General features: G+C 32.7%; 92 protein-coding genes and 10 pseudogenes (1 of these 102 cut by a window edge). 72 read left to right on the top strand and 30 right to left on the bottom strand.

The window, feature by feature from the left end:
- From MHH59_RS28015 to MHH59_RS28135, 25 genes are all read left to right on the top strand, one after another.
- Window positions 1-1,152 carry the end of a phage tail tape measure protein gene (locus MHH59_RS28015; RefSeq protein ID WP_340853252.1) on the top strand. Its footprint begins 4,200 nt before the window's first position, so the window shows 1,152 of its 5,352 coding nt (coding positions 4,201-5,352); the start codon falls outside the window, past its left edge; the stop codon is at window positions 1,150-1,152.
- A 58-nt stretch (window positions 1,153-1,210) separates the two neighbouring features.
- Complete coding sequence (locus MHH59_RS28020; protein ID WP_340853254.1) at window positions 1,211-1,828, top strand: S-layer homology domain-containing protein; 618 nt, start codon at window positions 1,211-1,213, stop codon at window positions 1,826-1,828.
- 2 nt (window positions 1,829-1,830) lie between these two features.
- Complete coding sequence (locus MHH59_RS28025; protein WP_340853257.1) at window positions 1,831-2,904, top strand: hypothetical protein; 1,074 nt, start codon at window positions 1,831-1,833, stop codon at window positions 2,902-2,904.
- 13 nt (window positions 2,905-2,917) lie between these two features.
- Window positions 2,918-6,124 (top strand): M23 family metallopeptidase, encoded by a 3,207-nt coding sequence (locus MHH59_RS28030; RefSeq protein ID WP_340853260.1) that lies wholly within the window; start codon window positions 2,918-2,920, stop codon window positions 6,122-6,124.
- A gap of 77 nt (window positions 6,125-6,201) precedes the next feature.
- Window positions 6,202-6,918 (top strand): hypothetical protein, encoded by a 717-nt coding sequence (locus tag MHH59_RS28035; RefSeq protein WP_340853262.1) that lies wholly within the window; start codon window positions 6,202-6,204, stop codon window positions 6,916-6,918.
- Between the two features lie 14 nt (window positions 6,919-6,932).
- Window positions 6,933-7,373: a hypothetical protein gene (locus MHH59_RS28040; protein WP_000007798.1), complete on the top strand. Its 441-nt coding sequence runs from the start codon at window positions 6,933-6,935 to the stop codon at window positions 7,371-7,373.
- Window positions 7,374-7,388: 15 nt separating this feature from the next.
- Window positions 7,389-9,968 carry a hypothetical protein gene (locus MHH59_RS28045; protein WP_340853264.1) on the top strand — a complete coding sequence of 860 codons (2,580 nt, stop codon included), beginning with the start codon at window positions 7,389-7,391 and terminating at the stop codon, window positions 9,966-9,968.
- 13 nt (window positions 9,969-9,981) lie between these two features.
- On the top strand, window positions 9,982-10,281 hold the full coding sequence (locus tag MHH59_RS28050; RefSeq protein ID WP_340853267.1) for a hypothetical protein: 300 nt from the start codon (window positions 9,982-9,984) through the stop codon (window positions 10,279-10,281).
- A gap of 13 nt (window positions 10,282-10,294) precedes the next feature.
- The gene (locus tag MHH59_RS28055; RefSeq protein ID WP_340853270.1) at window positions 10,295-12,073 is read left to right on the top strand and encodes a hypothetical protein; all 1,779 of its coding nucleotides are present in this window, start codon (window positions 10,295-10,297) and stop codon (window positions 12,071-12,073) included.
- Window positions 12,074-12,222: 149 nt separating this feature from the next.
- Entirely contained in the window at window positions 12,223-13,899 is a 1,677-nt protein-coding gene (locus MHH59_RS28060) for a hypothetical protein (RefSeq protein ID WP_340853275.1), read from the top strand.
- Between the two features lie 122 nt (window positions 13,900-14,021).
- Complete coding sequence (locus MHH59_RS28065; protein ID WP_340853277.1) at window positions 14,022-16,157, top strand: hypothetical protein; 2,136 nt, start codon at window positions 14,022-14,024, stop codon at window positions 16,155-16,157.
- 23 nt (window positions 16,158-16,180) lie between these two features.
- Window positions 16,181-18,070 (top strand): hypothetical protein, encoded by a 1,890-nt coding sequence (locus tag MHH59_RS28070; RefSeq protein WP_340853280.1) that lies wholly within the window; start codon window positions 16,181-16,183, stop codon window positions 18,068-18,070.
- A gap of 76 nt (window positions 18,071-18,146) precedes the next feature.
- Window positions 18,147-22,820, top strand: a complete 4,674-nt coding sequence (locus MHH59_RS28075; protein ID WP_340853281.1) for a hypothetical protein — start codon at window positions 18,147-18,149, stop codon at window positions 22,818-22,820.
- A gap of 13 nt (window positions 22,821-22,833) precedes the next feature.
- On the top strand, window positions 22,834-23,955 hold the full coding sequence (locus tag MHH59_RS28080; protein ID WP_340853283.1) for a hypothetical protein: 1,122 nt from the start codon (window positions 22,834-22,836) through the stop codon (window positions 23,953-23,955).
- A gap of 11 nt (window positions 23,956-23,966) precedes the next feature.
- The gene (locus MHH59_RS28085) at window positions 23,967-24,698 is read left to right on the top strand and encodes a hypothetical protein (RefSeq protein ID WP_340853285.1); all 732 of its coding nucleotides are present in this window, start codon (window positions 23,967-23,969) and stop codon (window positions 24,696-24,698) included.
- Window positions 24,699-24,776: 78 nt separating this feature from the next.
- Window positions 24,777-25,220, top strand: a complete 444-nt coding sequence (locus tag MHH59_RS28090) for a hypothetical protein (RefSeq protein ID WP_006916875.1) — start codon at window positions 24,777-24,779, stop codon at window positions 25,218-25,220.
- A gap of 75 nt (window positions 25,221-25,295) precedes the next feature.
- Window positions 25,296-25,787, top strand: a complete 492-nt coding sequence (locus MHH59_RS28095) for a hypothetical protein (RefSeq protein ID WP_001111326.1) — start codon at window positions 25,296-25,298, stop codon at window positions 25,785-25,787.
- 40 nt (window positions 25,788-25,827) lie between these two features.
- Entirely contained in the window at window positions 25,828-26,439 is a 612-nt protein-coding gene (locus MHH59_RS28100; protein ID WP_340853286.1) for a hypothetical protein, read from the top strand.
- Window positions 26,424-29,309, top strand: a complete 2,886-nt coding sequence (locus MHH59_RS28105) for a halomucin (RefSeq protein ID WP_340853288.1) — start codon at window positions 26,424-26,426, stop codon at window positions 29,307-29,309. Before MHH59_RS28100 ends, MHH59_RS28105 begins: the two co-directional genes overlap by 16 nt.
- A 42-nt stretch (window positions 29,310-29,351) precedes the next feature.
- Window positions 29,352-33,707: a DNRLRE domain-containing protein gene (locus tag MHH59_RS28110; RefSeq protein ID WP_340853291.1), complete on the top strand. Its 4,356-nt coding sequence runs from the start codon at window positions 29,352-29,354 to the stop codon at window positions 33,705-33,707.
- Window positions 33,708-34,275: 568 nt separating this feature from the next.
- Window positions 34,276-34,644 carry a hypothetical protein gene (locus MHH59_RS28115; RefSeq protein ID WP_340853294.1) on the top strand — a complete coding sequence of 123 codons (369 nt, stop codon included), beginning with the start codon at window positions 34,276-34,278 and terminating at the stop codon, window positions 34,642-34,644.
- Window positions 34,644-35,021, top strand: coding sequence for a hypothetical protein (locus MHH59_RS28120; protein ID WP_000655295.1), 378 nt, complete (start codon window positions 34,644-34,646; stop codon window positions 35,019-35,021). The genes MHH59_RS28115 and MHH59_RS28120 overlap by 1 nt, the downstream gene beginning before the upstream one ends.
- Before the next feature lie 199 nt (window positions 35,022-35,220).
- Entirely contained in the window at window positions 35,221-36,228 is a 1,008-nt protein-coding gene (locus MHH59_RS28125; protein WP_340853298.1) for an N-acetylmuramoyl-L-alanine amidase, read from the top strand.
- A 16-nt stretch (window positions 36,229-36,244) separates the two neighbouring features.
- Complete coding sequence (locus MHH59_RS28130; RefSeq protein ID WP_340853299.1) at window positions 36,245-36,544, top strand: hypothetical protein; 300 nt, start codon at window positions 36,245-36,247, stop codon at window positions 36,542-36,544.
- A 19-nt stretch (window positions 36,545-36,563) separates the two neighbouring features.
- Complete coding sequence (locus tag MHH59_RS28135; RefSeq protein ID WP_340853301.1) at window positions 36,564-37,388, top strand: GH25 family lysozyme; 825 nt, start codon at window positions 36,564-36,566, stop codon at window positions 37,386-37,388.
- Window positions 37,389-37,512: 124 nt separating this feature from the next.
- On the opposite strand, the gene MHH59_RS28140 is transcribed toward MHH59_RS28135, so the two are convergent.
- Window positions 37,513-38,478, bottom strand: a complete 966-nt coding sequence (locus MHH59_RS28140; protein ID WP_340853304.1) for a sigma-70 family RNA polymerase sigma factor — start codon at window positions 38,476-38,478, stop codon at window positions 37,513-37,515.
- 501 nt (window positions 38,479-38,979) lie between these two features.
- On the opposite strand from MHH59_RS28140, the gene MHH59_RS28145 reads away from it, so the two are divergent.
- The 10 genes from MHH59_RS28145 to MHH59_RS28190 all read left to right on the top strand — a co-directional run bounded on the left by MHH59_RS28145 (window position 38,980) and on the right by MHH59_RS28190 (window position 45,742).
- On the top strand, window positions 38,980-39,651 hold the full coding sequence (locus MHH59_RS28145) for a hypothetical protein (protein ID WP_340853306.1): 672 nt from the start codon (window positions 38,980-38,982) through the stop codon (window positions 39,649-39,651).
- Between the two features lie 142 nt (window positions 39,652-39,793).
- Entirely contained in the window at window positions 39,794-40,165 is a 372-nt protein-coding gene (locus MHH59_RS28150; protein ID WP_340853309.1) for a hypothetical protein, read from the top strand.
- A 521-nt stretch (window positions 40,166-40,686) separates the two neighbouring features.
- Complete coding sequence (locus MHH59_RS28155; RefSeq protein WP_340853311.1) at window positions 40,687-41,712, top strand: hypothetical protein; 1,026 nt, start codon at window positions 40,687-40,689, stop codon at window positions 41,710-41,712.
- Window positions 41,713-41,875: 163 nt separating this feature from the next.
- The gene (locus MHH59_RS28160) at window positions 41,876-42,592 is read left to right on the top strand and encodes a hypothetical protein (RefSeq protein WP_340853313.1); all 717 of its coding nucleotides are present in this window, start codon (window positions 41,876-41,878) and stop codon (window positions 42,590-42,592) included.
- Window positions 42,593-42,643: 51 nt separating this feature from the next.
- A complete protein-coding gene (locus MHH59_RS28165; RefSeq protein ID WP_340853316.1) occupies window positions 42,644-42,940 on the top strand; it encodes a hypothetical protein in 297 nt (98 codons plus the stop codon).
- A 34-nt stretch (window positions 42,941-42,974) separates the two neighbouring features.
- On the top strand, window positions 42,975-43,199 hold the full coding sequence (locus MHH59_RS28170; RefSeq protein ID WP_000369000.1) for a DUF1653 domain-containing protein: 225 nt from the start codon (window positions 42,975-42,977) through the stop codon (window positions 43,197-43,199).
- 13 nt (window positions 43,200-43,212) lie between these two features.
- A complete protein-coding gene (locus MHH59_RS28175) occupies window positions 43,213-43,386 on the top strand; it encodes a hypothetical protein (RefSeq protein WP_340853320.1) in 174 nt (57 codons plus the stop codon).
- A 106-nt stretch (window positions 43,387-43,492) separates the two neighbouring features.
- A complete protein-coding gene (locus MHH59_RS28180) occupies window positions 43,493-43,849 on the top strand; it encodes a thioredoxin family protein (RefSeq protein WP_086419602.1) in 357 nt (118 codons plus the stop codon).
- A 101-nt stretch (window positions 43,850-43,950) separates the two neighbouring features.
- The gene (locus tag MHH59_RS28185) at window positions 43,951-44,976 is read left to right on the top strand and encodes a hypothetical protein (RefSeq protein ID WP_340853323.1); all 1,026 of its coding nucleotides are present in this window, start codon (window positions 43,951-43,953) and stop codon (window positions 44,974-44,976) included.
- A gap of 13 nt (window positions 44,977-44,989) precedes the next feature.
- On the top strand, window positions 44,990-45,742 hold the full coding sequence (locus tag MHH59_RS28190) for a hypothetical protein (RefSeq protein ID WP_340853325.1): 753 nt from the start codon (window positions 44,990-44,992) through the stop codon (window positions 45,740-45,742).
- Window positions 45,743-45,871: 129 nt separating this feature from the next.
- Here MHH59_RS28190 and MHH59_RS28195 read toward each other — a convergent pair whose 3' ends face one another.
- From MHH59_RS28195 to MHH59_RS28235, 9 genes are all read right to left on the bottom strand, one after another.
- Window positions 45,872-46,579, bottom strand: coding sequence for a DNA polymerase (locus tag MHH59_RS28195; RefSeq protein WP_340853328.1), 708 nt, complete (start codon window positions 46,577-46,579; stop codon window positions 45,872-45,874).
- A gap of 168 nt (window positions 46,580-46,747) precedes the next feature.
- Entirely contained in the window at window positions 46,748-47,152 is a 405-nt protein-coding gene (locus tag MHH59_RS28200) for a DNA polymerase I (protein WP_340853331.1), read from the bottom strand.
- A 623-nt stretch (window positions 47,153-47,775) separates the two neighbouring features.
- Window positions 47,776-49,170, bottom strand: coding sequence for a DNA polymerase (locus MHH59_RS28205; RefSeq protein WP_340853333.1), 1,395 nt, complete (start codon window positions 49,168-49,170; stop codon window positions 47,776-47,778).
- A gap of 86 nt (window positions 49,171-49,256) precedes the next feature.
- A complete protein-coding gene (locus MHH59_RS28210) occupies window positions 49,257-49,916 on the bottom strand; it encodes a hypothetical protein (protein WP_340853334.1) in 660 nt (219 codons plus the stop codon).
- Window positions 49,917-50,383: 467 nt separating this feature from the next.
- On the bottom strand, window positions 50,384-50,941 hold the full coding sequence (locus MHH59_RS28215) for a sigma-70 family RNA polymerase sigma factor (protein ID WP_340853337.1): 558 nt from the start codon (window positions 50,939-50,941) through the stop codon (window positions 50,384-50,386).
- 27 nt (window positions 50,942-50,968) lie between these two features.
- Window positions 50,969-52,045 (bottom strand): toprim domain-containing protein, encoded by a 1,077-nt coding sequence (locus MHH59_RS28220; protein WP_340853338.1) that lies wholly within the window; start codon window positions 52,043-52,045, stop codon window positions 50,969-50,971.
- A gap of 24 nt (window positions 52,046-52,069) precedes the next feature.
- Window positions 52,070-53,362: a DnaB-like helicase C-terminal domain-containing protein gene (locus tag MHH59_RS28225; protein WP_340853339.1), complete on the bottom strand. Its 1,293-nt coding sequence runs from the start codon at window positions 53,360-53,362 to the stop codon at window positions 52,070-52,072.
- A gap of 479 nt (window positions 53,363-53,841) precedes the next feature.
- Window positions 53,842-54,612: an ATP-binding protein gene (locus tag MHH59_RS28230; RefSeq protein WP_340853341.1), complete on the bottom strand. Its 771-nt coding sequence runs from the start codon at window positions 54,610-54,612 to the stop codon at window positions 53,842-53,844.
- Between the two features lie 59 nt (window positions 54,613-54,671).
- Window positions 54,672-55,262 (bottom strand): helix-turn-helix domain-containing protein, encoded by a 591-nt coding sequence (locus MHH59_RS28235; protein WP_340853343.1) that lies wholly within the window; start codon window positions 55,260-55,262, stop codon window positions 54,672-54,674.
- Window positions 55,263-55,561: 299 nt separating this feature from the next.
- Between MHH59_RS28235 and MHH59_RS28240 the strand changes: the two genes are divergently transcribed.
- Together MHH59_RS28240 and MHH59_RS28245 are read left to right on the top strand one after the other, a co-directional pair.
- Complete coding sequence (locus MHH59_RS28240) at window positions 55,562-55,777, top strand: hypothetical protein (RefSeq protein ID WP_340853346.1); 216 nt, start codon at window positions 55,562-55,564, stop codon at window positions 55,775-55,777.
- A gap of 4 nt (window positions 55,778-55,781) precedes the next feature.
- A complete protein-coding gene (locus MHH59_RS28245) occupies window positions 55,782-56,798 on the top strand; it encodes a hypothetical protein (protein ID WP_340853347.1) in 1,017 nt (338 codons plus the stop codon).
- Window positions 56,799-57,133: 335 nt separating this feature from the next.
- Here the strand turns inward: MHH59_RS28245 and MHH59_RS28250 are convergent, their stop codons facing one another.
- Together MHH59_RS28250 and MHH59_RS30925 are read right to left on the bottom strand one after the other, a co-directional pair.
- Complete coding sequence (locus MHH59_RS28250) at window positions 57,134-57,475, bottom strand: hypothetical protein (RefSeq protein WP_340853349.1); 342 nt, start codon at window positions 57,473-57,475, stop codon at window positions 57,134-57,136.
- Between the two features lie 3 nt (window positions 57,476-57,478).
- Window positions 57,479-58,157, bottom strand: a pseudogene (locus tag MHH59_RS30925) (EndoU domain-containing protein); the annotation flags it as partial.
- Window positions 58,158-58,554: 397 nt separating this feature from the next.
- Here MHH59_RS30925 and tnpA point away from each other — a divergent pair.
- The 6 genes from tnpA to MHH59_RS28285 all read left to right on the top strand — a co-directional run bounded on the left by tnpA (window position 58,555) and on the right by MHH59_RS28285 (window position 63,163).
- Window positions 58,555-58,956, top strand: a complete 402-nt coding sequence (gene tnpA / locus MHH59_RS28260) for an IS200/IS605 family transposase (protein ID WP_085313281.1) — start codon at window positions 58,555-58,557, stop codon at window positions 58,954-58,956.
- A 5-nt stretch (window positions 58,957-58,961) separates the two neighbouring features.
- Complete coding sequence (locus MHH59_RS28265; RefSeq protein ID WP_316282465.1) at window positions 58,962-60,041, top strand: RNA-guided endonuclease InsQ/TnpB family protein; 1,080 nt, start codon at window positions 58,962-58,964, stop codon at window positions 60,039-60,041.
- Between the two features lie 199 nt (window positions 60,042-60,240).
- A complete protein-coding gene (locus MHH59_RS28270; RefSeq protein ID WP_002166684.1) occupies window positions 60,241-60,519 on the top strand; it encodes a TIGR04197 family type VII secretion effector in 279 nt (92 codons plus the stop codon).
- Window positions 60,520-60,561: 42 nt separating this feature from the next.
- Entirely contained in the window at window positions 60,562-60,924 is a 363-nt protein-coding gene (locus tag MHH59_RS28275; protein WP_340853357.1) for a DUF3958 family protein, read from the top strand.
- A complete protein-coding gene (locus MHH59_RS28280) occupies window positions 60,921-62,549 on the top strand; it encodes an AHH domain-containing protein (protein ID WP_340853362.1) in 1,629 nt (542 codons plus the stop codon). The genes MHH59_RS28275 and MHH59_RS28280 overlap by 4 nt, the downstream gene beginning before the upstream one ends.
- A gap of 41 nt (window positions 62,550-62,590) precedes the next feature.
- A complete protein-coding gene (locus tag MHH59_RS28285; RefSeq protein WP_201055103.1) occupies window positions 62,591-63,163 on the top strand; it encodes an imm11 family protein in 573 nt (190 codons plus the stop codon).
- A 179-nt stretch (window positions 63,164-63,342) separates the two neighbouring features.
- On the opposite strand, the pseudogene MHH59_RS28290 reads toward MHH59_RS28285, so the two are convergent.
- Together MHH59_RS28290 and MHH59_RS28295 are read right to left on the bottom strand one after the other, a co-directional pair.
- A pseudogene (locus tag MHH59_RS28290) lies at window positions 63,343-63,600 on the bottom strand (IS4 family transposase); the annotation flags it as partial.
- A gap of 57 nt (window positions 63,601-63,657) precedes the next feature.
- Window positions 63,658-64,227, bottom strand: a complete 570-nt coding sequence (locus tag MHH59_RS28295) for a TetR/AcrR family transcriptional regulator (RefSeq protein ID WP_002065376.1) — start codon at window positions 64,225-64,227, stop codon at window positions 63,658-63,660.
- Window positions 64,228-64,628: 401 nt separating this feature from the next.
- Between MHH59_RS28295 and asnB the strand changes: the two genes are divergently transcribed.
- From asnB to MHH59_RS28310, 3 genes are all read left to right on the top strand, one after another.
- Window positions 64,629-66,455 (top strand): asparagine synthase (glutamine-hydrolyzing), encoded by a 1,827-nt coding sequence (gene asnB / locus MHH59_RS28300; protein WP_201055104.1) that lies wholly within the window; start codon window positions 64,629-64,631, stop codon window positions 66,453-66,455.
- Window positions 66,456-66,671: 216 nt separating this feature from the next.
- Complete coding sequence (gene satA / locus MHH59_RS28305) at window positions 66,672-67,226, top strand: streptothricin N-acetyltransferase SatA (protein ID WP_033729693.1); 555 nt, start codon at window positions 66,672-66,674, stop codon at window positions 67,224-67,226.
- Window positions 67,227-67,450: 224 nt separating this feature from the next.
- Window positions 67,451-67,630, top strand: a complete 180-nt coding sequence (locus tag MHH59_RS28310; protein ID WP_002090483.1) for a DUF4083 family protein — start codon at window positions 67,451-67,453, stop codon at window positions 67,628-67,630.
- A gap of 246 nt (window positions 67,631-67,876) precedes the next feature.
- Here MHH59_RS28310 and MHH59_RS28315 read toward each other — a convergent pair.
- A pseudogene (locus MHH59_RS28315) lies at window positions 67,877-68,116 on the bottom strand (IS4 family transposase); the annotation flags it as partial.
- A 403-nt stretch (window positions 68,117-68,519) separates the two neighbouring features.
- On the opposite strand from MHH59_RS28315, the gene MHH59_RS28325 reads away from it, so the two are divergent.
- From MHH59_RS28325 to MHH59_RS28335, 3 genes and pseudogenes are all read left to right on the top strand, one after another.
- Window positions 68,520-68,990: a DUF6773 family protein gene (locus MHH59_RS28325; RefSeq protein ID WP_201055106.1), complete on the top strand. Its 471-nt coding sequence runs from the start codon at window positions 68,520-68,522 to the stop codon at window positions 68,988-68,990.
- 661 nt (window positions 68,991-69,651) lie between these two features.
- Window positions 69,652-70,371 (top strand): annotated as a pseudogene (locus MHH59_RS28330) (DUF874 domain-containing protein).
- Between the two features lie 227 nt (window positions 70,372-70,598).
- Window positions 70,599-70,913, top strand: a complete 315-nt coding sequence (locus MHH59_RS28335; RefSeq protein ID WP_340853368.1) for a fucose 4-O-acetylase — start codon at window positions 70,599-70,601, stop codon at window positions 70,911-70,913.
- A gap of 88 nt (window positions 70,914-71,001) precedes the next feature.
- Here MHH59_RS28335 and MHH59_RS28340 read toward each other — a convergent pair whose 3' ends face one another.
- On the bottom strand, window positions 71,002-71,112 hold the full coding sequence (locus MHH59_RS28340; protein ID WP_000540371.1) for a YjcZ family sporulation protein: 111 nt from the start codon (window positions 71,110-71,112) through the stop codon (window positions 71,002-71,004).
- 225 nt (window positions 71,113-71,337) lie between these two features.
- Here MHH59_RS28340 and MHH59_RS28345 point away from each other — a divergent pair, with 225 nt between their 5' ends.
- Together MHH59_RS28345 and MHH59_RS28350 are read left to right on the top strand one after the other, a co-directional pair.
- The gene (locus MHH59_RS28345) at window positions 71,338-71,472 is read left to right on the top strand and encodes a hypothetical protein (RefSeq protein ID WP_002016780.1); all 135 of its coding nucleotides are present in this window, start codon (window positions 71,338-71,340) and stop codon (window positions 71,470-71,472) included.
- A 1,144-nt stretch (window positions 71,473-72,616) separates the two neighbouring features.
- Window positions 72,617-74,143, top strand: a complete 1,527-nt coding sequence (locus tag MHH59_RS28350; protein ID WP_340853371.1) for an FAD-dependent oxidoreductase — start codon at window positions 72,617-72,619, stop codon at window positions 74,141-74,143.
- A gap of 297 nt (window positions 74,144-74,440) precedes the next feature.
- Here MHH59_RS28350 and MHH59_RS28355 read toward each other — a convergent pair whose 3' ends face one another.
- The 3 genes from MHH59_RS28355 to MHH59_RS28365 all read right to left on the bottom strand — a co-directional run bounded on the left by MHH59_RS28355 (window position 74,441) and on the right by MHH59_RS28365 (window position 77,180).
- Entirely contained in the window at window positions 74,441-74,713 is a 273-nt protein-coding gene (locus tag MHH59_RS28355) for an HU family DNA-binding protein (RefSeq protein ID WP_001043941.1), read from the bottom strand.
- A 101-nt stretch (window positions 74,714-74,814) separates the two neighbouring features.
- Window positions 74,815-75,180 carry a hypothetical protein gene (locus MHH59_RS28360; protein WP_002204139.1) on the bottom strand — a complete coding sequence of 122 codons (366 nt, stop codon included), beginning with the start codon at window positions 75,178-75,180 and terminating at the stop codon, window positions 74,815-74,817.
- A gap of 581 nt (window positions 75,181-75,761) precedes the next feature.
- Entirely contained in the window at window positions 75,762-77,180 is a 1,419-nt protein-coding gene (locus MHH59_RS28365; protein WP_340853373.1) for a right-handed parallel beta-helix repeat-containing protein, read from the bottom strand.
- A 510-nt stretch (window positions 77,181-77,690) separates the two neighbouring features.
- On the opposite strand from MHH59_RS28365, the gene MHH59_RS28370 reads away from it, so the two are divergent.
- A complete protein-coding gene (locus tag MHH59_RS28370; protein ID WP_340853374.1) occupies window positions 77,691-78,764 on the top strand; it encodes a Rap family tetratricopeptide repeat protein in 1,074 nt (357 codons plus the stop codon).
- Window positions 78,761-78,886, top strand: coding sequence for a hypothetical protein (locus MHH59_RS28375; protein WP_000709205.1), 126 nt, complete (start codon window positions 78,761-78,763; stop codon window positions 78,884-78,886). Before MHH59_RS28370 ends, MHH59_RS28375 begins: the two co-directional genes overlap by 4 nt.
- 173 nt (window positions 78,887-79,059) lie before the next feature.
- On the opposite strand, the pseudogene MHH59_RS28380 reads toward MHH59_RS28375, so the two are convergent.
- A pseudogene (locus MHH59_RS28380) lies at window positions 79,060-79,242 on the bottom strand (DNA repair protein); the annotation flags it as partial.
- 524 nt (window positions 79,243-79,766) lie between these two features.
- Between MHH59_RS28380 and MHH59_RS28385 the strand changes: the two are divergent.
- The 4 genes from MHH59_RS28385 to MHH59_RS28400 all read left to right on the top strand — a co-directional run bounded on the left by MHH59_RS28385 (window position 79,767) and on the right by MHH59_RS28400 (window position 84,081).
- Complete coding sequence (locus tag MHH59_RS28385; protein ID WP_340853376.1) at window positions 79,767-80,657, top strand: DUF6997 domain-containing protein; 891 nt, start codon at window positions 79,767-79,769, stop codon at window positions 80,655-80,657.
- A 413-nt stretch (window positions 80,658-81,070) separates the two neighbouring features.
- Window positions 81,071-82,018, top strand: coding sequence for a hypothetical protein (locus tag MHH59_RS28390; protein ID WP_340853378.1), 948 nt, complete (start codon window positions 81,071-81,073; stop codon window positions 82,016-82,018).
- Window positions 82,019-82,170: 152 nt separating this feature from the next.
- Complete coding sequence (locus MHH59_RS28395) at window positions 82,171-82,512, top strand: hypothetical protein (protein WP_000776979.1); 342 nt, start codon at window positions 82,171-82,173, stop codon at window positions 82,510-82,512.
- A gap of 354 nt (window positions 82,513-82,866) precedes the next feature.
- Entirely contained in the window at window positions 82,867-84,081 is a 1,215-nt protein-coding gene (locus MHH59_RS28400; RefSeq protein WP_340853381.1) for a hypothetical protein, read from the top strand.
- Here MHH59_RS28400 and MHH59_RS28405 read toward each other — a convergent pair.
- Entirely contained in the window at window positions 83,998-84,696 is a 699-nt protein-coding gene (locus MHH59_RS28405) for a sce7726 family protein (RefSeq protein ID WP_340853384.1), read from the bottom strand. The genes MHH59_RS28400 and MHH59_RS28405 overlap by 84 nt on opposite strands.
- A gap of 220 nt (window positions 84,697-84,916) precedes the next feature.
- On the opposite strand from MHH59_RS28405, the gene MHH59_RS28410 reads away from it, so the two are divergent.
- On the top strand, window positions 84,917-85,114 hold the full coding sequence (locus MHH59_RS28410) for a hypothetical protein (RefSeq protein ID WP_016126719.1): 198 nt from the start codon (window positions 84,917-84,919) through the stop codon (window positions 85,112-85,114).
- Between the two features lie 88 nt (window positions 85,115-85,202).
- On the opposite strand, the gene MHH59_RS28415 is transcribed toward MHH59_RS28410, so the two are convergent.
- Window positions 85,203-85,676: a hypothetical protein gene (locus tag MHH59_RS28415; RefSeq protein ID WP_002199161.1), complete on the bottom strand. Its 474-nt coding sequence runs from the start codon at window positions 85,674-85,676 to the stop codon at window positions 85,203-85,205.
- 374 nt (window positions 85,677-86,050) lie between these two features.
- Between MHH59_RS28415 and MHH59_RS28420 the strand changes: the two genes are divergently transcribed.
- Entirely contained in the window at window positions 86,051-86,311 is a 261-nt protein-coding gene (locus MHH59_RS28420; RefSeq protein WP_016126720.1) for a response regulator aspartate phosphatase, read from the top strand.
- A 161-nt stretch (window positions 86,312-86,472) separates the two neighbouring features.
- On the opposite strand, the gene MHH59_RS28425 is transcribed toward MHH59_RS28420, so the two are convergent.
- A complete protein-coding gene (locus MHH59_RS28425; RefSeq protein ID WP_016126721.1) occupies window positions 86,473-87,003 on the bottom strand; it encodes an SMI1/KNR4 family protein in 531 nt (176 codons plus the stop codon).
- Window positions 87,004-87,017: 14 nt separating this feature from the next.
- Entirely contained in the window at window positions 87,018-88,613 is a 1,596-nt protein-coding gene (locus MHH59_RS28430) for a T7SS effector LXG polymorphic toxin (protein WP_340853390.1), read from the bottom strand.
- A gap of 52 nt (window positions 88,614-88,665) precedes the next feature.
- Here MHH59_RS28430 and MHH59_RS28435 point away from each other — a divergent pair.
- Window positions 88,666-88,858: pseudogene (locus MHH59_RS28435) on the top strand (hypothetical protein).
- Window positions 88,859-88,968: 110 nt separating this feature from the next.
- On the opposite strand, the gene MHH59_RS28440 reads toward MHH59_RS28435, so the two are convergent.
- Together MHH59_RS28440 and MHH59_RS28445 are read right to left on the bottom strand one after the other, a co-directional pair.
- The gene (locus MHH59_RS28440) at window positions 88,969-89,400 is read right to left on the bottom strand and encodes an N-acetyltransferase (RefSeq protein WP_016126725.1); all 432 of its coding nucleotides are present in this window, start codon (window positions 89,398-89,400) and stop codon (window positions 88,969-88,971) included.
- Window positions 89,401-89,911: 511 nt separating this feature from the next.
- Window positions 89,912-90,271: a helix-turn-helix domain-containing protein gene (locus MHH59_RS28445; RefSeq protein WP_097952583.1), complete on the bottom strand. Its 360-nt coding sequence runs from the start codon at window positions 90,269-90,271 to the stop codon at window positions 89,912-89,914.
- Between the two features lie 152 nt (window positions 90,272-90,423).
- On the opposite strand from MHH59_RS28445, the gene MHH59_RS28450 reads away from it, so the two are divergent.
- Together MHH59_RS28450 and MHH59_RS28455 are read left to right on the top strand one after the other, a co-directional pair.
- Window positions 90,424-90,621 carry a helix-turn-helix transcriptional regulator gene (locus MHH59_RS28450; RefSeq protein ID WP_098472376.1) on the top strand — a complete coding sequence of 66 codons (198 nt, stop codon included), beginning with the start codon at window positions 90,424-90,426 and terminating at the stop codon, window positions 90,619-90,621.
- 97 nt (window positions 90,622-90,718) lie between these two features.
- Complete coding sequence (locus MHH59_RS28455) at window positions 90,719-91,129, top strand: hypothetical protein (protein ID WP_002204121.1); 411 nt, start codon at window positions 90,719-90,721, stop codon at window positions 91,127-91,129.
- Window positions 91,130-91,950: 821 nt separating this feature from the next.
- Here the strand turns inward: MHH59_RS28455 and MHH59_RS28460 are convergent.
- The 3 genes and pseudogenes from MHH59_RS28460 to MHH59_RS28470 all read right to left on the bottom strand — a co-directional run.
- Complete coding sequence (locus tag MHH59_RS28460) at window positions 91,951-92,595, bottom strand: hypothetical protein (RefSeq protein WP_340853396.1); 645 nt, start codon at window positions 92,593-92,595, stop codon at window positions 91,951-91,953.
- A 104-nt stretch (window positions 92,596-92,699) separates the two neighbouring features.
- Window positions 92,700-94,352: a pyridoxal phosphate-dependent decarboxylase family protein gene (locus MHH59_RS28465; RefSeq protein ID WP_340853398.1), complete on the bottom strand. Its 1,653-nt coding sequence runs from the start codon at window positions 94,350-94,352 to the stop codon at window positions 92,700-92,702.
- 486 nt (window positions 94,353-94,838) lie between these two features.
- Window positions 94,839-95,213, bottom strand: a pseudogene (locus MHH59_RS28470) (aldo/keto reductase); the annotation flags it as partial.
- A 422-nt stretch (window positions 95,214-95,635) separates the two neighbouring features.
- Between MHH59_RS28470 and MHH59_RS28475 the strand changes: the two are divergent.
- Window positions 95,636-96,868, top strand: a complete 1,233-nt coding sequence (locus MHH59_RS28475) for a glycoside hydrolase family 5 protein (RefSeq protein ID WP_340853400.1) — start codon at window positions 95,636-95,638, stop codon at window positions 96,866-96,868.
- A 119-nt stretch (window positions 96,869-96,987) separates the two neighbouring features.
- Here the strand turns inward: MHH59_RS28475 and MHH59_RS28480 are convergent.
- Window positions 96,988-97,316: pseudogene (locus MHH59_RS28480) on the bottom strand (stress protein); the annotation flags it as partial.
- A gap of 871 nt (window positions 97,317-98,187) precedes the next feature.
- Here MHH59_RS28480 and MHH59_RS28485 point away from each other — a divergent pair.
- From MHH59_RS28485 to MHH59_RS28525, 9 genes and pseudogenes are all read left to right on the top strand, one after another.
- Window positions 98,188-100,170 carry a methyl-accepting chemotaxis protein gene (locus MHH59_RS28485; RefSeq protein ID WP_340853401.1) on the top strand — a complete coding sequence of 661 codons (1,983 nt, stop codon included), beginning with the start codon at window positions 98,188-98,190 and terminating at the stop codon, window positions 100,168-100,170.
- Window positions 100,171-100,739: 569 nt separating this feature from the next.
- On the top strand, window positions 100,740-101,201 hold the full coding sequence (locus MHH59_RS28490; protein ID WP_002016811.1) for a helix-turn-helix transcriptional regulator: 462 nt from the start codon (window positions 100,740-100,742) through the stop codon (window positions 101,199-101,201).
- Window positions 101,202-101,456: 255 nt separating this feature from the next.
- Window positions 101,457-101,834: an ammonia permease gene (locus tag MHH59_RS28495; RefSeq protein ID WP_340853405.1), complete on the top strand. Its 378-nt coding sequence runs from the start codon at window positions 101,457-101,459 to the stop codon at window positions 101,832-101,834.
- 787 nt (window positions 101,835-102,621) lie between these two features.
- A pseudogene (locus tag MHH59_RS28500) lies at window positions 102,622-103,021 on the top strand (hypothetical protein); the annotation flags it as partial.
- A gap of 241 nt (window positions 103,022-103,262) precedes the next feature.
- Window positions 103,263-104,298: pseudogene (tnpB, locus tag MHH59_RS28505) on the top strand (IS200/IS605 family element RNA-guided endonuclease TnpB).
- A 412-nt stretch (window positions 104,299-104,710) separates the two neighbouring features.
- The gene (locus MHH59_RS28510) at window positions 104,711-112,309 is read left to right on the top strand and encodes a non-ribosomal peptide synthetase (protein WP_340853407.1); all 7,599 of its coding nucleotides are present in this window, start codon (window positions 104,711-104,713) and stop codon (window positions 112,307-112,309) included.
- 554 nt (window positions 112,310-112,863) lie between these two features.
- Window positions 112,864-113,769 carry an ABC transporter ATP-binding protein gene (locus tag MHH59_RS28515; protein ID WP_340853409.1) on the top strand — a complete coding sequence of 302 codons (906 nt, stop codon included), beginning with the start codon at window positions 112,864-112,866 and terminating at the stop codon, window positions 113,767-113,769.
- 2 nt (window positions 113,770-113,771) lie between these two features.
- Window positions 113,772-114,497: an ABC transporter permease gene (locus MHH59_RS28520; RefSeq protein ID WP_002016820.1), complete on the top strand. Its 726-nt coding sequence runs from the start codon at window positions 113,772-113,774 to the stop codon at window positions 114,495-114,497.
- Window positions 114,498-114,512: 15 nt separating this feature from the next.
- Window positions 114,513-115,226 carry an ABC transporter permease gene (locus tag MHH59_RS28525; RefSeq protein WP_033729679.1) on the top strand — a complete coding sequence of 238 codons (714 nt, stop codon included), beginning with the start codon at window positions 114,513-114,515 and terminating at the stop codon, window positions 115,224-115,226.
- Window positions 115,227-115,343 lie beyond the last annotated feature (117 nt).

Here is a 115,343-nt window from a genome sequence, read left to right on the forward strand (position 1 = left end):
AAAGAGTATATGAAACTTAGGTTACAAGTAATTCAACAAGAGCGAGAAGCTTACAAAAAAGAGATGGACGAGCTCCATAACTTTACTCAAGGGCGAGAAGCAGAGTTGGAAGAATTGGAAAAAAACGAGAAAAGATATACTGTGGACCCAGAAACTAGAGAAAAGGTAGAGACGGCTGATTATAAAAAAATTAAAGAATCTGTTGAACGGAGTAAGGACAAAGAAAAGAAATTAAAAGCTGAATTTGACCTAGAAGATAAGAAAAAACAAATTGAAGCACAACGTATTAAAACGGAATTTTATATTAACGACACTCAGAAAGGATTCTCTAGAGCACAGGCTAAGAAACAGTATAAGGATACATTAAATGCTATTAGCATGAACACAGAGAGTCCTACTTATATTGATTCACAGATTGTTTCAAGCCAATCAATGATTGGAGAAATGAAAAGTAAACTGGCAAATCTGCAATCCCAACAGTTAGCAGATCCAGATGGTCAGTTACAAGATACTATTCAAGGATTGAGTCAACAAATTGCAAGTGCTGAATTAGAAGTTAAAAATTTAAGGATACAAAGGCTTACAGCTTGGAGACATGATTTCGGTAATAATATGGATGACTTGGAAATTAAGTACATGCAGGAACGTGTGAACTTTGGACCAAGTATAGGAGATGATAACTTCTTAGCACGTGACCTAAGAGTAAGAGAATTACAAGATCGTAAATCACTTATAGATAAGACCTTAGCGGTAAGAATTGCAGAGCGAAATAGTGGTAAGTTTGAAGAAGGTTCATCTGAATATGAACAAATCATGAAAGATATTAGAGAATTGACAAAGCAATCTTTACAGGCACAGGTTGGCATCCACCAGGAGTTAAGAGCACAAATGGGTGGAACATTTAACCTTCCTGAAGGCGTACAGGTTATGTCTCAGTATGATTATCTAACAAGTAAAGGTACACATTCTAACTTTAGTGTTCAATCAGGAGATATGTATGTCAATATTACTTTACCTAATGTAACCGGGCAAACTTCTAGTCAACAGTTAGCGAATCTTGGAATGAATTTAGGAAAAGGATTAGCGCAAGGTAGAACAACACCACTACGAAATCAGTTAAATTCAGCCCCTTGGGGATATCCAACATTCTAATTACAAAACCCCATCTAATTATTAGGTGGGGTTTCTTATAATACTAAGGGGTGATTAAATGGCACAACAAAAACCAAGTAAATCAAATGATGATGTATTTAAACGTAAATTATTTTATGATAACGGGATTCGCTTTGTACAAGTAAGGGGGCGTATGACTGGCGATTATAAGCCACCAACGCCAGCATTAAAATCCCATATAAACGAAAATATTCAATCTTCTGCAGGATTGGTAGGGAAAGGGACTTCGCATTATTCTACTACCATTCAATTTTTATTTGCGAGCAAAGAGGAGTTTGCAGACTGGCTGCAGTTTATTGGTGCAGAACACAAATACTATGATGAAAAAGGCACGATTTATTTAGGGATTGTTAATGGTGATTTAGATATTAAAACAGCAGAATTTGAGACGAAATATATCATTACTGTAAATCTTATGTTAATTCGAAAACAAGATTTCGAATATCGTCATCAATATCCTTTTATAGATATTGAAAATCATTGGGCGCAAACGTATATAGATGAGATGCAAAAAAGGGGCCTTATCACTACTTATGCTAGTGATGGAACACCTGTACAATATTTTCAACCTGAAGTTTGGATTACAAGGGCTCAAACAGCATCCTTTATGACAAGGACTTTTAAATACATCGAAAAGATATTGAGGGGGTATTAAAAATGCCAAAACGATGGTTAGATGTGAGTCCAAAGGATTGGTTTTATCGTGCAGTATTAGAAACAGATAATATGTTTATTGATGCAAAAAAAGAAGAAACCTTATTTAGTGGAAAAACCTATAACAAGTTTATTGGTGGCAAGTCACGTCAGGTTCATAACTTTACTTCAACAGAGGGACAAACCAAGTTTGAAGTAAGCGGATATAAACCTGATTCTAGAGAAATGGTGTTTCTTTATATTGATGGGGTACCTACACTCCCCTCTAAACTAGAGGATAATTTTATACATATTGGTTACCCGTTAACCAATGGAAGAGAAGTTAGTATTCTTTTATCTGGGATAGTGGAAATGCATGAAGGAGATCATACTCCTGAAAACTGCCAGATATATCCTTTGATGAGCGAATGTTCTTTAGCATATCCAGCAAAAAAATTAGAGAAAGCAAATAATTATGTATTTGATATTACTTATTCATTAAATGAAGTAGCAGTTTGTATGAACAAGAAGTTAAAGAGAATACATGTAGATGTAAATGAAGATGAATCCATACAAGATGCACTTACAAGAACCTTAGGATTTAAACAAGACTGTTTCACTATTATTAATGGGTATCTTTATGTATCTTATAATTTAAATCAGTTTCCTATCTATGTAAATTACAATTATCAAAAGGGTGCCCAAATCAAAAATAGACAGGGAGAAAAGGTTGTCCCTATGTCAAGTTGCGCACTCTATAATGATAGATTCTTTCCGAATATAACTATATATAGAGGAGAGTTTTTTACTTTGTTACAACGATTAAGAATGAATATTTATAATCGATATACAGATAGAGGATATGTGAATAATACAATTAAACAAACGGAGAGATACATTAAAGATAAAGATAAAATTGTAGGGAAATGGTATGCGGAATCAGTCTTAAATATATTAGATGAAAAATTTAATGATGGTTGTTATGTATTTCCACTTTACGCAGATGATTCATTTCAACCCGAGGTATGTGTAACTAGAGCTGAAGCAATTGTATATTTACATAGATTTACAGAATGGGCACTAGAAAGATTTAGATAGGAGTGAAAAAGGTATGCCGAATGTATTTGATCATAGAACTCCTGCGCCTCAGTTGTTAAATGACGTAATGAGAAAAGTTAATGCTTTAGGTCATGAACCTAGGGTTATTATTGAATTTGACAAAATGGCCTATGTACCAGGAATGAAAAATAAGTTTGAAGTTTGGGACAGAATTCGAGAAGCATCTATTGTGCATCAGGCAGCAGAGGCGACTTTAACAACACCAGTAGCAGGTGCTGAGCCAAGTTCTGTTACAAAAGGTGGAGAGTCAGGAGATAGATTTGAGTATATTAAATGTGCCTTAAATAAATGGGTAAAACATTATAAGTGTCCCAATGTTGCTTATTTCTTTCTACTAGCTGTAGCAAAACATGAAACAGGATTTGGAACATTGGGACAAGGGAAACCTGAAAAAGGAAGTTATATAGTAGGATATGGTTGCCCGGGTTCATGCGATCCTCAATATAAAGGGATAGATACCCAAGCGAAGTATGCTGCAAAACGTTTTTCCGAAGCAATGAGGAGCAGATACGGAAAAATTTCCAATGGATATATGGATGCTAGTGATGTTGATTATTTCCATGAAGGTGGAGATAAAGGGTATAAAAAATGGAAATGGTCAGCAGATGGACCTAACTGGAAAAAACTTGTGAAAAGCTATTTTGATAGAATTATTGGTGAATCTAGTCAAAAAAAATGGCATTGTAAAGAATCTGGTTCTATTATTAATAAAAATCTGTTTCCAAAGCATTCTACAAATCTAAATGTTTCGAAGAAGGAAGACTGTGGTTGTGAGAAAGCTGAGACTTATACAATTGAGGAACAAAGGAAAGAAGTTCATAATGCAAGCTCTAATGCTTTATCCGGTGCTACTTTTCCTGTTGAAGGAATTTCATTTGGAAATGGCGCGAAAGTATCTTCACACCATATGAAACATAAGGGCGGAGGTGCACGTTCAGGGCATAAGGGTACTGATATTGTACATACATCCCAAGGTAAGATTAATGGTATGTGGGTAGTAGCGGCTTGGGCTGGATATGTACATAAGGCTTATAAAAGTACATCTTATGGTAATTGTGTAATGATTCAACATGGTAATGGATATATGACAGTTTATGCCCACATGCAAAATAATTCTTTACAGGTTCGAAAAGGTGATTTAGTTAATCCAGGAACACGTTTAGGAAAAGCCGGAAATACAGGTCAATCTTATGGTGCTCATTTACACTTTGAAATTTGGAAAGGTGAATGGATTTATGGTGGAAATAATCATATTGATCCATATCCTGTTTTAACAGGTGCTCAAAAATTGGGAGTAGCACCAAGCGGTGGAGATAATAATGGCGGTGGTAACACGGGCGGAAATGGTGAAAGTGGTGGAGATGATAATAGTACAGGAAATGGAAGTGGTGTTAGTCAACCACCACCCCAAATGACCATTACCCAAAATATTAAGTTTAATAAGTGTTTTGATAGGGATGCAAATCTGGATGGAAATTGGCACGGACAAGAGAACATAACCCATTTTACAGCTTGGTCAACAGGTGAAAAGTATTTAGGTTTTAATGAGAATATTGCTAAAGGAGCAGTTGAAGATTTTGGATATAAACATAACTTCTCTTCAGACGGATTTTATGAATATGCTTTCTATGCAGATCTTAAAGAAGGAGATTCCGTAACGGTTACATATGACGGAATGATTGTAAAACGATATACAAAAGAGCACAATACAACACAACCTACATATGAACCTCCAGTTTATGCAAAATGGGTTGCAAGTGATATACAAGGGGTCAATTCACATATATTAGATTTCTCCTTAAATAATGTAAGTGGTGAGGCTGTATTTGGACTAAAATGCTTTAAAGTAGTGGAAATTGAAACTCAATACGGCGCACAATATGTTGATGAAAGAATTAAGGCTCGTAAACGTGATGTATGGGTTGATACAGGGGCATTTGTATACGATAAAACCTTTACAGTAGACCAAGATGTATTACAGTGGGAGATAAATAGCCATTTTGACGCCAGAGTCGCGACTGCAAGAATTACTTTAGACAATAAACATGGTATTTATTCTCCTACATATGAGAGAGCCAATATCTTCCCTGAGAATTTAAGAGAAGCAGAGATGTCATATTATGAGAATGGTGCAATCAGACATGTGTTAAGTGAAGCTACCCCAGTACGTATTTATGCAGGCTATGGTGAAAACCTAGTAAGGGTTTTTACAGGGCGTATAAGAGGAGAGATTGAGCAAAATTCTGATGAAAAAACAATTACTATTAATTGTGTAGATATGTACGATATGTTAGAAGAACATGTTTTTGATAGGGTCCTAACTTTTCCTCGAAGAGATGAGATACATGTTGATGAAAAACAACCAGTAACCATGTGGGTTAAGTCATCTATTATTCATAATATCGTAAATGAGGCAGGAATGATTGGATGGAGGATCCATGAAGATGATTTGAGATATGCTGATGCGATTATTGAAGAAACGTATTATATTGATATCGATAGAGGTGGGAAAAAGGCAATCGTTTGGGATACTAAAAGTCAACAATATGTTGAAAAAGATATAGCAACTGTACAAGATGCACAAGGTTATAAAAATCCTTATGTACAGGCGATAGATTTTTTAGAAGGTACAAGAGCATCTGATGCGGTCCATGAAGTGATTGGAGATATTATGTATCGATCATACTGTGATCGTTATGGAACATTTAGATTAGAAAATATCCGTAATATTAATGCAAGTGAGGCAAAATGGTCATTTATAGATGGTGAGAATTTATATTCTCTTTCTACCTCTATCGACCATTCTCGTATACGTAATCATCTTATTATTGTTGGTAATGGTGGGCAAATTGAGCATTTTGTAGATAAAGATCTTCTTATATCTACAAAGGGGAATATGAGAACGGCTAAGATTGTTGCTGATTGGATTGATGAGCGATTTGGTTCAAATGCAAGAGGAACCAAAGAGGATATTTCGAACAAATTATTTTTTGATATGAAAAGACAAGCCCGTACTTTTAATGCCGTTGTTAAAGGAAATCCAATGATAGAGTTATTAGATGGTTGTTATGTTTATGATAGTAATACTTCTAATGCAGGGTATTATGTCATAAAAGGAAACCGACTTGTTGGAAATAAGGAAGGTATGTTAAATTTCCTAGAATTTACTTGGCATGACAAAGAGAATTATTATAGCTAAAAAACAAGGAGATTCCTACAGAACGTTAGGAATCTCCTTGTTTTTTCTTATAATGCTATGGAAAGCGAGGTGGGAAAATGGCGCAAAAGAGTCATATGAACGTAAATGATGTATATCCAATACTTGATATGATCAATAGAAAAGTTAATCAAGGAAAGGGAACAAGACACCATTTTACTAGTCCGCTATTCAATAATGACAACGACAATGGTGTAACAACATTGAATTCTTCTCAATGGCAAGTAGAGTCATTTGAAGTAATAAGGGAAACAGAAAATTTAATAGCTAATCATGTAATTAATGAGATTAGAATTATTTATCGAAATGGTGCAATAGATAAAATCTCTTTAGTCCGTGGGCTCAAACCAACTGTATCTGATGAAATTCAAGATTATGAGTACATCAACAATATTATGATTACAGAAGTTTCTATAAGAACAGAGTGGTTTGGTAAATCCCAAGAAGTTGTTGCAAAGATTATAAGGGAAAATGATTACGGTAATTTTAAAAAGGTTAAACTCACGTATTTTGACTCGGAATGGGGCTGGAGTGAGGACGAAATCGAAGAAGATTCTAAGCCGTCTAAATATGAAAATCCATCTGATTTTTATAACGGTAAATATAGTAATTATGAAGAAGTGATAGTAGAGGATTATGTAGACTATGCAGAAATAGGATATGCATCTAATGAAGAAATTGAAATCTCTCCAGATGGTTGGTCTGATGGATATAATCCATCGTCTCCTGTAGATGTTAATGTGGAACTCGGACCAAAGATAACAGATGAAATTTAGAGAGGAGGTCCTACATGAGTTTTGGAGCAAATGTAGTAGTTGGAGGGGAAATAGATAGAGTAGGTAGATTGGGTGGTGGACGTTTAGATTATCCATTTATGCCTACAAAAACAGTTCCTTATATAAAGGGGAAAATTTTAGAGGTACTAGGTACTTTAGGGCACTTTGATATTCAATTTATCCCTGATTTTGATATTGAGCTGGTTTCCGTAGCTGTAGGAGCATCTAGATATCATTCCTTTGATAATTGGAGTTTGTTTATTGGAGATGATCATAAAAATAACTACGTATTTGATGAAATTTATACGAAGGATTTACCAGAAGGTGCTTATTTAATGGCTGTGAAAACAGTAAAAGCAGGTACCCCAATTACATTCCGCTTTGATAATAAAGGTGGGCAATCGAAATATGTTTGGATAAACTTTCAATGTTTAAGGGATAATCCCAACAAATAAGAGAGGTGGATATAAATGCCTTGGGTAGAGGAAACATTAAGACACGATAATTTTTTAGATGATATGTTTGATAAAGTATTTAGAAGATTTAAAGATAAATCAGGTAATTACTGGTGGCAGAATTTTAACAATCAAGTTCCAAAAGTAGATCTATATAAAATTACTTTTGAAAAAGGGTTATTTGTAAAAGGAGAAGAGGGATATCTACCCCCTTTTGAATCTCGAGAAGGTATGTTATGCATCACTCGGCATATGATTATGCGTAGGTGGGATAATGAGTATTTAGCCTTCGCACAGTCAACAGGGGCTATAAAAATTAACACTAAAGATATTCCTAGAGAAAAAGAAGGTTTCTTAGAATGGATTTCTAATTTTTATAGAAAGTCTGTAGACTATACAACTGTTTATTCATACACACTAGACACATATGCTGGATATACGCATTATGTATCACCTAGTGGTGAACTTGCTCCAGTTACTATCATGAGTGAAAATCATGGTTTGGATATATTTAGGGATAGCATGGATATAGAGTACTACGGTGATGATGAATACTATGAAAGTATGAAACAATCACCGATTATTACCATGCAATTAAAAGGAGACACAGGTGATCTAGTTGCCTCCATAGGGAAGTTAAATTATCGAACTAATACGAATTGGTGGGGGGACTCTTTAATTCAGTTAAAAGGTGTATTTGATGAGACAAGTGCATTTTTTACATTAAAAGTAGATTCAGCTCCTAGCTGGGAAAATAATATGGTGACTTTAATTCCCTTTTTCTTTGGAAATCTAGTATCTAAAAATACATCTTCGAAAAATGAAACACCAATTGCTATGCTTGGGGGTAGGCAAGTAGGAGAATTTTTTGATTTCGATAGTATAGAGACTAAAACTGAAATTTTGCAACCTATCACAAGAAATTATGTAAACCATCCATCAAACGGAGTAGATTCCGTGATGATCAAAAAAACAAAATATGGAGCACGTTATCAAGAACATTTTTTACGTTGGAACGTGCCACCTAATCTAATGCCACCTACTCGTGAAGAATTAAGACTGGTCAAAAATGTACAAGGAACCGAGAAAGAGGAAGAATATGCTCGTAAGTACCCAAGGGCATGGAATTATTTAAGATATGGTTACTATCAATACGATTTTCATGCATCTAGGTATAGTAATAAGATTCATACATCTCGTGCAACAGTCATGCATCCTGAAGATGGGGTATTAGGGTATATTCCTAATATCGTACTTCTGCCCGTTATTAATGTTTCTGAAGGTGAGAAATTAGTGTTTCCTTATTGGTGTGAAGAATGTAATGAATCTCAATATCAACCTGAGGTACCTAAAGAATCTACTAAATTAGAGTGGGGAATTACTAAGAGTACAAGCAAACTGAATAATATTCATGTGAATTTAGGAGATTCAACTATTAATTCTAATTCTGATAAAGTTAATAAATTTTCTTATTATTGCGATGGGTCAGTAAAGGCACAAGCAGTAAATGATACTTATTGGAATCCCTCTGTTATTACGCAAGATTATATGGCTAACAGCACAGAAGGTATTGGAAAGGAATTAAGCACATCGTTCTGGGAAGGGCGAAATGATTGGTTAGATTATTTACAGGAGCCTCAAAGTCAGTATCATTTGGATAACTCTAAAATAAACATTGAAGATTTTCATAAATTTTTATGGGAAACTTTAAGAGATATTAAAGATGAAGGTTATAGTTTACAAGATACATGGCTAGATTTTAACGAGTGGGGAAAGACAAATTTACCTTGTTTAAATGAATTGCAAAAAGCTTCAGTATTTATGTCAGCTAAACTCAATAAACCAGTCTTATTTTTCCCAGGTTCAGAGGGGTTTTTAAAGGGAAATATATTAGATAAAATGCTTCCGTTAATTAAGAAAATACCAAGTGTTATATATGATTGGATTGATTTTAATAATGTGTTTATTGAAAACGAAGATGATACAGGTCTTGTTGGAGCTTGGGTAATGGATAGTTTTGCTACAGCCATGCATAGTAATGGGAAAAAGGAAAATATTTTATCTTCTTTTCGTTCTCTAGTTAACTTTGAACCTCAGGTGCTGCTTTATAATATTTCAGCTGCCAAGGCACATCGCCCATATGACTATATAAAACCTAACATGGGTTTTGGCAGTCATGTTGTTGATGGAGAATATAAAGCATATTACTTACCGGATATGACTGATGATAATTATATACCTTATGTTGCCGCAGAAGTAGCTGTACATGAGATGGGTCATGCATTATCTAATTATGGATATGACATATTAGGTAAAAAACTACATGAAATGCAAGAATGGTTAGATATTAGTGGGTGGATCGAGAATATTGATGGTTCATTTAATGAACTAACGAAAAGCTCGCCGGGTACAGCACTAGATAATGGAAAACTTGCTCCGGTATCAGATTATGGATGTTTTAGCCCGGCCGAAGATTTTGCTGAGGCCTTTATGATGTATATCATTAATAGACAATTTTTAGCTAGAAATTTTAAAGATAAACACGATTTTATAGTTAATAAATTAAAAGAAATAAGTATTGATCCAAAACTGTAGGAGGTAAAATATAATGATTCTTAAGATAAAAAGAGGAGAAGATTTTGCCTTTATTGATAATGAAGGTGATATTCAACATAAAGTCAGAGTGAGCGGTAATAATGAATCTCTTGTAAAATCTTTGGATAATATTTTGAATGTTCAAACTGGAATAAGATTTAGAGGAGAGATTAAGGGGATTCCACATAAATTAATTACAAAGAGCGGAAAAAACCCTTCAACAATCAATAAATCTAATAAATTATATCTTATGGAATATTTTAAAAGAGACTTAGAATTACAAGGCTTTACCGTGGAAATTATAAAAGCGTAGAGGTGATTTTGATATGGCATTAACTCCCGTTCCTAATTTATCAGTACCGCAAAATAAAGGGTTTAAAGGAACTGATTCACTACCAATTATACATTCAATTAGATGGAGGCATTTACCATCGAGGTACATTTTTAAAGACGTAGATGACGTAATTACATATCATTCTCATGGGCCACTTACTATAGATATTAACAAGCATGGTGTATCTTATCTTGATGTTTATTTCCTAAAAGATACTGATATCGTTGAAGTAACAGCATATATCAGATTTTTAAGAGAAAAAGATCAACTTTTAATAGAGGAACCCTATAAAATTGGAGAGGCTGGGGCAGTAATTGCTTTAGAGGATGATGAAGTAAACCATGAATTAAGGAGAGTTAAAGGAATTGCTTTTACGCAAAAAGACTTAGGTGATGGTACACCTATGTACGACTTTATGAATATGTCTAAAGAAGGCATTTATGAAGTCTGGATAAAAGTAATTACAGGGTTAGGAAAAGAAATGCATTTAAGGGTTCCTTTTCAATGGGACAATTTGGTGCCTAGCATTCCTCCAGAAAAAGATGATCATGATTCTGATAATGCGGGCAAGGATAACGAAAAATCAGAATATAATGATGAATATTACGTGACGATTGTAGAGGGGGACTCAGCTTTTACTAAAAGGCCTTCTACCCATTTTAGAATGGCAGGTATAGGTATGTTAAAAGATGCGGGTTGTTTTAAAAGAATAGAGACTCCTGTATTAGAACCAATTTCAAGGCCTTCAAAAATACAGATTATTAATGATATCCCAATTAGTAGCTGTGGTTTAAATTTAATTACATCACGATTTAATAAGGTAGTAGGAGAGGTTGTTACATTCTCGCTTGTACACACAAATAAATCTGGTATTCTACGCATTGATACGAACTATGATAAGAATGGTTTAAAGAGTCTTGGGAATGGAACGTTTAAAGTTATTAATAAGGGCGTATATAAAGTTACATTTATTGTAACGTATAACGATGGACAAGAATGTATAACTGAGGGGACTGTTATTGGCGAATTTATTTGTGAATTAAACATTACTGGTCCTTCTTTAAAATCACATGTAGGAGATTCAATTGTTCTTCATTTAGATCATGGACAAAATAGTTCAGCTTCTAATATTGGTGTACTTGTTCAAACCCCTCCTAAAGTCATGCAGACAGGAAATTACACTTTTACTAGTAGTTCACCAGGAGTATATTCAATTAAATTTATCGTTGATTATGGTTTTGGAGTTTGCGAAAAAATAGTAAATATTGAATTTATCTCAAAAAATATTCCCCCTGAAAAACCAGAAGGCGAAGGTGGAAAGCCAGAAGGCGGAGGCGGAAAACCAGAAGGCGAAGGTGGAAAGCCAGAAGGCGGAGGTGGAAAACCAGAAGGTGAAGATGGAAAACCAGAAGGCGAAGGTGAGAAACCAGGTGAAAATGTACTAAAATGCGGACAAACGGCACAGGGTGGCATGGGATATGGGGAATATATTCATGCTGTAAGTGAAGAGGGCATCTGCTATGTGGAATATGATTTCTTCTCTGCACCAGATAGGATGCGAGTATTTGTTAATAATGAATTGATTTATGATACTTCACGTAAAATGGATAAAGAAGGAAGTCCATTTGGTTTTTATTATAAACCTGATGATGGGGAATTAAGAGTAGTAATGAATGATGGTCAAGATAAAGGAAGCAGATGGAGTTATACCCTTTATTGTGGAAGTAGTGTACCTTCGGATGTAAAACTAAAAGCTAAAATTATTAATTAGACATGAGTGTTGTTAACAGAATAAAAAGACTACTTATAATAAATTTAAGTAATTAGTTGCAACTTATTATCTACTCATAACGATAACTAAGTTGCAGAATAAGGGCGGGTAAAATCTCGTCCTTAATTAATAGAAAGAGAGGTGTAGAAATGCCGTATATTGATAGCACACCTGCACTTTCCCCTTATAAGGTTCGTGAAGGTAACTTACAACACGGTTTTATGGATTTACTGATTAAACACGGCTGGACCAAAGTAGTAGAGTTTAAAAAAGCTGTAACAGGGTCTTATTATGTTACAGATCATCCTTTAGAAGGAAGGCATGATGAAAAATTTACAGTTGCCAATCATATTATTCTACGTAATGCACGAGGTGATTTGTTTGGTTTTGCTGTAGTTGCAGATTGGAAGGAGTTTACTGCTCATGATAAAGGGATTCCATATTACAATGCTTTTAAATCAACAGCTACTGAAAAAGAGGCCCTTATTAACTATATGGCCAAAGAATTTGAAAAAAGAAAAGTAAATACATCTCTTTATTTTTATATGTTGGAAAAATTACCAGACGTAAAAGAAGGAGATAAATTATTTACCCCATGGGGAACAGGATCTAGTGCAGATGAAAAACGACTTCAAATGGCTTTAGATATTGAAGTTACACAAATTGATTTTAAATCTACAAGTGCTGGTTCAGAATTTGTAAAACAAGCGAATCCTGTTGTGATGCAGTCGCCTATTGTTGAGTCATCTTTACGTTCACCATTACTTGAGAATATTGATTACCCTTATATGCATACAAATTGGTGGGTTGATTCGGAAATCAATATTAAAGGACATATTGACAGTAATAGTCTTTTCTTAATTATCCAAACGGATAATACACCAATGTGGGAAAATAATGTAGTACCTATTGTACCGATTTACTATGGCGATATTGAAGCAATAGATGAAGGTGATCCTGCTATCGCATTATTCGCAGGAACTGTTCCAAAAGGTACTGATACAAATGGCGTTGCTGCTTATAACTTTGATGATATTAAGATTAAAGGTGGGCGTCAAATTATGCCTGTCCTGAAAAAATATCCTTCTAATCCATCTAATGGTGTTGACTCTGTAATGGTTAGTCGTACTAAATTAGGTTCTCGTTATCAAAGTTATTACTTATCTTGGAATGCACCTGCACAAGATATGCCTCCTAAACGTAGCTCTGAAGTAGGTAATAAACAATACCCTCGTGCATGGGAACGAATTAATAATTATCAATTCAATCCTTCTCGTTATTCGGATAAAGTACAAACTTCATTTATTTATCTGATTCATCCAGAAGAAGGAGTAAGAGGGTATTTAAAGAAATCTGTAGGATTTAATTCAATTAATATGGGATCTAGTGAATTAAGAATTCGTCAAGAGAGTTGTCCAGAAAAAGTTTTTGATGTATATCAGTGTGTTCCAGTTAGTGCAATTTCACCACTAACGAAGCGACCATCCACACAATTTCGACCAATGGGATTAGGGTTGTACAAAGAAGCACTAAATACTTCTAAGAAACCAGCTGCGAATAAGACTCTAGCTAATGTTTCTAACCTAAAAGCTACAAATCCTCAAGAAGGAACTGTACTGCTTACTTGGACAAATCCGAATGATATGGAGCTCTCAACGGTTACCATCTTTGTAAATGGTATGAAATATGCAACAGGTGTCACTGAAGTAGAATCATATACTATTAAAAGTGTGACAAAAGGAAATGGTGTAAAAATTAAACTAGTTTCTGTAGACATGAAAGGTAATGAATCTGCAGGTATTGAAGTATCAGTGAACGTAATTTAGTAATGCAACTTACATGTTATTAAAGAAAGGTACCTACCTATAATATACATGACATAGAAGAATTGCTATTTATAAAACTAATTAACCTATTATTAAAATAAAATGATGAAGTGGGTGATGAGATGCCATATATTGATTCAACTCCTCAGGATTATCCCTCTAAGTTTGAAGAAGATAACTTGCAGGACGTATTTGCACAAATGTTAATTGATAACGGTTGGACGTTAGTGAGGAATTTTTATAAAGCTGCGGTAGATACAAGGGCGTACAATCGCCGAACGGATCAAGTCAATTATGCAATTGCAAGACATACCATTTTTAGAAATGCAGATGGGAAATTGCTAGGTTTTGCGACAATTAGCCAATTCCCACTTAAGTACAAGTATGAGAAGAAACAGCCTATTCGTAGACCTCACGATGATACCGATCCTAATGATCCTAACTTTAAAATGAAGCCTACTTGGGATGAATGGATTAAACAAAAGTATGTAGATAATACAACAAGAACAAACTTGTATTTCTATATGTTAGAGAAGTTACCAAACTCTAATCTTGTTAAAGAAGATGGTATTGTTTCAATCGTTACTATGCCAGGTATGGGTGGTACATCCTTTGAGCAAGACAGAGATAGAGATAGAGATGACTGGTCTAAGTGGTGGTATGAATATTTTGAAGGAAACTACCATGTAGAAGATAGAGACTACGATCCAGAAGACTTAATTTATGAGGAAAAATTATTATCAGCTTCTCCTTTCCATGTAATACGTTCAGCACTAGATATTGAAGTGTTAGAAACACGTTGGGATACTGATATGCAAGAAGCGGTAATTGAAAAAGCTGATCCTCGTGTAATGCAGTCACCAATTGTTAAGACTACATTGCGCGCTGAATTTTTAGAGCATATAAATGATCCTTTATGGCATACGAACTGGTGGACAGATTCAGAAGTTCGTGTCAAAGGTCATATTGATAGCACAACATTTTTCCTAGTTCTTCAAGCTGATACAGCCCCTGTTTGGGAGAAGAATTTGGTTCCGACTATACCGCTATATTTCGGTAAAGTAAATTCTTTAGATGGAGATAAAGATGAAGGCTATGCATTATTTTCAGGAACTATTCCACCTGTAAAGCGTGTGGATTCAACTAGAAAAGAAACAACATTTTCTTGGCGGAAAATTATGCCTGGAGATACAATCCTTTATGTAAATGATGCAACGAAATTACCTGAGGCACCAGCGTTGTTAACGATTAATGGTACAGAAGTAGTTAAACTTATAGAGAAAAAAGGTAACTATTTAACTGTTGAACGTGCGCAACTAGGAACATTCATGCGTGCACCTTATTGGGACACAGGTGCGACAATTGCTCGTCTATCGACTAATAACGCTAGCAAACGAGTGAAGAATGAAGATGTAGTATCTTTATTTGATTTTGATGATCCTGGCGCAACTGTTGGCGAAACGATTTATCCTTTACTTAAATTATATCCACATCATTCTTCAAATGGTGTAGATTCTGTAATGGTTTCCCGTTCTAGATTTGGTGCACGTTATCAGGCTCACTATCTCTCATGGAATGCACCTTCGAACCAGCTACCACCAAATAGAGTAGATGAAATTGGTAAGAAATATCCGAGAGCATATAATCCTGTTGAAAAAACTAACAATTATAAATATCAATTTAATACTTCCCGATACTCAGATAAAGTACACTCCTCTCGAATTTATGTAGTTCATCCTGAAGAGGGTGTGAGGGGATATTTAGATAAAGCAATCGGTTTTAACTCACAAGGAATGAGTGCAACGAATTTACGTGTTGCAAAACAAAACTGTCCGGAAAAAGTTTATGAAATGTATAAACCACATGGTATAGGTGCGGTATCTCCTCTAACGAAGCTACCTGTTACACCTTTCCGTCCTGTAGGTTTAGGGATTTATTCTGAGGACATTAAACCAAATGAAGTTCCTCACGACAATAAGAATGATAAAACTCCTCCAGGAGAAGTGAAGATTACTAAAGTATTAAGTCCAATATCACAGACTATTGATGTAGAATTTGACCTTCCTACAGATAAAGATTTAAAGCATGTCAATATCTACTTAGATGGTAAGATCTATGCTACTGGAATTACTGGAACAACTTATTACAGATTAATGGGATTAAACACAGGATTTAAACCTGAGATCAAAATTACTACGGTGGATTCAGCCGGTAACGAATCTGTAGGTATTACTGCAACACCTATAGAGGTTTCTTAATAAATATAGAAGGGGTGACCAATATGTCATTAATTAATACAGATGGATTTTTCGATGTAGATTTGTCCGTGCAACTTCTACCTTTAGATTTAGAGAAGTTGTTTAATGCGGGAGGATGGAGTACTTTAGGGAAATACCGTGCGGTATCGCCTTTAACAGATGCAAATGGAAAGAAGGATCCATACCGAAAAACTTTTGCTGAAACTTTTCTATTTGAATCGAAAGGTAGCGATAAACAACATCGCTACTTTGGATTCACCACAGGTTATGGTGGAAATGTGAGAAAGCTTGGAGAGGAACCTGTAATTTCAAAAGATACATTTTTAGGTGAAATGAAGGATGTAACTCCTAGTGGGGCCAAAAAAACAAAGACAGTATTTGAATTTATGGTTAAGCCAGTTATTCCTTCTAGTGTAATTTTATATCGTGAAGATGGTTCAATGATTGACCAAGCTACAACAAAGTATTTAATAGATGGAGAGAAAGGGACTGTAACATTCAATGATAGTCAAGTAGGTAAGGTTCTTTCTACATACTCGCTTACAGATAATGCTCCTGATCTAGTAAAACGCTTATGGTTCTTTACCTTTGAAGGATTTATTCCTACTCGATTTATTTTACGTTCTGAACGTCCTGACTTGGCCGAGTTAGAAGACAAAAAAGGTGGAGTATTTAGCTTTAAAATGAAGAAAGGGAATCAACGTATCCGCGAGAATTCATACAAGTTCTATGATAAATTAACTGGAACGGTACCCCTTGATTCTGCTGATTATACTGTGGACCATGAGGCAGGTACAGTAACGTTTTCAGGAGGAACTGAGCCGTTAGCATTATTCGCTGACTATGAATTAGAATATGTAAAAGATGCAAACGGTAGTTATGGAGATATTGAAGTAAATAAGTTTAATCCACAAGTTCCAACAGAACTTATGGGGGCCGCTTATGATGCAGTTCGCTTTGTGTATCCTTCATTACCAACAGCTGTATCATTTATTCCGCAAAATGATATCGGTTTAGGATGGGGACGAGATTCTCAAGTTTATTATTGGGGAAATATTACAAAGGACCGTATCGTTTCTTACTTCCGTTTAGATCCTGCGCCGGATCCTGAAAGTACGTTCTTTGCACCATTATATATTGGACGTCTATCGACAATTGGTAAGACTCCTCGAATGAATAATGTAATTATTGGTGGAGCGCGTTCTGATGATGAAATTCAATATAAGGCGGGTATGAAATTAGGCCGTAGTGTAGTTGACTATGGTGTAAATACATCTAATGGTAATAGTTCTGTACTTGTACAACGAACTGTTGGCGGGGCAATGTATCAAAAACATTACTTAGCATTTATTACTCATGATGCTGACGTAGATCCAAGCCATGAGTCTCGTTTTAATCCGTCTGTATATTCTAATAAATATCACATTTCGCCAATGTATATTGTTCATCCTTCTGATGGTTATGTGGGTAGACTAGATGAAGTTTATGCAATTCATCCAAAAAATATTTCACAACTAGATGAACTAGAAGTAAAAGAACGATCTGAAAACGAGCAAGTAGGTACAGGAGATGGGGCAATCAAAGAGTTTCATTTATTCCATAGACCTACAATCGATGATGAATTTGAAGTTCGCTTAGTAAGTTCAGCTGGATGTAATACGCTAACTAAAGCGAATTATGTTGAATATAAAGCAGATACACCTCCAGCTGCTGGGAAATTTACAGTAGATGGTTCTACCAAACGATTAATTTTAGGTGATGCTCCAAAAGATCGCGTAGAAGTGATTGTTTCTTATAATTACGCCCAAACATATCGTTACACTTTAGCAGATACACCTAGAACACCTTTCCGTTTAGCGAACATGACTCCATATGCTCCTATTGGACTTGGTTTCTTAAAAGAAAATTTATAATAACCGCAACTAAGTCATGACTTGTACCGAATACTACGGTGCAAGTCTTACTTTGTCGAAAGGTGGGTGGTGGAAAATGAGTAACAGTAAGCATTATTTACTCAGTTTCACTACCCTTTTTTATAATAAAAAGGGATATGTATTCAGGTTCAATCGTCATCAAAATGTACCTAATCTAGATGTTGTCCCATTGGCTTTTGATCCTTGGAATAGGTATAGTGCGTTAGCTTTAGATGATATGAAAATGGGTACAAAAGTGAAACGAGCGGCTGGTGCGATGCACTCTATATTAGCTGATTACAAAACTATATTTGAAGGCTCCAATTTAAATTTAGAAAAAGGTAGTCTTATTTATATAGCGGAGGTAGGGGCAGCATTAACTAGAGGGGATAAAAATGCGCGACAAGGGAATTTAATAGAAATAACAGAGAATAAGGATTTTTACGCTTATTTTGGAGAAGTTATTAGTCAAATTAATACAAATCTAGTTAAGAAACTAAACAAATATGACTTGAAATCTAGTAAAAAGTCGATGATTCATACAGAAATTCCATTTAAATTTAAAAGTAGTAATAAGAGGGTTTATAGTGAAAGGAATACTTATGATTTCGGCTTTTTGAAAGAGTTAATTGGAGAAAATATTAGTTTAGAACTGCTCGAGTTATTACCGAGTTTTGGTCATAATCAAGTAAAAGAATTAGCAGATATATTATTTAAAAGTGGGAAAATTAATACTGAAGAAAGATTACTAACCTTACAATATGGCGAGAAAGTTGTAGAAATAGCAAAAGCTAATTTTTTAAAAGTGGTTTGGGATGCTCTCTATAGCCAATTGGATAAGGGTAACAAATTAAGTGAATTTGGAAAAGAGCCCAATAAGATTGAGAACTTTAAAGTTATTTTTACAAGTTATCCTGATGAAGGAATATTAAAAGGAAAAGATACACCAATTCAAGGTGTTCTGAATTTAGGAGATATAGGTGAATCCTATAAAGGAATTTTAGGTTTTCTAGAAAAGCACGAAATGAGTAATGGAAATAAGCTTTTATCAAGTAAGGTTACAAATACTGAAACAGGATCTTTAATTGCATTAGAAGGAAATATTTCTCAGGATAGTAGGGGGAATTATCATTTATATGGATTAGTCCCATTTGATGTATATGAGGCGTATATTGAACCTAAAATTTACGAGGGTGTGTCTCATATAGATTCATTAAGTGAAGCTAGTGAAGTCTATAAATTAATGAATCAGAAAGCTTCATTAGATGAAACACGAAACGTACATGATGTAATTATTCAAGATTTAGGTGCAGGTAAGAATATTTCAGACGTAAGAGTAGATTCAATGACAGTGCCAAGGGCTAATGTGAATTATACTTTGAATGATTCTAGTCAGTACATTGGTAGTACCTCTTTTAAGTCTGTAAAACAGCTAATTCATAGAATAGAAGATAGTAGATCTTATCAGTATACGAAGAATAGTGAGAAATTTATCATTGCAGATAAGTATAAAAATGTCCAAAATAGTTTATCAGGATTTGAATTAGGTCAGGTTTACAATTCTGGTTCTGATTCACCGAATATGGAAAAAACACAAAGCAAATCATTTAAGTATGGATTTGAAGATTCAATATTAAATAGTAACTTTAGTAGTCATTATCAAGCGAATGTTACTAATTCATTGGATAGCACAGAATTTATTCGTGAAGCAGAAAGGTTAAATCTACTTAGTGGAGATAAAAATTACCAAGTTGGTGAAAAGGTTGTTATAAATTCCGGTGAAACATTCCAGATTCAAAATGGCCATTTGAATAATTTTGAGAATGGCTCTAATCGTTATGCTTTTAAAGGGGAATTAAAAGTTATAGAACAGGCCTTTAGCAATGAGAATATGATAGATGTTGAACTTAACGAGTTAAATACAATGCAAACTCACTCTTTATTAAAGGACGCTAAAATAGATGGTTTTTCTTCAAGTGTGTTGGAACAATGTGAAGAAGTAGTGGTTACACATGCAGTAAAAAAGAGTGAAAAGAAAAAAACAAATGAAGCAAAAATTGAACAAAATGTTTCTGTTAAAAATAGTGTAGCCGATTATGAGGTAACTATAGAAAATGACATTAAGTATCATCTAGATAAAGAATTTGACACATTAATTTCAACAACTACCTTAAGTGATCATAGAGAAATCGTAGTTGATATTTCAAATGACTATGGAGATTTTGGGGAGATAGAGAAGAATTTAGAACTTTATGTAGAAGAACAAAGTGTAGTAAATAAACCCGAAAAGAACATGGAAATTCAGCAAGACATACTAATCAATTCAAAACTTGAAAAGATATTTGAATCTTATATTCAAGATAGTAATATAGTAAATCAATTGAAACAAGAACAAGAAATAAATTTAGTGAATTTTTTAGACGCTAAAAGTGAAAAGGTATTGAATACGGATGTATCAACCAACATGATAGCGGATGAAATACAGAGAGACGAAAAAGCTCATGTTGATAATCTAATTGGATTGGAATTAGAAAATACAGTTGAAACCTATATTCAAAATAACGATTCAGCAGCGCTTGCAGAACGAGAAGAAGAGCTGAATGAAATATATTTAATTGATGCTGTTCTAGATAATACAAGAGACTTCTATTTATTAGATAGTAATAGAGCGAATCAAACTGATCATAAAGAAAAGGTATATATTGAGAAGTTAGTTAGTTCGAAACATGAAAAGATATTAGAAACGTATGTGCAAAGCGGTAATATGGCAGAACAAAATGAAAATAGAAAAGAAACGCTAGAGACGTATGTACAAAATAGTAATAAAGCAAAACGAATGAACGAAGAAGAACTACATGTCGAGAAGCTATTAAGCACTAATCTTGAAAAAACGTTAGAAATGTATGCGCAAAGTGGTGAGATAGCAGAACAAATTGAATACGAAGAAGAAACAGCCGTAGAGAAACTGTTAGGAATGAATCTGGAAGACACGCTAGAAATTCATATGCAAAGTATGGATAGATTGGATCAATTACAACGTGAAGAAGAACTACATGTCGATAAACCACTAAGTATGAATTTGGAGAAAACACTAGAAACGTATGCGCAAAGTGGTGAGATAGCAGAACAAATCGAACGCGAAGAAGAAACAACAGTAGAGAAATTCTTAGGAATGAATCTGGAAGACACGTTAGAAACATATGTGCAAAGTATGGATAGATTGGATCAATTACAACGTGAAGAAGAACTGCATGTCGATAAACCGCTAAGCATAAATCTTGAAAAAACACTAGAAACGCATGTGCAAAAGGGTGAGATAGCAGAACAAATTGAACGCGAAGAAGAATTACACTTCGATAAATTACTAGATATGAATCTGGAAGATACGCTAGAAGTGTATATGCAAAGTGACGATAGAGCATTTCAAAATCTTCGTGAAGAGAAAAATCACCTCATTAATCTAAGTACAGCAAATTCTGATGGGATAAGTGATAGCGTTGTCTATAAGGAAAATACAATGTCAAATATGGCTGAAATAGACAATGGAATTCTATTGGATTATGTATCAGAAGGTATAGTAGGAGAGACTTATGAAACGTTAATAGAAGATGCAGAATCATTAATTATTCATAAAGAATATGAAACAATGATACAAGATGTAGAAAATGCATTAAGTGGAAGTGAAGTCCACGTTGCAGTAGAAAGAAAACATTTAGCTCATCTGTTTAACATATTTGATATTGAAATGAACAATCAAGTACTAACCAATGTAGGGAAAGAAAAGGATGCTACCATTGAAGATACAGTTTCAGGTAATCAAACAAATGAAATTGGAGTTGTAGTTACTGGTGGGGCTCTTATGAGTTTGGGAGATACTTATGAGTCAATTATTGATCCTACTATTAAAGGTGAAATGGGTGCAACTATAGACACTGTAGTTATAGATGTTAATTTTGCAGATCACCATGCATCAAATGAAGTAGATATTGCAACAATTGAATTCGTAAATAGTGGTAATGATACAGAAACAACATTAGAAGAAATAGAGTTTGCAGGTTCAGAAAGTAATTTCGAAACTACTATAAATCACTATGATTTTGCGAGTAATAGTCAAGAGACAGATTCAATTATAAACAATAATGAAATGGCAATATCGGGAGTTCATATAGATACAGAGGTAGAAGAAAGTGCCTTAGCAGAATGTAATGTATTCTTAGATGTTATCGAAGAACAATTTGATAAAACAACATTACGTAAAAATAGAAAAATGACAATAGAAGATGAAATGCAAACAGAACAGGTAAACAAGAAGAAAATAAGGATTTTCCAAGAAGAAGAGGGAAGTTCAAGTAATGAGACTATAATGATACTGGATGAAGAAGAACAGATAAACATTAATTCTGCTTCAAATATCACAATAGATAGTGAAAATACAACGAGAAAATTAATATCAAATACAATGTCTATAGAAGATGAAGAATTGTTAAATAATTATAAAGAGAATTATGGATTTATTGATGAAATTGATGAGGGAATGCATTCGAATTCAAATATAATTTCTATAGAAAATGAAGTTGATTTAAATATTGAAAGACAGCATGAAATGAATGTAATTGATGAAGATGATACAGGTATAGGATTACCTGAACCAGATAAGCCATGGGATGAAAAAGAAAAGGATAAAGTATGGCTCATTATGGGTAAACCATTCCCTGCATGGAATGGTTGGAATATCAAGAAGACGCGATAGGAGGAAGTTACTATTGAGCATTCATAGGGTTCAGACTGGACTTATTTTTGACGATAATTTTGAAACACTTGATTCACGCTGGATTGTATCCCCCTCTGACTCTTATACGTATAGTGATTCTGATAAACAATTAGTACTTAAACATAACTCTACTGATAGAAGTACAAACGCTCTATTTTCTCTTCCCCAAAATGAAGATGAATTGTTACTACAAGTGCATTCGAACTATACACCAAAATATTTGGGAGATGAAGGTGGTCTCGTTATTTGGAAGAATGCTCTTGAAAAAGTTGAGTTTTTAGAAAGTGAAGATAGCATTCATGAGAATACCTATAATATTTGGAGAACAGTAAAAAAACAAAATCTATGGACCTTTTTTGCAGAGCGAGGAAATGCTTGGGAGCTATTTGATTCAACAATTTGTATCGATCCAGCTATGGCTGGAGTTGTATTAAAAGGGACGCCAAGAGATGGGTATACACCCCTTATTGTAGAAAGGGTTATCTTGTGTAAAGGTACCAATATTAGTGTTGGTAATTTAAATAGTTTTTATAAAGTTGAGTTAATTGATTATGAAAGAAATGTTGTAACTACTCAGATAGTTCCAGATGGATATTCAGGTATAGACATTGAATTACCTACCATTCCTTTTAAGGGGAAAATTAGAGTTTACGATAAGAATGAGACAGGTGAGTATATTTTAATAGATGAACAAAAAGAATACGCTGAAATGTATGGCGGAGATCTGTTTTTAAGAGGTACAAATTTAAAAGTCAAATGGAAAGGCCAAGAATTAAGTGAAACAAAAGCTACACATTTAGGTGCACTGAAAAGTGACATAATTGAACAAAAATTGACTGTATTAAACGATACTTCGGGAAATGTAGCGGAAAATATTGAAATTCAGATTGCTGTTTATAAAAAAGAGTTTGGCTGGGAATGGTGTAATCTTGCTACAGACAACAATGGGAGCCCTAATCAATATGAAGATACAACAATACGTATAGGAACGTTACATGAAGGAGAATCAAAGGATTTTTGGGTGAGAATTGCTAGGGTCGATACAACTGATCCTGAAAAAATAAAACAACAGATGAGACCTTCACACTTCTTCTTGAAAATAAGAAACGAATAAGGGGTGGCTAAATGGGAACAAGAATGAAGCTCCATAGATATAGTCCTATCACAAAAGATTGGGATGAAATATTACATGTTGTTGATCAGGATTTCGTGAAAACATATGGTACATCAAATCCTATTTTACCAGTTGGTCATACTTATGAACCCAATAAAGGGTTATTAAAAGTGTATTATAATGGCCGGCGTTTACTAAGCGGAGTTAATTATATTGAGCTGGATGATTATCACATCCATTTAGGTGTAGGTTCAAAAAATGAAGAACGTTTTATGCAGCTACAAATTGGTGATGAGGTGTACATAGAGATCTATAAAAACCAATATTGTAGTAGGGGACAAGCTACTATTAGTGGAACGCAATTTTATGACTTACAAAAGGAAGTATATGATGCTCGGCAATTCAGAGAGAGTGATAAGCCTCATATTTCATTAGATGCACGTTTAGATGAAATACAACGCCAGTTAGAATTGGTGTACGGTGGAAATTCTAGTGTAGATATAGATTATGAATATAACGAAAGAGGTCAAATTATTCGTGAAATTATCACGGGAGATCATACTATTATTCGAGAGTTTACGTATTATGAGAACGAGGCACCTCTGGTAAAGGGTGAATTGAAAACAGAGACTGTATATTATACAGATGGTCTTGGAAGTCTATCTCAACAGGTTACAAGGGAATTTTCATATGATCCTGCTACTAGAAGACTATTAAAGACAACAGTACGAGGGGATAGCTAAGTCTATCCCTTTGTTAATTTCCAATGGAAAGTTCTTATAATGACAGTGCATACCTCGATTTATAAGGAGGATAAATTTATGGATTTTATTGCTTACAATAGAGCGCATCTCAATAACAGGCGTATACGGAAGCTTGACGATAAAGTGATGGTATTTGTTGTGCCATCTATTGTACAAGTAGGTATTGTTCGCACAGAATTACGTTTCCCTTATGAGGGAGAGTTAATTGATGCGTATGTAACGTGCGGCACAATGGGAGAATCAAAAACGTGTATTGACATTGAAAGATGCAGTCAAAGTTCATATGATACAACACCTATTTGGCATAGCATTCTTGCTGATGAACTTGTTATTGATGGAAAGAGCAAATCTAATCGTACGTCCTCTACACCATATTCTTTTAAACCGTCACAACTAGCTGTTAATCGTGATGATCACTTTAGAATCAATATCAAAGAGGTAGGTAAGGGCGTAAAAGATATTACTGTAGAGTTGGTAGTTGAATTAGCTCTCGAAGAATAATAAATAATTCATCACAACTTTATAAAGAGATGTAGCGATAATTAAAGTGTAAATAAAAATTAGGAGGTCATTTATATGCCAGCACCACAAGTGAATTGGAGAAAACAAGACAACTCAGGAGCTGTACCGTCTTGGAATATTGGAACCATTGATGCAGGAACACCTTCCTCTGATTTTGGAGTATTAATTTGGAATAACTTTGCGGGAACAACAGATTTATCTACTATGACAAACTGTACTATTACGACAAAAGATAGTGCAGGTGGTAATACAGGTGAGTTGGTAACAAATAAATGGGTCGAGGTGACTGTTGCATCGGCAGCCGAAACAGGTCGTACACCTATTGGTGGTAATTCTACTCATCCAATCCAGGCAGGAGGAAATTCAACAAATACTGATGGTACGTTTTCTCCAAATGCAAATGAAATTTTAGGTGTTAAAAACGATGGTAATAAAACGAATGCAAAAGGGAACTATGCAGAAGTTATTCTTCGTGCCAATGTTCCAGGTAACGCAACAGCAGGAAACGTAGCATTCTTAACACGTGTTGCATATCAGTACGTATAAAAAATAGTTACTTCAATGCAATGAGGTAGGGGGAAGCAAATTGATTTTACAAAATGATAAATATACACATTCTCCTGTGGCACAGGATTTTATCTGGGTGGCTGAGTATCCTGACGGTACTCATCTCCCAGAATTTGATTTTAATACAAAAGAAGAGAATAGCTTTTATAAGATTGATAGAAATAAGCTTTTCCGATTCGGATTAATTGGTCATGGTAATAAAATTTATTTTGAACGTGATGGTATTTTCAGTATAGCAGGTCATCGAATTCAGTTCTTTTATGAGTTTGATGGAAAAACTATACCTTTAAATGGTGATTTTAAGTATGACATTAACGATATTATCACATTTAAAGATGCAGAAGCATCAGGACTTGTGGCTGGTTTTCAGGGAAACGGAATGCTATCGAACCGCATCACTCATTACAGCTTGGGTTATAAAACGAATATTAATGTAGAGGGTATTAACTTTCATTTTAAACCCATTGTAAAACTTCCACTTAACCAACCTGCCATGATTAATTTGCGAATGGTAGCTGATCAGAAACTAGATGGCAAAGTGATTATATTAAATAATGGACGAGTAGCTTTTGAAACTAAAGCGCCTCTTGAACCTAATATAGGTGGTGAATTGAATTGGATCATTCAGTAAAGTTAACAAGAGATCAACTTCTAAATATCCTTTATGGTACGTCTTATAACATGGATGGGAGTGTAGTAAAAGATACTGAAACGATTCGAAACTACACAATAGAAGTTATAGATAAGAAAGTTCACTTAAAAACATTTAATATACCTATTGAAATTTTAGTAGAAAACGAATGGTGTAATATTGAAAATGTAGTAAGTGATGAAGATTTAAGTCTAATATATTCAACATTTCAAGAAGTTCATCTGGACAGTGAAATAATTTTAGATACAGATGATCCTACAGGTATTTCTGTACGAAGTCGTGAACGTGTTCGCGATTTATCTAATTTAATTTCTGAAGCAGGTATTGATTTGCCACGGGAATTTACTTGGGTAGACGGGGCATCTGAAACAAGTGGTGTGATTATTTTACCTCAGGATGATTATGATAAAGTATTTATTGCTACTGATCCGGATAAAGATGGAAGTCCTTTAATTGTCTTTATTCAACAAAAGACAGAAAAAGATCAAGAAAGACCATACTTCGTAAAGGAAAAAGGTAAGACATATATATATGTTGACCATTTCTCTGGTGGAGGGGGGACGCAGTATAGTCCCTATTTAGTTGAGGATGAAAAGGATTTATATAATGTCCGAGGCAATTTAGGTGCTTACTATACTCAAACAAAGGATATTATTATGACCAGTTATCAAACTGGTTCTGGTTTTGCTCCAATCTCTAACTTTACGGGTTACTATGATGGTGCGGGATATGATATTAAAGATCTGTATATTAATCGTAATCAATCTAATGTTGGTTTATTTGGTGAACAAAAAGGAGGAACTATTAAGCGTGTCCGGTTGGTTAATGTGAATATTGTATCAAATGGTTCCAATGTTGGTGCATTGGTGGGGAAATCTGATGGAGATATTGAAGATTGTGCTGTAATTTCAGGAACAGTTAAAAATGACGGAAGTTCCGCTGGTTATACAGGAGGATTAGTAGGGTATCAAAATGCAGGGAAAACCTTAAGAAGTTACAGTCATGCGGATGTTATGTCTTCAGGTAATAACTGTGGTGGTTTTGTAGGAACTGTTAATGGTGGATCAGTCTCTCAGTGTTTCTCAACAGGTTCTGTGACTGATTTAACAGTTGCTAAAAACGCCTCAAATCATGGAGGTTTTGTAGGTTTAGGAAGTGTATCCAATTGCTACTACAACCTTACAAAGCAAGGCGGAGTAGCTAAGGGAGCAGGTATTTCACTTTCTGAAGCAGATATGAAAAAAGCTTCTTCATATTCTTTTGATTATCAGAATTTTTGGGATATTGGAGATTATAAAGTTAATAAAGGATATCCAGAGAATAGAAAATTTATTAAGTATAGAAAAGGTAAAGGTACTTCAACTGATCCGTTCTTAATCTATAATCAATTTGATTTAGAACAGGTTCGTCATTTCGCGGATAAACATTTTCGCATGGAAAACGATATTATATTGAACTATCCAAAATCGGGTCCTGGTTGGCTACCAATTGGAGATGGCATGACTAATCACGAAACTGGTTGGTGGGCTAATAGCTTTGCAGGGACGTTGGACGGTAATAATAAAGCCATAGGTGGGCTTTATATGCGTAGACGTTCAACTTCTAAATGTGGATTGTTCGAAACATTATCAGCTGATGCTGTTGTTAAAGATCTTAAAATTATTGATGTTGATATGGAAGTAGGAAACAATTGTGGTATTATCGCAGGTTCCATGTATAAAGCACAATTACTTAACGTGAGTGTAATGATGTTCAATTCTTTTTCATACAAAATTTTTGCTAGTTTAGGTAATGGGAATGGTTCAGGTGGTTTAGTAGGTTTGGCAAGTAATGGAGCGGTTATTGATAATTGTTTATTTGATGCCCCTATACAGCAACAAAGTGGTTATTTTGGTGGTATAGTTGGCTGCGTAGATATGAAAGCTACTATTTCTAACTGTACCGTTTCAGGTGTTTTTGATCAAGTTAGTGGATTTATGGGAGGAATCATTGGGAATATAGCCTATACCTATTTCTACTCTTCCAGCAATCAAGATATTAAGATAACAGACTCTGTGGTTCACGCGGATATGCGTAATGCATATGCTGGGGGAGTAATAGCTGCTATTCATTATAGGAAAGATACCTACTATAATAGTGATTCAAGTAGACGAGGTGTTTGGAACGTATCTATTTCTAAGGTACTTATTACGGGCTATGCCAGAGCATCTAATTTATATAAAGCCGAAGCAGATAATACTTATGGTGGAGAGTCTATAAATCTGTCATTTTATTTTAATGATAACTGGAAAGTTGATAATAGCTTCTATAATAGGGATAGAGTGTCGGCCAGCACTTATTATAATTTTCAAGCAAAATATACACCAGAAATCCGACATCCTTCCACTTACGGTGCCTACGACTTCGTGAATATTTGGGCATTTGATGAAAAGAATCGAGATGGAGATCCAGTATTAATTAAACACATCCCACCAAAACTTCCGATTTTAGGTTTTAGAAATGAAATAGGCCTGTACTATACTGATGAAGCAGGTAATATTTTACGATATTTAGAATATGGAACTTTGGTAGCGGGTAGTACCTCTGAGGCTTATCCAGTATGGTTGCAGAATAATGCTGATTTTCCTGTTAAAGATATGAAGGTTTGGGTCGATCCACCTACAGTTAAACCGGGAATTACAGTCCAATTAAGTTTATCAAACAATCCTTTTGTACCTGTAGATGAAATACCTTTCCCTGGAACTATACCTATTGGAGATGCTAGACAGTTTTATATTAGGTTCTTGTCCGAAGTTACAGTTACAGAGGGTGGTACATTTGATATGAAGGCAAAAGCAAGTCCTGCTTAATGAGCTTTTCATCTCAATACAATGGGATTGGATGTGATTAGAATGGCATATCCGTTAAAGGGACTGACCTTACATTTACACTCTGCGTTAGCTAACCAAGGTTACTCACAGGGTGTAAATACAATCCCTGTTAATTCTTGGTTTGATTTATCAAGAAAAGGGCATAACGGAAGTTTGATAAATTTTAACTTCTCGCAAGATAAGACTTGGACAGGTATGAATATACCTACGGACCCTTATTCACTTTACTTTAACGGCCTTAACAATCATGTGGTAATCCCTAATCATTTGGAATTACTGCCAACAGACTCAGGTTTTACTTTTGAAACTTGGGTCAAACCAGTTAAGTCAGGTTATATCGCATCTTATGGTGCGGGGAGTGAACGAGGGTTTTCACTTTATTTTGACTTAGATACTCGTGAAATTCGGGTTCAAATAACGACAGAAACCAAGAAAATGTCTTTTGTTTTTGCTGAAGTTAACGTAAAGGCTTGGCAACACATAACTTTACTGTATGATGGAGAACGCTTATGGGGTATGATCAATGCAGCTCCGCAGGGCTTTAGCTTACCTGTATTGGGGGAATATATTAATACAACAGCCCCATTAGTATTAGGTAAATCATCAACAGCAAATAATAGTTATTTTGAAGGGAATATAGCAACGTTTAGAATATATCAAAGGGCACTTAGTTGGGATGAGGTAACGAATAGTTACAATGCAGGTTTTCTTATTACCGACAATAAAAGTGAACTATCTTCTAAGGGATTAGTATTATGGCGTGATGAGATAGCAGCTACCTTAAATGTAAGCATGATGTCTCGAGCAAGAGCGAAATATGAGAAAGCCAAAGTAGATAGTAAAAATCTAAAGGGCTTCATAGATATTATGAAACCTGAAGATATGATAAGTTCTATTATTATTAATCCAAGTATTAGAATAGCCGCTAACTATGAGATTGATAAATTTAGAGAATACGATTTAGATGCTACAATTAGTGTCACACATTTCCAAAAAGATTTAAGAAGTACATTGAATATCAATCCTATCAGTTATATGCGTTCTGAATATAATATGGAGGGTTATGGATCTAACGATTTAAGATTAGAAATTAGAGTATGTACACATAATAATCTATTTTCAAATATATCTATTAACCCTTATGCCAAATTAGTAGGTCATTATGAAATTGATGAGCAATATATTTCAAGTTTACTTTCTGAAGTAAATGTATTGACGTATCCTGCACATTTAAAATCAAACATTATAGTGAATATGAAAGAAATTCATTTGACTGCTAAGTATGAAACGGACAAAGCTTCATATCATGATTTTAAAGGTGCCATTTCTGTAACATATTTTAAAGATTTACCTTCCAATATTGGAGTTAATATAAATGTAGATAGATTAGTAAGGGCTACATACTTTACTGAGCCTTCGTATTATAGTGATCTCTATTCTGAGATTTTTGTAATGGGTACGAATAACTTGGAATCAAGTATACACATCTCTACTAATTCATATGTAAGAGCAACTTATGGAATAGATGGTATTTTCATTAGAGATTTCCCTGCAAATCTTAATGTAAGAGCTGTACAGGAACTTTCCTCTACTATTAACGTAACGACCCGTTCATCCATGAGGGCACAGTATGGTATGTCGGGAATTATCATAGATGATTTGGCTTCAAAAATTACTATTACTAGTCTTTCAGAGCTCGATGGTACCTTAACGGTAGCTGTAAAAGGAATAATGTCTGCCGGCTATGAAATTTCTCCAATCTTTATAGCGGATTTACCTATGGATTTAGGGATTAAAGAGTGGAATGAATTATATGGAGACATGTTCATTAATTTGAAAAACAGTATGATGGCTACCTATGAGATAGCACCTATTTATTTTGAGTGGTTATCATCTGAGTTATCGATTAGAGTAACTGAAAATTTACAATGTAAAATGTTTGTCTCTAAGCCATTCGTATTAAGGGCCAGTTATGGCATGATGGAAAGGCCAAAGTTTAATATGAAACTGTATCCGAATAAGGATGCATTTGTTCGTGAATTTTTCCCGAAATTAAACTATGGTTCAGAAACACAGATGTATATAGGTAGGACTGGATCACCGTTTCCTGAGAAATATCGTTCACTTGTGGGATTTGATATTTCAACCATACCTACAGTAAATACTGAAATAGGTAAAGCTATTTTACGACTGTACTATGATGGGAGAGGACAGGGTTCTCAGTCTGTCCAGGTCACTGAAAGTAATAGTCAATGGAATGAAACAGGTGTAACATGGGCTAACCAACCTCAAGCTGCAATAGATGGATTTTCTGTAACTAGAGTAATAGGTGGAGCAGCTGGATATGTAGAGTTTGATGTAACGCAGTTAGTTAAGCAGTGGCATATGTATGAAAAACCTAACCTTGGTTTCTTAGTGAGAGCAGTAGAAGAGTCCGAAAATTTATCTAGAGGATTTTATACAAAAGAAGCAATCGAGCGAAGACCAGAGTTAGAAGTTACATACTATGATATGCAGATATATTCTGATGATCATGCGTATGTTTCAGCAGAAATCACAATTATTCAGAATAAGGTAAAAGATTTAATTGGTAACATTCTTGTTAGAGATAATAAAGGATTTGATAATCTAGCATCTAGTTTACATGTTCATCAACCTAGGGAGTTAGAATCCCGAATTTGGATTAACCATCCACAAATTATAGGTAGTATTGTATCTAGACAAAAAGATTTTAGTGAAATTCCTGCAAAAATAGCTATTAAAACAATAGGTGCATCTGACCTTGATGGTTATATTCGTGCCAATGAAATAGAAAAACGTTCGAGTATTTATGTTCTTTATAGAAATGATTTGAGCACTAATATTACCGCTCGTGTATGGGGGAACCCTATAGTTAATGGTGGGCAAATAGCCTCTACTATGAGTATTACTGAAAATAATAAAGTCTCTAGTGTTTATGTTCTTTATAGGGATGATCTCATTTCTAATTTTGATATAAGAGTATGGTCTAATGATACTGACTTGCAAAATAATCTGCTCATGGAATTTGAAATCACACGTAGTTTTGAGTTGCCTGGTAGTTTAGATGTTAAAGAGCGAGTGGAATTAGATAGTACAATTGGAATTAGGGTTGAAGAATGTACGGATCAACATTCTGAAATGTACGTTAAGTATAGAGTGGATTTAGAAGGTTATGGTAACATAGGAAATCCTAATTTAAAAACGTACATTAATGTTTGGGAGAAATCTTTATTAAATGGCCATGTAATTGCAAGACAAAATAATGAGAACAATCTTCCTGCGACTATTTATATTCCGCTAGGTGGGTGGGAGGAAATTCCTTCTTCGATTAATCTACGCATGATGTATGATGTTCCAGGTATTGTAACAGTAAACTCAGGTAATTTACAATCGTTTATTACGATTCCTATTAATGCGCAAAAAAATCTGGTTTCCATGTTAAATGCGCGAGTAAGAAGAAGCTCAGATTTAGACAGTATATTTGAAATAAATTCAGGTAACTTCTATTCAGAACTAACTGTAAGAGCTATAGGTCATATAGATTTTAGAGGTTATGTAAGAGTTAAACAAAATACTGAAGATAGGCTTCCGATTAAGGGGTATGTAAGGCCTTGGGTTAACTTGTTCTCTAGCATTACTGCTAGTAAGCCACGGTATAGAGATTTAGCCTCTTCTATTAGAATAAGACAAACTGGTGCAGTGATACTAGAAAACTCTATTATAGTAAGGGTATGGGGTGACTCCTGGCTTGATGGCGGACAACTAGATGGAACAATAGCTATTCGAATATGGGATAACCAGAATCAAGAATCAAGTATTAGTATTAGACGAAGTGCTGAAATCGGATTAAATGGATTTATTCAAGCTAAACAAGTTAGCGATTTACCTTCCAAGATTGCTGCAAGACAAATTGCCTTAGCAGATTTAGCTTGTGAAATAGCTTGCTATGATCATTTTAATTTGTTCGGGAACGCAACCGTCAGAGTATGGGGTGATTCTCAAACAGATGGTGGTTTACTCAATGGCGAGATTACCGTAAGACAGTCTTCGAATAGTAATCTTGTTGGTTTAGTTGAAGTATTTGAACATTACAGTGTCAATTCCACGCTTATTGTAAGACAGAGTGATAAGGCAGATATAAGCAGTACAATTGCAGTAAGACGATCAGCTTCATATGATAAACTTGGAACAGTAGCTGTTAGACAGTCCGATAAAAGTGACTTACAAGCTTACAATTTCTTTGTAAGACAAAGTGATGAATCACAGATATCGGTAACAGCTTTAATTAAACGTGTTAGCAATTTAGAGAGTAGTGTTGAGGTTGTAACGGCATATCCTTACGCTTATATAATGTAAAAGAGAAAAGTAGCCTACCATTTCACTGGGTAGGCTATTTTTTATGATTAAATTCTTATAATTTCTATTGAATAAGATAATAAATTTATAAATATATGAATCCTATAAATTCTTATGATTTTGTTGTAAAATCCAATTTTCATTGTCTAAAGAACTTTCAATGGTTTAATTAAAGTACCTTTTCTTAACGTATTGTATTGTAGATATTGTTTCTCTAAGAAAGGTGTAACCTTTTTATTTTGAGTAATGTTAGAGGGAATATATAAATTTTCTACTTAAATTCTTTAACAGCGTAAATATATCCAATGTAGAAAGTTAGTTTTATGTATACTGACATGAAATTGTTTTAACTTGTTTACGTAAGAAGCTAGATAAGACTCAATGATAGAAAGTGATAACTGCCTTAAGTTATAAGGATAAATGAAATAGGAATACGTTTTATCTCTGACAATACATGGAGATAAAAATTTTGAGTGTACTTCATGTGTAACATCTCTTTACCTTGTAATAATTCACATTAAGTTATGTCTAAGGTGGGAGAATTTCTAAAAGTAGGAGGCTATTATATATGCCTAAACAGGGAAAATACAATCTTGTTGAAATTGGTTTGATCAGTATAGCACTGTGGTGGGCAGTTCTATTGTTATCTCCCATTGCTACATTTAAAAATTCTGTTTACAGTACTATGGAGCAAGTTATGCCGGAACAGTTATGGGGCATGCAATGCTTATTTATATCTTTCTTCTTATTATATGGGGTGGCTACAGATAATAAGATTATTAGAAGTATTGGATTGTTAATTTCTATTGGATTTTGGACATTTGTTTCCGTTTCCTTATGGTTAAGTGATAGTGCTACAACAGGTACAAGTTATTTTGTTTGGGCACTTTTGGCCGCAGGTCTCTATCTTAAGCTGATGAAAGTAGGTGACGGTTAATGAAAGATAGTTTAATTTCTGCAATTGCTTCTGTATTAGGCATGTTTATTACAGGAGGTTTTGGCTACTTAACTTCTAAGAACAAACCAACTTCTAACACCAGTATCGATACAAGTACAAACCGTCATTCTTTATCTGATGACGAAAGACAGTTTCGAATTGAACTCAAAGATATGATGTTAACATATCAAAATCAGGTGAAAGAACTAACTCTAGAGGTTGCTAGATTAACAAAAGCGAATCTTCAATTAGAAGTACAAGTAAGACAATTAACGGCTCGTAATGAGAGTCTGGAAACGCAAGTACATGAATTGACCACTGCGAATAGAGAATTAAAAGAAGAGGTACAAAGGAGACGCAATAGTATTGCGGAATAAGGTGAATCCTGGGAGTTTCATTCAGAATAATTAGTTATATTAAAAACAAGGACTACCTCTATCTGTTTTTATTTTAAATATATTTATTATTCTAAGTAAATGTTAAACCATTAAATATTCTCCTTATAATAATGCAAATCAAGTGTTGCAATACGAGATTGATGTTCTTCGTTTTATTCAGGCATGAGGAGGTCTTGATGTGGGATTTAAGAAAAAATTTGAAATTGAAACGGATTATCTGGATGAAGGATCAACCAAGCGTCCTGGTAATCGCATTTATGTTCAATTTATTGTTGCACATGATATAGAGCATCCAAACTTAACAGCAAGAGAAAGTGTAGATTATTATCAACGTACACAGAATCAATCAAATACTGCGGTACATTTTCTCGTAGATGATAAACAAATTATTGAATGTATACCTGCTGTGACATATGAACCAGAATATGCCTTTCATGTAATTTATGATGTTAATACTAGTAATGCATTATATGATACATGTGCTAATAATTCTGCCATCGGAGTGGAATTATGTTACGGTGAAAAAATTGATAAGATAGATTCGTATAAGCGCTATGTTTGGCTGCATGCTTATATTTGTTATAAGTTCGGACTAAATCCTCGCCGAGATATTATAGGGCATGATGTACTAGATTCTAAGCTGAGAAGTGATCCCACTAAAGGACTAGAATATGTAGGTAAAAGCTTTAATCAATTCATTATGGATGTAGTAGACGAGTATGAAAGTTGTACAAAGGGCACCAATTTGATATCTAAACAGGTGTCAGTCAAAAATGGAAAGTTATATACAATACGTTCAACCGATACGCTTCAGTCTTTAACCACTCAATTTGGTATAAAAGCAGATTGTTTAAAAAAACTAAATCCAGAACTGGACATCCATGCATTGTATGAAGGACAAAGTATTTTAATCGAGACAGGTTCACCACAATTAGGCAAGAATTACATCAACTTAGAACTAGAAGAGTATATGAGAAGCCCTCCTGTTCGACCATATCCAGGGAAGCCTATAAAACGAGGCGATAGGGGACGGAATATAGAGGCGATTCAAAGAACATTAAAAGTGAGTGTTGATGGCATATTTGGTAAGGAAACAGAAGAAAAGGTTAAAGAGTTTCAGTGTAATTCTGGTTTCTTATCTATCGATGGTGTAGTTGGTATGCAAACTTGGTATGCACTATTTTAAATGGGAGGAATAGAAAATGAATGACCTTTTACAGTCAATGCTAGAAAATGGAGCATTGTTAGTGATTTTAGCAATTCTAACAGAATCTCTTACAGAGATTCTAAAAAACATGCTACCTAATAGAACCATTCAAGATCGTTTCACGTATCTGTTATCTATTTTGGTAGGTATTTCTTTAGCATTTGCTTTTAATTTAAACTTCTTTGATTTGAATGGATATGGAAAATATATATCCATTATATCTGCAGGATTATTGGCAAGTAGAGGAGCAAATTATGCGAATGGATTTTTGAAAAAATTTGATATTTTACGTTGAAAAAGGATGGGGTTAAAGTATGGGATATATTGTTGATATTTCAAAATGGAATGATAATATTAATTGGGCTGTGGCGGCGAAAAATGTAGATCTTGCTATTTGTCGTGTGCAATATGGTTCATTGAAACGTGATAAATTGTATAATCAGCATGTGCAAAAATTAGAAGCATATGGGGTCCCGCATGCAGCATATGCTTACGGGTGTTATGTGAGTGTTAATGATGCAATTGTGGAAGCGAAAGATTTTATGGCACGAGTTAGTCCAAATGCTAGATTCTTAGTGTTAGATGTAGAAGACGATACACTCGCAAGTTGTGGACCAAGTAAATTAGCTGCAGCATCTCAAGCATTTATTGATACATGTAAAGCGGCAGGGTGGAAGGTTGGTTTATATGTAAGCCACCATATGTATGAAAAATATGGGTTAAGTAATTTAAAAGCTGATTTTTTATGGGTTCCACGCTACGGCAATAAGCCAAAATATAGTTGTGATTTATGGCAATACGCAGACAATACAACAGGTGGGTATGTATCTGGAATTGGGAATTGTGATGTTAACCGTTTGAATGGTGGCAAATCTCTTAAATGGTTCTTGGGAGAAGAGGAGAACAAAACGGTTTATCGTATCCACCTTGGTGACTTTAATACGTCTGAGTGGAAGGATGTCACAATGAATAGAGTAAAAGAAATTCTACCTGGTTATGGTTTGTGGGAGGAGAATTTAGGAAATGATAATTATCGAATTATCGTAGGAGATTTTAATACTAAATCATGGGTTGATGAAACATTTAATAAATTAAAATTAGCTCTTCCTAACTATGGTATGTGGATTCAAGAAATTTAATAAATAAGCAGATTCTTTACTTTAAAGAATCTGCTTATTTTTATATATAACTAAAATGATTTTTAAGAATTATTTTAGTTAGAATTTTCTGTTATTTTACGTTGTATACTTTCTTAATTAAGTTTTATTGCGAGAAATCATTGCATTCAGATAGGTTTTGATCTAAGCGGCTTATAGCTTGTTGACGAATATAATATAAAACCCGAGAGCTATACTTGCTTATATTGTAACCACATACATCTAATAAATCTTTAAGTTGTTCTATTTTCATTATACAGTTTAATTCGGTCATTTCTTCTGCAATTAGTCCAATTTCACTTTCATATTTGGACAATCGTTTTGACTCAAAGTTGTTATCTAATTTATTCTTTATACGGTTTAAAGCACGATTAACTGTCATTGGATAGACATTTAATTTTTTTGCTATCTGTGAGTTATTGTTACCATCCATAATAAGATTGATCACTTGAGTTTCAAATTCGGATAAATCGGAGTTTTTAAGTAGATTTTCTACATAGATTTTATCCATTACTTTACTTTCATAACCTATTGAGTAATCCTCGGGTTCAAAGCTTTCAAGTGAATTTAAAGAGGTTAATTCTGAAGCGAATCGAAGAACATTTTCAATGCGCTCTACAGTAACATCAAGTAATTTTGCTAATTCTTCAGCTTTTGGGAAATAACCTAGTTCATTTTCAACTTTCTCCATTTGTTTGAGTAGATCCACTGCACTTCGACTTAAGCGTACAAGTCTAGAATCATTATAGAGTAATTGGTTAACTTCCCATATAATTGGCCGATAAATATAAGTAGTAAACTTAATTCCTTTATTAAAATCAAAATCTCTAATTGCTGTAATAACAGCTATATAAGCGTGTTGAAGTAACTCTTCTTCATCCACGTTAAATTTGTTTTTCAGGGATTCAATGCTGCCTTTGTAGTGAGCAATGATTGAGAAGAGAAATTCTTTATTTTCATATAAAAGTTCAGAGAGTAAATCAGGATCCTCTTGGCAAGCTTTCAATAACACATTGTTATGTAAGTCAGGTAAATTATCTTCTCTAAGGTCAATATATCTTTGGGAAGGCACTTTAATTCACCCCAACTCTATTAACGAAGAAAAAACTGTTGGTTAATTTTAAGAAATAAGGTTGATGTAATGAATCAAAGTATGGGCCCCAATTTAAAGTATTTAAATTGAAATATAATGTCTTTAGTAACTTGTTTTTTGTCATTTTTAAATCCTCCTATTTGTTGAATCTGCATACTAACTGTCGTTATGAGAAGTTAATAGGTTGCGACGGAAAAGTAGAATGATCTAAAACGGGAAGAAAATATAGATTTATTAAGTGAACAGATGGAGACTACTTGTAAGTATGGAATTAAAGGTTAGAAAAAACTATTTTTATATTAAATTTTTAAAATCTAACAACTATTATTAGGGATATTTCGATAGCTACTATGAAAAAGGAGGAGTAATGATTCTGTTTTATTCAAACTAAATTTCAGTTAAACAAAACTAAAAGCAAAGAAAAATTTTTAAAGAGTAATAAAGCTGTTAAAAGTTGGATTTTCTTAGGAGGTGAAGAAAGTGGCATTGACTCCGCATGGTTATAGAATATATTGTGATAAAAAATTGGAGGATGTTATTTCTATTTTAGATGAAAACTTAGAAATTAAGATTGATGGAATAGTATACAATGTCATATTAAAGACAGGGGAATATAAAACTTATCATGAGCAATTTGAAAGTGAACTTCCTGAAATGATTACAACTATCTTTCAAGATAATAACATTCCTGTGATTTGTAAATTAGGTGGGGTATATGATTTTTCTAATAATCGTACTGTATTAGTATTTGAGCACATGGATACAAAGAAACATCATGATATTAATTTGATTGGCGGCTCAGCATACGATTTATTAATTGGAAAAGTATTAAATACGGAACCATTTGCAGATGGTACTTATTATAAATTTATGGAGATTCATAGCAATATTTTAGTGGTATACCCTGATATGTCACAAATACTGTCTACAATGTTAACAAGACAGTATGCGAGCTATACTCTTAGTGGAACAGCTATTATTAGAATGAGTATGTTTGAAGAGATAAAAAGTTCTATTTATGTAGCAAGTGCATCGCGATTAGAGGGAAGTATTTCGATTCGCAAATCAAGTAACTCTCATATTAAAGGAACTATATCAATACCTATAGATGCTTCTCATGATATTGGCTCGTTCTTAATTATTAGGAAATAAGTTCGCAACATTCTAGTAAAGTAAAACGACTATAAATATATAACTGTATGGGATAAATTCCATATCAAACTAATTAACCTATTGAAGCTTTAGAGTAAGATCAGGTGTAGATGAAAGATTATAATCTAGGGGGTATTTAAATATGAAAATAAATAAATTTAACGTTTCTGCAGTCTTTTATTTTAAAAGTGGAAATTCAAAGAAAGTTGATTGGCTGGAGGATAAATTAGTAAAAAAGTTAAAGAGTGAGACACAAGAATTAACTGAAGGTCTTAGCTTAGAGGAAGCAGATGTTTTTTTTCAAAGTAAGTTTAAGGAATGGCAGGAAAATGGTATTACTATTATCCGAAAAAATGCTAAAGGTGAAAATTCTATCATATCCTTTGCAGAAGTTGAATATATGACCATGTTAGTTAGCTTAGCTAAAGATATCTCTCTAGATACAACTGAGTTGAATGAAGATGTTTCTAAAGCAACAAGAAGTATTCAAGGACATCCTGCATTTAAAAAATAACAATGAACAAGGCAGCATCAGTGAACTACTCGCCACTTAGCAAAGCTTGAAGTGGGAGCTTCTCAGTTCCACGACGAAAGTACCCTTTCGTCTCCCTGAGCGTTACTTCGGGGTGTTCCACCCCTAGATGTCCAACGCTTGGACGCTCTTTTGGTACGGTTGATATTTTACGCAGGAACCGAATGGCTTGGTTTTCGCACTCTATTTTCTTCCTGCAACCTCATATATCAAGTTATCAAAGAACTTCATATAGCTAGTTTATCAAAAGTTTCTGGCTATGCCAAACCGAAATTCATCTCCCACCTACCGTTGGGCTACGCCCTTCACACGCTTGAGGAAGGAGAATTCTTTCGGGGAATTAGTTGAAAAATTACTTTATAGATTTGAATATAAAGAGTTTTTCTTTTGCGAAGTTAAACGATATGACTATACAAAAGGCTAGAATTATTCTACAAAAAATTAAATAAAAAATTTTGTAAATCCTTATAATGAATGCGATACAAGAGGGAGGAGGATGAAATATGAGGGCAAAAGAAATTATAACGAAGTTAGGCACTTTAGAGCAAAAGAGAGATGAGGTAAGTTCTGCATTAATTGAGACTTCCTATAGAGAAGCCAAGTTAGTTTTGGAGGACTCTCTAAAGAAGTACCAGAAGAAAGTTGATGCTTTTCTTAATACAGAATTCGAGCCTTTATCATCAACAGCTTTTCTAATGGTTTCCCACAAGAATTTAAATCTCAACACGGGTGATCAAGTTCAGTTGAATGTAGAAGCCTTAACTAGTGATGGGATTACAAGGAATGTTACTGCTGAACTTCGTCCGGCAATGTTATTTAAAGATATAGATAATTTATATAATAATAAAGGTTTAATTACAACGGTAGACATTAGTAATTATAAATACGAAGAACGAACAGTTGAAATTGTAAAGACTACCAATGGTTTTGGTGTGGGTGATGATAGAGAAACACAAGGATTACAGGTTATAGCAACGAATAAACGAAATGAATATCGAATTGTAAATTTAAATGGTGACTATTTAGGGATTACCTTCCAAACAGATGGTAAAGAAGAAGTTGGTGATAACTGGTTAATTTATGTATATTGGGCGAGTACAGGCACTACTTATTCTGTCAAAGATAAATATATAGCAAAGGTGAGCCCTGAAGGAATTGTAACAGGCCTTAGTGGAGGAACTACAGATATAGTCATTACAAATGGGGTGCATGAAGTATTTTTACCAATTACAGTCGTAGGAAATGAAGCCCCTGAACCACCAGCTATTACTTCTATGGATAATATGGGAAGTGGAGTAGAAGTTAGATTTGATTATAGTACGTCACCTGATAGTGAGACTTATAACATTTTTGTAAATGGTGTATTAGTTTTAACAGGTGTTGAGCATTCACCTGCTAAATTAGATCATAACATTTTTAATGATAAAGTATCTGTAATTGAAATGACGGCAATTAATTTAGAGGGTAAAGAGTCTGAAAAATCTAATGCATTTCAATATAAACCATTAGATGAATTACCGAATACTTAAGATTTTTTAATGTGAATGTAAAAACATAGTACATTATTTTTCATAAGGAAGTACGTATTATAGCAAATTTAATATTTAAATTAGATATAGAAAAAACTCGCAACTAAATTGATATATATATCGACTACTATAATACCAGTACGAAATAGGAGAGGTAAACGATATGGAATTATCTAAGAAAATTAGTCGATTAGTACAGTTAATTCAAAGTGGCGAAAATTTGTCCATTAGTATCGACATTAATTCCGGACTTGCTAGAATTTGTGACATGGATTTTTCTATGGAAGAACAAAACAAAATTATTCATGGTCATATTGATAACACATGGTTAGTCCAATGGTTTAATTACTTGCAAAAGGCAATAAAAAAAGAATTAGATCAAGGTGAAAATAATGCTTTGAAACATGTAGATTTGCTTGAGGTACAACAGTTGCAAGTAAGAGATAACAATGAGGAAAAAAGTCAATTGAATAAAAAGGCTAAGAATGCTTCTGAATCAAATTCTAATAATGAAGCAGATATGAGTAGAAATCTTTATATTGCGGAGCTGGAAAAGAACTATCGTAATATGGAGAATCGGCTTAAAAAAGCAGAAGATTATGTGAAATATTTAGTGAAACAACTAAATGTAAAAAATGTAACGGAGCAAAACTTACAGTATCCATTACATTTTTCTAATAGTAGCAACAAAATAGAAAATGCAATGAAAGTTAAGAATAAAGAGATTCAAAATGTTATTGATGCAATGAAAGATATTGAGGTACCTTATGGATCGTTTATAAATCATCAAATTAACGAAGTGATTATAATTAAAATTCATAATGATTCAGGGATTAATTATATTGTATCAGGGGACTATGATTCAGCAATTTTAGTGTAGTTAATAAATGAGATTTAGAGGGTATGATTTTAAGGTTGGTGATAATTTAATATGCTATTAAATACATTTACAACGGATCAGTGGAAAAAGCATAGAGAAAACCTCGCTAGTAAGTTAAAGGAGATACATATCGAACATTCCATTAAACGAATGGTAAGATATGATTCCACTTCACTTGGTTTACAAGATTACCATCTTTCTTTGGTATTTGATACTGAAAAAGAACGTCTCTATATTTGCAATAAAGCATCTAAAAGAATGATTGAAAGTACTTCTATAAGACGTTTGCAGGAAATAGAAAGGGTTTTAGTAAATTGGTTAAAAGAAATGAAGGAAATCATTAAATAAATTTATATGAGGATTATGTTTAGGTTGAGGAGATATGGATAATAAAAAAGTTAAAATCTATAGATATTATAAGGGTGGAATTTATCTCGTTACTGGTAAGGGAAAACAAACAGGAACGGATGAAGAAATGGTAATTTATGAAGATGCTAAAGGAAATACTTGGATTGAACCTCAGAGTACTTTTATGGCGGATATTGAGGTATGCGGAGTAAAAGTTCCCCGCTTTGAGCATTTAGGTAATTTCTATAAAAGTAATTAAGGAGAGGGTTAATTTGTTAGGCAAGCGAAAATATATGGTTTCTGGTCATGATACAGAAGGAAAATATGTAGAAAAAGAAGTTTGGGCTAGTTCTGCTCGTAATGCATTAAATATTTCTCAAGAGTGGAATGACGGTAATGCATATACAGTAGCTCGTAAGGTGGGGTGCGGCTGTGGTGGAAATTAAGTAGATATAAATTTATGCAAATATATAATTATTTTATATTGATATACGGTATAAAGGATTTATTGGCTTTCTTCCTTATAAATACTTTACAGGAGGTAGGAATAAAATGTTTGAAATTAATACAGTTGAAGAATTTAAAGAAAAGATAGTAGAAGGGTTTGTTTTAGTTTATTTTTATACTACTTGGTGTGGCCCCTGTAAAATGATTACACAGGATATTAAGGAATTGTCAAAAGAAATTGACGATATTAAATTTATTCAAGTTAACGCTGATCAATTTTTAGATATCACTAAATTGTGTGAAGTTAGTACGATTCCAACGCTCCTGTTTATGAAAGATGGTAAAAATATTGAAAAGAAAGTTGGATTTACTCCTAAGCAAGAAATTCAGGAGTTTATTGAGGCTAGTAAATTAGCAAGCCAAATGGAGGCTGAAGAAGAAGTATTAGAAAAAGATGCTTAAATGAGAAAAAACTTGAAAAGGTAATACCACAAAGGTGTGTCATTTGACACACCTTTTCCTATAATGGGCTTACTATATTTGGTTAGGAGGTTACAATCGAAATGCCTAAACTTAAAAGTATTATGAGATATGTTAAAGAAATAGATAAAATGATTAAAGATTTGCGTAAGGGTATGGCACATAGCCATCCATATTCAGTAGATGCTTTACGGCAATATGTAGATGAATTAGAAGCTATACGTGAAGTCATCATGGAATCAGGACTTGAATCTGGTGAAAATTTGGATACATTAATGTATAAAATCAGGGAATGTATAAGAGAGTGCGTGAGACCTTCTTATGCACGAAAACCACAAGTTTTACCTTATCCAAAACCGGATCCGTGGGTACCACCTGTTACAGTCACAGGGGTTAATATTATTTTCGTTGTGGATATTTCTGAATCCATGTTTGAAGGAGGGGGCCTTGAACCTGGAGGTCGTGTTAGAAACTTATTAGTTGCCACAGCAAATGAAATAGAACGCTATGCTAAAGCTGCTAAAATCCCATGTAAAGTATCATTAGTGGCCTATGCTGATCCTACAGACACAGCAGGAAAGAATAGACCGAACTTTTGGAGAATTCTACTGAATAAAAGTGTAGATGTACAAGGATTAGCACAAGCATTTTCTGATATTGGTACGCTAACATTTAAGCGAGGATCGGATTTCCCTGAATCTGGTATGTCTGCAATTTATCATTCGATTGATCAAGTGATAGATAAAAGTGTAATAAATGGTAAACCTGTAGAGAATTCTCTTATTCTTGTATCAGATGATAGACAAAAGTTAGAGGGCAGTAGTGAACCTTCACATCGCCTGTATAAAGAAGTTACATACGATCAGGTTGATGGGAAGCTAAATAGCCTTAAAGTATTTAATCGTTATGCATTAGTGCCTATGAAAACTATATATACAGTTCTTCCTGGAAGAAACGGACCTGGGAAAATAGGGCCAGGGAATTGGAATAGTCCTATCATTCCTTTCTTTAGACAGTGTAGAGAGTACTTCCATGTAAGTACTTTAAAAGATGTAAGCGATTGGATCACTTGGACATTAGATCCTACTAAGGCTCCGAAAAAAAAGTGAGGAGGAAGTGATAATGACAATTAGATTTGGAGATTTGTATGAGGAGATTTTAGCTATTGAAGATGCTATGCAGCGTATGAGAGATGATATAGCTAGTTCAGATTGTTCCTCTATTACAAAATGTCGTTTGGAAATAGAATTAGAGATGCTTGAACAAAAATTATATGAATTAGAACGTACAAATATAGATTTTGAATTATTAAACTTTGTTACGATTATAGAATCTATTGAAAGATGCTTTAATTGTATTGATATTCCAGGTGAATTATCTCATGATATAGCTCCTGCACCATATGATACAGCAAGCAATTGCGGGGGTAAAAAGAGACAATTATCACTTAAAGATATTGAATTAATTAAAGTATTTGAGATGAGTACTAGAAAGCCTGACAAACGACCAAATACATTTGAATTTGTTAAGAGTGCAATGCCGTATAAAATTCTCACAATTGCATCAGAGAAGTATATTGTAACGTATGACTCGTTACGTAATGGTATTGCGGTTAAAGGATTTAATAGGCAAATAGGGGAGTCAGTAACGAACTTTGGAAATATTTCTAGAATTGATGTGAAATTAAATGATTCGGCACGGCAAAAATATGGTGTAGAATGGGTAACCGCATGTAAGGTTTTATTAACAACACCTACACCAATGGTTAGTCTGGCACCATTGTCGTTAGCTATTGATGGTAACCCAAGTACTATGCCTAGGGTTGAATATACAGATGAGGCAGAAGTTGAAATGGTATTTCAATTTTTTGTATAGATAATTAGAAACTGAAGATAAATAAAAAAACGTACAGAAGTGTACGTTTTTTTATTTATCTTTTTATCTCGTTTAATCAAGGCGGAAATTATAATGTTTAATTTTCAAGTCATTTTTTATTTAATGTACCTAAAACGTTGAATTAAGGAAGTCGTTTATTTTCTCTTCAAATTGTTGATGAAATAATCTGTTGAAATCTAAATCACTATTAGAGTACTCTCTAATTTCTTCGATTGAAAATGTACCACCCCAATATGGAGAGGTATGAATATCAGAATGAAATGTCACTCCTAAATGTGTAGAAGGAATGGCATTTAGCATGATGTTTGAAATCTCTTTTAAAACGTCTTGGGAAATATCTTGTGGTACATCAAAGATTAATTCATCATGTATTTGTAATACGATGTGTATATCATGATCTTCAAGTATAGATTTGTAATCCTCCTGTAGCCATTCAACTCTATCTAAGCATTTTGTGCCATCTGAGCGAGTGGGATAAAATAAATTCACCATAGCTTTTTTAACTTGTGTCGCAGAAGTTCCTTGTATTTTAAAGTTACAACTTTGCCGTTTTATTTTATCTAATCTCCAATCTGAATTTTTGTTCTTAAAGGTGGAGGAAGAGGTAGCATTTAAAATCGCTTCTTTAAAACGTCTTTTTCTACCAAACAAATCTTTTACATAACCATTAGTTAAAACTTCTCTATGTGTTTCAGCTTCCCATCTTAAAAATTTTGGTAATTGATTTTTAAATTGATTAATTAAGGAGGTCGCTGCTACTTTTGTAATATTTAATCGATCAGATAAACCGATTTCTGTTATACCATATAAGGTCACTTAAACCCCTTAGTTTCCTAAGGGAGTGGACTATACCTTAGCAATTATTTTAAATTGCTTCTCACATTAAGCGAACTCGTTAGATTGGTTGTTTATACAACCGCGGAACGCTATAAGTCTCTGCACCTGCCATTCACATGAACGCTTTGGCACAGGATTACCATATGCTTATACACTTAGGTTTCCCTGTTTTGAGTGAGATTTTAATTCGGCAATCCATTTACCGAATACTATGCTTTTCATTTCCTTTCTAAGCGATTCAAAAGCATTCGCTAGAGAAGGAATGGTATTACTGTTTAGTTCTTTCATATTATATGTTTTCAAGATATATAGACATTCTGGGGTATTTGACCAGATATTTATAATCTGTTGTATATGATGTCTGGTCTCTTTTATTGTCTCTCTTTTATAATTTCGGATATCTTCAAACAAGTTATAATTAAACCCCTTAATTTGGCAAGTGATTTGACTATGTACATCTAAACCGTTCTTAAAGGCTTCCATTAGAACAGGTTCTTGTGTAACGATTGCGAGCCAGCGTAATTCTTGTTGTATATATACCGCCATTTTCATGGTATTTGAACACTTCTTAAAGAAGTCGGATTAGACTATACCTTCTGTTGCATTCCTGCAAATAATGGGCAAATTTTGTGACCACTAAGCCCATAGCCTACCGTATAAATAAGTTCGATTGATTTATCAATTCTGGTTGATAGACGACTCATTATTTTGTTAACTATGAATCGAGATGATAATTAACAAGTAGTCGTTGCACTTCTTGTCACTAGAAGCACAGGATTCACTCCACCATTACATGAGGGCGTTCCCTGTTTTGAGTAGGTTTAGATTAACGACTTCAGCCAACGTTTTGTAAACTGAAGTCAATACTAGTGAATAATCTACCTTCTTCTGCTCTAAAGGCCATACGTATAAAATCAGCTTTACTTGGTACTTGTTGTCATTGTAGTAATGCAAGGCTCTTTATCCTTGCTCTCTTTTTTCAAAGAGTATCGGACTATATCATCACCCTGTTGTTGAAGGGTGGATCGCTTTCGTGCTTATTTCGCCTGTTCTAGGTTAATTTAAGTAGTCTCTGCACCTTCCTAATATCCCTATTAGACTTGGCTCAGGATTGGCATAGGTATTTACCCTTAGCTTTCCCTGAATTAACGATCTGCTTACACATAAAGTCACCTTTATGCAGCCCACAACTTTAGGTTCGGTGACGAACAACTCATACGGCCTGTTTTAGTTCCTACAGAGTTATAGCTAGGATGAATTTTATTATCAATAGTACCTTGTTGTTCTTTGGGTAGGGAGTTACAAAAAGAACTTATTAATTTCACTAAGCGACGATATTCTAGAATTAGAGGAATTACAGGGTGCTTTGATTGGTTACGTATTAGAGTTTTTCTATCTGTTTTTAGTTTGGAGATTACACTTTTACAACCTTTGTCATACTCCATGATAGGTTCTAGAATAGGGTTATCAATATAAAGTTTTTGGGCCAGATGGGCTGGAGAATTTATATTAAACAAAGTGTTTGTTAATTTATTTACATCATTATATTTATTTTGTTGCTTTGGTGAGTGCATACAATTATTTAATGTGATAGTAGAACCTAGGTAATTCAAGATTTCTTTTTTTACTGATTGTAATTTCGTTTGGAGTATTAGTTTTACATCATTGCTTAGAAATTCTTCATTAATTTTAATGCCTTTTCTTTCAGCAGTAGTAAGAACGGCTATTAAAGGCATCTCTATTTCTCTAAATAATTTATATATATGAACAAGATTAAATTTAGGGTTTTCAAAAATACTTTTTTGATACTCGAATACAGACTTTAGCATAAAAATATCATAGCAAGCTGAGTATGTGGCTAAATTATGTTGTAGCTCATCATAAGGTTTCTTTTCAAATATAGGATTATTTCTATAATTGGTATTTAAAATTGTTCCTTTTGAAATAAGACTGGGTAATACATACTCTTTGTACCATTCTTTTACACTCTTTGGATGGTTCTCATTTAATAGACTGGCAGCTATTTCAGTATCCCATAAGATATTGTATGTAATGTCAAGCTCACACCAATTATATAGGGCGTGAATGTGTTGCTTACTGTTACTAAGTATTAATAGGGTATCTTTCTCTAACAGTGGAGAGAGTGTGTTCATAATGTATTCAAGACTTAATGTAGAGATATGCTGTGATAATCGATGTTTAAAGGGTTTAATAGGTATATAAAAAAACATGTTATCCATTAATCCAATTGTAATTGAGATGATCGAGTCTTTAAAAGGATTGAAACCGTTAGATTTCGTATCGATAAATGTATATGCTTCCGAATGTAAGGTTTTATACACTTTATAATGGGTAATAAATTTTTCAAATTGTTCAGGTGTATGTATTAAATAGTAATTTGAAGGTAGTTTTATTGTATTTTTAATACCGTGAAAATATTGATTCTGTTTTATAGTTATCTTTTTTTTCTCATTTTGTTTTATACGAGTTTTTTGTTTTCTTTCTTTTACTTCGCGTTTATTTAAAAGGGTAAAAATGTCATGATTGGATTCATTCGATTTAAAAAACAAAATTAACAACTCCTGATTTCAAAAAGGGACGATATTATTGTCCCTTTTTATATTTAATAATAAAAATTTGAATTCTATACGGTTTTCTAAAATGGCAATTTATGAGTATTGGTTGGCAATTGTTCATTTTGATCAAAATCTTCATTTATTAATGGAAGAGTAGGGGAACTACATTGAAACTGTGTTTGTTGTAAATTATATATTGTTGATGCTGCATTCATAAATCCTTGGATTTCATCAGGACTATGAGAAGTTATATATGTTGATATATCAAGCATTTCAATTGCATTAAAGTCTGGTGTCTTTAATATAGATTCTTCATTCACTGAAGAATAATGGTATGGCTTAGCTGAATATGTGGTATCATTAGCACCTGTTCCACTTCTAGATATAGTGACAAAATCTTTTGTAGGATCAATCATGTAAAGATTAAAATCTGTGTGTAATTTTTGAATGTGAGTTTTCGCCAAAGAGACTAGCTTAATCTTATTATCTAATGGATCATATACACGTAATTTAATCTTTAAACTCGGATATTTACCCGGATTAACGTGACAAAGGGGGCACACATCTGTCCCTGGACAACGTATATATTTGGGTTTTAAGGTGGGTTCATAATGCTCACGAATACCAACCAGATTTTCATACCAATCGATAAACAAAAGTGTAAGTGGTTTTTTGTCTTTAAACGTAAGAAAGGTATTTCCCACTTTTAAAATTGCATCTAATCCTTTTATTGTCGTCATACTTTATTTCCTCCTTAAATTGACAGGATATACATCGTTTTTTAATTGTTATATATTAATATATAGGTTTAATTGAACGAACGTTTATCATTCCGTTTATATAAATAAATAGAATTTAAGTTTTTAAATGCAGACTGTAAGTTATGAATCTAGCCAATATTTAATAGTAACAAATGAATAAATAATCTTAATAATTTTCCAATAAAGTTCATTTAATGAATTGTTATATATAAAAGAGAGCTGAAATCTAATAAGAAACAGATAAAAAACGCCTTTGAAAATTATTGTCGATGTTGTATACTAGTTGTATATATTAGACTAATTAATAGTTATCGTGATAACTAACTAATAAGTTGCGGAATTTATATTAATATAAAAATAAAAGACACTTTTATTTACAAAATGTTCTTAATTGTTTACACTATTTTTGGGTGATTGTTGTTTGAGATAGTAGGGAACTAAGTATATTAACAACAATAAATGCTACGTAATTTCTTTAATGCTCTTGTTGAGTGCGATTTATTGATTTTAAGTTCGTTTGCAATTTCAGCTAAATTCATGCAGATTCCTAGGCCGTCATATAGCATATATTCGATGACATGTTGTTCAGTGGGAGTAAATCTATTTCTATGTATTTCAAAATCTGCTTTAACAATTGAGAAGTCATATCCATGTTCGTAAGACTCTTGGCAAAATGTAGGGCAATTGTTGTCACTGGAATCGTCTTCAATAAATCCATCACAATAAAATACAGAAGTCGAATTTTGTTCGACCATTCTATTTGTATAACGATAGTAATCAACCACGGTTCTCTTAATAATTGTTTGACAGAATGAAGGTAGCTTTTCAGATGGAACTGTTGTTTGTTGAAGAGATTTCATTATACGCAAGATACAATCTTGTTTCACATCTTCTTTATCTTGATTTCTCACTTTAAATAATTCAAAATTAAAAATTTTAGCTATAGATTCAGAGTTTAGTATTTCCATTATTAAATCTTGAAAGTTTATAGTTGCTGTGTTCATTATGTAAATCCCCTTTATTTGAATGAATTAAAGTTTACTTCTTAGTAAACTAATTGAATTTGTATTTAATTTATCTAGTAAGCCCATTTTAAGTAAGTCATTGGAGTCTATTTTCGAATCTTCAGTGAATTGGGGTGGATAAAGCGTATGATTGACTAGGAACCCTTCCTGTATTAATTGTTTTGTTGCTTTTTTTGTTGCATCTTTTCCAGCTTTATCATTATCAAAAAAAAGATCGACTATCTCTATACCTGCTAGATGTAATTCACGTATTTGGTTTCTAAATAATAGTTTCCCATTAATTGCAACAGCCGGAATACCTACTTGATAGTTACTCATTACATCTATAGGAGATTCTACGATACGAACTCTTTTAATACGATTGGCTGATGTTCTTAGTTGATTAATTAAATGAAGTCCAAATAAAATATCTTTTTTGTTGGGTAATCCTTCGTTGATAAATTTTGAACCGTTATAATTGTTTCCAATTTTTCGTTTTTGTAAAAAGCGAAGATCCCCGTTTCGTGTACGTTGCGGAAATACTATACATTCATTTCTGACATCTATTTTTATTTCGTAAGTATCTAAAGTCTTCATGTTTATTCCACGCTGATTAATTAAATAGGACATTGCTACATTGTAAATCCTTTGATTTTTGAATTTTTCCTCATCCAATTTTTTGAATGTTTCTTCAGATAGCGTATTTGCTTTTATACATTTTCTTCTTGAAGCTAAGATTTTTGAAATGTCTAAAGGTTTACGATTGTCTTCAAAATAGTAATTTGATAATAGGGCTTTTAATCCGTTGCCTTCATCTAAAACAAAAGCGGTTTCAATTACACTATCTATGGTTCCTAAGTATCCACAACAGAAACAGTGTGTGTGATAGGGAGGGGTTTTAGAAATCCCAAATGATGGCCTTGTTTCTGTATGATTCGGACAGCAACACATTATATAGTTGCCGGTATCATTTTTCTTTGAAAATGCTGCATGGTTACTTTGGTATCTTAGGGAATACTGATACTTAAAACGAAGAACATCGATTAGACTTGGTATATCTAGTGATGTATTTTCGAGAATTTCTATATTTCTTGTTTTTTGCATGTATTTTCATCTCCATCATTAATACTAGAAGAACTGTTTCTCATACTGATTGTTAATGGTACTAATCAGTCCTGTATCAAAGTTATATCGCACAATGAAACTTTGACCACTAGCATTGCCACGATTTTTTATAACCTGTACTTTAAAGGTTGTTTCATTTATTTTGATAATAGAAATACCTTTGCTAGCATCTTGGAAAATTGCATAAGTTTCCCCAATATCCTCACCAGTCATCGTGCTATCAGTTAAACTTTTTTTAATTCTTTTAGCAGACTCTCTGTTAGCCTGTGCTACTACATAACCTGGAATCCCTGTTCCTAAAATCATTTCACGTACTGCTGCTGATGTATCAAATAATCTTTGTCTTAAATCTCCAAAATTATTATTAGAGCTATTTAAACGTACTTTGGATAATTGATCTAAAACGAAGCGATTGTGTCCTTCAGACTCAAGGATGCGCTGTATTTCAGTAACTGTGTAGGGGCGACCACCATTTTTTTGAATGTCGTAGATGACCATATCTTTTTGTTTTTGCCTTAGTTGATCTAAAAAAAATATATAACGATCTTTTTGTTCAGCTGACATAGTACCACGTTGTATGCCTAAATTTGATACACTAGCCAGGACATGATCCCAATTTCGCGCGATTTCTTCGGCACGTTGTTCTAAAGCGAAGTATGCAGGAAAATCCCACTCGATATTACTATTCCAAGCGGACATTAACATAAATGAAGATATTAATGTTTTGCCCATGTTAGATGGTGCGAAAACCAGAAAATAATCAGTTTCTTGCCCATCACTTACTAATCCATTAGTTACTAAATCTAATGTTTTAAAACCTGTAGTAGCTCCTAAAATTTCGTTTTCATCCCTACCATGAATTGATAAGTATTTACTCTTACGTGTTTCCGCCATTCCAGTATATGAGTATCCTTTGTTGTTAATATTCGCAAGTTTTAACATATTCGTGGCATTTAATTTAATGTCTAAAATTGCTTCAAAAGTTTTCTTTTCAGCGACAAGATTTGCTGCTTTTTGAAGAAAGGGCTTGAATTTTCTATGTAACCAATCTTCTTTAAGAGCATCTACTACAAATTCTGTTTTTTCTAATTCGACCATTTCAAATTCTTCAAACATATTCATTACGGTTTCTATTGTTGGAAGTTGTTTTTGTAATTTCTTAAAGTTTTTAATGTAATTAAAAATATCTTTATGTATAGGAAAATGTTCTTCATCAAGGCCATTTTGATCAATTGAAGACCAATCTTTAGTTTCTAATATGCGGTTTAATAGTTGTAATTCTTCAATGGATGGCATAATATATACTCCTTTTCATCTAATCTCGACATAATAATCGATGCGATACTGGAAATAGTTGCGATTTTTTTAATAACAAAATACGGAACTTGCGTTCGTTTGAAGAGTAAAAAATAAGAACTTACGTTCGTTTATGGTTAAAAAATAAAACGTATGTTCTATTTTATTTAAAAAATAAAAGAACCTATGTTCTGTTTTGGGCGTAAAAGAATAGAAGGTCAAATCAGAATCCTAATGGAATAAAGCATCTTATAATCATAAATAGATATCGATGCTTTATTTTGTTCTGATTAACTTCTTTTATTTTACAAGTATTTATAAATAAGAATTTAATACATTTCTTCTCAATTCATAAGCCGAAAATTTAATCATGTAAATTAGTATACTATGGAAATATATTAATTGTAATACTATTTTTACATATTTATCATATTATTGTTAAATGGATTGTAGGAAGAACCTTTTGCATGACGAGATCTCTATATAATGGGCTTCAGAATATAACTTTTTTCTTGTCTTCTATCACGACCTCCTAATTGATATACAACAGTATTAAATAACATACGAGATGTAATAATATCCCCAAGACAATTCTCTTGTTCTAATTGTTGGAGTGTAAGATTAGAAGTGAAAAATGTTGATTTTTTGTTTTCTTTACGAAAATCAATCACATCATAAGTAAAATCCCTAATATAATTTGTAAATCTTCCATTTCCTATATCATCAAGTATGAGTAGAGGAACTGTCTTCATGAGTTTTACTTGTTGTAAAACTTTTTGTGTGAAATCTTCATCATTTAATTGATAAATTTGGCGCAGATCATTTGCCCATGAACCATATTTAATATAGAGTACAAGCGGAGACTCAAAATTAAATAAAGAAGGATTCATTACTGATTTAAATATATATTCCATTGCAAAGGCTATAGCGGAATATGATTTACCAGTTCCTTTTTGTGGGTGTATAAAAGCAAGATTATTTCCATTCTTAACAATTTCCTCTATTGAATTAAAAGTATCTAAAATGTAATCTTTGTACATTTGGTTATCCGTGTCTATTATGAAATTTCTTTTATTTGCATTTTGATATTCTAAAGGAATTTGAGAAAGCTTTAAAGCTTGATTAAGTAAAATATAACCGCCACACTCAGGATTTATCGTATAATCCTGTGGCAGGGGAGTAGTACTATTTCTACGTTGGCACCAATCTCTAACGACACATTGTGCACAAGTAACATAAGGTTCATTCAATATTCACACCACCTATTATGCTTATAAATTCTTTATATGATTTTGTAATTTCAAAACTGTTATATAATAGATTGATTTTTAAATATAAAATTACTAGTCAATAATTCAATATCTAATTCTTTTTTCTCTAAAACATGAAGGAATAAAGCATTTAAGTGGTTTATTGTATTTTGCTGAATCTCCATATGATGTAATGAATATTTATTTTGATTGAGACAAGACAATATTGTATTTTTACATTTCATAATATCCTTCCAACCATATTTTTTTGCAAGTGTATCTATTACTTCCCATATCATTTCTGATACTTTAAGGAGTGGAATTTTATCACATTCTATTATGTAGTATCGATTACTTTTTCCGCGACCTGGGACCTCTTTTTTTATAAATCCTTTTTCAACTAATTCATTAATATAACGAATAATTGTATTTATCGAGCAGGAACAAGATATAGACAATCTATAAATACTTGGAAATGCAAATTCTCCTTTTTTATAAATGTAATTCAAAATGTTAGAATACACCAATTTTGCGTGAGTACTTAGGCCAATACAGTGAGCTACCATGCTAGGAGTGCTTATATGCCCTTTGTTGTATGAGCTATTGTATATAAATTCTCTTTCTTTTGAATTTGGCATCGTTTTATACAATTAAAACACCTCTTTCTATTATAAGTATCGTTTTATGTGCTGAAAAAGTTGAGGGGAATTTTAAAGAAATAAACAATAATTCTACATTAAGATAAAAAATAATCTAATTTACCTATAATACTATTAATTACTTGGCAATAAACATGTAGTTTTTTGTATAGTGGAAAACTTTGATTTGTTAGAACATCTAATTTCGATATTAAGAAGTATGGGTTTCCTCTATGCTTGCTTTTGAATTTGATTAAAAAGAACGATTATTATGAACGTATTGCAACTTGAATAATTTAGAAGGTGATTATATGAAGAATGATTGGGAATCTCATCCGATTTGTGAATTAGGAGATCAAATTGGAAAAGCTATTATGCTTACATGTAAGGAGAATGCATACATTGGTGGTTTAAAAGATATCACCGAAAAGTCCATTATTATAGAAGTTGGTGAGGGGATGGTTATCGCTGTGGACCGCACTGTATTAAATGATGAATCTATAGAATTACATGTTGTGGGAGGCTAAAAGATTGTCTGACTTTGTTATAAGTGAAAATACGCGTAATAGCATTAGTACTATTAATGCTCCTAGACCAAAATTAGATCCCCGAGATCCTAATATTGGGAAAGTAGCACTGGTTAAAGAAGGGACATATAAGGGTCTAAAAGGTATAATATATCCACCTACTAAGGAATTGAAATATGATGGAGAGTTTGTAAAAGGATTTACAGGGCATTATGAAGTAGAAAAACTCTATCATGTAATGTTCTTTTTTGAAGATGGTAAATTTTTTTGTGCAATGGAGACAGATTTAATGGATTTAGAGGTAGAAGGAGGTATATTCATTATTGATGACGGAGATGGAACTGTTGTAAAACCCTATGGATGTGGTGAAAGATTATACACGTCGGTTCCCGAAATTTATCATGAATTACCTTTAAATAAATCAGGTTATATCATTATCAATACTTATCAAAGCAGGAGGGTAGATTCTGTATTTAAAGTGTTTTGGATTAACGATCTTACTACACCAATTGGACAAACTCATACACACGCGCATGGAGTAGTTTTTAATCATTCAAATGATATAATATTTTATTATGATCCCAAGTTTAACCCGAATAAAATAGTCGTTAAGAATGATTATATAGGAAGCTGGTATCATAAAGTCAATTGCCTTACAGAACTTGATGGCTCAATATTTAAGCCATATACCTGTGGAACTAATATTGTTCTTAATAGTCCCATAGATATGAAAAAGTGTTTTTTTCAACTAATTGAACGTACAGGGGAAGTTGAAGTTGTATATAAATACTTGGGAGAACCTAAAAGTGAGGCTTCATTAGAAGTATTTTGGCAGAATGAAGTGATAGGGAAAGTAAGCACTATAGAAAAAAATTTTGAGGAGAAAAGCATTATCTTTAGTGTAGATGAAATCAAAATGTTTGATCCTCAGGTAAGGGTTACAGTACATGGACACTGGGAAGTGAAAGTAAAATGTCCGGTAAATAAGGAGATATTAAAGTTAGGAGAACAGAATTTTTGAATTAGTGTGTCGATCAGGGAAAAATAGTGGTAGCGAAGTTTTAACACAATAATTTTTGTTCATTGATTCCGTAGTTTGATAAAAATGCAATTGAAATGCTGCTATTATGCAGCGTTTCAATTTTTAATCCCACCATTTTTGTCTTAGTTTTTCCACTACTAGCAATTACTAGATAATACGCTAGGTTTTACAAGAGATAGGTCATCCTAATGTATGTATATTCCTTCGAATATACGTACTCAATTTCGCTGATAATTCTTTAGGGAAAACGAGTATAAAATACGTAATAATTGATTTAAAGCGAAAAAAAGACCACCCTTTCAGCCAATTTTCTTTTATGCTTCTATATCTTTCCCCTCTGCTACCACTGTATCTCTCCACAACACAAGTAGTTTTCTAAATTCAGAGGTCTCAATTTTACATTGGTTATTTGGGGCACTCATAAAGAAGTTAATAGCACGGGTATGATTAGGTTCAATGTAGACTGCTGCTACGTTCCCTTCTATTTCATGTTGCGGAACTTTTTGGTCTACTACATTATCTAAAATCTGTATATACTCATCTGCTTCATCATCTAAAATATCTTGTAAAAAATGAGAAATTATAGAAATCTCCTTTGGCAAACGTATTCTCAATCCGCCAAGTCCATCACGATAAAATTCGTATGTATATTTCATTTTTTACCTCCTAGTATAAACAGGATATGCTGTTATTATCTCATTATTTTGTATAATCATTTCTACTTTAAATCCGTGAGATGTTTGTCCTACATATTTAACTGTATCGACTTGAATCTTATTATCGTATGCTATCTTTGATAGAATCAAGCACCTGTACTCTATCCCAATCCTTAGTAAAAAATGAAGAAAGCGCGTTTTTTGTTTCACCGTCTACTTTTACTTTTGCTCTATATACTCCCGCAGAATTTGGTACATGGGTAATTCTAACTATTTCTCCTCCACCCAACATACTTTCATGGTGATATCCAACAGCTTTTAATCCCCACCATTTTTGTTTTAGTTCCCCGTGAAAAAGGTGCTCCATAAGTGATGAATCAAAATTATACGGAACATTGCCACCATTAGTTCTACCACTATTAATTCTTCCACCACTAGCAAATTGATAGGTTGAGAGTTTTTCTTCAGCTTGTTTAAAGTCTGGTGTGTCAAATCTAGATTGCAAACCATCTCCACCAGCAAAAGCAAATCGATCCTTTAATGGTAAGTGACTTGAAATAGGAGGGATATTCTCTGAAAATCTTTTTAATTTTACAGAGTCTCCAAGGGGAGTTACTTTTCCAATTTTGCCTGCCCCTTTACTAAAAATCTACCCTAAACCAAGCTCCATAAAAATATTTGTTCACCATTGCACCCATACCTGGTAGTGGCATAACTTGCTTCGTAACTTCAGTACTCGTTCATATTAGGTCAATCTCTTGAATTTGTTCTAATAGTTCTAGTTCAACTACATCTGTTGAGGCGACCCTTAATTGAAATTCGGTATGAAAAGCTTCATTCTTATAATTAAGAGTTATCAATTCCTTGCTGGAAATATTTGATACATTGAAATATTCTTACCGCCCTTCCCAAACGAGAAAGCCCATCGCCTTTAGGCATGGGATGAAAGTGAGGTTGGATACGGAGTGCTACCAAAAAACCGCAAGGTTTGTGGCACTTTAAGTATCCAAAGTGTGGGTATTATTTATTTTTTCAACCTTCTTGTCGCAGTTCGTTTGATTAACTGATACAATGTCAACATGATGAATGATTATAGAAGAACTAAAACAACCGTATCGTTAATTAACTATCACTTTGTATTTTGCCCACGATACAGAAGAAAGATTTTTCTTAACACAAAAGTAGAAGAGCGTTTCAAAGAGTTGGTCCAGGAGATATGTAACGAACTGGATATTGTTATTGTCGCAATGGAATGTGACAAAGACCACGTTCACTTGTTCTTGAATACACTTCCAACACTTAGTCCTGCTGATACAATGGCGAAAATTAAGGGAGTGACTTCTAAAAAATTAAGAGAGGAATTTCCTCATCTTCAACACTTGCCAAGTCTGTGGACGCGTTCCTATTTTGTTTCTACTGCTGGGAATGTATCAAGTGAGACAATAAAGCATTATGTAGAAAGTCAAAAAACGAGGGGGTGAAATTTGTGACACAAACCATCACGGTCAAAGTTAAATTGCTTCCAACAAAAGAACAAATCAGGCTATTGAAACAAAGTAGTTCCGATTATATTAAACTCATCAATACACTGGTATTTGAAATGGTTGAAGCGAAACAAAGTACGAAGAAAAGCACAAAGGATATTGAAGCCAACCTTCCAAGTGCGGTTAAAAATCAAGCGATTAAAGATGCGAAAAGTGTATTTTCTACAAAAGTGAAAAAGAGTAAATACAAAATCGTTCCGATTTTAAAAAGACCAGTTTGTGTGTGGAATAACCAAAACTATTCATTTGACTATACGCACATTTCAATCCCGTTTATGGTAAATGGCAAGCCAACACGTTTAAAGGTTCGTGCTTTATTAATTGACAAACATAATCGCAACTTCGACTTGTTGAAGCACAAGTTAGGTACACTTCGTATCACAAAGAAATCTGGTAAATGGATCGCTCAGATATCTGTCACGGTCCCTACAATAGAAAAAACAGGAACGAAAATTCTAGGAGTAGACTTAGGTCTCAAAGTTCCTGCGGTAGCCATCACAGATGATGATAAAGTTCGTTTCTTTGGAAACGGTAGGAAAAACAAATACATGAAACGTAAGTTTCGTAGTTTCCGTAAGAAGTTAGGAAAAGCTAAGAAACTAAATGCCCTTCGACAACTTGATGATAAGGAACAAAGGTGGATGCAAGACCAAGACCACAAAGTGAGTCGTGAAATCGTTGATTTCGCAACGAATAATACTATCTCTGTCATTCGATTAGAGCAACTAACGAACATCAGACAGACGGCACGAACAAGCCGTAAAAACGAAAAAAATCTACACACTTGGTCATTCTTTCGCCTAGCGCAATTCATCGAGTACAAAGCAAAGTTAGTTGGTATAAAGGTTGAATATGTGAACCCTTCTTATACAAGTCAAACATGTCCAAAATGCACTGAAAAGAACAAGGCACAAGATAGAAAATATAAGTGTCAATGCGGATTTGAGAAACACCGCGATATCGTTGGAGCGATGAACATTCGCTACGCAACTGTGGTTGGCGGTAATAGTCAATCAGCCTAAGAACCTATATGGTCTGTCTTAGGAGGGGTGATGACACACCCTCATCTTGAAGGCTGTTCAAAACAGAAATGGACTGCGAACGTTTAGTCATTCAGGAATCCCATCCGTTACACCACAAGGTGTAGGACTCGCGGCTTTAGCCGTGGGAGTGTCAAATGGTATAATTTTCTTGATGATTTTGGAACTAGAAGGGGTTTAAATGATGGGAAACTTTCAAAGTAATTTTCAAACGGCTACACAAATTGCTACACAAATGAAAAATGCATCGGATACAATTCAAGGTGCGACAAATCGTTCTATAACAAAGGCAAGCCGTACTACACTATCTGTTAATGCCCAGGCGCAAGAAGCGAATCAACAAATGCTAGATTTGACTAGACAATTTTGTGGGGCCTTTCAACAAGCAGTTGATAATATTCATTTAGTAGCTAAGGATTTTGAAAGAATGGATAACGAACTACAAAAGACATTTCGCTAATGTGGAAACCGACGGTAAAGGGAGAAGGGTAGGGAGAATAAGATGAGTCAAGATATGGAAAAGCAAATAAATCAATTAAATCAAGAATTACGGATAGTATTTGAAAAAAAGGATCGAAATCAAGCAGAGATTCAAATTCAGAGACAGGTAGAAATGGACTTTCACGAATTAAGAAGTCGAAATAATCGCTTATTCAATAGGATTTTAGAAACATGGCATAGTGATAAAGAAGTTTCTAATTTTTTTATGAATAAGCTCCAAGATTCGCAACATATTGAGCGGAAATTAACATTTGAATTGGAAAATCAAAAAGAAACATTACTTAAAGAAAGACGCGATCTTATCAATTTAGAAACCGACCTTACCTATCGGCAGCAGCGATTAAAAAGGGAGGATAAAGCATGAGTTTAAATATGTATTTAGGGGAAGTACAAAATCAGACCCAAAGCATGAATGCTGTATTTGTCGCTACTATCCAAGCTATGGAGCAAGCAATCCAATCAATTGATACCTTTGCAACTGATACAGTTTTACAAGGGCAAACATATAGTAGTGCAAAAATATTTTTTGTCCAAACTTTTCGTCCTTTAGCACAAGGTATCATTTATTTATGTGAAGAATTAATTCGTCAAAATGATGCGTTTCCAGGCGATTTTCAATCACAAGTTGCTTCCACAGATGTCATCGAACAAGAAATAAGAGAGCAAATTCAAGAAATTAATCGAATGGTCGCAAGTATAGAAGCGATTAGTATTGCTACAGTATTGCCTGGAATAGATGCTATGGTTATTGTTTTAGTGGAGATGAGAAAAAAACTGCAAGAAAAATTAGAACATCTATATGAATTTAACTATACGTCTAGTAATAACTACAACACAGCTTTTCAACTAGTGGCTAGCATTACTGCCGGCCTTGCTGAAGTCCAAAGCGGGAAAGGATTTAGTCCTGTAAGTGGTACGTTTAGTACACAAGGGTTAAATATGGATTGGACCGTTTCGATTCAAGAAATTGCTGATGAAAGAAAACGTCAAGTTGATAATCTTTTAAAGAAAGGATCAATGGAAGAGGGAGCTGTGTGCAAGAAACCTCCCGAAAAATCTAGTTCTGAAAAAATTATAGATGGTATTTTAGAAGGTACGGGTCAAGCTGTTGAAGATGCAATAGATGGTGTTGTGGCACTTGGTAAATGGGAAACATGGGAGAACATGGGGTACGCTTTTACTCATTTAAATGAAACCTTACCTGCTATGTGGAACACATTATCAGATTCGTTTATTAATGATGTAATAAATGGAGACGCTGAAAGTCGTGCTAAGTGGGGGAGTTATGCTTTTACACAAATTGGACTTGGACTAATTGGTGATAAGGGGATAAGTAAAGTCACTACATTAGCAAAAGGTGCAAAATTCTCTACAGGAATGTCTTCTTTCGCAAATAAATTGCCACTGACGGATCGGTTGGCATTTGCAGGTGCAAGTGGATTTGGAAGCAATCAAATAAAAACATTTGAAGTTTTACGCAAAGCTCGTGAAACATTTATGTTTTCCAAAACTAGTGGAAGAAGTAAAGTTAAAGATGTTCAAGAAGTAATTCAGGAATATGCGGATAAAGTTCTTGATAGAGTAGAGGTGAGAAATGAGTATCCTGATTCATATACGGCATCTCAAAAATTACGTGCAGAACTTAAAGATGCAGGGGTTGAAACACCTCCATATCCTAATGCGGCACATCACATAGTACCTTGGAAAGATAGTAGGGCGGAGCAGGCACAGGCATTATTAAAAGAATTTGGAATTGATCACGATGCCGCTGCCAATGGAGTATTTTTACCATATAAATTAAATGACTATGTAACAACTGAAGCGATGCATATTGGCAATCATAGTGTAGAGTACATAGAAGAAGTATATAATGTTTTAAGAATGGTTAAAAAACAAGGTGGTACCCAGGAAGATGTTGTGGATGCTTTACATGATATACGTGAACGTTTGTTAGATGGTGGTTTACAGTTAAATAAACCAAAAAAATAGTCAATAGACATTAGAAAAACGAATAGTTAAGGAGAAGAATTATGAAAATATGGGAGTTAAAGAGTGGATTAGATAACTATGAATCTTATCAATTATTAAATTTAAATACGGATTATAAAAGATTTTTCGAGGGGAAAATTGACTCAGCAGTTAAAATGTCGGATTCGTGGGGAGAAATCTTGGTGAAATATGCTGAAGAAGGTAAGTATACTGATTTCCCTAAATTTTGGGGAGAGGTTGGTACACCTATGGTGAGTAGGAAGGCAAAGGAATTATTAGAGCCTCTAATTAGTAACAATGTTGAGTTTCTACCACTAATTCATGCTGATACAGGCGAAACATATTATATAATAAATATTCTAAATACAATAGATGCAATTGATTATGATAAAGCGGTATTAAAAAAACTTAGATCTGGGCTAGCAGTAAATTTTAAAAAATATGCATTTTTACCTGATTTGGTTGAAAATCAAAAGATTTTTAAAGTTTATTTGAATCAAACTTTATTTATAACTACTGTTTTTGTTTCAGATGAATTAAAGAATTTAATTCAACAAAGTGATTTAACTGGTTTTGAATTTGTTGAGGTATGGGATTTAGAAGAGGGTGCGTAAAGAAATCGAATTTAATTAGATTATTAACGGGAACCCATATCTAAGAGAGTAAAAAATAAAAAGCTTAAGCGCATTAAAGTGAACTCGAATATTAGTACATGATAAAAACATCACCTGAATTCGCATTCTAATCTTTCTCGTTTTATCTTTTTGCAACGATGAATGAGGAAGAATGCTTACCATGTTTTAAATTAAAATCATATTGGCTAACGTAAAGAATACCAATCATTTACTTCTCCTATCAGCACAAGTAAATGATTGGTATTTCTCATTAATATTGCTAAAACTGAACTACGAGCAGAATACTTTATTTCATTCTTTTTTCCCTTACAGTTTGATCTTGTAATCGCTGTTGTTCTTTTATCAATCATTCCTACATAAGCGTTGGATATTTTGTAGGTTTGTCCAGACTGAAAAGAGCTTATTAAACCATCCATTATTCACGTTCTTCTTCATATATTTGTACCGCAATTATTTTTTGTATGTGGTTAAAACTAGTTTTTAAGAAGCATATGCTTTAGCAACTGCAGAAATTCTTTATCACTTTTATCATCTTTTATATAATCCTGTTCATAGTTAAAAATCATTCGCACTAACATAAAAGCTGTTAGCGGTAATGGTACCTTATGAAAAGCCCCTTGCTGATAACCTTTTTCAAGCAAATTACTTATCATTTTAATTGCTTCTTCTTCAGATTTTTTAAAACAAGCTATAATTTCAGGTGAATGGTACTCTTTATATTCTTGAAAGAGTGTAGAAACAAATGGGTCTTGATGATATTCTAGGCTGATATAATGAAGGATTTTTTGTATTCGAAGTAAAACATCTTTTTCCTCTTTATATAAATCAAATAATTGTGAGCGTTTAAGCTGAATATGACGCATATAGCAGTCACATAATATTTCAGTTTTATCTGTATAGTAATAATAAATAGTACCTTTACCAACTTTAGCTTTCTTTGCAATTTCATCGACCGTTGTGTTACGGACACCACCCATAGAGAACAGTATTGTGGCAGATTGAATGATTTTCATTTTTTTATTTTCTTTTTCTAATTTGATCATTGTCTACACCCTATCCTTGAAATATTTAGCGAAGTTTTCTTTCATTACATTCTGTATCAGTCCATTTGTAATTTTTTAACTCCTAATAGAAAGTCCTCTATTTGCTTCTTATAGAATAACATACACCATTCTCATTTCTAGTATATAACTATAATAGAATGCAACTTTATAACTTAGGATAAAAATGAAAGTTTAAGGTAATAACTTTTTAATCAGACGATGAGAATTCAAGTGAAAGGGGACAGTGATTTCTTTCTTGATTGAATTATTTGATTTTTTATTCAATTCGTTTTATTATATAAACATGACTAAAAGATGTTTTTAGTCGGATTTTTTTACGGAAAACCGACTGATATTTAATTTTAGTCGGTTTCTATACTATTTGAGAGAAGGTAGACACTATGTGTGGAATTGCAGGGTGGATAGACTGGTCTAAAGACCTGTCTCATGAACAAGAAACGTTAAAAAAAATGACAGATGCTATCACTCACCGAGGGCCTGATGCAGAGGGGCATTGGCTTTCAAAACGAGCAGCATTAGGTCATCGACGTCTCATCGTCATTGATCCTGAAGGTGGCCTTCAACCTATGCTATATAAAGATGGAAATGATACGATTGGCCTTACGTTCAATGGAGAAATTTATAACTATCAAGAATTACGTAAAGAACTTGAGGGGAAAGGTCATGAATTTCAGACAAAGTCTGATACAGAGGTATTACTACATGCTTATTTAGAATGGCAAGAAGATTGTGTTCAACACTTAAATGGGATTTTTGCTTTTGGTATTTGGGATGAAAGATTTGGGAAATTGATGCTTGGTCGTGATCATCTAGGTGTGAAGCCTTTATTTTTCGCTCAAAGAGGAAGCGCAATTCTCTTTGGTTCAGAGTTAAAAGTTTTGCTTTCGCATCCGCTTGTAAATGCAGAAGTAGATAAAGAAGGACTTTCTGAGGTATTTTGTCTTGGACCAACACGTACTCCTGGTCATGCGATTTTTAAGGATATACATGAAGTACGTGCGGGTCATTATATGACGTTTACCTCTAATGGTTCAAATACGACACAGTATTGGAAACTTGAAAGTAAAAAACATATAGATGATATTGATACGACAGTGGAGACAATCCGCTCCATTTTACAAGATACTGTTAAACGCCAGTTAATTGCTGATAGACCAGTGGTATCTATGCTTTCCGGAGGTTTAGATTCAAGTGGTCTAACAGGTTTAGCAGGAAACGAATTTGGGAATAAAGGGGAACGTCTTCATACATATTCCTTGAATTTCATCAATGATGAAAAAGACTTTGAGCAAGACTTCCTTCGTTTTGATCGTGATGAACCTTGGGTGAAACGTGTGGCTGAATATGTAGGAACAAAGCATCACTCTATAGAGTTAGGATCAGATAGTTTAATAGAGCATTTATTAATTCCAATGCGAGCGCGTGATCTACCGGGAGTTGGGGAACTAGAAACGTCTCTTTATTTGCTATTTAAGGAAATGAAAAAAGACGCAACAGTTGCACTTTCAGGCGAATCCGCAGATGAAGTGTTCTCAGGATATCCATGGTTCCATCAAGAGAAGTTTTTAGATGCAGAGATATTCCCTTGGAGTGTTAATTTATGGTATAGTACAGAAATTTTATCAGAGGATTTTAAAGAAAAGATTAGCCCTGAAAAATATCAAAAACAAAAATTTGAAGATGCGGTTGCTGAGGTTCCTTTTTTAGAAGGTGAAAGTGATCTGCAAATGAAGCAACGTCAAATGTCTTACATGTTTATTACACGTTTCTTGCCATTTATGCTAGAACGAAAAGATCGTACAAGTATGATGAATGGCTTTGAAGTACGAGTTCCATTTTGCGATTACCGGCTTGTAGAATACTTATGGAATGTTCCATTCGAAATGAAAAGCATAGACAATATTGAAAAAGGTATTTTACGTCGAGCTTTTGAAAATGTACTTCCAGAGGATGTACTTTATCGCAAAAAAAGTGCATATCCAAGCACTAAGGATGCCTCTTATCTACAAGGTATTAGTGAATGGATGTTACATGTGTTGAACAATCCTGAATCACCTATTTTGCCATTAATTAATATAGAAAGAGTTCGTGCGATAGCAGAAGGAAAAGACGAAGTAATTTCAGGTAATGATGCACGAGGTATAATAGATTATTTACTTCAAGTTAATAGTTGGCTTCAGGAATATAATATTAAATTAGTATGGTAGATGTAATTTTCAAATAAAGAGAATAGCTGAAACATCAATGACCTAAGTGAACCGCATTTCCAATGGATTAGATAGTTATCTAATAATTGGAGATGCGGTTTTATTATCTTGATTTGCAATAACGCTAATCAGTTAGTAAATTAGAATTGAATAAGGGACATGGAAAGAACTAGGGGGAATAATATGAATTGGAGGTCCCACGTAAAGGAGAATACGATGAACCTTTTAATTAGAGAATTAGAAGTAGATGATTTAGACAATTTACCGGAGATTGATGATAGTTTTATAGTAAACTCTCGGTTAATTTTTTCTCTTTCAAAAGTAAATAAGCAAATAGAATATACAGTAGAAGACGTTCCAAGTTATGAGAAAAGTTATTTACAAGATCAATATGATGATGAACTAGCATACACTGAATATATAAATAAGCCTGAACAAGTAATTTACATAGCAATTTTACATGATCAAATTATAGGAGTAATGGTATTGAAAAAGAATTGGAATCACTATGCTTACATAGAAGATATAAAGGTGGATAAAAAATATCGTTCACTTGGAGTTGGTAGGAGGTTAATTGAGCAAGCAAAGCAGTGGGCAAAAGAAAGCAATATGCCAGGTATAATGCTTGAAACACAAAATAATAATGTAGCAGCATGTAGGTTCTATGAAAAATGTGGGTTTGTAATAGGTGGGTTGGATTTTTTAGTATATAAAGGGATACATGAAGAAAGCGATGAAGTTGCAATGTATTGGTATTTGCATTTCAAATGAAAGTAAACTAAAACTTGAATATATAAATTCCTCGCTGTTACATTCGGGACAAGCAAATAACTAAAAGAAAAAGGATGTTTCTTTCCGAGAGTAGGGGGCATCTTTGATCTTGATACCGATAATGAGACGTTATACTAACTTGACATGTATAGAGTATACAACCAAAATCAAATAATAAATCACTTCTTATAAATGGTAAAATAGGGAAAAGGAGGTCCTGTATAATGCCTTTAGAAAACTCTATTTATTACATTGGAGTTACTATTATATTAGTGATCATCGGTGCACTGCTTGGGGGGATTATACGTTTAATTCAACATACTAGTAATTACAAAAAGCAAGATTCAGTTGAGCAAAAATTAGATAAAGTTATTCAACTTTTAGAAAAACAAAACAAAGATTGACCTTACTCAAAATAGAAGTAGTTTGCAATAGCTCCCAATAACAAAAATTATGTAAATGAGCTGTCCATATGGACGGCTCATTTTATTTTTTCTTATCATGGGTGTTCTTTGAAATGCTGAAGGTAACCAATCACTATCAAGCTAACAAAAGAAAATATCCTCAAAACAAAAAATAAGCCGGTCTTTGTCAAAAAGTAGGTGTTGTAACAGTAGTATGGTCCCCTTATTAAACCGTTGATTCAGTCACTCCGGGCTGATGAGTACTCTTGTTGATACTTCTAAACAGCTAGATAATTGGGCTAAAGAAGTTATAGCTATATTTTGGCCAACTCATACACATAAATCTACTAAATCTTTTGCTTGGTACTGTCTGTTTTGTTGCATAAAACCAACATCTCTAGCAAGATACTGTAAGGTATTTGGAGATAAAAAACTTTGAATTTCTTGAGCAAATAGTTCTAATTCATCATACACAGAAACAGACATGAAAAAGCCATCCTTTCCTATAATTCTACAGAAAAAAATTTCTATTCTTATATTTGTAGGATAGTTTTAGATACAAGAATAAAGAAATTAGTAATATATATGTGTCTTAATGTAAAATATACATTGCATTTTTGTATGTAATAATTTAATATATAGAACATAAGATTTATAGTATGAAGTTATCATTTACAAATGAGACGTATTTAAAGTCTATAAGTAAAGAGAAAATTGCAAGAGTAAAAAAAGTCTAACTCAACTGAAGTTGGTCGATATTGTAAACGCTACGCGACAAACCACTAGTCTGATTGAAAGTAATAAGTCTAACCCTTCTTCAAAATTTTATATTTGTATAGATGGAAATCTTTATAATAGTTTAGATAAATTACTTGGGAGGAACTTTAAAATGGAAAAACTAAAAAAATGGTTTTCACTCAGTACACACAAAGATGAAAGAATTCAACAAATTGAAATGAAAATTTGGGCTCAATCTGGAATTGTTGTCCTACTTTTAGCTTTTATAGATGTTATCATAAGGGGAGCATATCTTCATCGCCCATTTCTAGAATGGATTGCTTCATTAGCCATTATATTTTGTTATATGATATTCTTTTTTATTAAATCTATTTTGACTGGTGTTTTTGAAACAGATATTAATAATAAAGAACAATTAAATGAAAAATTAAAAGAAAAAATGAGTAATACCTTTATTTTTTGTTTTGTCGCAATAGGTGCTACTACATACAAATATTACTTCCCTAAAGATTTCGGTGGATGGTTAGCAGCAATAGTAAAATTCATTATACTTTTCGTTTTCCTATTTGGTATTCAATATCTTATTACAGTAATAGCGTGGAAGAGATCCAATAAAATTTAATAAATATAGACAAAAAAGCTTATCCTTTAGCACTTAATGATAAGCTTTTTTATTATTTTTTTATCGTTTTTTTGTTTTTATGGTATTTGCTTCTCTTAGGTTGATAGCGATGTGGTGGTACTCCATCACTATCAACCTAAGAGAATGATTCCACTATTTAAGAAAAAATTAATTTGTTTTGATTGAAAATAGTTTATAAAGTTAATATTTAAATATAAATAATTTGAATATTAATATGTTATCATTTGAATGATTCAGATATGGGCTACAAAGTTAATATTTGTAGCTAAGGTCATTTTTACATATGAAAGAATTAAATTATGAAAAGGCGGTATTTATTATGAAAGCAAGTGAACTACTCGTCACTTAGCAAAGCTTGAAGTGGGAGCTTCTCAGTTCCACGACGAAAGTACCCTTTCGTCTCCCGGAGCGTTACTTCGGGGTGTTCCACCCCTAGATGTCCAACGCTTGGACGCTCTTTTGGTACGGTTGATATTTTACGCAGGAACCGAATGGCTTGGTTTTCGCACTCTATTTTCTTCCTGCAACCTCATATATCAAGTTATCAAAGAACTTCATATAGCTAGTTTATCAAAAGTTTTTGGCTATGCCAAACCGAAATTCATCTCCCACCTACCGTTGGGCTACGTCCTTCACACGCTTGAGGAAGGAGAATTCTTTTGGGGAATTCGTTAAATTAGCAGGCTTAACAATTGCAGCAAGTTTATTGTTGGCAGCGTGTGGTACTGAAGAAGCAAAAATAGAGCAAGATGCGAAGAAAGAGGAACAAAAAGAAAAAGTTAAAGCATTTCAGGAAGAAAAGCAGCAAGAACATAAGAAAGTAGCTGTGCAGCAATCGACGGATAAATCAAAACAGCATGAAAATGTAGTAAAGGATACAGTTAAAGAAGAACCAAAAGCAGAGTCAACACCAGTTAAACAACCGAAAAGCAGTGGGCTAAATGAAGCGCAAGCACAAGAAAAAGCGGAACAATCGATGACAGCACAAGGCCAGGGAGCGCGAAATAAAGATGTGAAATTAAGTCAATTAGGAATCCAAACAGCAAAGGATGGAATTAAGGTGGCTGCACAGGCACAAGATGTCCATATTGAAGAAAAAGACAGTCTAACTCGAATTGTTATTATCGTTCCAGCTGGAACAACGAAAGAACGAGCGCAACAAGTAGGCGACATAGCAGCGCGCCAGGTGGCAAGTTTCGGGACAATGGGATTAAATGTAGATTTGAAAGCACCATCAAAAGACTATTTAGGGGAATATTAGGAAAATTTCTCTGGTGATATCGGTATCTATGACAGTAATGAAAAACAATTAGTACGTGGATCTATTTCCAAGTTAAATCCAACAAAAATTAAATGGTAAGAAAAACAAGGTCCCTACACATTGTGTGGGGATTTTTCCATAAAGAAAAAAACCTTAAGGGGTATTCGGACGACTCGAATTATTGTATAGTAATGCATATTGATTATTAAAATTAACTATACAAATAATTTATTATAATTCCGTGTACTCTAGCTGATATAATGTTTAAGGGAATTATTGGCTAATTAGTAAGGCATATATGTTATATTAGGGGGGATACATAAGTAATGTTAGATGCTATTTTTGCAGTTGTAGAAATACTCTTCGGTTTTTTTGTATTTATAATAGCTTTATTTGCTTATCTCTTTTCAACAGGAGAAGAAAAGCAACAAGCAAAAGAGGAGCTAAAGGAACTTTCTAAAACTGCTCTCATCCCATTTGTGGTGTTTGTAATCGTAATATTATTTTTTGTTATTAAGGTGATTGATCATGATAATAAAGTTGAACAAGAACAACAAAGGCAACATGAAGAGAACTACCAACGTTACCATAATGATAGTAATTCTAATCTTGATAAAAGCCTGGAACAAGATATTAAATAATATAGATAAGAACCTCGCCATTTCCATAAGATGGCGAGGTTCTTACGCATAAAGAAAAGACACTCTAAGGTGCTTTTCTAATAGTTTTTTAGCAGAAGCAACTGCATCCGATAATGATTAATAGTATAAAGAGTACAACGAGTAAGGCAAAGCCTCCAGCAAAACCGCAGCCTTCGCCGCAACTACCACCATATCCCATAATAATAGTTCCTCCTTTAGATAAGAGAATAAAACTAGAGTTCATTCCACGGATTTTAATGGGTTCACTGTAACTTATGTTTGTATGTATGAATTGAGCAGGTCCTTTTGAAAATAAGGGAAAGATAATGTAATGTGTTTCCCCTGAGTGTTGATAAATTACACATTTTTTAAAAACAAATTATTTAATGTAATGTATTAATCCTAACAGAAGAGAGGATTAGCCATGCAATTAGTTTGTTTTAAAGTTGTAAACGGACAATACTTTTTAGTTGTAGAAGGTATCGAGATTCCTGCGCCAATTCCAGCGTTTGCTGCAGCTTTATTAATTGGTTTAAGAGTAATCCCGCTTTGTTCTTAATTTAAGGAATTCCAAACGGCACTAACTTTCAATCGATAAACCCTTAAGCATATGAATGCTTAAGGGTTTTCTATTAATAAAAAAAGACGCCATAAGGCGTCCCCACAATTAGGTAGATAAAACTTTAGTTTTCCAATTTAAAGAAATTTTGTATCAGCTCTTTGAAAGTATATCATAATATCTGATTGGCTTATTATGCATTATTACATACTTTTATCAAATCCTCTATTTTCTATTTGATAAAATAGAATTCTAATATTACTAAAAATCAAATAAATATTTCTAAAAACCCAAAATATTTAAAAGGATAACAAAAGTGATACATTTAAGGTGCAAATTATAAAAAATATTAAAGGGGGAAAAAGCAGTATTAAAAAAGCAATTATAAGCGGTGGGCAGTTATACAAGTTATATGAACCTGAATTTTGTTGAAAAAGGATACTCATTTAAGTGTACTTTTTCTGACTTGGACCAACTTAATTTTAATAATATGAATGTTGGATACAGATCTAATATGGGTATATTGAAAGGAATTACCAAGATTGCTTTAGGTATCCTAGCATACAGTATAATCTTATTATTTAAATGAATTGTATTACCTAAGCCAAAGGGTTGAAAAACGTATTTAAAATTGTAATACCTTTGCAGAGATAAAAAAGTTATTTAATTGAAGCACCTGTTAGTTAAAGTAAGTTTTTTGAAATCTTACTATTTTATGATGAATTCTGTAATGTAATGATATGGCGGCATTTGTCTATTGAGTTTTCAGAAGGATTTAAAGTCGTATATCTAAAAAAATGTAAACATATATATTTAAGAGAGAATTGAACTTCAAAGTATAACTATAAAATGTGCTGGGTGTACTGACACATTTATTACTGGAAAAACAAACTATTTAAGAACAGTGCTATCAGATACTACAATTGTACTGGTCACGTTAATTATTTCTCACTTGTAATAGCTTATAATAACAGGGGGAATTGTAGTGTTTTGATATGTATCTGTTTCACTATATTAACTATTATTTCATCGGGCTCCTTACTGAAATAATGAAGAATCATCATTTGTTTATTCTGATTTCTGGAAAAATTTTAATAGATTCATGCTGAACAAATATACTTTTTAGGAAGAGGAGAGATTATTGATGGATAATCAATTACTATATCAACAGCAAAAAAGAGAAAAGGCACTCGTGATTGGAGCTGGTATTGCAGGTTTGCTTACTGCACGCGTGCTTTCCAGTTATTTTGAGACAGTGATAGTTGTTGAAAAAGATGAGTTACCTCAAAAACCATCTGAACGTCCAGGTACACCCCAAGACTTTCATCCTCATCGTGTATTACCACGCGGAGAAATAATTATGAACCGTTTCTTTCCTGGATATGTTGATGATTTATTAAATCTAGGGGCCCATAATGTCAAGAATGATAAAATGATTCGATTTTCTCCTTATGGGGCACTTGAACTAGTTATAGAACGAAAAGGTGCAGCGAGCAGTCGAGCGTTGTTAGAATGGACAATCCGCCAACGTGTACAAGAAATTCCTAATGTACATTTTCATTCAAAGCAAGCGGTGACAGGTCTTCTAACTTCGTCTGATCACAAGCGCGTTATTGGGATCAATATTCAAGAACGAGATGAATTAAAAACAAAGCGAACTGTGTTAACTGATTTGGTAATTGACACATGTGGTCGTCAATCTAAACTCAATAAATGGCTTACATCTATGGGATATGATGTTCCAGAACCAGAACGTTTAAAGGTGAATTTTGGATATAGCACGAGATATTATAAAGTACCTCCACATATCAAAGAGAAATTGAGTGCAATTTCTGAAGGAGATCCTGCTAAAAACGTTGGAGCTGTAGGGCTATTATATATTGAAGATAACATAGCTCAAGCGCTACTATTTGTTGCTGGAGGTACGCACTATCCGCCAACCAATTCAAAAGAATATGAAAAAGAACTGGATTCATTAGTTACCCCTATGATGAGGGAGTTAATCAAAGAGTTAGATCCAATTAGTGTCCCAAGAGGATTTAGAGCGCAGGAATCAACTCGTCAACATTTTGAACAAATGGAAAATTGGCCATCTGGATTATTAGTGTTAGGTGATGCTTTTTGTAACTTTGATCCCATTTATGGACAAGGGATGACCGTAGCCGCCATTGAAGCTGAAATGTTAGATACTTGTTTAAAAGAACATTCTACTCATAAATCCGGATTCGAACGCAAAGTGCTGCAACGTATGCAACAGGCTATTGAGCCGGCATGGTGGCTGAGTTCAATTGCGGATTTACGTTGGGAAGGTGTTGAACATGTAGGAGCAGTTCCACTAAAAGGTGTGAAATTTACACAGAAATATTTTGATTTATATCTTAAACAAGCTTTAAAGCAAGCAAGGGATGGTAATTCTACCATGCTCCAAAAATATATAATGATGAATGGGCTAGTTTATTCGCCTCATGAAATCATTAACTCAGATATGTTAAGCATGTTAATCACTGATGATGAGACTTTGGAAGGGAATGAACTTTTGAACGAACTTGGAGAAGTAGATAAGAGATCACTGCAAGAAAGAATACATGAACTAATCCCTTCCTTTACATTAGCTTTTGAGAATAGCATTCCAAATCTATTCTCTTCCATTTCAATTTCTAATGCCAAATGAGGAAAAGGTAGTACAAATCAATGAATATTTGTATTAGATATACTCTAATTTTTTATATCTTACACACTATATCAAAGAAGAAACATAACCTCTTATTTTCTGCAGGTATATGTTTCTTTTTATCATTTTAGCCAAGAAGACTCCTTCCTCAAGGAGCGTGAAGAGTCACAGCCCAGTGAGTAGGTGGGAAAGGAGGAATCATCTAATATATATTGGATGATACTTTTTTGTTTTATGAACAAAAAGGCTATTGAAAGGGTCCTGATATGAATATCAAACCCTTTTCAATATGTATAATTATTTCACTGCCTCTTTTAATTCTTTTCCAGCCTTAAAAGCAGGTGCTTTTGAAGCCGCGATTTGCATTTCTTCACCTGTTTGTGGGTTACGTCCTGTACGTGCAGATCTTTCACGTACTTCAAATGTACCAAAACCAAGAATCTGTACTTTCTCTCCATTTGCTAGCGCATTTGTTATTGTATCTAATAACGCTTGTGTTGCTGCTGCTGCATCTTTTTGTGTAAGTTCAGCTTTTTCTGCTACTACTTTTGTTAATTCTGTTTTATTCATTTTCTGCACCTCTTCATATGTAATTAGGTGACTATTATAACGTGTGATTACTTATCATGCAATTATACTGTACATAGAAAAAGGCATAAGAAGGATATTAATTATCGCGCTAAACTCTGTTCATATTTCTTTACATCTTCCATAGTTTTAAATATTAACACATCAAAAACTCCTTTTTCATTCCCACATACAACAACAAAACCATCTGTTGCTTCCAGAACTCTACCGACGCCACCATCTGTAAGTGTAATACTGGTGAGATGTTTTACGTTCAGTTTTTCTTCTTTTCGAATGTAAGTAGTTATGGGTGTTCCTACAGGAAATGCGTCTGTGATCTCTTTTGTTGTATATGTCCCATCATCTATTGATTGAGTTTTAGCTGTAATAGAATCAGTTTGAGTGGCACATCCTGTTGAACATATTAAAAGAATTCCAGTAATAATACTTACACAAGCTGTTTTTACCATTCACAAAATCCTCCTATAACTGTTCGTATTGTCAACCCATTTAGGGTAACAAATTATATATACGAAGTTTGTTGGATTATATGAGTCGTAATTCAACAAAGATACAGTTATTTTGGCAGAATATGTTTCAAACAAAAGAAAAGACACCCTAAGGTGCCTTCCTGCGACTGGAACCATCGTAATATGGTATTGGGTGCCAACCCGAGTATTATTTTGCCAGATTAAGTAATTTGGGTTGTTGAGAAATATAATTCAAATCTATATTTTGTTTACTTTTGCCTTGTTAGCTTTTTTGTTGTGGATTTTCCAATCTGTTCAGATTTACTTTTACTATCATCGGTAATTACTATCTTGATACTTCCTTGAGCCTTTTTATCATTTTAGCCAACAAGACTTCTTCTTCAAGGGGCGTGAACCCTTCATATTAAGAGGAATTAATCGCGGCTTACTAAATATTATAGATCACCTCTTTACTTATAGAATCATCAATACAGAGTCTTTACGACTTTTCATTTTTCTTTCACTTTTATAGGAGAGGGAAGGGGAATGAGCTAAGATAAAGCTGGTTTAGTAGATTTGTTTTATTTTAAAATAAGTTTGAATGAAGGAGACAATTTGCTAAATACACTATGTTGTTCATTTCCTTCTTGATTCATACCTGCCTGATAAGATGAAAATCCTTTATACGTTTTTCGTTTCCATTGCCACAAGCCATTACTTTGATCGAATTCACCATAGTATTGATTGTAATCCAGTTTGTTTCCAGTGTTTTTATTAAAATTATTGCTGATAAAAATACGGCTATTACTTGCATAGATTTGGTTATTGGTAATTACATTGTTTCGGGTATCGTAATTTAATTCGATTTGGCCACTCTCTTGATCTTTTGTATCATTTTTATAAATCACATTGTTCGTAATCGTGTTATTTTCAGCATATCCTTGCTGATTGTCATATCCACCAATTGCAATACCACTCATGATATTATTGGATATCGTATTCTCTCTAACAGTAATTTGGCTTGCGCTTTTTCCTGCATGTTCGCTGGCTACTTCAATACCAAGATCATTTTCATAGCTTTGATTTTGCTCAATGATAATTTCCTTCCCACCATCCACGTAAATACCATCAGCTGAATATTCATTATAACTAGTATTATTGATGGATGAATTGTGATGGACAATGTTATTACGAACAACTCCATTCCGTGCTTGATCTAAAGCAGCTACTGGAGATACGCCCTCATGTCCAATCAGAACAATTCCAATATTGTTGTTATCATGTACTTTGTTATTGGTAACTTCAAAGGAATCTACATTCCCATTCACAGCAATTGCTTCACTAAGCCCTAATTTCAAATTTGTTACTTCGTTATTATCGATAACAATATGACTTAGATTATTTTGTGCACTAGATGAAGTACCGTATAAAGCAATACCGTGTGCATTTCCGTTCTTTACATTTGCTTCGATGTCGTGGATATAATTATTTCTAATATTAATGTAACTTCCTGTTCCTGTGATATAAATACCAATAGGGGTTTCGTTAACTTTTGTTGATTTTAAATTGCGAAATTCTAATCCTTTTACTTGAATATAGTTTTTGTCTTCTATTGTAAATAACCCATCATCTTCTAACTTGACTTTAGAACCATCTAGAATGACTTTTTCATCCTGGTAATTTTGAAATGTAATGGGTGCTCCTGAGGCACCAGAATGAGTGACACGAACCTTTTGGTTATAAACTCCGCCTCTTATGTAGATTGTACTTCCTTCTGTTGCGACATTAGCAGCTTTTTGAATGGTAGCGAAAGGTTGATCTAATGTACCGGGATTGAGGTCGCTTCCTGTTGGGGATACATAGTAATTTGTAACAGGATTTGCATTGTTATTGGATTGTGCAAAGGTCGAGGTAGGAAGTGTGAAAATTAACATACTGAAAGAAAGGATAAAGATAAAAAGAGATTTCTTTAATGAGGGAAATATTGTTTGATATTTCATTATGCTCCTCCTTCTTTTTATAAGCATTCCTTCTCAACTATATAGTTAAAACTGACGATTTATATCTTGTACTAATAAAAAAAGACCCAGTAATGTATTCTGGATTAAGAAACACCAACTCCTATGGTCTACGTATTCTATCTGAAACTAAATTTTTAATAATTCATGGTTTTTCGTATAAAATCAAATCATATATGTGTACTTGAAGGAATACGGATATTAAAATCGGTAGACGAGGGAATGAGGGATACTGATACTAATTTTAAGGGAAGTTATTCAAAATATATTTTCTATTCAATTAAATCTTCCCTGTGTATCACGTTAACTGTTGTACTAATTGGATTGGTAAGATTAACAGATAATTATTTAAAGTGGGGGTAGTTCAATAAATATGAAATTAACATTGTTTAATATAAGTATTCAAAAAAGTTTATCAAGTTTTAATATTCGAAAAATCATTTATATAAACAAGTATGTTGTGGTAACATTTAACAAAAGGGGGTAGCGTATATGAATGTTGAAATTATTTCTAAAGAAGAAATCACAAAATTATTAAACGACTGGTATCAAGCTATAATTTCACAACGTGTATTACAGTCTAATAAAATAAAAGAAGAGATTGCAGATAAAATCAATAATATTAAGGAAGACCAAACAATATTAGTCTACTATGCTTTATTGAATGCACGGTATAATCTGCTAATTCGTGATATGGATAGTTCAAAAGATATTTTGGATAAAATTGAGCCATTACAAGAGCCTACAGAAACATTTTTAGAGTACTATCATCATTTATTTAAAGCAATTTATGCTACTAATACAGCAAACCATAGTGAAGCAAGAATGCAATTTGAAGAAGCTGAAAAGTATTTAGAGTACATGCATGATGAAATCGAAAAAGCTGAATTTTATTATTGGCTTGCAGTTCATTACTATCACATATTGAAACCAATCCTAGCAGTTCAATTTGCTACGAAGGCAAATGAAGTATTTTCAATTAGTTCAGGGTATGAATTAAAAACTGCTGCTTGTTTGAATACTTTAGGGATGGCACACACTCGCTTAAGTGATTTCGAAAGTGCAGAAGAATATTTACTTTCAGCATTGGGTACTTTCCAAAAATCTCATGACGAAAGTCTTACTAAACGTGTAAAGCACAATTTAGGACTTTTATATGCAAGTCAAAACATGTCAGAGTTAGCAATTAAGCATTTAGAGGAATCACTAGAAAACAACGCTAAAACGATGTTTCTTTTAGCAAGAGAACATTTTAAGTTAGGTCATAATCATAATGCTAATGAATATATTGAGAATGGCTATAAGATTAGTGACTTATGTTATCGTCATCATTTTCAAATTTTAAAAGCAGTACATAACTATGCACCACAAGAAGAATTAGAAAAGGTGGTCATGGAAGGTATTTCGTATTTTGAAAAAGAAGAATTATATGATTGGGTAAAAGAATATGCTTATCTTTTAGGTAATATATTCTATGGTTCAGAAAATCACGAAAAAGCCAGCAAGTATTTACACATCGCTTTAGATGCAGACAAAAAGAGTATAGAAAGAAGGGCGCTAAAATGAAAAAAGCAATCTTATTAATGATGATGTTATCCGCTGTTTTTACTTTTGGTCTTACTAATGTAAAAGACGTATCACAAAATGAAACTATTGAAGTGTTTATGGATCATGGAGAGCATATTTAATTATCTAAAAAAAGAGGGAGCTGCGAGCACCCTCTTTTTTAATTATGACCATATTAATTTAGAAATAACATAAGTAGCAGTAAGAATGAAAAATATAAAGGATAATGTTCCATAGTACCAAATACTGTCTGATTTACATTCTTAAATACCAAACCATACATTCTTCTTTACACCAAATGCTTTAAGGGTGGAGTTGCGGCTAGAACGATTGAACCGCTTCTATTTACATCACCGACTACTGCTAATTTTGTATGCATAGGGTCTAATCCCATTTTGATGCAACTTACTGAAGCGTAAAAACTTCATAGAACTACACATAAGATGATTTTATTGGTTAGGATTGAATAGTCATACACTGTGATTGCCCCTTCATAAAAGGGCGTATGTTCTTTTATGAAGGGGGATTTTAAATATAATGTAAAAAGCATCTTTTAAATGCAAAAAACTTCTCTATTATATTATAATTACTAAATGTTGTTAATTATGATTTTGAAAGCAGTGAAAATAATGGAATTATCTTCAATATATTTCACATTTGTATTAATGATTTCTTTAGAAAGGGTAGTAAATCATTATAAGAAGCTTGTGGATTTTTTAGATGATTATAATATGTACAATGAACTCAAAATGGAATTAAAAAGTGAATTTTCCAAGCCCTATAATTATTGATAAATAACAGATTCTATATAAAGTTATTTTTATTATTTAAGGATACGAATTATATAAATTATTGAAGAATTAGCTTATTGGCTTATAATTTTAATAGGTTTTCAGTGAAACAGTACCATATAGTGGATCTCAATTCATTCTTAGGGAGGAGATGATAAATATTCACATAACAAGAATCAATTGAATTCGTATACAGGGAGATGAATAGGGATTGAATCAAAAATATAAGTATAATGGAATGAGTAGTGTGTTTCATTATGTAATAGATCAATTAGATAATGTAGATCAAGGTGTTTTTGGACCCGTTTCATTTCTTGATTATTTATCAGGATTAGGATTTCCAAAGTTAAAAGCACCTGATGCAATTTCTATTGACTCTTGGGAAAGACTACATCAGTCATTAAAAAGTAATGATTGCATGGTTTTAAGATTAGGTAAATCCACAGGGGCAGGAACACAGTTTGCTGTGGTTAAAGTAAAAGATAGATTAAGTGAATATTTTCTTTTTGATGAGAAAATATTTACAAATGAAGGGGTAGAATATTTTCCGGAAGTAGAGGATAATCAATTACTTGCCTATCAGTTGTTGCCCACTTTAACAGAAGCATCTATAGTAAATCTTGGCTTCACATCAGGGCTTGTCAGTAAGGCATTAGGGTTAGATGAATTTAAACCTATTTTTTCACCTGCTACATGCAATTCTACATTTACGTTTTCTTTTAAACCACATTCTTCAATGGATAGAAATTTAATTCATAAAAATGGGCAAGTAGAGATTGATGCCATGTTCGTTGAAAAGCGTAATAAAGTAAATACTTTGTTCGTGATAGAAGCAAAAGTTGGTAATAAACATAAGTCTTTAGCAAAACATAAGTTATTGTATCCTGTTCTTGCTGTTGCCCCACAGATTCCAGATAGTATACCAATTGTACCTGTTTATTTAAAAGCACACTATGAAGAAGATGGTATTCATTTTCATATCGTAGAATGTGAAATTCCAGACCCAAGAAAAAACTTAATAGGATACAATGAGCTACAAGTAAAACACGATAAACATTATATTTTACCTTCCAAATTGCTAGAGTACACATGGAAGAAGTAGTAGGAAAGCAAGCTAATATATTGATTCATTCGGGGAATATTATATAAAAAAATAACAAAAGGCATATCTAATAAATAACAAACGCCTGTTGTATGTTAATAATTTTAATTATTTATTGAGTACGTCTTTTGTTTTTTAGTTCTGTTATTTTTGTTTTTATTGATACTAAGAATCCAGCTTTAAGTTGAATCCTATATATACATTTAGTTTTTACATCTTCCTTTTGTAAAACAATTATTTGATTTTTTGAAGAGTTTCTATCTAAATTGATTTCCTCAAAGCGAGGGTAATTAAAAGCTTCGGTTTGATTAGGATGTATAATATGCATCCTTCCCAAGAGGATCAGAGAAGAAGGGTTTTTAATTATAAAGGATTAATGTTTTCAGTAAAAAGTAAGTTAAGGAGAAGACAATATGATTTCCGTTATTGTAAATTATATTAAAGAGAAAAGTAAGTTGCTATATACTATAGCAGTAATAGGAGTAATCTTTTATTTTATAAATAGTCAATGGAGTGAATTTAAAAGGAATTGGTATTCCTTAACCCCTATTATTAAAATTATATTAATACATATGCCAAGCGTATTATTAATATTTACTTTTGTATGTGCTACTATATCCTTATTTAAAATTAGTAATAGAAAATCAAATGAAAAAATGACAGATTATTTAAATTCTCAAAAAATTGAAGTAGAGACAGATGAATTTTTCAGGCCTGTAGGAGCAGCTGTTATTGAGGAATATGATTTTTTTGAAGGAAAAGAAACTAAGACAATAAAAATTAAAGTTAAAAATAAAGAAGAAAACCTTATTGAGTTTATAGATGGATTCATTTCATTTTACTACAAAAAAGAACGAGTAAAGGTAGTGCCAGTTAAAATAAAGCAATTAAATAAAGGATATTCTGAAAGGATATACTATAATAAAATAGATAAAGATACAATTAACTGGGATCATTTTGATTTCTATATAAATGAGATGAAGATTGATGATGAAATTTATACTAATGTACGTTTAAGGAGTCCTAGTGTATATAAAACATATTATTTTTATTTAAATATAGATGAATTTATAGATAAAAAAATATTTGGAATTAGAATAAAATATAATTTAGTTTGGTTAAAAGAGAAGTTTAGAATGGGTTTTAGAATAGTGCGGTTTTATTGTTCACCTAGAGAATATCAAATTAAGAATGGTAGGGTCTACACAAATATTTGGAGGAAAATATATAGTTTATTAAAGAATTTCGTAGTCTATGCTCTTTTTGGTAGTCTTATTTTATTATTTTTAATGTCATTATTAGACATTATTGATATGTTTAAAGAAATTGCTGGTATATTTAAAATGCAAGATGGTCAATAATCTATTTTTATGTAAAATTGTTGATAAAATCTATATTTATAGAAAATTCCCATTTAAATGGTTTTACTTCCATATATTAAATGTTATCTTATTGATAGGGTGAGAAATCCCTATTGTTATTTAAATCATTTATAAAGGGAGGAGTTAATATTATGAAACTTCGTTATGCTCTTGTAACATCGGTTGCTTTTCTAAGTATTTTAGGTATCGGAACTACTGATTCACAGGCTTCCACTAATTTTAATGTGGGAGACCAGAAAAAATTAACACAAACTCTCAACATTAGGGATTACACAGTTACTTTACCAACATTTTTTAATGGATATCAACTTACTTATCATGAGCCAGGAATGACTTATCGTACTAGTAATGATTTAATTAAAGTTTCTTCTACCGGACAATTAACAACTTATTTTTCCACAACAGCAAAAGTATATGTTTATAGAAATGGCGTATTAGATCATACAATCACAGTAATTGTTGGACAAGGTTAAAATTAATTAAGGTATTCTATATTTCTTAACAGATAACTAGTAATTTGGATAAGTATTCTATGAGAAAATATTTTGTTCGTAGATTATAAAAATCATCAGTTGTTAGTTGATAGTAGATCTAATTAAGAAATAATAGAAACAAAACGTATTAACATTAATTCCCTATTTTAAGTAAGTATAAGGAATTAAATGAATTTCAAGTGTAAAAGCTCCTGACGATAGGGGCTTTTTATTATATAATTATGCTTTTTTCAAAAAAGAGTTTAGGATAACTCGCCCCCTCATTGATTATATTAATATATTAGAAATAAGTGGTATGATATATCTAGAAATAATGCAATGGGAGAGATTTAAGTGAAAAAAGTATTTTCTTTTTTTTCTAACACAGTCGAAGAATTTGAAGCATTCATAAAGGCAGGTACTTTTTATTGGCCCCGAGCGCTTGCAAAAAAGACAAAGTATCAACAAAAAGGTAATGAATATGAACAAATGGAAGAAAATATTGGGGATGCAGTTTATATTGTTGTAGGGACAAAGGTTAAAAATGATATAAAAGACCCCATATTAAAGGGAAAGATTACAGGGGCACCAATGGTTACGCATAAAGGAATTGTAAAAGAGGTATATAACCGACCTGTTATGGGGTATCGATATACACATGGTCGTAATACTACGGATAAATCATTTATGCTTCCTTTTGAATTCCTCAAAGAGATGAAACAATTAGATACATATATGGGGAAGGAATTTTCTACCGAAAATAAAATAGAGTTAGAGCAAGCTATTGAAATGGGAAAGATAATTAAGCGTTTATTAGATCATGATGAGATTCACTTTCAAAGAGCCTTTATTAAAAAAGGTACTATTTTTATTAAAAATGATAATTCAGAAAGCGTTTTTAGGTTGGATAATATGTTGATAGATTTGTCATATAGGGAAGCAGGTGTCAGTGAGCGACTAACTTATCGGGAAATGCCTAGTAAACAGTCAGTACATAAAATTGTGGAAGAGTGTAATAAAGCCGGGTTAAATGGAAAGGAACTCATTAAAAACTTGAGAACATGGCGTGCTAAAGAATTTGTTAAAGTTGAAATAAAAGAAGAGATTTTTCAGGAGCTAGATGGAAAACTTCAAGAAGGTGTAAGTACAAGATTAATTGTAAAAGAAGATAATAGTGATAGTTTACTTACGGATATAAAGAAGAAAATTGGTTTTGATTCTAATAACACAGAAAATCAAAAGGATGTGGTACATATGAATTTACCTAAAAATCAAATTTTGTATGGTCCACCCGGAACCGGGAAAACTTATTCAGTTGTACGAAAGGCGTTGGAAATAGTTGATCCAGAGTTACATCAGCAGTTAATAGAAAATAATGCTGATCGTAAAGAGTGGATGGGTGCATACCAACGATATACTGAGGAGAAGCAAATTCAATTTTGTACATTCCATCAATCATATTCATATGAGGATTTTGTAGAAGGGTTACGTAGTGATGCAGAGGGAAACTTTAGGCCAACTAATGGTATATTTATAGATATTTTTACTTGCTTTTATAATCCAATCTAACTCTTTATTTGTTAAAGTTGAAAGTTGTGCTTCTGGTTTCATATTGTCACTTTTTAACGCTTTTTTTCGGAAACTAAATTTACAAACACCATGTTTTAAATTATAGGTAATTATTCCGCAATGCTGCGGGACTAATTCAGTGACCTTTTTTAAATGTGAAGGATGAATAATGACATAAACATACTCAAATACCTTTGAATAGTCTGTAATTTGTTTATGTAATTTATCCAATGTGTCTAGTTCTGTCTTTATTTCATATGCAATAGACTTACCATTAATCCTTCCGATATCTAACCTACTTGAATTTATTTTTAATTCAAATACAGTAATTTCATTAAGGCGATTAAGGTGATTTTTAATAAAATTGTATTTTATGGTAATTTCACCAGGGAAGTATTTCATAACCAACTCATTTATAATAGCGTGACCGACTACTGTTCGTTTAAAGGGTTTTATTTTATCAAATACTTCATTTGGAATTATTTCTTGTATGTTAGTCCAAATTTTAGAATCGAAGTCAAAAGGATTATATGATGAGTAAAGGAGTCGGGAGACCCTCTCTAGTTCATGTTGAGGTAAATTATCTTCTATAATTGTTAAACATTTACGTAACACCTTTCTATCCTCCTTTTCTAAAAGCCTTTCTCATTATAAATTCATTTATGTATTTTTTCTATAAAAAAGTTTTATTAACCTTTAATTTTATGCTTTAAATTACTCTATGTTATATAAAATAGATAGGATATTAATAAGTTGGCTTAATAGCTAAATTATACCAATTTAATGTGAAGACTGTAAATATTGCGTTTTATAAATTGATTAAAGGTATTAATATATGACAAAACGAACTTATCCATATTCAATAAAAAGCTTACCGATTCGTATAATCATTAAGCATTTTTGTGTAGTATATGTTTATTTATTATATAAAGGTGTAAAAGAAGGTGCACTTACTAAGTTTAGAAACGATGGTTCTAATGTGGTATTAGCATTGAAAAGAAGTGCTAACATTAGATTGAATAAGACGGTATAAAGTTTAGATACATGAAGAAATCCGTCTCTTGTGAGTCGGATTTTCTTTTTATATATATAAGATAAGATTGCCTTTCTTATATATAAAATTATGAATAGATAGGAATTAATTCTTGTTTAAAATCTTCATACATACCTAAAGCAATTTTTAAAATTTTTTCTAAGCTGTCATAATCGCTAAATAGTACGGGCTTAATTCTAGTATCTGGAGAAATTAAAAGTCTTGAATATAGACTCCATGGACTACCTAATCTTAGTTCATCATTATGATAAACTACCCAAGTAAAATCCAGAACGTTTACTTTAATACCAATATTAAAATAAAATAAATTTTCTTTTTTATCACCTAGTTCTCCAACTTTTAAAAACTTTTCTTTTTTATCATAAACTGATTTATAACCTAGCTTTTCAAGTATTTGTTGAATTTCTTCAATATTGGGATTAGGAATGATTTCTTCGGCATCATAATTTTCTCTCGAAAAAGAAGAAAGTTCTGTGTATCTATTAACAAAGTCAATTTTTTTTAGTGCTGTTTCTATTTCAGGTTTTAATTTTAAGCTCATAATTATTCCTCCCTAAATCTTAATGTTACACCGTATTCTTCAGCTATTTCTTTATACTTTTCTATATTTTTAATGTTTTTATTAGATGCTGGCACCTCTAAAATATAGTCTCCATTAAGTTTTAGGCCATCTAACTTAGGATACTGATTTGATCTTATTATCATTATTCTCTACCCAAAAACTCCCATAATTTCCTCCTTTCTTTTTAAATTATTATGTATATCTTTATTTATGTAGGTACCTTAACATATTATCATTTTTGTTGGAATGAATATTCTGAAAGTTATTTATCAACCACACTCGAAGAAGGAATTTTATTGTTATTTTGTGGAATTATGATAATCATAGATAGAAACGAGGAGGATGGGGTAGCTATGAGCACACCTGTAGTACCTAAAGAACAAATTAAAAATTCGTTAGATATTTGGTATCAATTTATGTTAAACCAAGATTTTGTGCAATCAAAAACATTAAAAGAAGAAATCGAATCGAAAATAAGTCATATCGAAGAAAATCAACAAATATTATTTTATTATTCATTATTAGATTTTAGATATAAAGTATTAAGCGATAGTATGAATATTTCACATGATGAATTTGCTAAAATTGACTCAATTGTTTCGTTAAGATTGTAAAGAAGTGTACTTAAGCCAACGTGGCAGTTTAGTTGAAAAATATTATAATATTATTAAAATTTAAGAAATGAATGAATTTACTTTTAGCAAAGTTTTGCAGTTAGCTATATAAAAAGCCACAAGAGCACTAAATTCTTGTGGCTTCACTTTTACTATTCATGTTAAAAGTCTAAATCTTTTTCATTACCATCATAATCTACTAGTAATGATCCTTCGTCTAAGGTATCCATTAACCATTCCACCAAGCCATTCCATGATCTAGAAACGCTGTGAATCTCCCTATCCCATTGTATTACCGTTGCATCGTATCCATTGCTTGATTCTAAGTCTATACAAATCGAGTCACCATAGTTTAAATCTGCGATGATTAAATACGTGTCTGGCATCTTTATCGGTCTTCGTTCTTTTTTAAACGAATCATTTAGATAGGAGCCACCACGCTGTTTTTGGCCCCGAGCAGCTGTATGAATTTCTGACAGGACTGTTCCAGGTATAAATAATTCTCCACCATTACACACTTGGAGAAAATCTTTATATATATCAGGAATTTGAATGTTAAGTTCATTTTGAAGGCTTGTTATATCTTCTACGTTAATTCCATTGTTTAGGGTGTGAATGCCATCTACATATTTATTAACTTCCTCAAAAAATGGTTGTAAATGATTGTTTTTTGAATAATATTTTCTTAGCATAAAACCATCTCCCTCTATTCATGTTTCCAAGGCACAACGTCTCCAAAGTCAGTCATACTATCATTCTTAGGAGTATAGTAGCCATTTGTAGGATTGTGATAATTTCCACGATGGGCGTCAAAGTGTTCGTTTACATCCATATTCCTTCCCTTTAAAAATTGAATGTTATCTGGTTCACCAGCAAAATCAGGATATTCATTAGCAGATTTCATATGCTGTCCCTCGTAGCCTTTCACTTTTCCTGTTTGTAATAACTCTAGTTTTTCTGCAGGGGTCCAATCTCTTGTTCCTTTCCCCGTTTTTTTAATCAATTCTTTCTCTTGTCTCCATGCGTGGCGAACAGCTTTCTGACGAAGAGCTGAAAATTGTTTATCTGTTACCCATTTTCCGTTTACATTATATTGTTTTTTTCCATCAACAATCCGTATTTTTTCTGTATTCTTAACACTATTACCAACCTCGCTAGAAGACTGGGATTTTTGAAGGTTGTTAGCATCGGCTTTCTCCTTTATTCTACCACTAGTCCCATTAGAAGAAGACTGGAACTTTTGAAGAGTATCCTTACCATTTTGAATTGCATTACGCCCAACAAATACACCATGTCCAGCAAGACTAAGCCCAGCCGCTGTAGCAGCTGCATCTAATGGAAGAACAATTGGTGATGCTAAACCACCACTTCCAACTTCTGCGACGAAGGTTAAGAAATTAGCCCCGCCTATGACGGTAAGACCTTCTAGAATTTCTATAATGGATGCCGCTCCTGCTACAACATTTCCGGCAAATCTTCCCGATTGATAAGTTAACTTGCTTTCTAATTCATCATTATCAGGTGATTCTAGTCCAATAACGCTTTCGAAAGCCGCACTACCAGCGCCTTGAAAAAATTCTTTCATAAATTCCCAAGTACTGATAGCTGTTTTTTCATACCATGGTCTATTGGCTTCTTGTTCTCGTAAAGCAATTGCTTTTTTAATTTGTGCTTCATGAGCTTTACTTTCTGTAATTGCTTGAATAGGCCCCGTCCACTCCATATTCAATTCTTGTATGCTAAATGTTCCACTTGCGGGGCTGAAACCTTTCCCACTTTGCACTTCCGCAAGACCTTGCGCGATACTCGCAGCTAATTGAAGTGCAGTATCATAATTACTACTAGAAGTATAATTGAATTCATGTAAGTGTTCTAGTTTTTCTTGCAGTTTCTTCCTCATGACAGTAAAAAGATTCGTCATAGCGTCCATACCCGGGTTTGGCATAGCTTGACTGATGGCTTCCATACTTGTTTTCATTCGGTCAATTTCGCGAATTTGTTCTAATATTTCTTGTTCGATTACATCTGTTGAAGCTACTTGCGATTGAAAATCGTTTGGAAAGGCATCATTCTGACGGATTAATTCTTCACATAAGTAAATGATTCCTTGTGCTAAAGGACGAAAGGTTTGTACAAAAAATGATTTTGCACTGCTATATGTTTGTCCTTGTAAAACAGTATCAACTGCAAAAGCGTCAATTGACTGAATGGCTTGTTCCATACCTTGAATGGTAGCGGTACATACAGCATTCATACTTTGTGTTTGGGTATGTACTTCTCCTAGATACATGTTTAAACTCATAAATTCCCCTCCTCAACAAGTAAATCATACCAATTTAAGGATGAAAATGTAAATGTTACATCCTCTTAAATTCCCGATTCCAGAAGGGTATTCTGAGTTTCTACTTCGTGCTGGATATTTGAGGTACGGTGAGAAAGTAGAAAAAATAAATCGTGAGGAAATCCTAGCGGATTATGACAGAAAGGTTGTTATGTACCATATTCACTTACAAGGGGAATAAAAAGAAAAGAGGTGAAAAATCATGAATGAAAAGGTGGGCTTGTTCTTATGGAAAGAAAAGAATGAACTGTTTTGGATAATTCATCAAGTAGAAAAGTGAACGACTATGAAAAATATTCGTTCACTTTTTATTTCTTTACGTTAAATGTAGTTCATAATCCCCGTTAATACTGTTTGGTTTTCCAAACATTTCTTCGTATAGACTAACATGTTTTGAAAATCCATTTTTTAATGCAAAGTGGTAACCTTCATCAGTAATAACTTCTTGTAATACTAAACGCTTGAAGCCCTTTTCTTTCGCAAATGTTTTAAACCAATCAAGGATTATGCTTCCTTTTCCTTGATTACTTGGTGTAATGCTTATAGCAGCAATTGCTAAGTATGGTTTTGGGAAAAACTCACTTCTAAGGTTAATGGTGACCTTGGATTCTTTAGAAGAAATGTGTAAAGTATATTTAGAAAAACCTTCAAATAATTCTATCTCGTCTTGTACTAATTCTTCTAATAACAATTTTAATGTTTGAAATTCATGTATATGAAGAGGGATTTTGATGAAGTTTTCTTTCAAAATAAGTAACTCCTTTTACTTTTATAAGAATAAATATCATTATATCTGAAATTGTAAGAGTGTGTGTGGAAATTAGCATTTGCTCACGCTTTTTTTTATTTCAAAAGTCCCCCCAAAAACCTCCCCCAACTAATTAATTTTATATAAGTTATTTTACAAACCATAAGAATAGAAAAAAACCCTAGAAATGACGTTATAATAACGTTTCTAGGGTTTTTAATACTGTTATCTACTAAGCGATTGAATTAACGAGAGAAATCATTCGCCCATTTTCTGGGCGAAGTTTATAATGGTGGTTTTCAGCCACCGTACAAATGAAGGAGCTGAGTGTGTTGTAAAATTGGTTTAGAAATTTCCTGCCCCAATCCTGCCCCATTTAGGGTGTTTCATTAATTTTTATGCTTTGTTATATAATAAAATAAGCCTTATATATCAAGCCTTTTTAGAATGATCCCGACTGGGTTCGAACCAGCGACCTCCACCCTGTCAAGGTGGGGGTCTTTTTGATATATTAATCTTTCTTGTGTATTATAAACTCCCAAAACTTCTTTAATTCCTCTTGTTTTTGGGGAGAGGCACTTTTAATAGCTTTAAACCATTTCTCTAATTCTGTATCAGGTACTTCGGTACTATCATTTGCAATGAATCCTATCTCTTCTAATAAGGATTTAGTACTTATATTCATGGCGTTTGCTATTTTTTCTATTACTAATAGTGTTGGTTCTACCGGTTTTCCAGTTCTGGAATCTACGCCTTTTTCAAGTTTGTCTATATAAGTATGACTAACATCACATTTTTGAGCAAAATCGCGCAAGGATAGCTTATTTGTTAAACGATAATTTTTAATAATTTCACCAAGAGTTTTCTTCATGTGTAATCCTCCTAGTACAATTGTAAACAATAATTTACAAAAAGAAACAAAAATATAGAAAAAACTTGTAAAACATTGTTGACGATAAAGTAAACTATGGTTTACAATGGTTTTGTAATCAAATGAATACAAGAATGAAGGGGATTGGATAAATGAATAAGATAGCTGAGTTGAGGAAAGAAAAACTAATGTCACAAGAAACATTAGCAGGACTTGTGGGGCTATCCCGCACCTATATTTCTGAAATAGAGAATAATAAAAAACAACCTAATGTAAAGTTAGCTATAAAAATAGCGGAAAGTCTGGGAACAAATGTAGAATCTATTTTTGGACCTTTTTGTAAACTATAGTTTACAAAAAGGGGATAGAGAATTTAATTACCATATATAGCAGTTTTATCAGATAGTCCAATTAATAGTAAAAAATAAAGAAGAGGAAGTGTTCAATTTGAATATGAAAACATTTGAAATGCGTGAAAAACGATTAGCAGAACTACTAGGTGCAAAAGTACTATGGGAATTTATCAGTGCTGTAACAGAGGAAATTGAAAAGCAGGAATTAGAATCGACACCAGGTTTATTAGAAGATCTGTTCATACATGTGAAAGAGACTATTCAAATTCAGAATATAAATCAAAGCATAACAAAAGCCCCTGTAAAAACAGAGGCTGATGGTATAAATAAAGATACTTTATTTATGGAAGCATATGTAGAATTAATTAATCATAAGTTTGTTATTTCTGAATTAGCTGTAGAGCTTTCATCTGTTCTAAAAGAATTAAATTGTTTTGTTCAATCATCTTTGCCACAGCTTCAAAGTGAGCTTGATTCTCAAGAACCTCAATCTGCTTCTCTTTAGGGAGTGATTGAAGTATTTCTTTTATTTCTTTACACTCGTATATGTTATTCTCCGAGTCTTCAATTAATTTATTGCGGCGATTGGTGTATTCAAGTGCACCTAGAGTCGCTAATGCGCGAGGATCTAATCCTAGAATTTCCATGTATTCCTCTCCTTTCCTCTAAAATAATTCGATAGGGGGAAGGAGATTCCTTTAATGATTTGGTAAAATTTTAATATAACCATATAATATGATATTGAATAGTGGAATGTTATGTAGCAGGAATGCAATAGAATTAGACTTGAGAGAACTTCTAAAAAAGAAGAGAAAAAGGGGAAATCCAGTAATTTTCACTCTTATCCCTTATATAATCTACATATGATACGTTTGATTCCTTTTATCATAAATTTTACATTGGATTCTTTAGGGAAGATTAAGTAGATATAGGATATGGGGGATGAATAGATAAACAAAATGAAAGAGAATTGCAAGAATTACAGGGAATGTTAAGGGGATATTAGGTAATAAATTTTAAAGTATTTAAGTGTGGGAAGGTGTGTATCAATCGTTACTTAAAAAGTAAAAGATTAGTCATTAAATAGGGAGAAGTGTCTAAGTTACTTGTATAGATGAAATAATGGAGCGTATGAAACATGTTGAAATAAATAGAAGGGGATCTTTAGGTAGGTTAAGCAGAGAAATAAGGCATGCTGAGAAAGTGGCTATTGAATTCGAAGAAGTTAAAGTGTGAAAGGTATCACTTATGTAAGAATATCTATTACTAATTTACTCTATATAAAAAAGCAGCTGCACAAAAGTACAGCTAGTCTTCTTCACAAATTTATATGGCCTTGATGACGAATTGGGATTGAGGTATATATAGTAATTGAGCTGCTAAGGAAGTTGTTGTGTTAGCAAATGGGTATGCTTCCTTATAAGGAAAATTACTATACACTATTTCATTCATTTCAAAGGTCGTAAACAGTTTTTTAAGGATTTTTTGAGAGATTTTATTTGTACAAGCAGCAATAAAATCAAAATCTTTTTTACTTATTTCTTGAATGGCATGTGAAATAAGGCTGGTGACTATCCCACTTCCCATCCAATCTGGATGACAAGCGCCCATATCTAGATAGACCAATTTTTCTTTATCTAAATGAGAAAACTCAATAGATTCTGTCTCTAATGTATCTAAAAGTTGAAAAATAGGATCCATTTGTGGGCATAGTTCAGTTGCCTTATCTTTATCTATTAGTGGTTGGGTTACTTTTCTTGTTAAAAGAACACCGACAATTTGAAAATTATCTATTGCTACAAATGATATAGCTTGAGATACGGCTTGTTTTATCATTTCTTCGCACATCTTGTGAAAAGGAGCAAAGGGAATTTGTAAACTGCTTACAAGAGGTTCGTTATTCACAAAAGAATGTGCAAGTAAATGTGCTGCATCTTTCACGTGGTGTGTATCTAGTAGCTCTATATTCATATGTTTTTCCTCTTTTCCTGATATAGTTAATAGCAATTAAAAGAATAAAGATTTTTATTTAATCTAGTTAAATTTAACTATTAAAGCGCTAACAAATGTGGTTATTAAACATATGAATAAATCTGTTTAGTGGCAATCGAAATATGTTCATAAAGAAATGACACGATCTCATCTAAACATTCAACAGTTGTATATGGAGAGATAGAAAAGAATTTTAATGTGGAAATCGGATTTCTATCGCCACTGTTTAATACATCTACTACACAAGAACGAGTTGTATCACCAAAAAATACTTGATCGCGATTTTTTCCTAGATAATTAAATAGTTCTATATTTAATCGGTTTGTATCCTCAATCTCTTCTTTTGTTGCAAGACCTATTCGTTCTTTTTCCCAATTTTCTTGGCCATCTCCATTCATATAGAAACGGAAGGTTGTAATTGGTCCATATGTAAAATCATTTGTGATTGCGACTTGAGGTAGAGCCTCACGCAACTTCTCTCTAAATAATAGATTTACACGAACATAATTTGCTAATAATTTTTGATATCCTTCAATTCCAAAGGCTAATAGATTGATATACATGGGAATAGCGCTACCAGCTCGTGAACATTCTAAGGTATAGCCTGTATGATAACTCCCATAGGATCTATTACCAAGATAAGGTGTATCATCCTGTTCAATGTCCATCAGTTGTAAATCAGTATGATTTTTTACGATTAAAATACTTGAAGCATAAGGTGTTTGTCCTAACTTATGAAAATCAAAACATACACTGTCTGCAAGGGACATATATTGCATTTTATCTTGTACGTATTGTAAGGCATTTTTCACATTAGGTTCAAATGAGAGTGAATTTTCTTCAAAACTATAATTATTAAAGAAACTATAGAATCCGCCCATTGCAGAATCAGCATGGATATAAATAGGTTTTAATTTATATTTTTTTTGTATTGCTTCAGCGCTCTCTTTAATTTTTTTTATATCATCAATGGTAAATGTATCTGTTGACCCCATAGTAGCTAGAATATAAAGGGGGATACCTCCATTTTTAATAACTTGTATCATTTTAGCCTCTAAATCATCTATATCCATAGAATTTGTATAGGGATCAGTTTTCACTTTTATTAAGTGATTTGACCCTATGCCAGTTGCTTCAGCTGACTTTAATAAACTATAATGTGCATTTTCAGAAGCAAAGCAATAAACATTTTGTGGAGCACCATGTTCTTTTGCAGATGGGAATTGTTTAGAAATTGCTAAACGTAAGCTCGAAAATACACAACCTTGTCCACCCCATGTTGTATAACCACCGCTATTATGTGGATTATAACCAATCAGTTTTGAAAGCATCGATACAACTTTTACTTCTGCTTCAGCTGCCCCTGGGCCATAAACATCCCAAACGCCATTACCATTTAAAAGTGCCATGGTTAGTATACCCAATAGTGATGGAATACTTGGTAGTGGTACAGCGTTAGACAAGTAGTATTTATTTGGATAAGGATGGCCATTCATAAATTGGTTTAGCTCTTCTATAACCTCAGACATAGTGATTCCAGCTAGTGGTATATGACTTTGGTGAATTAAGCCATTGTAGTATCCTTCTGATTTTTCCTCACATTTACCTAAAGTAGCTCGCTCTTCATTTTTTAATTGGTCAAGATTTTTAATTATTTTCTGCATAGATTCTAATAAAAGTTGTTGTTTTTCTTCATTTCCGTCAACGCTCGGAAATAGTTTTAAAATATCTTGCATGCAGTCACTTCTCCTTGTGAAAAACTGGATTTTTATTTTACTTGGTTAAACATAAGGGTATAATAATTTGTAATTGCCCTTTTGAATCCTTAGAAATGAGGAGCTATTTAGAAAAAAATGTAATTCCATAGAAAATTATATGAACTATGGAATTTAAAGTAAAGAAAAATTTTTTGATTTATTTTTAAAAAAGTAATTGTGAGATAATGAAGTTTCTAAAAATATATCTGAATTAATTGTTTATTTAATTTATATGTTGTCCTAACATGTATTGAACTAGTGTAGTAGATATTTTAATATAATGTAGAACGTATTATAAGGTAGTTGAATAAAAGTGTTCAACTACCTTATAGACTGTAGATATTGTTAGGAAAAGATAAAAAAATAAGGTGGAAGTGTTAAAGATATGTTCTAGTGGAGAAGAAGTAGTGGTATGGATTTGATAGTAAAATTAGCATGAATTTTTATGGAAGAATAATTATTGGATCAAAGTTTTTTAATGAATTCAATTTCATTATTTAATAATAATGGACGAGTTAAGTGTAAAGAATTTTCTTCAACCTGAGTAGAATTTTTTGCACCAGGAATCGCAACTGAAACGGCTGGGTGGCTTAAAACATAACGTAAGGCGATTTGCGCTAGACTTCGATTTGATCGTACAAGTGAACCTAATTTCTCTACTTTGTTTAAGCTATCTTTAAACCAATTTTCTTTTGGCCAATCTTTTCTTAAATCGTCGTCTGGAAATTGAGTTTCATGATTAAATTTCCCAGTTAAAATCCCCATCTTAAGTGGACCTCTAATCACAGCACCTAAATTATGTTTTTCAATATAAGGAAGGATGTCTTTTTCAGGTTCTTTATAATACTCTATTCTATCTGTAGAATCCTAAGAAAGTATGACGTTTTATTACTTGTGAAAGAACATAAATTTTTCGCAAGTGAACTTACTTGTATTAGTTTTCTGACTCGAATCCTTTTATGAAAATATAGTAGCAAATTTCGTTTAATCTTATTTATTTTATAGGAATTATAAGGTATACTAAAAATAGGTGCAAAAATGCACTATTTGAAAAAGAGTGCAAGGCAAAAAGGAATCCGTAAAGGGTTCCTTTTTTATTTTTTAGAAAACGAAGCAACATTCTAAATATCTCTGTCTTTTTTATATGTGAATGAACTTTCACTTTATAAACTTAAAAGGTATTTTTGGGAAATTGCCATATTCCTGTAACAAAACAAAGGTATGTTATGTGTGTAAAATATATATAGAAAGAAGGAAAAACTGTGAAAAAAGTTTTGCCAATCGTTGCACTATTAGGCATCATAAGTTTTGGAGTACAGGAAATGAATGTGAAAGCTGATACTTATCAAAAGAGCGATTCCAAAATTCATTTTTGGGATTCAAAAAGAAAAGGTACTAATTTTATGAATAGCACTTCATTACCTGAAAACTATAAAAGTGCAAAGGAAGCTAATATTGAATATGTTCGTTTAGCACCTGATAAATGGGCAAAAGATAAAGATTTTTTATTTGAGGATAAACCAGATACTTCTGGAAAAGATTTTCTGATAGGTAATGCAGATAACTATCAGGGATTAGTAAAGGAGGATCTAGAAAAATTAAAAGCGGATTTAGATGCCGCACAATCGCAAGGAATGAAAGTTGCTCTTACAATGTTATCTTTACCTGGTGATCGATGGCGTCAATTTAATAATAACAAGAATGACGACAGAATATGGGAAGAAGAGAAGTATCAAGAACAAGCAAGTGAGTTTTGGAAGGACCTTGCTCTTGAACTAAAAGATCACCCTGCAGTGGTTGGTTACAATATTATAAATGAACCGCATCCAGAAACAGCTAAAAATAATAAATATAATGATTTTTGGACGGAAGATTACGAGAAATGGTATGAAAAAGTGAAAGGAACGACAGCGGATTTAAATAGATTTAATCAAAAGATCATTAATTCCATTCGTGAAGTGGACCAAGAAACACCGATTATTTTAGATGCAGGTTTATATGCTACTCCATGGGCCTTTAAATATTTAAAACCAGTAAAGGATAAAAAAACACTTTATGCATTTCATATGTATGAGCCGTATGAATTAACGAGCCAAGGTGAAAAACAAAACAAGGAACTTCAATATCCGGGATTTGTAAAAGTAGGAGATTTAGAGAAACCTGTAATGTGGAATAAGCAGGGATTAGAGAAATTTTTAAAGCCAATTCAACAATGGTCTAAGAAAAATCATGTACCATCTAATCGAATTATTGCAGAGGAATTTGGAATTAACCGTACTGTCCCAGGTGCAACCCAATACATGCAAGATCTTATTTCTATCTTCAACCAAAAAGGTTGGCATAAATCATTCTATGCATTCCGTGAAGACACATGGACGGGAATGAATTATGAATTAGGAACAGGAAAAATAAAATGGGATGAAGAGGGTAAACCGATACGTCAAGATAATTCACTTTGGGATGTAATAAAAAAAGATTTACAGGCGCATAAATAGTTTAGAATGTTAGGATTAAGGACTAAATGTAAGCATCTAATTCAAATAGAATTAGATGTTTTTTATCATTTTAGCCAAGAAGACTCCTTCCTCAAGGAACATGAAGTGCCACAGTCCAGTGAGTAGGTATGAGAGAAGAGCATTTGATTTCCATTTCCTAAATCGTCATAGTACTTTTTAGCCTGTTCAAGATCTTCTTTGTTTTTAAATTCGAATAATCTACCGCCGCTATCTTCTCCTAAAGCAGGTACCAGAATACGTTTCGCATCTTTTCTAGTATTACCAAACTCTTTTTGTGGTAGATCAGTAGGCTCTTCTGCTTCTAATCCTGCACCTTTAAATTTTTACTAACTGTAACATTACTTGCCATTGATTTAATGCTATCACAAGCTGTTCAACTGAATAATAGTAGAGTGCCAATAAGAAATACTGATAATTTTTTAAACATATTAGTTCTATCCGCCTAATGTAAATAAATACCTAAACGTCATAACAAACTATTGATCAATGAACATTGCCCCTCTATCAAAACGTAACCGGAAGAACGGGCGTGGGCGGTAAGAATCCGCGATAAGACGAAATTAGTTTTTAGACGTGATATATTGCCTTATTCTCCAAAATATATATTGGTTCCTGTAGTTAGATACTCTAATGCTAGTGCTAGTGCATTTTCTGTATAGACGGTAGCAAATTAAAATTCATACTAAATAATTTGTAATATATGAAGATACGTATAATGAAAAATTTATATATTTTTTGATTTTAATATTTAAAACTTATGTATACATGTTACAATATAGTCCTCCAATTTATTGTATTCTTCTATTTAGAATTTATGGTTCAGTAATCCAACAAAACAACAAGCGGCTGTAGTAAATAGATGTATGAATGAAGTGAAGCAGTTAGAGTGGTTTAAAAAGCCATTAAGTAGAATTATCCAGGGGATATATTCACTTAGTTAAGTTTTAGAGAATTTCTTATGGTAAGGATTTCATACAATTTAATTAGGCCTAAATTAAACCTTTTATCCAATCAAAACTAAAAACCATTTTAATAGAGTGAAGTATATATTTAATACGGTTTATTTGGAATAATTCTTATTTTTATATTTGCTTAAAATAGAAAAATAACATACTTGAAAGGGGGGATAAATAAAACTCCGCTTGTGAAAGCTAAATTGCTATCTCTGAAGATGCATGTAAAAGGATATAGTAGTAATTTCATTTCAAATGATACCATAAATAATTGTAGAAAAAGATAAAGGAGTAAACATTTAAATAAATAATATGAGTTGTAAGAATGAAAAGGAGAAGAAAATCGTGTTTAATATAAAAAAAAGATTGGAACAAATAAAGCTAAAAACGAAGTTGTCTATGGCATTTATTGCAATATTAATTATACCTAGTCTTATTGTTGGAATAACATCTTATGATGAGGCGAAAACAGATCTTAATGAAACAATTCTACAAACAGCAAAAGATAATGTAAGTATTTTAGATAAGATTGTTGATGATGAATTAGAAAACAAATATATAGATGTAACTTATTTTGCAAAATTACTCACACAAGGCAATTATAATCCTGATCAATTACAAAATGTGCAGAGTAAATTTGAACAATATATACAGTTACATCCAGAGATAGAAACAATTTATTCCGCATCCAGTAACAATCAATTTATTCATGCGCCTGTTGGAGAAATACCAGAAGGATTTAATCCGTTAGAAAGTAGTTGGTATAAGGATGCAGAAAAAGCGAATGGAGAAATTATTGTTTCATCTCCGTATAAATCAAAGGCTACTGGAAATATGGTAATTGCAGTTGCTAAACAAAATGAAGATAAAAGTGGTGTCATTGGTATGGACTTGAATATTGATGATATCGTAAAAACATCTAAAATGATAAAAATAGGAAAGCAAGGTTTTGTATCTATAGTGGGGCAAGATAAAACTATAGTTGTTCATCCAACATTAAAACCTGGTGAAAAATTAGAGAAATCTTTAGCAGATGAACTTTATAAGAAAGAAGATGGAGAGATTACGTATAGCCTCAATGGTGAGGATCGAAGCATAAGCTTTAAGACAAATAAAAAAACAGGTTGGAAAATAGCTGGTGTAATGCCTACGAAAGAAATTGAAGAAGCTACCAATCCTATTTTTTATAAAACATTTGCTATAATAGGAGCTTCTTTATTATTAGGTGGAATTATAATTTTCTTCATTCTTAGAACTATTATTAATCCACTAAGACAATTAGTTATTTCAGCTCAAAGAATTAGTCGAGGAGATTTAACGGAGAAAATTGATATTCGTTCAAAGGATGAACTTGGTCAATTGGGTGATAGTTTCAATGCAATGGCAGAGTCTTTACGCAATATTATTTCACAAATTAACACATCTGCAGGACATGTAGCAGCTTCTTCTGAGGAACTAACTGCTAGTGTAGAGCAAGCAAGTGTTGCAACAGAACAAATTACAAAAGAAATGGAAGAAATCTCACATAGTGCAGAAGTTCAAAATAATGAAGTTGAGTCTGGAGCTAAATTAATAGGTGAGGTAACACGAAATATTCAATGTGTAGCTGATAATGCTTCTGAAGTATCGACCTCATCTTTATACACAAAACAAAAAGCAAATGAGGGGGAACAATTAGTAGAACAAACTGTAACACAAATGCAGTCTATACATAATTCTGTTTCCCAATCCGATACTGTAATTAAATTATTAGATAAGAAATCGCAGCAAATAGGCACTATATTAGAAGCGATTCAAAATATTGCTGAACAAACAAATCTACTAGCACTAAATGCGGCGATTGAGGCGGCTAGGGCAGGAGAACAGGGACGTGGATTTGCAATTGTTGCGGATGAAGTTGGGAAATTAGCGGAACAATCAGGACAATCTTCAATGGAAATTGGAAAATTAATTAAGGAAATACAATTAGATGTACATGAGACTGTTAAAGCTATGAATGAAGTAGGAATAGAAGTACAGTCGGGAATTAAGGTAGCGAATGATACAAAACAAAGTTTTTATGAGATTTCAAATTCAGCGAATGATATCGTTTCCAAAATACATGGTATGGTGGACCTATCAAATAAGATGACATCTGATGCAATGCAAGTCGATACATCTATTAATCAAATAGCAGTAGCTGTAAAAGAGAACACCACAAGTATGCAAACTATAGCTGGTTCATCCGAAGAACAACATGCTTCCATGGAAGAGATAAATTCTTCAGCAATTCAATTAGCACAAATGGCCGAAGAACTTCAAGATTTAATTGGAGGATTTAAGGTATAAGTTCAGATTATAGGAAAGAATAACAGGAAGTATGTTAAAGAGTGTTAGTTGAAAATCTTTTAAAATAGCAAATAAATATAATATGTATTTTTTATAGAAATTGCACATGCAGATCAACTACTTTAAATGGTAGCTGATCTTTTTTTGTTGGAATGCAAAACAAAAAGGAATGAAAATCAAGAGGGAGTTGTGTTAAAAAAATTAAATATTAGGTGTTGCTTGTTTTGTACTAAGAGTACGCAACGTGGGAAAGATGTTGCTTGTTAACAGGAAGAGTACGCAAGATGTTGCATGTTTTACAGGAAGGGTACGCAATATGAGAAAGGTGTTGCAACACAAACATCTGCGTACTTCCACTCACTCCTAAACGCTTATACACTTCATTAGCGGTATATACAATCTCCGTATCTGACATAGCACCATGACACCTCCTATAAGGGAATTATACCTTTCATAATCAATCGCCGAATTTCGTCCGAGGCCTAGGGAAAAATCAAGTTGAAAAAGGATTAACAAAAGTGTAAAATTACACTAAATAATACATAAGTTACTTTTGGGGAGGGGAAAAGATGAATAAGGAGCTTATAATCGAACTCATTTCAACGAAAATAAAGTTAATTCGTACTGAAAAGGGGTATACGCAAGATAAAATGGCTGAAGTTCTCGGCATTTCAAAGAAAACACTCGTTCAAATCGAAAAGGGGAGATCTAATGCAGGCTGGACCAATACCGTGGCTATTTGTGCATTATTTAGGGGGAGTGAGGTTTTACAGTCCGCTTTGGGAGATGATCCATTAGTAGTAATCGAAACAATGGCCCACAAAAGTATTAACAACTCCAAAGAAAAAACATTGGGAGGAAAATTATGGTGGAAAAAAATTCAAGAAAAAGGGGACTTTCGCTTACAGCAAAATCTGATTAGTCAGCATTATCGTATTTTAGACGAACATGATTACCGTTGGTTTAGTTCGTTTGATAGAGAAGAAGCGCTAGATCAACTATTTAAATTAACCATAAATTCTGAAAAATAAATAATTTATTTATTGGGGCTAAAAAGAAGTGTAATACATAAATGAAAACTATCTTACTAATGTTGTTGACCCTGACCTTATTATTAGGAGGTGCTTATTTTATCCCCAATACTATATCGACGGGATGGCGGCTTAAGCCTTTTTCAGCTTCTTAACTATTGTTAGTTGTGATTTTGTTGAACTTGATTCCTCAGTTCCTCTCTCTATATATAAATAGAGTTAAAATAAAACTTATCAACTTGAAGGAGATTATATATGTACATCTTGAGCTTACTTTATATTTTATTTACGCCTATTCTTTGTTCATGCGGTTTTTTTGGTGGGATTTTTTTAATAATTACAGGGGTTAAATATCGTAAATTACTCGCGAGTGTAATGGGATTACTTAGCCTTTCCTTTATCGTTCTACCTTATGTTGATTGGGGTCTGGGGATTGGTGGAGATATAATTCCTCCTATTCCACCCCTGCTATACTGGACTCTATTCTCTTTAACTGGGTTGTTAGCAGCATTCAATGGTCTACAAGCAAAAATTAAAAGCATACGCAATATGGGATTTATTATTTTTACTACTGGAATATTAGGGGTTTTTTTCTATTATTTAATGTCTGTACAAGATTCCTTTTATATCTAATAGTTATTTTGGCTGCGAAAACTCAATCAGTGTTTTTCAGTCTATAAAACTATATTATTAATAAGTAAAGGAATCTATTTATAATGAACCTAATAAAACAGATGTTAAAAAGTTATACATTTTTATCTTTAGCAATCGGTTTATTACTTTGTTATTTTCGTATTAGTGGACTAGATCCTCAAGGACTCGTTTTTTTCGTTTTCGGATTGGACCATATATTAAATAATTTAATATATGCTGAACCTTTTAGAGATATGGTGTTTAACCATCATATATACGCATTTCGTATATTGACAGCTCTCATATATGGTATTTTCTTTGATTGTCTAAGATATTTGATACAAAGGTATTTAACACCAAAGTATGCATTATTTTTTAAATATTTGAAATTCAGTACTTTGATACTCGTGTTAATTAGTATACTAGTACTCTTGTTGATTGGTATACTCGTCAATTTGTCTCTCCCAATCATTGATGTTGGCTTATAATAATTTACAATAGAACCACAATTAGTATCTTAATAAAAATAGAACAGCACAACGCAATGCTGTTCTATTTTTCATTTTAACAATAATGCACTAAAAATCCCCAAACCATCCATGCTATCTATCCCGAAAGGTACACCATAATGCAAATGTGTTACGTGTTTTGCAATAAGATGCACAATTCAGAAAAAACAGTTGAATAACTGGTGATTTTTACATACTTTTGAAACTCTATTTAGAAAGGTATAAGTGATTAGCAGCAATTGATATAATTGTATTAGAAGCAATTAGGAGGATTATTAGTGGAAAAGTTAAAAGTACTATTTCAAAACACTTTATATATAGCTTACCCTCTATTTACTGGAGTTGAGGGAATTGAAAGAGTTTTAAATAAATGGCAGCACTTCTATCAAGATGTAGAAAGAGATCTACAGAGGATTTACAACTCAACTTATTCGTCACAGACTTTCGAAAGATTAGTGAAATGGGTTTCTAAAAAGGAAGCTTTAGGATTAGCTGCGATAGACATCCTTCCCAAATTAGATAATTATTAAGGAAGAAATTTTTGAATGTCTAAAAGACGATTTATATATGGAATTTGGAATTAAACTGCCTGTTTTCGCAAAAGAATTACCTTTAGATTCAGAGGCTAAGAGTGATTATATAGAGCGAAGTAATGCAGGGTTTATGTACCATTTATCATTTTAGCCAAGAAGACTCCTTCCTCAAGGAACGTGAAGGGCCACAGCCCAGTGAGTAGTTGGGAGATGAATTGTTCGAAAGGTAGTAAAGTGTTACTGGACAATTTGCCAGGATCACTTTACTACCTTTCGAATGTACGTTTGGTTTATAATAGACATATATCGAAATTGAGGTGAAACTTATGATTATCAATAAAGCATTTAAATTTCGTATATATCCAAATAAAGCATAAACGACTCTAATCAATAAAACGATTGGTTGTTCTCGTTTTGTATTCAATCATTTCCTATATCTATGGGATAATGCATACAAAGAAACAGGAAAAGGTTTGACATATGGTACATGCTCTGCCAAACTTCCTGCCATGAAGAAAGAGTTTGTTTGGCTAAAAGAAGTGGATAGTATTGCTATTCAGTCGTCTGTTCGCAACCTTGCGGATGCTTATACACGTTTTTTCAAAAAACAAAACAGTTCCCCACGTTTCAAATCTAAGAAGAACAACGTACAATCTTACACCACAAAACAAACAAATGAAAATATTGCCGTTGTAGGAACCAAAATTAAACTGCCAAAACTAGGTCTTGTTCGATTTGCCAAAAGTCGTGAAGTAAAGGGACGTATTTTAAATGCTACAGTTAGACGGAACCCTTCTGGTAGATACTTTGCGTCGTTATTAGTTGAAACAGAAGTGCAAGAACTTCCGAAAACACATTCTTACATTGGAATGGATGTAGGGCTAAAAGATTTTGCCATTTTGTCAGATGAAACAATCTATAAAAATCCGAAATTTTTTCGATCGTTAGAAGAGAAGTTGGCGAAAGCACAGCGTGTTCTTTCTAGAAGAATAAAAGGTTCTTCTAGCTAGAATTCATGAATACATGACAAATGCTAGAAAAGATTACTTGGACAAAGTCTCAACTGAAATCATCAAAAACCACGATGTTATCGGTATAGAAGATTTGCAAATATCGAATATGTTAAAGAATCATAAGTTAGCAAAAGCAATTAGTGAGGTGTCATGGTCACAGTTTCGAACTATGTTGGAATACAAAGCAAAATGGTACGGCAAACAAGTCATTGTCGTATCGAAAACATTTGCTTCAAGCCAATTATGTTCTTGTTGTGGATATCAAAACAAAGACGTTAAAAATCTAAACCTACGTAAATGGGACTGCCCTTCTTGTCGTACACATCATGATAGGGATATTAACGCAAGTATCAATCTAAAGAATGAAGCGATAAGGCTTCTAACCGCAAGGACTGCGGAGATAGCCTAATAAACTAGAGTTCGATAGAATTCTTTACTTAGGAATCCCTCACTTCTAAACGAAGTGAAAGTGGGGGTAGTTCAAGTTATTAGAAATATATATAGTGACCTGTTGGAATATCCTTGAATTTATTTTCGGGGTATAAATCAGAGTATATATTTTAATAAATATATATGAGATTACTTTATAAAAAGTAATTGGAATTATTAGTAAAATGATTTTTTATGCTTAAATTGAATAAAAGTATGAACTTTCACGGTATAAATATGAATTTTATTCATCATTTTAATAACTATGCAATAAGTGAAATAAATGTTGAATTTAGTCGGAAAAAATACATTTACAAATCGTAGAATATGTACATATAGTTGTAACTGTAAATATTATCCGTTTTGAAATATTTATAAAAGGAGAAATTCAAATGAAAGAAATACAAAAGCAATGTGAAATTGTAGAAGAATTGGATGCAACAGTAGGGCAAGAAGCATTATGGATAGCTCATCAAATGGAATTAGAAAAAGGAATGAACAATGAAGCTGCCCTAATAAAGCTAAAAGGAAATCTTCAAATAGAGACTATAAAGAAAGCGCTTACTTTAATAGTGCAATCTCATCCAGCGCTACGTACACTATTTATTAAAAGGGACGAAAAAATTAAACAATTCATTCAAAAGAGTATAGATTTTGATATACCAATTAAGGATTTAACTGCTTTTAAAAACACAGAACAAAAATTTATTTTTAAAAAATTCTTAGACTCTATAGTGAATGAGAAATTTAATTTAGAAGAAGGGCCTTTGTTTAAATTCCACATCATTAAATTGTGTGAAGATGAATTTATTTTACATATGATTTTTCATCACATTATTTATGATGGATGTAGTTTAGGAGTTTTTATCCAACAATTGTCTCATACGTATTGTGAATTACTTCAAGAAAATACGGGTTTAGTATTAGAATCTCCTTATAAGAGCCTTGTAGAATTTGAGGAAGGTTTTATTGACTGTGCAATATATAGAGAAGGATCATCCTATTGGAAAGATTATTTACAAGGTGAATTACCTCCTACAGAGTTTCCTGCTACTATTAAAAAAATGAATGAACCGATATATACGAATGAAAATATAAGTAAGAATATTGATGCCGATCTATTTTATCAAATACAATGTTTTGCTAAAAGAAATAACATAAGTGTCTATCGGGTTATGTTAAGTACTTATTGTGCCTTGCTTCATCAAATGACAAACGCTGAAGAAATTATTGTAGGTATTCCAATTAATACTAGACCACACACGGAAGAAGGGAATGCTTTTGGTTATTTTGTTAATACATTACCTATACGTATAACAATAGAAAAGGGGGATACATTTAAGGGGATACTTAACAAGGTGAACAAATCTGTTCATTTGGCTATTAAGTATAAACATAATCCATATTCACATATAGTAAAAGATTTAAATCTAAATAATAATACACATCATAATATGATATATTCAACAGCATTTAATACGGTAAGGATACCTCAATTGAAAATTCCAGATATTGAGTCCACAGTTTTAACAGATTGTAAAAGAGTAAATCCTTTTAACATGACCTGGAGAATAATGAGATATGAAGGGGAAACAGAGAATAAAATTGAGGTTGACTATAATTCAGCATTATATAAACCAGAGAGTATGAATGATTTAGTTGAAAGATATATATATTTGTTACAAAAACTAATGAAGAATGTAAATGAGCCTATCCATTCATTGGATTTACTTTTAAAAAAGGATCATCGTTTATACAAAGATATAAACTCAAATACTCTTGCATATCCTAATTCAAAAACACTAGATCAATTAATCGATCTACAAGCATTAAAATCGCCAAATCAAATAGCGATTTCAATGGGGGATAAATCGATTACCTATTATGACTTGCAGCAAAGGTCAAATCAAATCGCGAATTATTTACGTGAAAATGATATAAAAAAGGGACAGCGTGTAAGTATTACTATGGTGAGAGAGATCGATACAATTGTGTGGATTCTAGGCATACTAAAATCAGGTGGAGTTTATGTACCAATCGATCCAAAGTTTCCTGAAAAAAGAATAGAATATATATTAAAAGATAGTGAAAGTCAAATGATTATTACAAAAAAAGAATTCAGGGGATTAATTGAAAGTTTTGCGATTCATACAATTTATCTAGAGGATTTTCATTACGCTAATTCTATAGAAAATATTGTACCTACACATACCATAGAAGATACAGCGTATATTATCTACACGTCAGGTTCGACAGGTTTACCAAAAGGAGTAGGTGTACCACATAAAGGAGTAATTAATTTATCATATTCATTAATGAATCAATTTAATTTAGACAAAAATGATGTATTTTTACAATTTGCAACGATGATTTTTGATGCCTCCATTATGGAAATGTTTCCGGTTTTGTTATGCGGAGGGAGAATGCATTTAATTTCTGAAATGGAAAAACGTTCTGCAGAAGAATTTATAAATGTAATTAACAAGAATGGTATTACATATGTTCTTTTACCAACTGCATTTTTTAAATTAATAGCTGATATGCCAAAAGAAATGTTACTTACATTAAATTCTTTAAAATGTGTATTTGTGGGAGGGGAAACCCTACCTGCTGAATCAGTTCGTAAATGGCAAAGTAAATTGGGGTTAAAGATTCCAGTTCTTAACGCATATGGTCCTACTGAAGCTACTGTATGTACAACCATTTATGAAGTAAATCATGAGATAAAAGAAGAAAGTTCTAGTATCCCAATAGGTAAACCAATTGCTAATAGTAAAGTTTTCGTGGTCAGTCCGTTCAACACGTTATGTCCGTCAGGAGTAGTAGGTGAGCTATTCATTGGTGGTGATGGGGTTGCCAAAGGATATATAAATCAAAAGGAAAAAACAGAAGAGGCATTTATTTCTTTCGGAGAATCCTATAATCGCGATAAAAAAATGTATCGTACTGGGGATTTAGTACGTCTTTTACCAAGTGGGAACTTAGAATTTATCGGAAGGAAAGATAATCAAGTAAAACTACGTGGGTATCGAATTGAGCTTGATGAAATTGAAAGAGCATTATTTAAACACCCAGAGGTAAAAGATGCAGTAGTAGTAACTTATCAAAATGACAAAATCGCTAGCTTTTATTTATCAAAAGACAATACAGAGATAAAACAAGAGGACTTAAAAACATTCTTAAGTGAAAGTTTACCAGATTTTATGACTCCAAATTATGTATTTCACCTTAAAACATTTCCATTATCACCAAGTGGTAAGATTGATAGAAAAAAATTAGAATTACAAATCCCATCTTTACTTGAAAATATGAAGAATCAATATGTACCACCAATAAGTGAAACAGAAAAAAGGTTGGTAAAAACATGGTCAGAGATTTTAAATTTAGGGAAATATAGAATCAGCAGAGATGATGACTTTTTTAAACTTGGGGGACATTCATTAATTGCTGTGCAAGTGTTAAATCAAATTCAAAAAGAGTTTCATTTGAAAATAGAAATTAGAGATATTTTTGAGCATACAACAATTGCTAGTCTATCTGCTTACATTGATAAATTAATGGAAGTAAATACGGATAGAGAAGAACATGATATGCAAGTATTAAAGGTTGCAGATAAGGAATGCTATAAGTTATCCAGTGCTCAAAAAAGAATCTGGTTTTTAAATAAGTATAACGCTATTAATAGAGTATATGATACACAACTACACATAAATATTGAGCCAAGTTTAAAAAAGAATATTTTACAAGACGCCATAAGATTTTTAGTTGAACGACACGAGATGCTACGAACAGTGTTTATTGAAAAAAACGGGGAGCCTAGACAGGTCATATTAAAATCAATATCTATTGACCTTATTCACGATGATATTGAACACATAACTAAAAAGGAACAACAAGAATATATACGTAGAACAATAAATCAAACGGATCATACACCATTTGATTTGGAAGATGGACCACTTTTCCGGATTAGAATTTTTAATCTTGATAAGAAAAGATCCTATTTATATATCAATTTACACCATATTATTACCGATGAGTGGAGTGTAAGGAATTTATTAGATGAATTAATGAAGGTATATAATGCCTTTGCTAATCGAAGAAATCCCGAGTTACCAACTATTCCTAATCGATATGTGGATTATGTTGAGTGGGAACAGAAGCAGCTAAAATTAGGCCGGTGGGATACAGAAAAATCTTATTGGATGACCGAGCTTGCGGCGCCTCTTCCCCTACTAAATCTTCCGTTAGATTTTAGTAGGGATCGTCAAAGTACAAATAAAGGTAAAGTCTTTGAAATGAAGTTAGATAATAAAATGAAAGAGTCTTTGAAACAAGTATGTGAACAAGAGAATGTGTCTATGTATATGCTATTTTTGGCAGCATATATACAATTGTTACACTATCTAACGGATCAAAAAGATATTATTGTAGGTACACCGGTTGCTGGAAGGAATTATCAGGAATTTGAACAAATACAAGGATTTTTTGTAAATACTTTAGCTATTAGAACACAATTAAATGATGTGAAAAATTTAAAACAACTAGTACAAGTCGTTAAGGAAAAATGTTTGAATTCTTTCCAAAACCAATCGTACCCATTTGATAAAGTAATTGAGCAAATAAATCCTGATAGAAGTTTTGGAAATAACCCTATCTTTTCTACAATGTTTAGTTATCAGAAAGATATTTTGCAACAGCATGATGCGTACAAGCTTCAATTGTTACCTAATAAACAAGATGTTAGTAAGTTTGACATTTCTTTAGCTGTTGAAGAAGGATCGGATTATGTAGAGATTTCATTTGAGTATAATATTAGTCTTTTCAAGGAAGAGTCAATTAATAGGTTTACTCAAAATTTACTTAATATACTGGACGCATTTATTCATCAAAGAACAGTGGCATATGAGAATCTTTCATTCCTATCACTGGAAGAGGAATCTCTATATAGAAAGGTAAATCATACAGAAAGACCGTATCCTTATTTTCAAAATATACAGGAGCAATTCTATAAGCAAGTAGAAAGACAATCAAATAGGATTGCTATAGCTACAGAAACAGAGTCTTTAACATATAGACAATTAAATATGAATTCTAATCAAGTAGCTCAACATTTACTCGAAAAAGGTATAAAAACAGGTGACAAAGTAGCCATATTTTTAGATAGAAGTATCAATAGTATTGTCTCTATGATTGGAATATTAAAAGCTGGCGCTGCCTATATACCAATCGATGTAAAATACCCCGAGGATAGAATTAATTATATAGTAAGTGACAGCGAGGCATGTAGAATTATAACGAATTACAAATACAAAAATCATTTGAATTCAAGTAATTATAACGTTTCAATAATAGAGGATATATATCGTACGACAATAAATGATGATGTTAAAATTTTAAATAAACCAGATGACTTGGCATATGTGGTTTACACTTCAGGATCAACAGGAAAACCAAAAGGTACATTATTAACTCATAGAGGAGTATTGAATTTAGCTGAATGGAGAAATGAAGTATTTCATATTTCCAAAAATGATAAAGTAACACAGTTTTATTCCCATAGTTTTGATTCTTCTGTATCGGAAATTTTTTCTACCTTGTTAAATGGGGCGGAACTATATTTATTAAGTGATGAACAGCGCTATTCAACTGTAGCATATGCTCAAGCTATCCAAGAAATACAAGCAACTATTTCTGACGTGCCAACAGTATTTTTTAATGAATTATCGACTTCATTAACTAAATTGGATAGTGATAAGATACGTTCTTTAAGATTTATGATAATGGGAGGGGAAGCTGCATCAACAAATGCTATTAGAAGTTGGCAAAATACTTTTGAAAATCAAATACAACTGGTAAATGAGTATGGACCTACTGAAGCAACTGTTTCAGCAATGTATTATTTCATACCAGACTTAGAATGCGAAAATAACATTTTAGGTAGTATACCGATTGGTATTCCAATTTCTAATACAAAGGTTCATATATTGAACTCATATATGCAACATTGTCCGGTAGGGGGCATGGGTGAATTATATATTGAGAGTTTAGGATTGGCCCAAGGGTATTGGAAGCAGGAAGAGAAAACAAAACAGGCATTTATTTCAAATCCATTTTCAGAAGATAATAGTAAAAGGTTATATCGAACAGGTGATTTAGCAAAGTGGTTACCAAATGGAACTATAGAATTTATGGGGAGAAAAGATAAGCAGGTTAAAATTAGAGGGCATAGAATTGAATTAGGAGAAATAGAAGATGCAATATTCCAATTTGAGGGGATAAGTCAGGCTGTTGTAACACAAACAAAAGATGGAATGCTATTGCAAGCTTATTATAAAACAGTGGACGGTATAGAAATAGAGAAAAATAAGTTAGCTTTACATTTATCAAATGTATTGCCAGAATATATGATCCCTAAATATTACTCTCATGTGTTAAAAATACCAATAACGGCTAATGGGAAAATTGATTTCGGAAAACTGTCAGAAATAGAGTTTGATAATGAGCAAAAAGATGGTTGTATACTTAAGCCGCAAACTAAAGTGCAAAAAAACATTGCAAAAGTATGGTCTGAAGTTTTAAACATAAAATCTATTGGTTTAAAAGATGATTTCTTTAATTTGGGTGGGCATTCTTTAAAAGTTATGCCAGCATTAGTTAAATTAAAACCGTTATATCCTAACTTGAAAATTCAAGATTTCTTTAAGTATAGAACAATAGAAAATTTAGCCTCTCATATTGAAGAGATGGAAAATATGTCGTTAAAAAAAGAGAAAAATATTAATGTAGCGTGTATTGAAAATGAAACGAAAACGACTCCTGATTATAAAAGAAATAGTATAGAAGAATGTGAGACAGATATGGTGAATTATCCAAAAACAGTTTTCCTTACAGGAGCAACAGGATATTTAGGAGCGCATATTTTAGAACAGTTATTGCAGTTGCCATCTACGACTATTTACTGTCTAGTAAGAAAAAATAAGAATCAAGTAATTGGTGCAAAGTTAAAAGAAAGAATGAGGTTTTATTTCGGTAAAGAAATTCTTAAAAAGTTGGAGGAGAGAGTAGAATTAATTGAAGGAGATTTATCTTTGATAAATCTAGGTCTTGATTCAAAGAAAGTGAATCATTTAAAGAGTAACGTAGAGTCAATAATACATTGTGGTGGAGAAGTTAGACACTATGGAGAACGTGAGCATTTTCAAAAGGTAAATGTTCAGTCTACAAAATGTTTATTGGAATTAGCTAAGAGTACAAATGCACGCTTCCATTATATATCGACTTTAAGTGTAGTAGGGCAGGCTGAAAGCGATCCAAAAGAATTTAAATTCTTTGAGTCTAATTTTGATAGAGGGCAAAATTTAGATAATGTGTACTTAGAAAGTAAGTTTCAAGGCGAGAAAATGGTCAGAGAGGCAATGGAAAAAGGAGTTCGTGCTACGATATACCGTGTGGGAAATTTAGTGGGTAACTCTAAAACGGGTAAATTTCAATTCAATATTAATGAGAACGCTTTTTATAGATTATTGAAAGGTATATGCCTATCTAACATAGCACCTGAAATCAGTACGTATGTAGATTTAACGCCTGTGGACTATGGAAGCTTAGCCATTACTGAATTATCTTATAAGGCTAACACAGTAAATAAAACCATGCATATTTGTAATCCAATTCAGCTTAAATGGGACCAATTTATTAATAGTTTACAAGATTTTGGATACGATTTAATGTTAATGAAGCAAGAAAAGTATATAGAGAAGTTTTTTAATACTAATCTAACTATTGATGAACAGAAAGCTTTAGAGCTCATAATGCCTTTATTAGAATCTGTAGAAGAGCTATCAGTAGCTATACCATCTTGTTCGTATACGCAAGGATATTTGAAGAATGTACATTGTTTAGAACCAAATCAAGAGTATATCAATTTGTTATTAAATTATGCTATGAGTATCGAGTTTTTACCAACCATTAAAGAACCAATATTGTTATAGAATATACTATCGATTTTGAACAGATTGATCTATAAATATGAAGTTTTGAATGTTCGTTTACTTCCGCTTATTGTTTTGAAAATGAAGAAAATCAAAGAGGTTATCTTATTTTTATGAGAGGATGTCGAGGAGAAACGTAAGGAACTTGAAGCTTTACGGGAGAAGTATTAATCGTATAATAATGTAGCGAAGGAAGACGAAAATGGCTACCAGAAATGGTGGCCATTTTTACGTAGATTGATATTAATGCTCAGGATAAATTCTTCTACATGCCATGCGACCTAATTCTGGAGAAGAAGCAATCATTGCGGCAGAAGCCACGGCAGTCATCCCAGAACTTCCAACAGCAGCAGAGGCTCCAATGGTTGCAATAGTAATTAAATATATCAAAATAATTTTGTATTAAACTTTTTTGGTGAAGCCTTAGAAAACAAAAGAAATCGAGTTAATTAATCCCTTTTTATGGTAAAATTAATTTAAATGATATCTTCTATAAATCTGATTATACGAAAAACGATACTTAATTTTATGCGGGGATGAGAGAGAGGGACAAAATGAAATTAGCAATTCAAACTAAAAATTTAACAAAGTCTTTTGCAAATCAATCCATTGTAAGGGATATAAACTTATCTGTTCCTGAAGGAAGTTTATATGCTTTTATTGGACCAAATGGTGCAGGAAAAACAACAACTATGCGAATGTTATTAGGATTAATTCCATTAGATAGAGGAACGATATTATTTAATAATAAAGATATAAAAGAATGGAAAGAAGAATTATTTGAAAATGTGGGTTGTTTTATTGATTCGCCTACCTATTATCCTAATTTAACAGCATATGAAAATTTAGCCTATGTACAAAAAATGATTAATAAACCTTTAGATGAAATAGATAGAGTATTAAAAACTACAGGAATATATAAAGCAAAAGATAAAAAAGTTAAAGATTTTTCTTTAGGAATGAAACAAAGGCTAGGTATTTCCTTTGCTATTCTTAATAACCCTAAAATACTAATTCTTGACGAGCCAACAAATGGATTAGATCCAGAGGGAGTACACGAGATAAGGCGTTTATTACTTCATTTGGTAAAAAATGAGGGGAAGACTATATTTATTTCTAGTCATAATTTAGCTGAAATTGAAATGATAGCAGATCACATAGCATTACTACATAAGGGTACCATACTCTATGAAGGGAATTTAAACAGTATTATTACTTCTAGAGAATATATTGTTCATGTTAATGACACTACTGCCACAGAAAGGATTTTAAATACAGAGGGTATACCTTATAGCATAGAAAAAGAAGGGGTATTCAAACTAATAATAGATCAAGATAGTGTTCCTAATTTAACCAGAATATTAATTAAAAATGATATAGATATTTTTGAAGTTAGCCCTAAAAAGCTAACATTAGAGGAAGTATTTTTAACTTTAACTAAACAAAAGGAGTTACTCTAATAATGCAATTTATCTTTAAAAGTGTGAATAGTGAGATGAGGAAAATTGGTGGGAGAAAATTATTATTATATTCTTTGTTTTTTTCATTATTATCAAGCTTTTTGTGTATAAGTTATTTTATTTTTAACAAGAATAATCCTGACATGTTTCAATCTACAAATCTTATAGCAATTACAGTAAACTTTAATACACTAACGTTAAGCATTTTTTCTGCTTGTATGTGGTATCTTATCATTTCTTCTGAAAATAAATATGGCACTTGGGCCATTATTTATACAAAGCCAATTTCAAAATTAAAATTATTGGTATCTAAAAATTTATTGTTTATACTGTTCTATTTGATTTTTAATATTTTAAATTTTTCGGTTATGGGTATCTATATTTTTATAAATGGATATGAAATATCCATACTTTATTTTTTAAAAATGTTTATACTTTGTACCATTCTATCTTTAGCAATACCATATTCTCAATTGCTTTTTCATTTAATTATAAAAAAGGGAATTCTTGCGGCGTCCTTGTCAGTTATTTGGATTTTTTTTAGCGTAACATATGGATTATTCCCTGCAATATTCACAAAGACATTTCCAATATTTTATGCATTGAATATAGTAAGTGACGTAATGATTAAAGAAACAACTATTTTATTATATCTTGCAAGTTCTTCAATATATATTTTAGGAATTATGTTATTGACTGTGAGTTTTAAATATTATACATATGAATAATAAAGGGTGAAACAAGTGGGTATTTTAGGTGAATATAAAAAAAGTCTTCATAATGGATTGTATATCCTGTTACTAGTATTTCTGTTGATACCAATTAGTTTTCAAGTTTTTCTAACTGTATCGGCTCAATTAAAAGATGGCGTTGCCATGCATATAGCGATTCTGAGCCTTTTTTGTAGGTTATTTTTACCTATTGCGATAGGTCTATTAGTGTCATTTTCTTTTGTAAATGAATTCAGAAGAAAAGGATATATGTCTGCTATTTATCATGGGATCACTTTAAAAACTATATTAAGTAATAAGTTTTTCTTTTGCTTAATAATTACTTTTTGTTATTTAATATGTGCTTTAATCATAACTAGTATACCTATAGTATTAACGGTTGATAATCTAGGGACTGTTTATCAAAGTTTAAGTTTTTCTATACTTTTTCTGGTAATTAGCTCTTTAATTATTGTGAATCTACATTTTTTAATAAATATAATATTTTATAAAATCCCGTTACTTTCATTATTAGTAGGGGTTATAGGTGGACTTGGTAGCTTTTTTATCTCTCATACAAACTATTGGATACTATTCCCTTGGTCATATCCAATTATGAGTCTTTATTTTGATAGCATTGGAACAAAACAATTGTATATTATTCTCATTGTATATCTATTATCATTACTAAGTTGTATATTTATGTTTTCTACTTTATATAATAAAAAATCAATGAGATGGAATTAAAGTTAAAATGGGGAGAGTAGCATTAATAATATTAAAACATGTTGTAGTTACTACAACATGGGTCTCGATACGTTAAGCCAATTAATAAGACATGCGGATCAAATATTATTGAATTTG

This window comes from Bacillus sp. FSL E2-0195 (assembly GCF_038003645.1).
GTDB lineage: Bacteria > Bacillota > Bacilli > Bacillales > Bacillaceae_G > Bacillus_A > Bacillus_A mycoides.

Excerpts from the sequence above, each read along its gene's own strand:
- MHH59_RS28420 (WP_016126720.1), top strand. The coding sequence starts at position 86,051 with ATGAGCACACCTGTAGTACCTAAAGAACAAATTAAAAATTCGTTAGAT.
- MHH59_RS28280 (WP_340853362.1), top strand. The coding sequence starts at position 60,921 with ATGAGTTTAAATATGTATTTAGGGGAAGTACAAAATCAGACCCAAAGC.
- MHH59_RS28375 (WP_000709205.1), top strand. The coding sequence starts at position 78,761 with ATGAAAAAAGCAATCTTATTAATGATGATGTTATCCGCTGTTTTTACT.
- MHH59_RS28040 (WP_000007798.1), top strand. The coding sequence starts at position 6,933 with ATGAGTTTTGGAGCAAATGTAGTAGTTGGAGGGGAAATAGATAGAGTA.
- MHH59_RS28250 (WP_340853349.1), bottom strand. The coding sequence starts at position 57,475 with ATGAAATATACATACGAATTTTATCGTGATGGACTTGGCGGATTGAGA.
- MHH59_RS28445 (WP_097952583.1), bottom strand. The coding sequence starts at position 90,271 with ATGAAGAAAACTCTTGGTGAAATTATTAAAAATTATCGTTTAACAAAT.
- MHH59_RS28520 (WP_002016820.1), top strand. The coding sequence starts at position 113,772 with ATGCAATTTATCTTTAAAAGTGTGAATAGTGAGATGAGGAAAATTGGT.
- MHH59_RS28185 (WP_340853323.1), top strand. The coding sequence starts at position 43,951 with ATGCCTAAACTTAAAAGTATTATGAGATATGTTAAAGAAATAGATAAA.
- MHH59_RS28180 (WP_086419602.1), top strand. The coding sequence starts at position 43,493 with ATGTTTGAAATTAATACAGTTGAAGAATTTAAAGAAAAGATAGTAGAA.
- MHH59_RS28210 (WP_340853334.1), bottom strand. The coding sequence starts at position 49,916 with ATGACGACAATAAAAGGATTAGATGCAATTTTAAAAGTGGGAAATACC.
- MHH59_RS28465 (WP_340853398.1), bottom strand. The coding sequence starts at position 94,352 with ATGCAAGATATTTTAAAACTATTTCCGAGCGTTGACGGAAATGAAGAA.
- MHH59_RS28415 (WP_002199161.1), bottom strand. The coding sequence starts at position 85,676 with ATGAGCTTAAAATTAAAACCTGAAATAGAAACAGCACTAAAAAAAATT.
- MHH59_RS28190 (WP_340853325.1), top strand. The coding sequence starts at position 44,990 with ATGACAATTAGATTTGGAGATTTGTATGAGGAGATTTTAGCTATTGAA.
- MHH59_RS28070 (WP_340853280.1), top strand. The coding sequence starts at position 16,181 with ATGTCATTAATTAATACAGATGGATTTTTCGATGTAGATTTGTCCGTG.
- MHH59_RS28025 (WP_340853257.1), top strand. The coding sequence starts at position 1,831 with ATGCCAAAACGATGGTTAGATGTGAGTCCAAAGGATTGGTTTTATCGT.
- MHH59_RS28215 (WP_340853337.1), bottom strand. The coding sequence starts at position 50,941 with ATGAACACAGCAACTATAAACTTTCAAGATTTAATAATGGAAATACTA.
- MHH59_RS28325 (WP_201055106.1), top strand. The coding sequence starts at position 68,520 with ATGGAAAAACTAAAAAAATGGTTTTCACTCAGTACACACAAAGATGAA.
- MHH59_RS28240 (WP_340853346.1), top strand. The coding sequence starts at position 55,562 with ATGAAGAATGATTGGGAATCTCATCCGATTTGTGAATTAGGAGATCAA.
- MHH59_RS28355 (WP_001043941.1), bottom strand. The coding sequence starts at position 74,713 with ATGAATAAAACAGAATTAACAAAAGTAGTAGCAGAAAAAGCTGAACTT.
- MHH59_RS28050 (WP_340853267.1), top strand. The coding sequence starts at position 9,982 with ATGATTCTTAAGATAAAAAGAGGAGAAGATTTTGCCTTTATTGATAAT.
- MHH59_RS28350 (WP_340853371.1), top strand. The coding sequence starts at position 72,617 with ATGGATAATCAATTACTATATCAACAGCAAAAAAGAGAAAAGGCACTC.
- MHH59_RS28045 (WP_340853264.1), top strand. The coding sequence starts at position 7,389 with ATGCCTTGGGTAGAGGAAACATTAAGACACGATAATTTTTTAGATGAT.
- MHH59_RS28295 (WP_002065376.1), bottom strand. The coding sequence starts at position 64,227 with ATGATCAAATTAGAAAAAGAAAATAAAAAAATGAAAATCATTCAATCT.
- MHH59_RS28085 (WP_340853285.1), top strand. The coding sequence starts at position 23,967 with ATGGGAACAAGAATGAAGCTCCATAGATATAGTCCTATCACAAAAGAT.
- MHH59_RS28510 (WP_340853407.1), top strand. The coding sequence starts at position 104,711 with ATGAAAGAAATACAAAAGCAATGTGAAATTGTAGAAGAATTGGATGCA.
- MHH59_RS28030 (WP_340853260.1), top strand. The coding sequence starts at position 2,918 with ATGCCGAATGTATTTGATCATAGAACTCCTGCGCCTCAGTTGTTAAAT.
- MHH59_RS28430 (WP_340853390.1), bottom strand. The coding sequence starts at position 88,613 with ATGAGTTTAAACATGTATCTAGGAGAAGTACATACCCAAACACAAAGT.
- MHH59_RS28490 (WP_002016811.1), top strand. The coding sequence starts at position 100,740 with ATGAATAAGGAGCTTATAATCGAACTCATTTCAACGAAAATAAAGTTA.
- MHH59_RS28155 (WP_340853311.1), top strand. The coding sequence starts at position 40,687 with ATGAGGGCAAAAGAAATTATAACGAAGTTAGGCACTTTAGAGCAAAAG.
- MHH59_RS28425 (WP_016126721.1), bottom strand. The coding sequence starts at position 87,003 with ATGCTAAGAAAATATTATTCAAAAAACAATCATTTACAACCATTTTTT.
- MHH59_RS28515 (WP_340853409.1), top strand. The coding sequence starts at position 112,864 with ATGAAATTAGCAATTCAAACTAAAAATTTAACAAAGTCTTTTGCAAAT.
- MHH59_RS28020 (WP_340853254.1), top strand. The coding sequence starts at position 1,211 with ATGGCACAACAAAAACCAAGTAAATCAAATGATGATGTATTTAAACGT.
- MHH59_RS28220 (WP_340853338.1), bottom strand. The coding sequence starts at position 52,045 with ATGCAAAAAACAAGAAATATAGAAATTCTCGAAAATACATCACTAGAT.
- MHH59_RS28275 (WP_340853357.1), top strand. The coding sequence starts at position 60,562 with ATGAGTCAAGATATGGAAAAGCAAATAAATCAATTAAATCAAGAATTA.
- MHH59_RS28065 (WP_340853277.1), top strand. The coding sequence starts at position 14,022 with ATGCCATATATTGATTCAACTCCTCAGGATTATCCCTCTAAGTTTGAA.
- MHH59_RS28285 (WP_201055103.1), top strand. The coding sequence starts at position 62,591 with ATGAAAATATGGGAGTTAAAGAGTGGATTAGATAACTATGAATCTTAT.
- asnB (WP_201055104.1), top strand. The coding sequence starts at position 64,629 with ATGTGTGGAATTGCAGGGTGGATAGACTGGTCTAAAGACCTGTCTCAT.
- MHH59_RS28495 (WP_340853405.1), top strand. The coding sequence starts at position 101,457 with ATGTACATCTTGAGCTTACTTTATATTTTATTTACGCCTATTCTTTGT.
- MHH59_RS28055 (WP_340853270.1), top strand. The coding sequence starts at position 10,295 with ATGGCATTAACTCCCGTTCCTAATTTATCAGTACCGCAAAATAAAGGG.
- MHH59_RS28450 (WP_098472376.1), top strand. The coding sequence starts at position 90,424 with ATGAATAAGATAGCTGAGTTGAGGAAAGAAAAACTAATGTCACAAGAA.
- MHH59_RS28310 (WP_002090483.1), top strand. The coding sequence starts at position 67,451 with ATGCCTTTAGAAAACTCTATTTATTACATTGGAGTTACTATTATATTA.
- MHH59_RS28345 (WP_002016780.1), top strand. The coding sequence starts at position 71,338 with ATGCAATTAGTTTGTTTTAAAGTTGTAAACGGACAATACTTTTTAGTT.
- MHH59_RS28110 (WP_340853291.1), top strand. The coding sequence starts at position 29,352 with ATGGCATATCCGTTAAAGGGACTGACCTTACATTTACACTCTGCGTTA.
- MHH59_RS28120 (WP_000655295.1), top strand. The coding sequence starts at position 34,644 with ATGAAAGATAGTTTAATTTCTGCAATTGCTTCTGTATTAGGCATGTTT.
- MHH59_RS28335 (WP_340853368.1), top strand. The coding sequence starts at position 70,599 with ATGTTAGATGCTATTTTTGCAGTTGTAGAAATACTCTTCGGTTTTTTT.
- MHH59_RS28160 (WP_340853313.1), top strand. The coding sequence starts at position 41,876 with ATGGAATTATCTAAGAAAATTAGTCGATTAGTACAGTTAATTCAAAGT.
- MHH59_RS28095 (WP_001111326.1), top strand. The coding sequence starts at position 25,296 with ATGCCAGCACCACAAGTGAATTGGAGAAAACAAGACAACTCAGGAGCT.
- MHH59_RS28115 (WP_340853294.1), top strand. The coding sequence starts at position 34,276 with ATGCCTAAACAGGGAAAATACAATCTTGTTGAAATTGGTTTGATCAGT.
- MHH59_RS28370 (WP_340853374.1), top strand. The coding sequence starts at position 77,691 with ATGAATGTTGAAATTATTTCTAAAGAAGAAATCACAAAATTATTAAAC.
- MHH59_RS28225 (WP_340853339.1), bottom strand. The coding sequence starts at position 53,362 with ATGCCATCCATTGAAGAATTACAACTATTAAACCGCATATTAGAAACT.
- MHH59_RS28075 (WP_340853281.1), top strand. The coding sequence starts at position 18,147 with ATGAGTAACAGTAAGCATTATTTACTCAGTTTCACTACCCTTTTTTAT.
- MHH59_RS28035 (WP_340853262.1), top strand. The coding sequence starts at position 6,202 with ATGGCGCAAAAGAGTCATATGAACGTAAATGATGTATATCCAATACTT.
- MHH59_RS28365 (WP_340853373.1), bottom strand. The coding sequence starts at position 77,180 with ATGAAATATCAAACAATATTTCCCTCATTAAAGAAATCTCTTTTTATC.
- MHH59_RS28200 (WP_340853331.1), bottom strand. The coding sequence starts at position 47,152 with ATGAAAATGGCGGTATATATACAACAAGAATTACGCTGGCTCGCAATC.
- satA (WP_033729693.1), top strand. The coding sequence starts at position 66,672 with ATGAACCTTTTAATTAGAGAATTAGAAGTAGATGATTTAGACAATTTA.
- MHH59_RS28360 (WP_002204139.1), bottom strand. The coding sequence starts at position 75,180 with ATGGTAAAAACAGCTTGTGTAAGTATTATTACTGGAATTCTTTTAATA.
- MHH59_RS28460 (WP_340853396.1), bottom strand. The coding sequence starts at position 92,595 with ATGAATATAGAGCTACTAGATACACACCACGTGAAAGATGCAGCACAT.
- MHH59_RS28395 (WP_000776979.1), top strand. The coding sequence starts at position 82,171 with ATGAAACTTCGTTATGCTCTTGTAACATCGGTTGCTTTTCTAAGTATT.
- MHH59_RS28130 (WP_340853299.1), top strand. The coding sequence starts at position 36,245 with ATGAATGACCTTTTACAGTCAATGCTAGAAAATGGAGCATTGTTAGTG.
- MHH59_RS28340 (WP_000540371.1), bottom strand. The coding sequence starts at position 71,112 with ATGGGATATGGTGGTAGTTGCGGCGAAGGCTGCGGTTTTGCTGGAGGC.
- MHH59_RS28060 (WP_340853275.1), top strand. The coding sequence starts at position 12,223 with ATGCCGTATATTGATAGCACACCTGCACTTTCCCCTTATAAGGTTCGT.
- MHH59_RS28150 (WP_340853309.1), top strand. The coding sequence starts at position 39,794 with ATGAAAATAAATAAATTTAACGTTTCTGCAGTCTTTTATTTTAAAAGT.
- MHH59_RS28135 (WP_340853301.1), top strand. The coding sequence starts at position 36,564 with ATGGGATATATTGTTGATATTTCAAAATGGAATGATAATATTAATTGG.
- MHH59_RS28090 (WP_006916875.1), top strand. The coding sequence starts at position 24,777 with ATGGATTTTATTGCTTACAATAGAGCGCATCTCAATAACAGGCGTATA.
- MHH59_RS28390 (WP_340853378.1), top strand. The coding sequence starts at position 81,071 with ATGATTTCCGTTATTGTAAATTATATTAAAGAGAAAAGTAAGTTGCTA.
- MHH59_RS28165 (WP_340853316.1), top strand. The coding sequence starts at position 42,644 with ATGCTATTAAATACATTTACAACGGATCAGTGGAAAAAGCATAGAGAA.
- MHH59_RS28170 (WP_000369000.1), top strand. The coding sequence starts at position 42,975 with ATGGATAATAAAAAAGTTAAAATCTATAGATATTATAAGGGTGGAATT.
- MHH59_RS28410 (WP_016126719.1), top strand. The coding sequence starts at position 84,917 with ATGACAAAACGAACTTATCCATATTCAATAAAAAGCTTACCGATTCGT.
- MHH59_RS28270 (WP_002166684.1), top strand. The coding sequence starts at position 60,241 with ATGATGGGAAACTTTCAAAGTAATTTTCAAACGGCTACACAAATTGCT.
- tnpA (WP_085313281.1), top strand. The coding sequence starts at position 58,555 with ATGATGAATGATTATAGAAGAACTAAAACAACCGTATCGTTAATTAAC.